This is a genomic window from Pseudomonas syringae group sp. 26L6, from assembly GCF_032587815.1.
Classification (GTDB): domain Bacteria; phylum Pseudomonadota; class Gammaproteobacteria; order Pseudomonadales; family Pseudomonadaceae; genus Aquipseudomonas; species Aquipseudomonas amygdali.
Map to the genome: position 1 here is coordinate 1 of NZ_JAWHPJ010000031.1, position 114002 is coordinate 114002.

General features: G+C 58.6%; 101 protein-coding genes, 1 tRNA gene and 3 pseudogenes (1 of these 105 running past the window's edge). 47 read left to right on the forward strand and 58 right to left on the reverse strand.

The window, feature by feature from the left end; genetic code table 11:
* Window positions 1–253: 253 nt before the first annotated feature.
* From RYA97_RS15725 to def, 5 genes are all read right to left on the reverse strand, one after another.
* Complete coding sequence (locus RYA97_RS15725; protein ID WP_010199574.1) at window positions 254–2617, reverse strand: FdhF/YdeP family oxidoreductase; 2364 nt, start codon at window positions 2615–2617, stop codon at window positions 254–256.
* 154 nt (window positions 2618–2771) lie between these two features.
* Window positions 2772–4145, reverse strand: coding sequence for a Trk system potassium transporter TrkA (gene trkA / locus RYA97_RS15730; protein ID WP_005732751.1), 1374 nt, complete (start codon window positions 4143–4145; stop codon window positions 2772–2774).
* Window positions 4142–5488, reverse strand: coding sequence for a 16S rRNA (cytosine(967)-C(5))-methyltransferase RsmB (rsmB, locus tag RYA97_RS15735; protein WP_117139776.1), 1347 nt, complete (start codon window positions 5486–5488; stop codon window positions 4142–4144). The genes trkA and rsmB overlap by 4 nt, the downstream gene beginning before the upstream one ends.
* Window positions 5485–6429, reverse strand: coding sequence for a methionyl-tRNA formyltransferase (fmt, locus tag RYA97_RS15740; protein ID WP_117139775.1), 945 nt, complete (start codon window positions 6427–6429; stop codon window positions 5485–5487). Before fmt ends, rsmB begins: the two co-directional genes overlap by 4 nt.
* 59 nt (window positions 6430–6488) lie before the next feature.
* A complete protein-coding gene (gene def, locus RYA97_RS15745) occupies window positions 6489–6995 on the reverse strand; it encodes a peptide deformylase (protein ID WP_005732754.1) in 507 nt (168 codons plus the stop codon).
* A 125-nt stretch (window positions 6996–7120) separates the two neighbouring features.
* Here def and RYA97_RS15750 point away from each other — a divergent pair, with 125 nt between their 5' ends.
* The 3 genes from RYA97_RS15750 (at window position 7121) to RYA97_RS15760 (ending at window position 9984) form a co-directional block, all read left to right on the forward strand.
* Window positions 7121–8146 (forward strand): LysM peptidoglycan-binding domain-containing protein, encoded by a 1026-nt coding sequence (locus RYA97_RS15750; protein WP_002551334.1) that lies wholly within the window; start codon window positions 7121–7123, stop codon window positions 8144–8146.
* Between the two features lie 123 nt (window positions 8147–8269).
* Window positions 8270–9388: a DNA-processing protein DprA gene (dprA, locus tag RYA97_RS15755; protein WP_054089085.1), complete on the forward strand. Its 1119-nt coding sequence runs from the start codon at window positions 8270–8272 to the stop codon at window positions 9386–9388.
* A gap of 38 nt (window positions 9389–9426) precedes the next feature.
* Window positions 9427–9984, forward strand: coding sequence for an L-threonylcarbamoyladenylate synthase (locus tag RYA97_RS15760; RefSeq protein ID WP_004662860.1), 558 nt, complete (start codon window positions 9427–9429; stop codon window positions 9982–9984).
* A 7-nt stretch (window positions 9985–9991) separates the two neighbouring features.
* On the opposite strand, the gene RYA97_RS15765 is transcribed toward RYA97_RS15760, so the two are convergent.
* Window positions 9992–10969, reverse strand: coding sequence for an NADPH:quinone reductase (locus RYA97_RS15765; protein WP_117182434.1), 978 nt, complete (start codon window positions 10967–10969; stop codon window positions 9992–9994).
* A gap of 171 nt (window positions 10970–11140) precedes the next feature.
* Here RYA97_RS15765 and hemF point away from each other — a divergent pair, with 171 nt between their 5' ends.
* On the forward strand, window positions 11141–12055 hold the full coding sequence (gene hemF / locus RYA97_RS15770; protein WP_002551339.1) for an oxygen-dependent coproporphyrinogen oxidase: 915 nt from the start codon (window positions 11141–11143) through the stop codon (window positions 12053–12055).
* On the forward strand, window positions 12055–12879 hold the full coding sequence (aroE, locus tag RYA97_RS15775) for a shikimate dehydrogenase (protein WP_117139773.1): 825 nt from the start codon (window positions 12055–12057) through the stop codon (window positions 12877–12879). Before hemF ends, aroE begins: the two co-directional genes overlap by 1 nt.
* Window positions 12880–12975: 96 nt before the next feature.
* On the opposite strand, the gene RYA97_RS15780 is transcribed toward aroE, so the two are convergent.
* From RYA97_RS15780 to betC, 3 genes are all read right to left on the reverse strand, one after another.
* Window positions 12976–14544 carry a SulP family inorganic anion transporter gene (locus tag RYA97_RS15780; RefSeq protein WP_117139772.1) on the reverse strand — a complete coding sequence of 523 codons (1569 nt, stop codon included), beginning with the start codon at window positions 14542–14544 and terminating at the stop codon, window positions 12976–12978.
* A 177-nt stretch (window positions 14545–14721) separates the two neighbouring features.
* On the reverse strand, window positions 14722–15648 hold the full coding sequence (locus RYA97_RS15785; protein WP_005743937.1) for a choline ABC transporter substrate-binding protein: 927 nt from the start codon (window positions 15646–15648) through the stop codon (window positions 14722–14724).
* 37 nt (window positions 15649–15685) lie between these two features.
* Window positions 15686–17191, reverse strand: coding sequence for a choline-sulfatase (gene betC / locus RYA97_RS15790; protein WP_005743935.1), 1506 nt, complete (start codon window positions 17189–17191; stop codon window positions 15686–15688).
* A 114-nt stretch (window positions 17192–17305) separates the two neighbouring features.
* On the opposite strand from betC, the gene RYA97_RS15795 reads away from it, so the two are divergent.
* From RYA97_RS15795 to RYA97_RS15805, 3 genes are all read left to right on the forward strand, one after another.
* Entirely contained in the window at window positions 17306–18256 is a 951-nt protein-coding gene (locus tag RYA97_RS15795) for a choline sulfate utilization transcriptional regulator (protein ID WP_005743934.1), read from the forward strand.
* A 36-nt stretch (window positions 18257–18292) separates the two neighbouring features.
* Window positions 18293–18625 carry a DOPA 4,5-dioxygenase family protein gene (locus RYA97_RS15800; protein ID WP_117139771.1) on the forward strand — a complete coding sequence of 111 codons (333 nt, stop codon included), beginning with the start codon at window positions 18293–18295 and terminating at the stop codon, window positions 18623–18625.
* A gap of 213 nt (window positions 18626–18838) precedes the next feature.
* Window positions 18839–19663 carry an alpha/beta fold hydrolase gene (locus RYA97_RS15805; protein ID WP_117139770.1) on the forward strand — a complete coding sequence of 275 codons (825 nt, stop codon included), beginning with the start codon at window positions 18839–18841 and terminating at the stop codon, window positions 19661–19663.
* Window positions 19664–19847: 184 nt separating this feature from the next.
* Here the strand turns inward: RYA97_RS15805 and RYA97_RS15810 are convergent, their stop codons facing one another.
* The 3 genes from RYA97_RS15810 to trpB form a co-directional block, all read right to left on the reverse strand.
* Window positions 19848–20378, reverse strand: coding sequence for an anti-virulence regulator CigR family protein (locus tag RYA97_RS15810; protein WP_004662871.1), 531 nt, complete (start codon window positions 20376–20378; stop codon window positions 19848–19850).
* Window positions 20379–20503: 125 nt separating this feature from the next.
* Window positions 20504–21316, reverse strand: coding sequence for a tryptophan synthase subunit alpha (gene trpA, locus RYA97_RS15815; protein WP_004660359.1), 813 nt, complete (start codon window positions 21314–21316; stop codon window positions 20504–20506).
* Complete coding sequence (gene trpB, locus RYA97_RS15820) at window positions 21313–22542, reverse strand: tryptophan synthase subunit beta (RefSeq protein ID WP_002551347.1); 1230 nt, start codon at window positions 22540–22542, stop codon at window positions 21313–21315. Before trpB ends, trpA begins: the two co-directional genes overlap by 4 nt.
* A 79-nt stretch (window positions 22543–22621) precedes the next feature.
* Here trpB and RYA97_RS15825 point away from each other — a divergent pair, with 79 nt between their 5' ends.
* Complete coding sequence (locus RYA97_RS15825; RefSeq protein ID WP_117139769.1) at window positions 22622–23578, forward strand: LysR family transcriptional regulator; 957 nt, start codon at window positions 22622–22624, stop codon at window positions 23576–23578.
* On the opposite strand, the gene RYA97_RS15830 is transcribed toward RYA97_RS15825, so the two are convergent.
* On the reverse strand, window positions 23579–23905 hold the full coding sequence (locus RYA97_RS15830; RefSeq protein WP_002551349.1) for a YqjD family protein: 327 nt from the start codon (window positions 23903–23905) through the stop codon (window positions 23579–23581). It lies immediately after the preceding gene.
* 166 nt (window positions 23906–24071) lie between these two features.
* Between RYA97_RS15830 and RYA97_RS15835 the strand changes: the two genes are divergently transcribed.
* On the forward strand, window positions 24072–24287 hold the full coding sequence (locus RYA97_RS15835; protein WP_002551350.1) for a dodecin: 216 nt from the start codon (window positions 24072–24074) through the stop codon (window positions 24285–24287).
* 150 nt (window positions 24288–24437) lie between these two features.
* Complete coding sequence (locus tag RYA97_RS15840; protein WP_002551351.1) at window positions 24438–24662, forward strand: DUF1161 domain-containing protein; 225 nt, start codon at window positions 24438–24440, stop codon at window positions 24660–24662.
* Between the two features lie 139 nt (window positions 24663–24801).
* On the opposite strand, the gene RYA97_RS15845 is transcribed toward RYA97_RS15840, so the two are convergent.
* Window positions 24802–25803: an LLM class flavin-dependent oxidoreductase gene (locus tag RYA97_RS15845; RefSeq protein ID WP_004660365.1), complete on the reverse strand. Its 1002-nt coding sequence runs from the start codon at window positions 25801–25803 to the stop codon at window positions 24802–24804.
* A 212-nt stretch (window positions 25804–26015) separates the two neighbouring features.
* Between RYA97_RS15845 and RYA97_RS15850 the strand changes: the two genes are divergently transcribed.
* Window positions 26016–26447, forward strand: a complete 432-nt coding sequence (locus tag RYA97_RS15850; RefSeq protein ID WP_002551353.1) for an OsmC family protein — start codon at window positions 26016–26018, stop codon at window positions 26445–26447.
* Window positions 26448–26565: 118 nt separating this feature from the next.
* Window positions 26566–26799, forward strand: coding sequence for a DUF1161 domain-containing protein (locus tag RYA97_RS15855; protein ID WP_011167298.1), 234 nt, complete (start codon window positions 26566–26568; stop codon window positions 26797–26799).
* Here RYA97_RS15855 and RYA97_RS15860 read toward each other — a convergent pair whose 3' ends face one another.
* The gene (locus tag RYA97_RS15860; RefSeq protein ID WP_162883005.1) at window positions 26800–27165 is read right to left on the reverse strand and encodes a hypothetical protein; all 366 of its coding nucleotides are present in this window, start codon (window positions 27163–27165) and stop codon (window positions 26800–26802) included.
* Between the two features lie 460 nt (window positions 27166–27625).
* On the opposite strand from RYA97_RS15860, the gene RYA97_RS15865 reads away from it, so the two are divergent.
* Both RYA97_RS15865 and RYA97_RS15870 read left to right on the forward strand, forming a co-directional pair.
* Window positions 27626–29104 carry a hypothetical protein gene (locus tag RYA97_RS15865; RefSeq protein WP_016980485.1) on the forward strand — a complete coding sequence of 493 codons (1479 nt, stop codon included), beginning with the start codon at window positions 27626–27628 and terminating at the stop codon, window positions 29102–29104.
* Between the two features lie 281 nt (window positions 29105–29385).
* Window positions 29386–30441, forward strand: a complete 1056-nt coding sequence (locus RYA97_RS15870) for an aminopeptidase (protein WP_016980486.1) — start codon at window positions 29386–29388, stop codon at window positions 30439–30441.
* Window positions 30442–30581: 140 nt separating this feature from the next.
* On the opposite strand, the gene RYA97_RS15875 is transcribed toward RYA97_RS15870, so the two are convergent.
* Window positions 30582–31127 carry a gamma carbonic anhydrase family protein gene (locus RYA97_RS15875; RefSeq protein ID WP_005743924.1) on the reverse strand — a complete coding sequence of 182 codons (546 nt, stop codon included), beginning with the start codon at window positions 31125–31127 and terminating at the stop codon, window positions 30582–30584.
* 76 nt (window positions 31128–31203) lie between these two features.
* Between RYA97_RS15875 and prlC the strand changes: the two genes are divergently transcribed.
* Both prlC and RYA97_RS15885 read left to right on the forward strand, forming a co-directional pair.
* Window positions 31204–33291 (forward strand): oligopeptidase A, encoded by a 2088-nt coding sequence (prlC, locus tag RYA97_RS15880; protein ID WP_187126165.1) that lies wholly within the window; start codon window positions 31204–31206, stop codon window positions 33289–33291.
* Entirely contained in the window at window positions 33288–33575 is a 288-nt protein-coding gene (locus tag RYA97_RS15885) for a YheV family putative zinc ribbon protein (RefSeq protein WP_005743922.1), read from the forward strand. The genes prlC and RYA97_RS15885 overlap by 4 nt, the downstream gene beginning before the upstream one ends.
* A gap of 78 nt (window positions 33576–33653) precedes the next feature.
* On the opposite strand, the gene RYA97_RS15890 is transcribed toward RYA97_RS15885, so the two are convergent.
* The 6 genes from RYA97_RS15890 to abc-f form a co-directional block, all read right to left on the reverse strand.
* Entirely contained in the window at window positions 33654–33968 is a 315-nt protein-coding gene (locus tag RYA97_RS15890) for a hypothetical protein (RefSeq protein ID WP_005743921.1), read from the reverse strand.
* 95 nt (window positions 33969–34063) lie between these two features.
* Entirely contained in the window at window positions 34064–34294 is a 231-nt protein-coding gene (locus RYA97_RS15895; protein ID WP_005743920.1) for a hypothetical protein, read from the reverse strand.
* A 213-nt stretch (window positions 34295–34507) separates the two neighbouring features.
* Window positions 34508–36406 carry a cytochrome c/FTR1 family iron permease gene (locus RYA97_RS15900; RefSeq protein ID WP_005743919.1) on the reverse strand — a complete coding sequence of 633 codons (1899 nt, stop codon included), beginning with the start codon at window positions 36404–36406 and terminating at the stop codon, window positions 34508–34510.
* A 156-nt stretch (window positions 36407–36562) separates the two neighbouring features.
* On the reverse strand, window positions 36563–37195 hold the full coding sequence (locus RYA97_RS15905; protein WP_003432697.1) for a LysE family transporter: 633 nt from the start codon (window positions 37193–37195) through the stop codon (window positions 36563–36565).
* A gap of 67 nt (window positions 37196–37262) precedes the next feature.
* Entirely contained in the window at window positions 37263–37856 is a 594-nt protein-coding gene (locus RYA97_RS15910; RefSeq protein WP_002551363.1) for a mechanosensitive ion channel family protein, read from the reverse strand.
* 16 nt (window positions 37857–37872) lie between these two features.
* Window positions 37873–39783 (reverse strand): ribosomal protection-like ABC-F family protein, encoded by a 1911-nt coding sequence (abc-f, locus tag RYA97_RS15915; RefSeq protein ID WP_005743916.1) that lies wholly within the window; start codon window positions 39781–39783, stop codon window positions 37873–37875.
* Between the two features lie 46 nt (window positions 39784–39829).
* Between abc-f and RYA97_RS15920 the strand changes: the two genes are divergently transcribed.
* Window positions 39830–40306, forward strand: a complete 477-nt coding sequence (locus tag RYA97_RS15920; RefSeq protein ID WP_117139779.1) for a TIGR02444 family protein — start codon at window positions 39830–39832, stop codon at window positions 40304–40306.
* Here the strand turns inward: RYA97_RS15920 and RYA97_RS15925 are convergent.
* Window positions 40303–41328 carry an AlgP family protein gene (locus tag RYA97_RS15925; protein WP_117139767.1) on the reverse strand — a complete coding sequence of 342 codons (1026 nt, stop codon included), beginning with the start codon at window positions 41326–41328 and terminating at the stop codon, window positions 40303–40305. The two genes, RYA97_RS15920 and RYA97_RS15925, sit on opposite strands and share 4 nt — an antisense overlap.
* Window positions 41329–41544: 216 nt before the next feature.
* Here RYA97_RS15925 and RYA97_RS15930 point away from each other — a divergent pair, with 216 nt between their 5' ends.
* Complete coding sequence (locus RYA97_RS15930; RefSeq protein ID WP_005743913.1) at window positions 41545–42225, forward strand: FKBP-type peptidyl-prolyl cis-trans isomerase; 681 nt, start codon at window positions 41545–41547, stop codon at window positions 42223–42225.
* A gap of 80 nt (window positions 42226–42305) precedes the next feature.
* Here the strand turns inward: RYA97_RS15930 and RYA97_RS15935 are convergent, their stop codons facing one another.
* The 8 genes from RYA97_RS15935 to RYA97_RS15970 form a co-directional block, all read right to left on the reverse strand.
* The gene (locus tag RYA97_RS15935) at window positions 42306–42779 is read right to left on the reverse strand and encodes an Rsd/AlgQ family anti-sigma factor (protein ID WP_002551368.1); all 474 of its coding nucleotides are present in this window, start codon (window positions 42777–42779) and stop codon (window positions 42306–42308) included.
* A gap of 174 nt (window positions 42780–42953) precedes the next feature.
* Complete coding sequence (locus tag RYA97_RS15940; RefSeq protein WP_005732781.1) at window positions 42954–43481, reverse strand: disulfide bond formation protein B; 528 nt, start codon at window positions 43479–43481, stop codon at window positions 42954–42956.
* 216 nt (window positions 43482–43697) lie between these two features.
* On the reverse strand, window positions 43698–44942 hold the full coding sequence (locus RYA97_RS15945) for a heme biosynthesis protein HemY (RefSeq protein ID WP_004667181.1): 1245 nt from the start codon (window positions 44940–44942) through the stop codon (window positions 43698–43700).
* Entirely contained in the window at window positions 44939–46060 is a 1122-nt protein-coding gene (locus tag RYA97_RS15950; RefSeq protein ID WP_004662896.1) for a uroporphyrinogen-III C-methyltransferase, read from the reverse strand. The genes RYA97_RS15945 and RYA97_RS15950 overlap by 4 nt, the downstream gene beginning before the upstream one ends.
* Window positions 46061–46113: 53 nt before the next feature.
* Window positions 46114–46887, reverse strand: coding sequence for a uroporphyrinogen-III synthase (locus RYA97_RS15955; RefSeq protein WP_005781282.1), 774 nt, complete (start codon window positions 46885–46887; stop codon window positions 46114–46116).
* On the reverse strand, window positions 46884–47825 hold the full coding sequence (hemC, locus tag RYA97_RS15960) for a hydroxymethylbilane synthase (RefSeq protein ID WP_005781280.1): 942 nt from the start codon (window positions 47823–47825) through the stop codon (window positions 46884–46886). The genes RYA97_RS15955 and hemC overlap by 4 nt, the downstream gene beginning before the upstream one ends.
* Before the next feature lie 232 nt (window positions 47826–48057).
* A complete protein-coding gene (locus RYA97_RS15965; RefSeq protein ID WP_002551374.1) occupies window positions 48058–48804 on the reverse strand; it encodes a LytR/AlgR family response regulator transcription factor in 747 nt (248 codons plus the stop codon).
* A complete protein-coding gene (locus RYA97_RS15970; RefSeq protein WP_005781278.1) occupies window positions 48801–49883 on the reverse strand; it encodes a sensor histidine kinase in 1083 nt (360 codons plus the stop codon). Before RYA97_RS15970 ends, RYA97_RS15965 begins: the two co-directional genes overlap by 4 nt.
* A 133-nt stretch (window positions 49884–50016) precedes the next feature.
* Here RYA97_RS15970 and argH point away from each other — a divergent pair, with 133 nt between their 5' ends.
* Both argH and RYA97_RS15980 read left to right on the forward strand, forming a co-directional pair.
* Window positions 50017–51411 carry an argininosuccinate lyase gene (gene argH, locus RYA97_RS15975; protein WP_002551376.1) on the forward strand — a complete coding sequence of 465 codons (1395 nt, stop codon included), beginning with the start codon at window positions 50017–50019 and terminating at the stop codon, window positions 51409–51411.
* Between the two features lie 457 nt (window positions 51412–51868).
* The gene (locus RYA97_RS15980) at window positions 51869–53110 is read left to right on the forward strand and encodes a nucleoside recognition domain-containing protein (RefSeq protein ID WP_005743905.1); all 1242 of its coding nucleotides are present in this window, start codon (window positions 51869–51871) and stop codon (window positions 53108–53110) included.
* A gap of 4 nt (window positions 53111–53114) precedes the next feature.
* Here the strand turns inward: RYA97_RS15980 and RYA97_RS15985 are convergent, their stop codons facing one another.
* The 6 genes and pseudogenes from RYA97_RS15985 to RYA97_RS16005 form a co-directional block, all read right to left on the reverse strand.
* On the reverse strand, window positions 53115–54308 hold the full coding sequence (locus RYA97_RS15985) for a DUF5924 family protein (RefSeq protein ID WP_005743904.1): 1194 nt from the start codon (window positions 54306–54308) through the stop codon (window positions 53115–53117).
* A 96-nt stretch (window positions 54309–54404) separates the two neighbouring features.
* Window positions 54405–55781 (reverse strand): M16 family metallopeptidase, encoded by a 1377-nt coding sequence (locus RYA97_RS15990; RefSeq protein ID WP_117139766.1) that lies wholly within the window; start codon window positions 55779–55781, stop codon window positions 54405–54407.
* Window positions 55782–55838: 57 nt separating this feature from the next.
* Window positions 55839–57491, reverse strand: a complete 1653-nt coding sequence (locus RYA97_RS15995) for a Na/Pi cotransporter family protein (protein WP_005732788.1) — start codon at window positions 57489–57491, stop codon at window positions 55839–55841.
* Window positions 57492–58600: 1109 nt separating this feature from the next.
* Window positions 58601–59461: a methyl-accepting chemotaxis protein gene (locus tag RYA97_RS26560; protein WP_371321925.1), complete on the reverse strand. Its 861-nt coding sequence runs from the start codon at window positions 59459–59461 to the stop codon at window positions 58601–58603.
* Window positions 59456–60577: pseudogene (locus tag RYA97_RS26565) on the reverse strand (Cache 3/Cache 2 fusion domain-containing protein); the annotation flags it as partial. The pseudogene RYA97_RS26565 and the gene RYA97_RS26560, both read right to left, overlap by 6 nt.
* A 184-nt stretch (window positions 60578–60761) precedes the next feature.
* Window positions 60762–61682 (reverse strand): LysR substrate-binding domain-containing protein, encoded by a 921-nt coding sequence (locus tag RYA97_RS16005; protein WP_002551384.1) that lies wholly within the window; start codon window positions 61680–61682, stop codon window positions 60762–60764.
* A gap of 155 nt (window positions 61683–61837) precedes the next feature.
* On the opposite strand from RYA97_RS16005, the gene RYA97_RS16010 reads away from it, so the two are divergent.
* Window positions 61838–63217, forward strand: coding sequence for a NorM family multidrug efflux MATE transporter (locus RYA97_RS16010; protein WP_005782439.1), 1380 nt, complete (start codon window positions 61838–61840; stop codon window positions 63215–63217).
* Between the two features lie 12 nt (window positions 63218–63229).
* Here RYA97_RS16010 and RYA97_RS16015 read toward each other — a convergent pair whose 3' ends face one another.
* Window positions 63230–64894 (reverse strand): bifunctional diguanylate cyclase/phosphodiesterase, encoded by a 1665-nt coding sequence (locus RYA97_RS16015; RefSeq protein ID WP_316892673.1) that lies wholly within the window; start codon window positions 64892–64894, stop codon window positions 63230–63232.
* Between the two features lie 205 nt (window positions 64895–65099).
* On the opposite strand from RYA97_RS16015, the gene rep reads away from it, so the two are divergent.
* The gene (gene rep, locus RYA97_RS16020) at window positions 65100–67109 is read left to right on the forward strand and encodes a DNA helicase Rep (protein WP_004660029.1); all 2010 of its coding nucleotides are present in this window, start codon (window positions 65100–65102) and stop codon (window positions 67107–67109) included.
* A gap of 53 nt (window positions 67110–67162) precedes the next feature.
* Window positions 67163–67732: a xanthine phosphoribosyltransferase gene (locus RYA97_RS16025; protein ID WP_002551388.1), complete on the forward strand. Its 570-nt coding sequence runs from the start codon at window positions 67163–67165 to the stop codon at window positions 67730–67732.
* Window positions 67733–68009: 277 nt separating this feature from the next.
* Here RYA97_RS16025 and RYA97_RS16030 read toward each other — a convergent pair whose 3' ends face one another.
* Window positions 68010–69332 (reverse strand): sigma-54 interaction domain-containing protein, encoded by a 1323-nt coding sequence (locus RYA97_RS16030; RefSeq protein ID WP_016982711.1) that lies wholly within the window; start codon window positions 69330–69332, stop codon window positions 68010–68012.
* Between the two features lie 266 nt (window positions 69333–69598).
* On the opposite strand from RYA97_RS16030, the gene RYA97_RS16035 reads away from it, so the two are divergent.
* The 3 genes from RYA97_RS16035 to RYA97_RS16045 are packed head-to-tail and all read left to right on the forward strand — an operon-like array spanning window position 69599 to window position 72569.
* Window positions 69599–70483, forward strand: coding sequence for an MBL fold metallo-hydrolase (locus RYA97_RS16035; RefSeq protein WP_002551390.1), 885 nt, complete (start codon window positions 69599–69601; stop codon window positions 70481–70483).
* Between the two features lie 27 nt (window positions 70484–70510).
* Complete coding sequence (locus RYA97_RS16040) at window positions 70511–71764, forward strand: FAD/NAD(P)-binding oxidoreductase (RefSeq protein WP_117140705.1); 1254 nt, start codon at window positions 70511–70513, stop codon at window positions 71762–71764.
* Entirely contained in the window at window positions 71757–72569 is an 813-nt protein-coding gene (locus tag RYA97_RS16045; protein WP_016982713.1) for a sulfite exporter TauE/SafE family protein, read from the forward strand. Before RYA97_RS16040 ends, RYA97_RS16045 begins: the two co-directional genes overlap by 8 nt.
* A 537-nt stretch (window positions 72570–73106) precedes the next feature.
* On the opposite strand, the gene RYA97_RS16050 is transcribed toward RYA97_RS16045, so the two are convergent.
* The 6 genes from RYA97_RS16050 to dibA form a co-directional block, all read right to left on the reverse strand.
* The gene (locus RYA97_RS16050) at window positions 73107–74087 is read right to left on the reverse strand and encodes a sulfate/molybdate ABC transporter ATP-binding protein (protein WP_002551393.1); all 981 of its coding nucleotides are present in this window, start codon (window positions 74085–74087) and stop codon (window positions 73107–73109) included.
* Between the two features lie 2 nt (window positions 74088–74089).
* Window positions 74090–74962, reverse strand: a complete 873-nt coding sequence (gene cysW, locus RYA97_RS16055; RefSeq protein ID WP_004662918.1) for a sulfate ABC transporter permease subunit CysW — start codon at window positions 74960–74962, stop codon at window positions 74090–74092.
* 13 nt (window positions 74963–74975) lie between these two features.
* Entirely contained in the window at window positions 74976–75797 is an 822-nt protein-coding gene (cysT, locus tag RYA97_RS16060) for a sulfate ABC transporter permease subunit CysT (RefSeq protein WP_002551395.1), read from the reverse strand.
* A gap of 94 nt (window positions 75798–75891) precedes the next feature.
* On the reverse strand, window positions 75892–76902 hold the full coding sequence (locus tag RYA97_RS16065) for a sulfate ABC transporter substrate-binding protein (RefSeq protein WP_002551396.1): 1011 nt from the start codon (window positions 76900–76902) through the stop codon (window positions 75892–75894).
* A 150-nt stretch (window positions 76903–77052) separates the two neighbouring features.
* Complete coding sequence (gene oscA / locus RYA97_RS16070) at window positions 77053–77235, reverse strand: sulfur starvation response protein OscA (protein WP_002551397.1); 183 nt, start codon at window positions 77233–77235, stop codon at window positions 77053–77055.
* A gap of 208 nt (window positions 77236–77443) precedes the next feature.
* The gene (gene dibA / locus RYA97_RS16075) at window positions 77444–79360 is read right to left on the reverse strand and encodes a phosphodiesterase DibA (protein WP_005745796.1); all 1917 of its coding nucleotides are present in this window, start codon (window positions 79358–79360) and stop codon (window positions 77444–77446) included.
* Between the two features lie 155 nt (window positions 79361–79515).
* Between dibA and desA the strand changes: the two genes are divergently transcribed.
* Together desA and RYA97_RS16085 are read left to right on the forward strand one after the other, a co-directional pair.
* Window positions 79516–80700 carry a delta-9 fatty acid desaturase DesA gene (desA, locus tag RYA97_RS16080; RefSeq protein ID WP_004660010.1) on the forward strand — a complete coding sequence of 395 codons (1185 nt, stop codon included), beginning with the start codon at window positions 79516–79518 and terminating at the stop codon, window positions 80698–80700.
* 129 nt (window positions 80701–80829) lie between these two features.
* The gene (locus RYA97_RS16085) at window positions 80830–81828 is read left to right on the forward strand and encodes a GGDEF domain-containing protein (RefSeq protein ID WP_002551400.1); all 999 of its coding nucleotides are present in this window, start codon (window positions 80830–80832) and stop codon (window positions 81826–81828) included.
* Between the two features lie 270 nt (window positions 81829–82098).
* Here RYA97_RS16085 and RYA97_RS16090 read toward each other — a convergent pair whose 3' ends face one another.
* From RYA97_RS16090 to RYA97_RS16110, 5 genes and pseudogenes are all read right to left on the reverse strand, one after another.
* Entirely contained in the window at window positions 82099–83493 is a 1395-nt protein-coding gene (locus RYA97_RS16090; protein ID WP_117140704.1) for a response regulator, read from the reverse strand.
* 156 nt (window positions 83494–83649) lie between these two features.
* Window positions 83650–84930 (reverse strand): 4-aminobutyrate--2-oxoglutarate transaminase, encoded by a 1281-nt coding sequence (gene gabT / locus RYA97_RS16095; RefSeq protein ID WP_005782423.1) that lies wholly within the window; start codon window positions 84928–84930, stop codon window positions 83650–83652.
* A gap of 193 nt (window positions 84931–85123) precedes the next feature.
* Window positions 85124–86566: an NADP-dependent succinate-semialdehyde dehydrogenase gene (gabD, locus tag RYA97_RS16100; RefSeq protein ID WP_010205737.1), complete on the reverse strand. Its 1443-nt coding sequence runs from the start codon at window positions 86564–86566 to the stop codon at window positions 85124–85126.
* 329 nt (window positions 86567–86895) lie between these two features.
* Window positions 86896–86976: pseudogene (locus RYA97_RS26570) on the reverse strand (LysE family translocator); the annotation flags it as partial.
* A gap of 45 nt (window positions 86977–87021) precedes the next feature.
* On the reverse strand, window positions 87022–88290 hold the full coding sequence (locus tag RYA97_RS16110; RefSeq protein WP_162883004.1) for an FAD-dependent monooxygenase: 1269 nt from the start codon (window positions 88288–88290) through the stop codon (window positions 87022–87024).
* Window positions 88291–88446: 156 nt separating this feature from the next.
* On the opposite strand from RYA97_RS16110, the gene RYA97_RS16115 reads away from it, so the two are divergent.
* From RYA97_RS16115 to RYA97_RS16125, 3 genes and pseudogenes are all read left to right on the forward strand, one after another.
* A tRNA-Arg gene (locus RYA97_RS16115) sits at window positions 88447–88523 on the forward strand.
* A gap of 146 nt (window positions 88524–88669) precedes the next feature.
* Window positions 88670–89482, forward strand: a complete 813-nt coding sequence (locus RYA97_RS16120) for a chromosome segregation protein SMC (protein WP_232829607.1) — start codon at window positions 88670–88672, stop codon at window positions 89480–89482.
* Between the two features lie 215 nt (window positions 89483–89697).
* Window positions 89698–90062: pseudogene (locus tag RYA97_RS16125) on the forward strand (histone-like nucleoid-structuring protein, MvaT/MvaU family).
* A gap of 44 nt (window positions 90063–90106) precedes the next feature.
* Here the strand turns inward: RYA97_RS16125 and RYA97_RS16130 are convergent.
* The 4 genes from RYA97_RS16130 to RYA97_RS16145 all read right to left on the reverse strand — a co-directional run bounded on the left by RYA97_RS16130 (window position 90107) and on the right by RYA97_RS16145 (window position 95116).
* Complete coding sequence (locus RYA97_RS16130) at window positions 90107–91579, reverse strand: ATP-binding protein (protein WP_157973413.1); 1473 nt, start codon at window positions 91577–91579, stop codon at window positions 90107–90109.
* A 164-nt stretch (window positions 91580–91743) separates the two neighbouring features.
* Entirely contained in the window at window positions 91744–93510 is a 1767-nt protein-coding gene (locus RYA97_RS16135) for an ATP-binding protein (protein ID WP_016982314.1), read from the reverse strand.
* Window positions 93500–94678 carry a hypothetical protein gene (locus RYA97_RS16140; protein ID WP_044295775.1) on the reverse strand — a complete coding sequence of 393 codons (1179 nt, stop codon included), beginning with the start codon at window positions 94676–94678 and terminating at the stop codon, window positions 93500–93502. The genes RYA97_RS16135 and RYA97_RS16140 overlap by 11 nt, the downstream gene beginning before the upstream one ends.
* A gap of 18 nt (window positions 94679–94696) precedes the next feature.
* Window positions 94697–95116 carry a hypothetical protein gene (locus tag RYA97_RS16145; protein ID WP_016982311.1) on the reverse strand — a complete coding sequence of 140 codons (420 nt, stop codon included), beginning with the start codon at window positions 95114–95116 and terminating at the stop codon, window positions 94697–94699.
* 745 nt (window positions 95117–95861) lie between these two features.
* Between RYA97_RS16145 and RYA97_RS16150 the strand changes: the two genes are divergently transcribed.
* Entirely contained in the window at window positions 95862–96776 is a 915-nt protein-coding gene (locus tag RYA97_RS16150) for a gamma-glutamylcyclotransferase (protein WP_016982309.1), read from the forward strand.
* 230 nt (window positions 96777–97006) lie between these two features.
* Here RYA97_RS16150 and RYA97_RS16155 read toward each other — a convergent pair whose 3' ends face one another.
* On the reverse strand, window positions 97007–97633 hold the full coding sequence (locus tag RYA97_RS16155; protein ID WP_316892678.1) for a TetR/AcrR family transcriptional regulator: 627 nt from the start codon (window positions 97631–97633) through the stop codon (window positions 97007–97009).
* Between the two features lie 113 nt (window positions 97634–97746).
* On the opposite strand from RYA97_RS16155, the gene RYA97_RS16160 reads away from it, so the two are divergent.
* The 8 genes from RYA97_RS16160 to RYA97_RS16195 all read left to right on the forward strand — a co-directional run bounded on the left by RYA97_RS16160 (window position 97747) and on the right by RYA97_RS16195 (window position 105081).
* Window positions 97747–98667, forward strand: a complete 921-nt coding sequence (locus tag RYA97_RS16160) for an NmrA family NAD(P)-binding protein (protein WP_016982305.1) — start codon at window positions 97747–97749, stop codon at window positions 98665–98667.
* Entirely contained in the window at window positions 98664–99818 is a 1155-nt protein-coding gene (locus RYA97_RS16165) for an epoxide hydrolase family protein (protein WP_016982304.1), read from the forward strand. The genes RYA97_RS16160 and RYA97_RS16165 overlap by 4 nt, the downstream gene beginning before the upstream one ends.
* Window positions 99819–100014: 196 nt before the next feature.
* Window positions 100015–100350, forward strand: a complete 336-nt coding sequence (locus RYA97_RS16170) for a hypothetical protein (protein WP_005745763.1) — start codon at window positions 100015–100017, stop codon at window positions 100348–100350.
* 156 nt (window positions 100351–100506) lie between these two features.
* Window positions 100507–101271: a hypothetical protein gene (locus RYA97_RS16175; RefSeq protein ID WP_016982303.1), complete on the forward strand. Its 765-nt coding sequence runs from the start codon at window positions 100507–100509 to the stop codon at window positions 101269–101271.
* A 60-nt stretch (window positions 101272–101331) separates the two neighbouring features.
* Window positions 101332–102102, forward strand: coding sequence for an SDR family NAD(P)-dependent oxidoreductase (locus RYA97_RS16180; protein ID WP_016982302.1), 771 nt, complete (start codon window positions 101332–101334; stop codon window positions 102100–102102).
* Between the two features lie 177 nt (window positions 102103–102279).
* Window positions 102280–103827 carry a M10 family metallopeptidase C-terminal domain-containing protein gene (locus RYA97_RS16185; protein ID WP_016982298.1) on the forward strand — a complete coding sequence of 516 codons (1548 nt, stop codon included), beginning with the start codon at window positions 102280–102282 and terminating at the stop codon, window positions 103825–103827.
* Window positions 103828–104268: 441 nt separating this feature from the next.
* A complete protein-coding gene (locus RYA97_RS16190) occupies window positions 104269–104634 on the forward strand; it encodes a histone-like nucleoid-structuring protein, MvaT/MvaU family (RefSeq protein ID WP_016982294.1) in 366 nt (121 codons plus the stop codon).
* A 147-nt stretch (window positions 104635–104781) separates the two neighbouring features.
* Window positions 104782–105081 (forward strand): hypothetical protein, encoded by a 300-nt coding sequence (locus tag RYA97_RS16195; protein WP_004659550.1) that lies wholly within the window; start codon window positions 104782–104784, stop codon window positions 105079–105081.
* 129 nt (window positions 105082–105210) lie between these two features.
* On the opposite strand, the gene RYA97_RS16200 is transcribed toward RYA97_RS16195, so the two are convergent.
* Entirely contained in the window at window positions 105211–106101 is an 891-nt protein-coding gene (locus tag RYA97_RS16200; protein WP_005782399.1) for a hypothetical protein, read from the reverse strand.
* A 459-nt stretch (window positions 106102–106560) separates the two neighbouring features.
* Here RYA97_RS16200 and RYA97_RS16205 point away from each other — a divergent pair, with 459 nt between their 5' ends.
* The 3 genes from RYA97_RS16205 to RYA97_RS16215 all read left to right on the forward strand — a co-directional run bounded on the left by RYA97_RS16205 (window position 106561) and on the right by RYA97_RS16215 (window position 109090).
* The gene (locus RYA97_RS16205) at window positions 106561–107235 is read left to right on the forward strand and encodes an HAD family hydrolase (protein WP_005745756.1); all 675 of its coding nucleotides are present in this window, start codon (window positions 106561–106563) and stop codon (window positions 107233–107235) included.
* Window positions 107236–107465: 230 nt separating this feature from the next.
* Complete coding sequence (locus RYA97_RS16210; protein ID WP_005745754.1) at window positions 107466–108602, forward strand: XRE family transcriptional regulator; 1137 nt, start codon at window positions 107466–107468, stop codon at window positions 108600–108602.
* A complete protein-coding gene (locus RYA97_RS16215; protein WP_005745753.1) occupies window positions 108602–109090 on the forward strand; it encodes a DUF4411 family protein in 489 nt (162 codons plus the stop codon). The genes RYA97_RS16210 and RYA97_RS16215 overlap by 1 nt, the downstream gene beginning before the upstream one ends.
* On the opposite strand, the gene RYA97_RS16220 is transcribed toward RYA97_RS16215, so the two are convergent.
* Both RYA97_RS16220 and RYA97_RS16225 read right to left on the reverse strand, forming a co-directional pair.
* Window positions 109087–109341 carry a hypothetical protein gene (locus RYA97_RS16220; protein WP_004659555.1) on the reverse strand — a complete coding sequence of 85 codons (255 nt, stop codon included), beginning with the start codon at window positions 109339–109341 and terminating at the stop codon, window positions 109087–109089. The genes RYA97_RS16215 and RYA97_RS16220 overlap by 4 nt on opposite strands.
* Window positions 109342–109424: 83 nt before the next feature.
* Complete coding sequence (locus RYA97_RS16225) at window positions 109425–109895, reverse strand: Lrp/AsnC family transcriptional regulator (protein WP_316892682.1); 471 nt, start codon at window positions 109893–109895, stop codon at window positions 109425–109427.
* Between the two features lie 542 nt (window positions 109896–110437).
* On the opposite strand from RYA97_RS16225, the gene RYA97_RS16230 reads away from it, so the two are divergent.
* The 3 genes from RYA97_RS16230 to RYA97_RS16240 form a co-directional block, all read left to right on the forward strand.
* The gene (locus RYA97_RS16230; RefSeq protein WP_316892684.1) at window positions 110438–111592 is read left to right on the forward strand and encodes a cysteine desulfurase family protein; all 1155 of its coding nucleotides are present in this window, start codon (window positions 110438–110440) and stop codon (window positions 111590–111592) included.
* A 1179-nt stretch (window positions 111593–112771) separates the two neighbouring features.
* Window positions 112772–113593 carry an energy transducer TonB gene (locus tag RYA97_RS16235; RefSeq protein ID WP_410478507.1) on the forward strand — a complete coding sequence of 274 codons (822 nt, stop codon included), beginning with the start codon at window positions 112772–112774 and terminating at the stop codon, window positions 113591–113593.
* 74 nt (window positions 113594–113667) lie between these two features.
* Window positions 113668–114002, forward strand: partial view of a MotA/TolQ/ExbB proton channel family protein gene (locus tag RYA97_RS16240; RefSeq protein WP_003435083.1) — the 5' portion only. Its footprint extends 352 nt past the window's final position; only the first 335 of its 687 coding nucleotides appear in the window; its start codon is at window positions 113668–113670; its stop codon lies off the right edge, out of view.

Consider the following 114002-nt stretch of genomic DNA (forward strand, 5'->3'; position numbering starts at 1 on the left):
TTATCGTTCCGCACGCTCCAGCGTGGGAATGCCGTGCGTGACGCTCCGCGTCACAGATTTGCGCTGCGCCGCGCATTCAAGATCGGACGCAGAGCGTCCAGAACTGCATGCGACGCGGAGCGCCGCACGATAGTCAGGTTATCGTTCCGCACGCTCCAGCGTGGGAATGCCGTGCGTGACGCTCCGCGTCACAGATCTGCGCCGCGCCGCGCATTCAAGATCGGACGCGGAGCGCCGCACGATAGTGTTTCCCTCAACTGGCCGCCGCAATCAACCCGCGCCGTTCCAGCGCCACTTGCGTCCCCTCCGAACTCATCCGCACCAGGTTCACCGGGATGGATTTGGCCGCAGGGGTGTTGCCGTGTTTATCCCGGTTGGCCAGTGGCAGCAGCCCGTTGGTTTCCGGGTAGTAGGCTGCGCAGCAGCCTTGCGGCACGTCGTAGGGGATGACTTTGAAACCCGGTGCACGCCGCGTCGTGGTCGGGTCGAGCGCTGTCTGAAACTCAATGTAGTCCCCGGCCTTCAGCCCCAGGCGTTCGATGTCCTGTGGGTTGAGCATCACCACCATGCGGTCGCCGTAGATATCCCGATAACGGTCATCGTTGGAATACACCGTGGTATTGAACTGGTCATGGCTGCGGATCGTCATCAACTGCAAATGCTCCGCGCCCGGCGGCGTGTCGTCTTCGTCGTAGACGCCTTCAGGAAAGAGAAAGTTGGCCTTGCCCGACTCGGTGTCCCACTTGCGCTCACTGGCGGCATTGGGCAATCGAAAACCTCCGGGTTCTAGGATGCGCTGATTGAAGTCATAAAACTGCTCGGGCAACACTTCTTCGATCTTGTCGCGAATCCTGGCGTAGTCGCCCACATAACTGTCCCAATCCACCTTGGGATTGGGCGCAAGCGTCGCTTTGGCGATACCGGCGATGATGGCGACTTCGGAAATCAGATGCTTCGACGCAGGCTCGAGCATGCCGGTCGAGCCGTGCACCATCGACATCGCGTCCTCCACCGTAATGGTCTGCGCCACGCCGTTCTGCAGGTCGCGTTCCGAACGCGCCACGCATGGCAGCAGAAAGGCCTTCTGACCATGCACCGTCGCGCTGCGGTTGAGTTTGGTGTTGACCAGCACCGTCATTTTCAAACGGCTGACGGTCGGGCAGATCACATCGGTGTCCGGAATGGCGCGGAATAAATTACCGCCCATGGAAATGAGTGCTTCCACCTCGCCACGCAACAGGGCTTCGCAGGTCTGGGCCACGGCATGGCCTTTTTTTCTGGACGCCTCGAAACCGAACACCTTGCTCATGCTGGCCAGAAACGGTTCGCCGGCCTTTTCATAGATGCCCATCGTCCTGTCGCCCTGTACGTTGGAATGCCCCCGCACCGGGCAAGCCCCCGCACCGAGCTTGCCGATGTTGCCGCGCAATAGCAGCAGGTTGATGATCTGCTGCATCGCATCACCGCCACGCTTGTGCTGAGTGATGCCCATCCCCCAGCAGCAGATGACCCCCTTCGAGCGCTTATAAACCGCAGCCACCTCTTCGATGGCCTGGCGCGTCAGGCCCGAATGGCGCTCGATGATGTCCCAGGGCAACTGTCGGCAATAATTGGCGTACTGCTCAAAACCATGGGTGTGTTCTTCAATGAACGCCACATCAAGGACGCGCGGCAGGTTTTCACGCTGCGCCACGTCGTCGGCTTCGATCACGGCCTTGCAAACGCCTTGCAGGGCGATCATGTCGCCGCCGATTCTCACTTGATGGTACTGCGAGCTGATCTCTACGCCATGAAGGCTGAGCATGTCGCGCGGGTCCTGCGGCGCCGCAAAGCGTACCAGCGCCCTTTCCCGCAGCGGGTTGAACGAGATGATACTGGCACCCCGTTTTGCGGCCGCGTGCAGTTCGGACATCATGCGCGGGCTGTTGCTTCCGGGGTTCTGACCAATGATGAAAATCGCGTCGGCGTTCTCGAAATCTTCCAGCGTCGTGGTGCCCTTGCCGACCCCGATCGACTCGGGCAGCGCCGCAGTGGTGGTTTCATGGCACATGTTCGAGCAGTCAGGGAAGTTGGCCATGCCGTACAGCCGACCGAACAGCTGATACAGAAAGGCGGCTTCGTTCGACGTGCGCCCGGAGGTGTACAGCTCCAGCTTCCACGGATCGCTCAGGCCGCGCAGCTCTGCGCCGATCTCGGCGAACGCTTCGTCCCAGGTGACGGGCAGGTATTTGTCTGTGGCGGCGTCGTAGCGCATCGGCTCGGTGATACGGCCTTCTGCTTCCAGCTCGTGATCGCTCCAGGTCGCCAGTTCGCTGACTGTATGCCGGGCGAAGAACTCAGGCGTCACGCGTTTTTTGGTCGATTCCCAAGCCAGTGCCTTGGCACCGTTCTCGCAGTATTCAAACGTGTGCGGTTTTTTTGGGTCCGGCCAGGAGCAGCTGGGGCAATCAAAGCCGCCGGGCTTGTTCATGGACAGCAGCGTGCGGTTGCCCTTGATCAGCACATGCTGGTGCAACAGGTGCTTGTTGACCGCACTGAGCGCAGGCCAGCCACCCGCAGGTGTGCCGTCGGTCTGTGATCCTTGAAGCGGGGCCCGGGAATTTTCCGATTCGGACATGGGGTGCGTTCTCTCTCATAAAGCCCGTGCAGGCATGAAGCTCGTGTGTCTGAGATGCACGGGCTCAGAGAGAATTCGTCCGAGTCGACGAGCGTTGCCGACCAGACAGGTCGGCAAGAGGTTCAGTCAGGGTCACACCCTGTTCAGGAGCGGTTCAGAAAAAGCTCAGGCCGACCTGAAACAGCCGCTCAACCTCGCGGATGCACTTCTTGTCCACAAGGAACATGATCACATGGTCACCGGATTCGATCACGGTGATGTCATGGGCGATGAGCACTTGTTCGTCGCGGATGATCGCACCGATTGCCGTGCCGGTCGGCAGGTTGATGTCCTTGATGGCGCGACCGACCACTTTGCTGGATTTCGGGTCGCCGTGCGCGACGATCTCGATGGCTTCGGCTGCACCGCGCCGTAACGAGTGCACGCTGACGATATCGCCCCGTCGTACATGAGCCAGCAGCGTGCCGATGGTTGCCAGTTGCGGGCTGACCGCCACATCAATCTCGCCGCCCTGGACCAGATCGACGTAGGCGGGGTTGTTGATCAGGGTCATCACCTTGCGTGCGCCCAGCCGTTTGGCCAGCAGCGACGACATGATGTTGGCTTCATCGTCGTTGGTCAGCGCCAGGAACAGGTCGGTATTGTTGATGTTTTCTTCCATAAGCAAATCACGGTCCGATGAGCTGCCCTGTAGCACCACCGTACTGTCCAGATGCTCCGACAGATAGCGGCAGCGCGCCGGGTTCACTTCGATGATCTTTACCTGATAGCGGCTTTCAATGGCTTCAGCCAGACGCTCGCCGATGTTGCCACCGCCTGCGATGACGATGCGCTTGTAGTTCTCGTCCAGACGCCTCAGCTCACCCATCACCGCACGAATATCGGCCTTGGCGGCGATGAAGAACACCTCGTCGTCGGCTTCGATGACCGTATCGCCGTGGGGCAGGATCGCCCGGTCGCGCCGATAGATCGCCGCGATACGGGTGTCGACATTGGGCATGTGCGCACGTAACTGGCGCAGCTGCTGGCCCACCAAGGCACCGCCGTAATAGGCTTTGACCGCGACCAGTTGTGCCTTGCCTTCAGCGAAATCGATGACCTGTAGCGCGCCGGGGTACTCGATCAGGCGCTTGATGTAATTGGTGACCACCTGTTCCGGGCTGATCAACACGTCGACCGGAATCGCGTTTTTATCGAACAGGCCCGCGCGTGTCAGGTACGCCGCTTCGCGGATGCGCGCGATCTTGGTCGGCGTGTGGAACAGCGTGTGGGCCACTTGGCAGGCGATCATATTGGCTTCGTCGCTGCTGGTCACCGCGACCAGCATGTCGGCGTCGTCCGCGCCCGCCTGGCGCAGGACTGCGGGATAGGAGCCCTTGCCCTGCACGGTACGGATGTCCAGGCGGTCGCCCAGATCGCGTAACCGGTCGCCATCGGTGTCGACCACGGTAATGTCGTTGGCTTCGCCCGCCAGATGCTCGGCCAGCGTACCGCCTACCTGACCTGCACCCAGAATGATGATTTTCACCTGCTTACTCCCGCGCCGCCTCGACCTTGATCCGCGATCTTGATCAGTTTGGCGTAGTAGAAACCGTCGTGGCCGCCTTGCTGGGCAAGCAGCTGGCGACCATGGGCTTGCTTGATACCTGCGGGTGGCTGTCCGGCCTGCCCGGCGATATCCAGTTCTCTGGCCCCGGAGGTACGGGCCAGAAACGCCTCGATGACGTCGGTGTTTTCGGTCGGCAGTGTCGAGCAGGTCGCGTACACCAGCATGCCCCCTACTTGCAGCGTAGGCCAAAGCGCGTCGAGCAGTTCGCCCTGCAGGCTAGCGAGCGCGGCGATGTCATCCAGTTGGCGGGTCAGCTTGATGTCCGGGTGGCGACGGATTACACCTGTCGCCGAGCATGGTGCGTCGAGCAGGATGCGCTGGAAAGGCTTACCGTCCCACCACTGCGCCGTTTCGCGGGCGTCGGCAGCGATCAGCTCGGCGTCCAGCCCCAGACGATCAAGGTTTTCACGCACGCGCACCAGGCGCTTGGCTTCGAGGTCCACCGCGACTACGCCGCTCAATTGCGGCTGCACTTCCAGCAAATGGCAGGTCTTGCCACCTGGCGCGCAGCACGCGTCGAGTACGCGTTGCCCGGGTGCGAGCTCCAGCAGGTCGGCGGCCAGTTGCGCGGCTTCGTCCTGAACGCTGATCCAGCCTTCGGTAAAGCCCGGCAGCGAGCGCACGTCGCAGGGCTCTGCAAGTACGATGCCGTCCTGACTGAAGGTGCACGCGCTGGCTTGCAGCCCAGCAGTGTTCAGCAGCTCGAGGTACTGATCGCGGCTGTTATGCCGACGGTTGACCCGCAAAATCATCGGCGGATGCGCATTGTTGGCTGCGCAGATCGCTTCCCATTGCTCCGGCCACGCCGCTTTCAGGGCTTTTTGCAACCAGCGCGGGTGGGCGGTGCGCACCACCGGGTCGTGTTCCAGCTCAATCAACAGCGCTTCGCCATCGCGTTGCGCGTTGCGTAGTACGGCGTTGAGCAAGCCTTTGGCCCACGGTTTTTTCAGCTTGTCAGCGCAGCCAACGGTTTCACCAATGGCCGCATGCGCAGGAATTCGGCTGTAAAACAGCTGGTAAAGACCTACCAGCAGCAACGCCTCGACGTCGGCATCGGCGGCCTTGAAGGGTTTTTGCAACAGTTTGGCCGCCAGTGCCGACAGGCGTGGCTGCCAGCGTGCGGTGCCGAACGCCAGATCCTGAGTCAGGCCGCGATCACGCACCTCGACCTTGTCCAGTTGAGTGGGCAGCGAACTGTTCAGCGATGCCTTGCCGCTGAGCACGGCAGCCAGTGCCTTGGCGGCGGCCAGACGCGGGTTCATTGGCCCAGCACCGTGCCGATGGCGAATTTCTCGCGACGGCTATTGAACAGATCAGCAAAATTCAGCGGCTTGCCGCCCGGCAGTTGCAGACGGGTCAGGCGCAGGGCGTTCTGGCCGCAGGCGACGATCAGGCCGTCCTTGCTGGCGCTGAGTACAGTTCCCGGTACGCCCTGCCCTTCGGCCAGATCGGCAGCCAGCACTTTCAGGGTTTCTTCGTTCAACGTGCTGTGGCAGATCGGCCACGGGTTGAAGGCGCGGATCAGACGTTCCAGCTCATCGGCCGAACGTGTCCAGTCGAGACGCGCCTCATCCTTGTTCAATTTATGAGCGTAATTGGCCAGGCTGTCGTCCTGAACCTCGCCGACCAACGAACCATCCGCCAGCCCTGCAATGGCCTGCAACACCGCTGGTGGGCCGAGTTCGGCAAGACGGTCATGCAGCGTTCCACCGGTGTCCTGTGCGGTGATCGGGGTGACAGCCTTGAGCAGCATCGGCCCGGTGTCCAGACCAGCTTCCATTTGCATCACGGTCACGCCGCTTTCGGCGTCGCCGGCCTGCACCACGCGCTGAATCGGCGCAGCTCCGCGCCAGCGTGGCAGCAGTGAGGCATGGCTGTTGATGCAGCCCAGACGCGGAATATCCAGCACCACTTGCGGCAGGATCAAGCCGTAGGCGACCACCACCATCAAATCAGGCTTGAGCGCGGCCAGTTCGGTCTGCGCGTCAGGGGCGCGTAGCGTGGGCGGCTGCATGACCGGGATGTCATGCTGCAGTGCCAGTTGCTTGACCGGGCTGGGCATCAGCTTTTGTCCACGACCGGCCGGGCGATCAGGCTGGGTGTACACGGCGACGATCTGGTAAGGGCTGTCTAGCAGGGCCTTGAGGTGTTCGGCGGCAAATTCCGGGGTGCCGGCGAAGACGATGCGCAGTGGCTCAGTCATGGGCTTCTCGTTGTAAAAAACAAAAAGGCCTTGTGCAGGCCTTTTGGAGGGACGAAGGATCAAGCGTTCAGCTTGTGCTGTTTCTCGAGTTTTTTCTTGATCCGGTCGCGCTTGAGGTTAGAGAGGTAATCAACGAACAGCTTGCCGTTCAGGTGATCGCACTCATGCTGGATGCAGATGGCGAGCAGGCCTTCGGCAACCAGTTCGTAAGGCTTGCCGTCACGGTCCAGCGCCTTGACGCGGACCTTTTGCGGGCGGTCGACGTTCTCGTAGAAACCGGGTACCGACAGGCAGCCTTCCTGATACTGATCCATTTCATCGGTCAGTTTTTCGATTTCAGGGTTGATGAAGACCATCGGTTCGCTGCGGTCTTCGCTCAGATCCATGACGACCACACGCTTGTGGACATTGACCTGCGTGGCTGCCAGCCCGATGCCGGGCGCTTCGTACATGGTTTCAAACATGTCGTCGACCAACTGGCGAATGCCTTCGTCTACCATCGCCACAGGTTTGGCGATGGTGCGCAGGCGCGAATCGGGAAATTCGAGGATGTTTAGAATGGCCATATACGTAAGAGCTGCACTGTTAAGGTAAAGTCAATGTTGGGTGCCGGGCCCGGGAGTTCAAGGCAGGCAGCCCAGGACAGGACTCTAGGGTTCGCGTGAGGCAACATGATAAAGGGATTCACCGCATGAGGAAATCACTACTCGCCCTGCTGCTGCTGACCGCCAGCGGTCTTGCTCAGGCGCAAGTGCAACTCAGGGAAGGCTATCCGCAGAGCTACACCGTTGTCGCCGGGGACACACTCTGGGACATTTCCGGCAAGTTTTTGCGTGAACCGTGGAAATGGCGCGAGATATGGCGGGCCAATCCGCAAGTCCATGATCCTGACCTGATCTACCCCGGTGACACCCTCGCGCTGACCTGGGTCGATGGTCAGCCGCGCGTGACGCTCAATCGGGGCGAGTCGCGCGGGACCATCAAATTGTCACCGCGTGTGCGCAGTACGCCGATGGTCGAGGCCATTCCGAGCATTCCGCTGGGGGCGATCAACGCATTCCTGATCAGCAATCGCATCGTCGACAATGCCGAGCAGTTCGAAAAGGCCCCCTACATCGTCGCGGGCAATGCCGAGCGCGTGCTCAGCGGTAGCGGTGACCGGGCCTATGCACGGGGCACGCTGGACCCGGCGCACACCGTCTACGGCATTTTCCGACAGGGCAAGACCTACACCGACCCACAGACCAAGGAAGTGCTGGGGATCAACGCGGATGACATCGGCAGCGCTGAAGTGGTTGCCTCCGAGGGCGACGTCTCGACCCTGGTTTTGCAGCGCTCTACGCAGGAAGTGCGCCTGGGCGACCGATTGTTCAGCAGCGAAGAGCGAGCGATCAACTCGACTTTCCTGCCCAGCGCCCCGCAAACGCCGATAGAAGGTTTGATTCTGGATGTGCCACGCGGCGTAACCCAGGTCAGCGTGCTGGATGTGGTCACTCTCAACAAAGGCAAACGTGACGGCCTGGCCGAGGGGAATGTGCTGGCGATCTACAAAACCAGCGAGACAGTGCGCGACCGGATCACCGGTGAACAGGTAAAAATCCCTGACGAACGGTCTGGCCTGCTCATGGTTTTCCGTACGTACGACAAGCTTAGTTACGCCTTGGTCCTGCAAGCCAACCGATCTTTGGCCATCATGGACAAGGTTCGAAATCCTTAAAGGTATGTTTCAGTTCTGCTACGGATTTGTGTGACGAGCCAGACACTTATCAAATTGTTGTCAACAGAGTTATCCACAGGTTTGTGCATCGTCTGAGATGCGCAATGGATCAGGGACGATCTCATGCCACTGTTCGAAAATGCCCTCTCTTCGCCAGCAGAGCTGGAAGCCCGTCTGCGCATGCATCGCTTGCCCGAGATCGGACCGAAACGCTTTTCCAGGCTGATCGAAGCCTTTGGTTCTGCGTCGTCTGCGCTGAGCGCACCGGCCAGTGCGTGGCGTGCGCTGGGTATTCCAGGTGCCTGCGCCGAGGCGCGTCGAGCCCCTTCCGTCAGGGACGGTGCGAGTGCTGCATTGGCCTGGCTGGAGTGTCCGGCCCAGCATTTGCTGATGTGGGACGACCCTTGCTACCCCGCGCTGCTGGCCGAAATCGCCGACCCTCCGCCGCTGATCTTCATTGCCGGCGACCCTTCAATCCTCGAGCGTCCGCAGTTGGGAATGGTCGGCAGTCGTCGCGCTTCCAGACCCGGGCTGGACACTGCCAGAGCTTTTGCGCGCAGCCTGGCGGGTGCCGGTTTTGTGATCACCAGCGGTCTGGCGCGCGGCATTGACGGAGCCGCGCATCAGGGCGCACTGGATGTCGGTGGGCATACAATCGGTGTGCTGGGCACCGGGCTTGAAAAACTTTATCCACAGCAGCATCGTGCGCTTGCAGCGCAGATGGCGGCACAAGGTGGCGCGGTGATTTCCGAGTTCCCGCTGGACGCTGAACCACAGCCCAGCAACTTCCCGCGGCGCAACCGAATCATCAGCGGCCTGTCGCTCGGCGTACTGGTGGTCGAGGCCAGTGTTGCCAGTGGCTCTTTGATTACCGCACGCCTGGCCGCTGAGCAAGGGCGAGAGGTTTATGCGATACCGGGTTCGATTCACCATCCGGGTGCCAAGGGTTGCCACCAGTTGATACGCGATGGCGCAACGCTGGTCGAGACCGTTGAGCACATTCTTGAAGGCTTGCAGCACTGGAAGAGCGTTGCGCCCGCTGCACCGCCCGAGACACCTGCCAAACCGGTGCCTTGCGACCATCCACTTCTGGCGCTGCTGCACGCTGCGCCGCATACCAGCGAGGGGTTATCGGTCTCCAGCGGCTGGCCGTTGCCCAAGGTACTGGCGGGCCTGACCGAGCTGGAACTGGACGGCAGAATAAGCTGTGAAGCGGGACGATGGTTCGCCAGAGCGCCCTGAGGTTAAACTGCCGTCAGGATTTAGCGGAGAGACAAACAATGGTCAGCAGTTGGCGTGTGCAACAAGCCGCTCAGGATATTCGAGCCGGTGCGGTGATTGCTTACCCGACCGAGGCAGTCTGGGGCCTGGGGTGTGATCCATGGGATGAAGAAGCGGTTTATCGTTTGCTGGCGATCAAGTCACGGCCAGTGGAAAAAGGCCTGATCCTGATCGCCGACAACATTCGCCAGTTCGACTTTCTGTTCGAAGACTTCCCCCAATTGTGGCTCGACCGCATGGCCAGCACCTGGCCAGGGCCCAATACCTGGCTGGTGCCGCATCAGAACCTGCTGCCCGAGTGGATTACTGGCATTCATGAAACCGTGGCGCTGCGCGTCACCGACCACCCTACGGTGCGCGAACTGTGCGCGTTGGTCGGCCCGTTGATTTCCACATCGGCCAACCCGGCAGGTCGCCCGGCTGCCCGTTCGCGATTGCGCGTCGAGCAGTACTTCCGGGGTCAGATCGACGGTGTGCTGGGCGGCAGCCTGGGCGGCCGCCGAAACCCCAGCGTGATCCGTGATATCGCGACCGGCCAGGTCATGCGCGCTGGCTGACGCAGGCTCAGGGAATCAGAATGGTCGAGCCAGTGGTGCGCCGAGCGGACAGCTCGGTTTGCGCCTTGGCGGCGTCCTTCAAGGCGTACTGCTGAATGTTGTCGACCTTGAGTTTGCCGCTGGCGAGCATGTCGAACAGCTCGTCAGCCATGGCTTGCAGGTTCTGCGCATTGTTTGCGTAGGTGCCCAGCGTCGGGCGGGTGACATACACCGAGCCCTTTTGCGCCAGAATCCCCAGATTCACACCTGAGACCGGTCCGGACGCATTGCCGAAGCTCACCACCAGCCCACGCGGTGCCACGCTGTCGAGCGAGGTCAGCCAAGTGTCCTGCCCCACGCCGTCGTAGACCACCGGGCACTTCTTGCCGTCGGTGAGCTCCAGCACACGTTTGGCGACGTCTTCGTGGCTATAGTCGATGGTTTCCCAGGCACCCAGCGCGTTGGCGTGAGCGGCCTTCTCCGGTGAGCTGACCGTGCCGATCAGCTTCGCGCCCAATGCCTTGGCCCACTGACAGGCCAACGAGCCAACACCACCCGCCGCCGCATGAAACAGAATGATCTCGCCCGGCTTCACCTGATAGGTCTGGCGCAACAGGTATTGCACGGTCAGGCCCTTGAGCATCAACGCAGCGGCCTGCTCGAAACTGACCGAGTCCGCCAGCTTCACCAGATTCGCCTCAGGCAGCACATGCACCTCGCTGTACGCACCCAGAGGCCCGGTGCCATAGGCGACACGATCACCGACCTTGAAGCGCGTCACCTCATCACCCACCGCCTCGACCACGCCTGCCCCTTCAGCACCAAGCCCGGAAGGCAACTCAGGCGCCGGATACAGCCCGCTACGGTAATAGGTATCAATGAAATTCAGGCCAATGGCCTTGTTGCGCACAACCACCGCCTGCGGCCCTGGAGCCTCCGGCTCGAAATCGATATATTCAAGAACCTCGGGTCCTCCGACAGTGCTGAACTGGATACGCTTTGCCATGTGCTCTCTCCTTGATGGTTAAAACAAGTTCCGAAAGCACCTATCGGACTCCTTCCCCCGGCCTTCGTCAACTGCCAGCCCGCGCTGCCGATGGTATGCTACGCGCCAATTTGCCTGCGCCTCTTTTGCTGCGGGGGCTCAGCCGTTTGACGTCAGCCGTAAGGGATCCTCATGAGTACCCGTACCGAGGCCGTAAAAGCCTACCTGCTCGACCTGCAAGACCGGATCTGCACCGCGCTCGAGCAGGAAGATGGCAACGCACACTTTGTGGAAGATGCCTGGACGCGTCCGGCGGGCGGCGGTGGTCGCACGCGGGTGATCGAGAATGGCGCGGTCATCGAGAAAGGTGGTGTCAACTTTTCCCACGTGTTCGGCAGCAACCTGCCTCCGTCGGCCAGTGCCCACCGGCCTGAGCTGGCCGGGCGTGGTTTCGAGGCGCTGGGCGTGTCGCTGGTGATTCACCCGCACAACCCGCATGTGCCGACGTCCCACGCCAATGTGCGGTTCTTCATTGCCGAGAAAGAAGGCGAGGAGCCGGTCTGGTGGTTTGGTGGCGGTTTCGATTTGACGCCCTACTATGGCGTCGAGGAAGACTGCGTACACTGGCACCGGGTGGCCGAACGCGCCTGTGCGCCCTTCGGCGACGATGTCTACCCGCGCTACAAGGCATGGTGCGACAGTTACTTCCACCTCAAGCATCGTGATGAGCCACGCGGTATCGGTGGTCTGTTTTTCGATGACGTGAACCAATGGGATTTCGATACCAGCTTTGCCTTCATCCGCGCCATCGGTGATGCGTTTATCAATGCCTACCTGCCGATCGTGCGTCGTCGCAAGGCTGCGGCCTATACGGTGCAGCAGCGCGAGTTTCAGGAATTCCGTCGGGGGCGCTACGTCGAGTTCAACCTGGTGTACGACCGCGGCACGCTGTTCGGTCTGCAATCGGGTGGCCGTACCGAATCGATCCTCATGTCGCTGCCGCCGCAAGTGCGCTGGGGTTATGACTGGAAAGCCGCTCCGGGCAGTGAAGAGGCGCGTCTGACCGAATACTTCCTGACTGATCGCGACTGGCTGGCGGACAACTGATGGACCGGTACGTCGTCTTCGGTAACCCCATTGGCCACAGCAAGTCGCCCTTGATTCATCGCCTGTTCGCCGAGCAAACCGGGCAGGCGCTGGATTACCAGACGTCGCTGGCACCTTTGGATGATTTCACCGCATTTGCCCAGGCGTTTTTCCAGACCGGACGTGGTGCCAACGTGACTGTGCCGTTCAAGGAAGAAGCCTATCGCCTCGCTCATAGCCTGACCGAGCGCGGGCAGCGTGCGGGAGCCGTGAACACCTTGAGCAAGCTCGATGACGGTACGCTGCTGGGTGACAACACCGACGGTGCCGGGCTGGTGCGCGACCTGACAATCAATTGCGGGCGCAGCCTGCGTGGTCAGCGCATTCTGTTGCTGGGTGCGGGTGGTGCTGTGCGTGGCGCGCTGGAGCCGTTGCTGGCGGAGCAACCCTCAGTGCTGGTGATTGCCAATCGCACCGTTGAAAAAGCCGAACGACTGGCTCAGGAATTTGCGGATCTTGGCCCTGTGTTTGCCAGCAGCTTCGACTGGCTTGAAGAGCCAGTGGACGTGATCATCAATGCCACCTCTGCCAGCCTGGCTGGAGAGCTGCCGCCGATTTCCCCGAGCCTTATCCAGCCCGATGCGACCTTCTGCTACGACATGATGTACAGCAAAGAGCCCACCGCCTTTTGCCGCTGGGCCACTGAACAGGGTGCAGCACGGTCGGTTGATGGCTTGGGTATGCTGGTGGAGCAGGCGGCAGAAGCTTTCCTGCTATGGCGCGGCGTGCGCCCGGACTCGGCTCCGGTACTGGCCGAGTTGCGCAGGCTGCTGGCGGCTGGTTGACTGAGAGACTATCGTGCCAATGCTCCGCGTTGGCATGCCGTTCTGGACGCTCCGCGTCCTCTTGCAACGCAGAGCGTCGGGACGATGAGTTATGGCTCAATCCTCAAACAGAATCGGGCAGTTCTGCGGCCCTTCCAGCTTGTGCAATTCCTCGATCACTTGGGGTCTGGCATTTCGCATTACCAGCACTCGCCCCTGCTGACCCAAGCGCCTGGCTTCCTGATGAAGCATTTCCACGCCCGAGTAATCGATAAAGTTGATCTGCTGCGCATCGATCACTACACGCAGCCCTTCAGTGCGTTGCAGGCGAGTTTGCAGGTAATGGCTGGCACCGAAGAAGATCGAGCCGCCGACCCGCAGCACATTCTCATCGCCTTCGCGCCATTGCTGCACGCGCGGTTGTGAAGTGCGTTTGAGGTAGAAGAACAGCGAGGCCAGCACACCGGCATAAATCGCGGTTTGCAGCTCCAGCAGCAGGGTGGCCAGACAGGTCAGCGCCATCACGAAAAACTCGGCGCGGCTGACACGGAACAGTGCGCGAATGCCACGACGATCCACCAGGCCCCAGCAGATCAGCAGGATCGAGGCGGCCATGGCCGGGATTGGAATGTGCGAGATCAACGAGGCTCCGGCGACCGCGAACAATGCCACCCATAGCGCCGAAAAAACGCCGGCCAACGGCGAACGCGCACCCGCCTCGTAACTCAGCGCCGCACGGGTGAACGAGCCCGCTGACAGGTAGCCGGAAAACAGCGAGCCGACCATATTCGACAGACCTTGCGCACGGACTTCCTGATTGGCGTTGAGCAGCTGCTGCGAACGTGCCGACAGCGAGCGGGCAATCGACAGGCTGTTGACCAGCCCCAGCATGCCCACCGCCACTGCTGTCGGCATCAGCTTGAGGATCAGCTCAAGGTCCAGCGGTAGCGGGCTGAAAGGCGGTAGATGGCCAACGAAGGCACTGACCACACGGACATGGCCGAACATCGCCGGCCACAGCCACACCAACAGGCTGCTCGATACCAATGCAATCAATAAGGTTGGCCAGCGAGGCACCAGGAGTTTGAGCCCGATGCTCAGCGCCAGGGTCAACAGGCCCAGTGTCAGTGAAGGTAGATCGACCTCTCCAGGATGTTCTAACACGGCGGTCAGGCTTCTAAGGGCGGTGGTCTGACTCGGCAGGTCAATGCCCAGCAGATTGGGCATCTGCCCGAGTGCAATGACTATTGCAGCGCCCAGTGTGAAACCGAGCACCACCGAGTGCGAAACGAAATTCACCAGCGCACCGAAGCGCATCATCCCCAGCAATAGCTGGAATACACCGGCGATGAACGTCAGCAACAGGATCAACATGATGTAGTCCTGACTGGCCGGAACGGCGAGCGGACTGACACTGGCATACAGCACGATGGAAATAGCCGCAGTCGGCCCACAGATGAGGTGCCAGGACGAGCCCCACAGGCAGGCGATCAGAACAGGAACAATCGCGGCGTACAGGCCGTACTCCGGAGGCAGCCCGGCGATCAGTGCGTAAGCGATGGACTGCGGCAGGGCCAGAATGGCACCGCTCAGGCCCACCAGCGCATCATGCCCGACACTGGCGCGGCTCTGCTGCGGCAGCCAGGCCAGAAACGGTAGAATTTTATGGCGATTGAGCCAGCGCATCGGTCCCTCGAGTGAATTGAACGTAGAGGACGCAGAGCGCCCAGAACGGCATACCCACGCGGAGCATGGGGCACGATAGTCGGACACCTATCGTTCCTCACGCGCCAGCGTTGGAATGCCTTGGGTGACGCCCCGCGTCACAGATCTGCGCCACGCCGCGCACTCAAGACCTTACGACTACAATCTGGCCTTCACCGCCGTCAGCCCATCCTTGCCATCAAACGTCTTCACGCCCTCCAGCCACGTGTCCAGCACTGCGGGATTGGCTTTGATCCAGGCCTTTGCCGCTGCGCTATTGCTGACTTTCTTGTTCGCCACTTCAGCCATGATGCTGTTTTCCATGTCCAGGGTGAAGCTCAGATTGGTCAGCAGCTTGCCGACGTTCGGACAGGCTTGCGCATAACCCTTGCGAGTCAGGGTGAAGACCGAGCCGGTATCGCCAAAGTATTTCTCGCCGCCCTTGAGGTAATGCATACCTTTGATCTGCACGTTCATCGGATGCGGGGTCCAGCCGAGGAAGACCACAAACGCTTTCTTCTTCACATTGCGATTGACCTCGGCGAGCATCGCCGTCTCGCTCGACTCGACCAGCTTCCATTTGCCCAGATCGAATTCATTCTTCTTGATGATCTCCTGCAGCGACAGGTTGGCAGGTGCGCCAGCGCCAATGCCGTAGATCTTCTGGTCGAACTTGTCAGCGAATTTATTCAGGTCGGCAAAATCATGCACGCCGGCGTCCCACACATAGTCCGGCACGGCCAGGGTGAACTCGGTGCCTTCAAGGTTCCTGGCCAATTGCGTTACATCGCCGGTCGCCACGAACTTGTCGTAAAAGCCCTGCTGCGCCGGCATCCAGTTACCCAGAAAAACATCCAGCTTGCCGTCTTTCAGGCCGCCATAGGCAATCGGCACGGCCAAGGTGTCGACCTTGGCCTTGTAGCCCAGACCTTCAAGCACCACGCTGGCGATAGCATTGGTGGCCCCGATGTCACTCCAGCCCGGATCGGCCATTTTCACGGTGCTGCAACTTGCGTCCTCTGCCTGCGCCGCAAGGCTGCCGAACGCCATGACCGCGACCGCAACGGCTGTGGATAACTTCTTCATTGATGTACCCCTTTTGATTTTTTTGGTGTGGGCAGGGTCAAGGTTGCGGAAAACGTGCCTTACGCTCCAGATCGTCCAGATCAATATGGTTGCGCATGTACTGCTGACTGGCGTCGACCAGTGGCTGGTGATCCCAACTCTTCAGCTTGCCGGTTGCCAGCGATTTGGCGACGAAGCGCCTTCTGCGCTGGCTGGCGAGCACCTGTTGGTGTATCGCCGGGATATCCCACTTGGCTCGAGCTTCAGCCAGGAAGTCATTGAACAGCTTTTCATGGGCGGGTGACTGGCTCAGATCATTCTGCTCTTTCGGGTCCTTCTTCACATCGAAGAGCAGGCACGGGTCCTGCTCCGAATAGATGAATTTATAAGTGCCGCGACGGATCATCATCAACGGGCTGGTCGTGCCTTCGGCCATGTACTCGCCGAACACCTCATCGTGCCCGCCCTTGCGTTTCAGGTGCGGCATCAGAGAGCGTCCGTCCAGTGGCAACCCTGCGTCCAGTTTGCCGTTGGCCATTTCGACAAAGGTCGGCAGCAAGTCGGCAGTCGACACCGACGCACTGACCCGCCCTGGCTTGAACTGGCCCGGCGAATACACCACCAACGGCACGCGGGCGGCCATTTCGAACCAGTGCATTTTGTACCAGAGGCCCTTCTCGCCCAGCATGTCGCCGTGATCGCCGGAGAACACCACGATGGTGTCTTCCGCCAGCCCGACTTCATCCAGCGTCTGCATCAGCTTGCCGACGTTGAGGTCGATGTAGCTGCACGCGCCAAAGTAGGCGCGGCGCGCATCACGAATCTTGTCGGTCGGCATGGGCTTGTCCCACAGGTCATAGACCTTGAGCAGCCGTTGCGAATGCGGGTCCAGCGCGGCCTGATTGGCGTGCGGCGGCGGCATCGGGATCTCTTCGTCGGCGTACAGGTCCCAGAACGGCTTGGGAATGGTGTACGGATCATGAGGATGAGTCATGGAAACGGTCAGGCAGAAAGGCGCATCACCGTCCTGGCGTACATAGTCGTACAGATACTGCTGGGACTTGAACAGCACTTCTTCATCGAAATCCAGCTGGTTGGTACGAATGCACGGGCCGGCCTGCAACACTGAAGACATGTTGTGATACCAGCTCGGACGCACGTCCGGCTCGTCCCAGTTGACCGACCAGCCATAGTCGGCCGGGTAAATGTCACTGGTCAGACGCTCTTCGTAACCGTGCAGTTGATCCGGCCCACAGAAATGCATCTTGCCTGCCAGAGCGGTCTTGTAGCCCAGCGCACGCAGATAGTGAGCGTAGGTTGGAATATCAGCCGGGAAGTCGGCTGCGTTGTCGTACGCGCCGATCTTGCTTGGCAGCTGACCGCTGACCAGTGTGAAACGCGATGGTGCGCACAGAGGGCTGTTGCAATACGCTGAATCGAACACCACGCCGTCGGCAGCAAGGCGGCTCAGATTCGGCATCTGGATTGGAGACCGGGAGTAAAACGGCAACATTGGCGCGGCCATTTGATCGGCCATGATGAACAGAATATTTTTGCGCTTCATGTAATCGCTGCATCCCATTGTGAAAAGTTATGCGAAAGTGCCGGGTACGAGGATGAAGTCGTCGTGTTTGATGGTAAAGCCCATGCGCAGCAATGCCTAGGATAAGCACCGCTTATGTTTGAAGTTTTTGGCGACATGTCCCTCGACCTGCTGCGTGCCTTTGAAGTCGCGGCTCGCTTGCGCAGCTTCACTGCGGCGGCTATCGAACTGGGCACTACCCAGCCTGCCGTCAGCCAGCAGATCAAGCGCCTTGAAGAACAGCTGGCCACCCGCCTGTTTGACCGGATCTATCGCGGCATCGAGCTTACCGAAGCCGGTGAAATATTGTTCAGCCATGTGCAGGCTGGCCTGCAATCCATCGACAGCGGACTGATAGCGATCACCGAACAGCACCAGCACGAAGTGCTTCAAGTGGCGACCGACTTTGCCTTCGCCGCCTACTGGCTGATGCCGCGTCTGCACCGTTTCCACAAGGTCAACCCGGACGTGGATGTCAGCCTGGTCACCAGCGAGCGTACCCACAGCATGTTACGCGCAGATATCGACGTTGCCGTACTGTTCGGCGACGGGCGCTTCAAGCAAGGCGAAAGCCACTGGCTGTTCAGCGAAGAAGTCTTTCCGGTGTGCAGCCCGCAACTGATCACGGGTCGCCAGACGCCGCTGCCCAACGAGGCACTGCGCGACTTTCCGCTCTTGCACCTGCGCGGCGAAAGCAGCAACAACTGGTTCGACTGGGCGGGCGTATTCCGCGCCCTCGACATTCCCCAGGCCCCTACCCCCGGCCAGCTGCGTTTCGACAACTACACCCTGCTCATCCAGGCTGCGATTGGCGGACAAGGCATCGCCATCGGCTGGAAACACCTGGTCGACGACCTCCTCGACCAAGGCCTGCTCTGCCGCCCCATCGCCGGAGCCGCCATTTCCGGCCAAGGCTATTACGTGGTTTTGCCCCAGCGCAAACGGCGCGTGCAGATCGTCCAGCAGTTCATGGACTGGCTGGCGAGTGAGCAGGCGTTGAGCGGGGTTTCGCTGGCGGGCAGGCCGTTGCCGTCGATTGCGGTGTAAGCAGGCGTTCATTTTTTGGTCAGGAAGGACTCATACATGCAAGACATCCACGGCTACCACGCCCATATCTATTTCAACGCCCAGACCCTGGACCAGGCCCGAGCCCTGTGCGAAGCCGCGACCGAGAAATTTGCGCTGCAGATGGGCCGCGTTCACCAAAAGCTGGTTGGGCCGCATCCGGACTGGAGTTGCCAGTTGGCGTTCGGGCATGAGCAGTTGGCTGACGTCACTTTATGGCTCGCGCTTAATCGCGATGGATTGGTGGTTTTTCTGCATCCGTTGACGGGCGATGAGCTGCGCGACCATACCGACCATGCCATCTGGATGGGCGCGGTTCGGCCTTTGAATCTGGGCGCTCTAAGTGGCTGATAGCCAGCTTCTCGGCCGTTTTCATTCAGCAATTACAAGCGCATTCCTCGTCGAAAAGATCGGTGTAAGATAGCTCCGCTGAAAAATGACCACTCGGTCCGTTGCAGCGCAAATTTCAACAAAATGGTCATGCATACGCGTCAACATCGATAAGCCGCCTTTCACGGGCTGCCTGAAATGAATGCTGAAAGACCAGACAGAGGATCATCAGAAATGCCGGATCTACTCATCGACGGTAAGACCCTTCACTACGCTGACCAAGGCACCGGGCCGGTTGTCTTGCTCGGTCACAGTTACCTTTGGGACAAGGCGATGTGGAGTGCGCAGATCGACACGCTGGCCAGCCGGTATCGGGTGATTGTGCCGGACCTTTGGGGGCATGGAGATTCCAGCGGTTTTCCGGAAGGCACCCGCAATCTCGATGATCTGGCCCGTCATGCGCTGGCGCTGCTGGATCATTTGAATATCGAGCGTTGCAGCATCGTCGGGCTGTCGGTGGGCGGCATGTGGGGTGCGATTACTGCGCTGCTCGCGCCAGAGCGCATTACCGGGCTGGTGCTGATGGACACTTATCTGGGCAAAGAGTCGGAAGCCAAGAAAGCCCACTATTTCTCGTTGCTCGACAAGCTGGAACAGGCCGGTGCCTTTCCTGAGCCGCTGTTGGACATTGTGGTGCCGATCTTCTTCCGGCCTGGCATTGACCCGCAGTCGCCGGTGTATCAGGCGTTCCGCTCCGCATTGGCGGGTATGAATGCAGAGCAGTTGCGCCAGACTGTAGTGCCTCTGGGGCGAATGATCTTTGGTCGCGATGACCGGCTTGGGTTGCTTGAACAACTGAATGCCGACACCACGCTGGTAATGTGTGGGGATGCAGACATCCCGCGCCCGCCTGAAGAAACCCGTGAGATGGCCAGCCTGATTGGCTGCCCTTACGTGCTGGTGCCTGAAGCGGGTCATATTGCCAATCTGGAAAACCCGGATTTTGTGTCAGGGGCGCTGATGACGTTTTTGGCGCGGGCTAATCAGCAGCAGGGTTGAGGCGGGCTGGTTTCTACGCTGGGCCCTCTAGATCGGACGCGGAGCGTCCAGAACGGCATGCGACGCGGAGCGTCGCACGATAGTTGGATGATCGTTCCGCACGCTCCAGCGTGGGAATGCCGTTCGTGACGCTCCGCGTCACAAGTCTGTGTGTCACCGCGTATTCAAGGGCGTCAGCAGACCATCAATTCAACACACCATCCAGAATCGCATACACAATTCCCGAACCCACGGCGATCAGTACGACGTCGGTGCCCAGGCGTCGCCATTCGTAGCCGTCATAATGTGGCAGGTATTGCAGCGAGCGGCTGTCCAGGCGTTTACCGTAACCAGGTGGCAACGGACGGCCCTTGGCGATGTGTACGCCAGGTGGCAGCGGCTGGCCTCGGCCGATGACGTCGCGGTGCTGCTGGAAGGTCTCGCGTACCGGGCCGAAATCCTGCGGTGGGCGGTTGCCGCCACGGTTGTCCTGATGGGCCTGTCTGCCTGGCTGACTGGCCGGGCCTTTATCCGGACCTCGGCCATTGTCATTGCCAGGGCCACGGTCATTGCCACGCTCGTTATGGCCGCCGTTGTTCTGCGGTCCCTGCTGCTGGCCGCCGCGGTTGTCGTCCGGGCCATCACCGCGCTGGTCAGGCGGCGCCGCTTGCAGTAGCGGGCTGGCGCTGATCATCAAGATACCCAGCCCGGTGATAAAACGGTTTGGCAGTTTCATGGTGCTTCCTCAGCTTCACTCAATGCAGCAAAAAGGGGTTCATGACATTGGTCATGAACCCCTTGTGTCGTGCTACATAGAACCGCTGATAGCGCTTTGATTCCTCTGTATCAGAAACTTTACCCTCAGCCGATGCGTGCGTTACGTACACCTTCGGCCAATGCGGCGCACAGAGTCAACACGCCATCGATTGCCTTTTCAGGCGACTCGGCAGTGGCGATCTTATCGACGAACGCCGAGCCCACTACAACGCCGTCTGCCAGACGAGCAATGGCCGCTGCCTGCTCGGGTGTGCGGATACCGAAACCGACGCTGATCGGCAGGCTGGTGTGGCGACGCAGGCGTGCGATGGCTTCAGTAACGTGCTCGGTGGTCGCCGAGCCAGCACCGGTTACACCGGCAACCGACACGTAGTAGACAAACCCGGAGCTGCGCTCCAACACACGCGGCAAGCGCGCATCGTCGGTGGTTGGCGTGGTCAGGCGGATGAAGTCGATACCGGATGCCTGTGCAGGCGTTGCCAGTTCGGCGTCGTGCTCGGGAGGCAGGTCAACGATGATCAGACCGTCGACGCCCGCTTCTTTTGCCTGCGCCACGAAGGCTTCGACGCCAAAGCGGTGGATCGGGTTGTAGTAACCCATCAGCACAATCGGCGTGGTCTGATCGTCGACACGGAATTCGCTGACCATCTGCAGGGTTTTCTGCAGGGTCTGGCCCGCGTCCAGAGCGCGTAGCGTAGCGAGCTGAATCGCCACACCGTCTGCCATCGGATCAGTGAACGGCATGCCCAGCTCGATCACGTCAGCACCCGCAGCAGGCAGGCCCTTCAGGACTTGCAGCGAGGTGTCGTAGCCTGGGTCGCCGGCGGTGATGAAAGTGACCAGCGCCGCACGACCTTCGGTTTTCAGCTGGGCGAAACGTTGTTCGAGACGGCTCATACCAGCTTCTCCTGAGTTTTTTCGGCGGCTGCCATATGGTTCATGACGGTTTGCATGTCTTTGTCACCGCGCCCGGACAGGCACACGACCATCAGGTGGTCGTCGCGCAGGTTGGTTGCCCGCTTCATGGCTTCGGCCAGTGCGTGAGCGGTTTCCAGTGCCGGGATGATGCCTTCGAGCAGGCAGCATTGATGGAAGGCATCCAGCGCTTCGTCATCGGTGATGCTGACGTACTCGACGCGTTTCACTTCGTGCAGGAAGGCGTGCTCCGGGCCGATACCCGGATAGTCCAGGCCAGCAGAGATCGAGTGCGCGTCGGTGATCTGCCCGTCGCCATCCTGGAGCAGGTAGGTACGGTTGCCGTGCAGCACGCCCGGTACGCCGCCATTGAGGCTGGCCGCGTGCTTGTCGGTATCCACGCCGTGACCGCCCGCTTCAACGCCGATGATTTCTACGCTGGCGTCATCGAGGAACGGATGGAACAGGCCCATTGCGTTGGAGCCGCCACCCACGCAGGCGATCAGGCTGTCCGGCAGACGACCTTCCTTCTCCTGCATCTGCTCTTTGGTTTCCTTGCCGATGATGGCCTGGAAATCACGCACCATCGCCGGATACGGATGCGGACCTGCCACAGTGCCGATCAGGTAGAAGGTGTCGTCGACGTTGGTCACCCAGTCACGCAGGGCTTCGTTCATCGCATCTTTCAGGGTGCCGGTGCCGGAAGTGACCGGTACGATTTCAGCGCCCAGCAGCTTCATGCGGAACACGTTGGCCTGCTGACGCTCGATGTCGGTCGCGCCCATGTAGATCACGCAAGGCAAGCCAAAGCGCGCCGCGACGGTAGCGGTAGCAACGCCGTGCATGCCCGCGCCAGTTTCCGCAATCAGGCGTTTTTTGCCCATGCGCTTGGCCAGCAATACCTGGCCGATGCAGTTGTTGATCTTGTGCGCGCCGGTGTGGTTCAGCTCTTCGCGCTTGAAGTAGATCTTCGCGCCGCCACAGAATTCGGTCAGGCGCTCGGCGAAGTACAGCGGGTTTGGACGGCCCACGTAATCGCGCTGGAAGTAGGCCATTTCCTTGGCGAACTCCGGGTCGGCCTTGGCGGCTTCGTACTCGCGGTTGAGGTCTAGCACCAGCGGCATCAGGGTTTCAGCCACGTAGCGGCCGCCGAATGAGCCGAACAGGCCGTTGGCGTCGGGGCCGCTGCGGAAGTTGGTCTGGGTCATGAAGTGCTCCAGTTGCAGTATTGGGCGAATGAATTGAGCCGGATCGGCAATGGGTCCACTTTAACCAGCGCACGGCTGGATGAAAACCGATAAGATCGCTACAACCTGTCAGGAAAACTCACAGATCATGAGCCGCGACCTTCCTCCCCTCAACGCCCTGCGTGCTTTCGAAAGCACTGCCCGACTTGGCAGTGTCAGTCAGGCGGCCGAACAGCTGAACGTGACGCATGGTGCTGTCAGTCGCCAATTAAAAGTGCTTGAAGAACACTTGGGTGTAAGCCTGTTCAGCAAGGACGGACGAGGCTTGAAACTCACAGATGCAGGCATTCGGTTACGCGATGTGAGTGGCGAAGCATTCGATCGATTGCGCGGCGTATGCGTCGAGCTGAGCAAGGGCAGCGCAGACGCGCCATTCGTGTTGGGATGTTCCGGCAGCCTGCTGGCGCGCTGGTTCATACCGCGTTTGAGCCGTCTTAATGCCGAGTTGCCAGACCTGCGCCTGCACCTGTCGGCAGGTGAAGGCGACCTTGATCCGCGCCGGCCCGGCCTGGATGCATTGCTGGTATTCGCCGAGCCGCCGTGGCCTGCAGACATGCAGGTTTTCGAACTGGCGAGCGAACGAATCGGGCCGGTCTTGAGCCCACGCTTCGCGCGATTCGAAAGTCTGCGCGATGCACCCGCCGCAGCACTGCTCAAAGAATCACTGTTGCAAACCACCTCACGTCCGCAAGCCTGGCCAAGCTGGGCGCAGCACAACGGCATCGATCCGCGATCATTACGTTACGGGCAGGGTTTCGAGCATTTGTATTATTTGCTGGAGGCGGCTGTGGCGGGCCTTGGCATTGCGATTGCGCCGGAGCCTTTGGTCATCGATGACCTTAAAGCCGGTCGCCTGGCTGCGCCATGGGGTTTCAGCGAAACCCCGGCGCAGCTGGCGCTTTGGATACCCAGACGTGCGGCCGATGGACGGGCGCGCCAGCTTGCTCAGTGGTTGAAAAATGAGCTGAAGCGGTCTGAGGACCCGATCAGAATCTGATCAGTTACCGCGCTTGAACAGCATGTAGGCAGTGATCAGGCCAATGGCACCTACCGCAACACCAGCGGTGGTCCAAGGGTGCTCCTGAGCATAGTCACGAGTTGCCAGTGCATTTTCGCGGGTTTTCTCTTTAACGTCTTCGTAGACATCGCTGAGCAGGCTGCGCGAATGGCTCAGTGCGCTTTCAGCGTTGGCTTTCAGATTTTTCAGTGTCTTGCGCGACTCGTCGGTAGCGTCGGCTTTCAGGCCCTCGAGGGACTTCAGGAGGCTCTCGATCTCAGCTTCCATACTCTGCAACGAGGCTTTGCGAAGTGACGTAGTAGCCATGGTGTTTCTCCTGCAATGATGAGTGGGCGTGTTGTTTCCGACTCCGGGCTTTTTGGAAAGTGCGATGGGATTTTTGCAAAGCGCTGAACTTTTGCGCGCGTTCTCCTGACAGAAGCAGGGAGCGCGGTCTATATCGCGTCTTTTCCAGACCTTCAGGAGAACTGCCATGACCGATCATCACACGTACAAAAAAGTTGAAATCGTAGGCTCTTCCACTACCACTATCGAAGACGCCATCAACAACGCCCTGGCCGAAGCCAGCAAAAGCCTCGACCTGATGGAATGGTTTGAGGTGACCGAAACCCGCGGCCATATCGAAAACGGCAAAGTCGCGCATTTCCAGGTCACCTTGAAAGTCGGCTTCCGCATTACCAATAGCTGATGCCCTTCTGAACCTTTCGGCTGGCCGATTGCCATAACCTGCGCTACACACACACTGATATCACCACACGGTTGATGTGTGGGCGTGGGGGTTTTCAATGGGCGCCTGTTCCGATGGCGTCTTCATTTGGCCGGACGAGAGGGATTACCCATGAAGAAGTTTTTGTTGGCTGTAGGCTTGCTGAGCATTGCAGGTACTGCCCTCGCGGCAGGCAAGCCATGTGAAGAGTTGAAAAGTGAAATCGACGCCAGACTCCAGGCGAAGGGCGTAACGTCCTACACGCTGGAAGTGGTCGAGAAAGGCAGCGCGTCCGACAAGCAAGTCGTCGGCACCTGCGAAGGCGGCACCAAGGAAGTCGTTTACCAGCGCGGTTGATTGCCAGTCGGGCCTGACTCAGGTCGGTTCGCCCGGCTAATCCCGTTTGCAGGTTTCACGAACAGCATCGCCCCGGACTGTCATCCAGTCCGGGGCGATGCTGTTTTTGAAGCCCGCGTTGTGACCCGAAAGGTTGCTATCAGCCTTGTGCGACCTGCGCCAGAATCTCGTAGGACCGCAGCCTGTCCTCGTGCTCATACATGTCGCACGTGAAGATCAGTTCATCGGCATCGGTCTGTTCAAGCAGCACATCCAGTTTGGCGCGGATCTTGTCCGGGCCGCCAACCATCGCCAGCCCCAGGAAGCTCGCCACCGCTTCACGTTCATGCGGCAGCCACAGGCCGTCCATGGATTCGACCGGTGGGCGCTGCATCAGACTGTGCCCGCGCATCAGCGCGAGGATGCGCTGGTAAACAGATGTCGCGAGGTATTCGGCGTGCTCGTCGGTGTCTGCCGCGGACAGCGGAACGCCGAGCATCACGTAGGGTTTGTCGAGCACGGCCGATGGCTGGAAGTGATTGCGGTACACGCGAATCGCCTCATGCATATAACGCGGCGCAAAATGCGACGCGAAGGCATACGGCAAACCGCGCATGCCTGCCAGTTGAGCACTGAACAGGCTCGAGCCCAGTAGCCAGATCGGCACGTTGGTGTCTGAGCCAGGAACAGCGATCACTTTTTGATCAGGCGTACGCGGCCCCAGATATTCCATCAGCTCGGTGACGTCATCCGGAAAATCTTCGGCGCTGCCGGAGCGTTCGCGGCGCAAGGCGCGAGCGGTCATCTGATCGGAACCCGGCGCGCGACCCAGCCCCAAATCAATCCGACCGGGATACAGGCTGGCCAGCGTGCCGAACTGCTCGGCAACCACCAGTGGTGCATGGTTGGGCAGCATGATCCCGCCAGCCCCGACACGAATGGTCGACGTGCCGCCTGCCAGGTAGGCGAGCAGCACCGAGGTCGCTGAACTGGCGATGCCGTCCATGTTGTGGTGCTCGGCCACCCAGAAGCGGTTGTAACCCAGCTTTTCAACATGCTGGGCAAGGTTGAGCGAGTTGCGCAGGGAATCGGCGGGCCCTTTGTCGTGGCGCACCGGCACCAGATCAAGGGTGGAAATTTTTACATCTGCCAGACGTTTCATAGGTCGGGGTAGCTCCTCGAATTGTGATGGGCTGGCTGCTGGAGCTGCCCATGATGAAACAGCAGTGCGGGCGCAAGTCTGGCTTTTCAATGGCAGGCGGATAAAAACCTACTTAAACGCTTGGTCTTTCCGACGGTTGAACTTTCCAGAGCCGTCTATCCTCAGAACCTTGTAACAGCATTGATCCAAATTCATCTCAAGAAGGAGCCACCATGAGCATCGTCAAGAAAGCATCCGCCCACTGGGAAGGTGATCTGAAAAACGGTATCGGCAGCATTTCCACGGAAACCGGCGTGTTGAAAGAAGCGCCTTACGGCTTCAAGGCTCGTTTTGAAGGCGGTAAAGGCACCAACCCTGAAGAATTGATCGGCGCGGCCCACGCAGGCTGCTTCTCGATGGCATTGTCCATGATTCTGGGCGGTGCAGGCCTGACTGCTGAGAGCATCGACACTCAGGCTGACGTGACGCTTAACCAGATTGAAGGCGGTTTTGAAATCAGCGCTGTGCATTTGACCCTAAAGGCCAAAGTGCCAGGCGCAACGCAGGAGAAGTTCGACGAACTGACCAAGCAAGCCAAAGAAGGCTGCCCGGTTTCCAAGGTGCTGAACGCGAAGATCACCCTGGACGCTACATTGCTGAGCTGATTCACAGCCAGCCTTGCGGGGGCGCCTTGTGCGCTCCTGTATCTGCTGTATAAAGCTGGCTTGCTTCATCGGTCATGCGTTGGTTGACGCATGGTTTGATTTTGATCAGGAGTCGAGCATGAAACGTTTTATTCTGGCAGTAACCTGCACCCTGCTGGCAACCAGCGCCCTGGCGGCGCCGAAATCCTGTGAAGAACTCAAGGATGAAATCGAAGCCAAGATCCAGGCCAACAACGTCACGTCCTACACGCTGGAAATTGTTAGCAACGAAGAGGCTTCCGATCCCAGCATGATCGTCGGCAGCTGCGACAACGGTACGAAAAAAATCATCTACCAGCTCAACGGTCGCTGATCAGATGCAGTGCACCCCACCCTCTTCTTCCTCTTCGGCCACCACCTTGCGCTCTGCATCGTAAAGCCAGGCGTCGACACTGTTCGCCAGTGAGCGTACCTCCAGCACATATCGCTGCCCGGCAGCGAAGTGGTCGTAACGAACACTGACGTAACACGTGATCTCGGTGTACTCGTCGCCGATCATCCCCATGCCGCCCGACCGGTACTCATAGTCATAACGCACCTGTAACTCATGGCTGCCCGGCGTCACCTGAAAATAGCGCCCGTCGTAGGTGTTCTCGCCATCCAGCTTGTCGCCCATGATCAACTGGCCGGTGACGGTGCGCATCTCGACCCACGCCATGTCCGGGCTGACCGCAGGCAAGGGACCTGCACATCCGGAGAGAGCTGTCAGGGCTAATGCGGTTATCGGGGCTGTGATGCGCATTTTGGCGGTTCCGGGATGTGTGAGTTGATTTAAGGCGGCAGGCCTGCCCTGCCATAAGCGTGACAGGCATCTTAAGATACTTCGACTGAAAATCAGCGTTCGCGAGCAAGCTCGCACACAAAGATGGCATTTCAAAGTGCGTGTGAATCAGCTTCATGCGTTGGCACCTTTGCGTCCAGCTATATAAGCCCGCTTGAATAGTCAGTCGCGAATTTTGATTTCTACAGTCAATTGATAGAATAATTTTATTGAGGTCTTATAAAATTTTCTTGATTCCTGGTTGTCGATTGTGCATTTTTATTAAGTGCCTTGTGACCTCAAAGCATGTGTCAAGGAATAGACAGCTTTTGTTGATGGCAGAAACTGTCTCAATCAAAAAACATTAGGGATGTGAAAAATGTGGAGTAAACGGGGTGAAAAAAGCGAGTCGCTAGTTACCAATCTGGCGGGAACTTTGAATGATCAGCCATGGAATGACTATTCTTTCGGCTTGGGAATCAATGCCGAAAGCGGTGCGTTTGCTGTACAAGCAGTTAGCCCCATTACACCAGAACCTGGTAGGGCGAAAAATACCGTTCAGAAGTACGAAGTGATTGCGACCGCTGACGACTATAGCCGACTTTTCAAAGCGGAAGCTCAGGGCGAATACAATGTAGGTGCTGCCAGTGCATCGGCATCCGCGTCATATTTGTCCAATGTCACGTACTCTGAAACCTCGTTGACGATATTGGCTTTCTATGACGTGACGGACGCGGATTATGCCTCGCTGAGTTCAGCGCCAGCCTTCACCCCTCAGGCCAGTGAGTTGGCAAGCTCGAACCCGGCTGGCTTTCGGGGCACGTATGGCGATTACTTCGTTGCCACCGCGAAATTCGGCTCACGCTTCGTGGCTACTTATACGTGCAGCACAACGACGACTACTGAACTGCAGACTTTCAAAGCAGCCGTTGCCGGTAAGAAAGACATATTAAGCGCGTCCGGGGCTGCGGAATTCGAGTCGCTGGCAAGCTCAAGCGATGTCCATGTGAAGGTGGCGGTCACCATGAACGGGACGTCAGGAAAAGCGCCTCCTGTCGGGGCTGACGCTAACAGCATTCCCACTCTATTGACGTGGTTTACAGAAAACCTGCAGCCTGTTCCGCGTCGTGCCAGGCTGATTCATTATTCCCAGATCGATAACCGCATTCCCAATACGTTACCGCTAAACCCCGATAACTTTGCCAAGGTCAAGACCATCGCGTTTCAGTTGCAGGAACTGGAGTCACTCACGTCGGCCATTCCGGGCTATTACTCCACCCAGCCCTACAGCCTCACCCCGCCCGTTCAAGGCATCAATACTGTAGCGGACACGCAGCAATATTTAACGAATCAGTACAGCGCACGTATCGGAACGTTGCTTTATGAGCCTGACGCGGCAAGTCAGTTAAGTCAGCAAGTCTCTGAGCTGACCAGAAGCCTTCAACCTTCGCTCGCGTTGTTCTCTTTCTATCAGAGCCTGACGCTCTCACCGCCGAATGAGTTAGCGAGCGGTGTCTATTCGACGTCGGCCGGGATCAAATCCACCGAACTTACCAATGTTTCAATTCAGGAGGACAGTCAGCATTACAGCGCTGATTGGACAATCGGCCACCAAAGCCACACCTTCTCATTCCCGTTCGACCCGTCTGAAGGGGGGGCTATTATTACCGGCTGGTACATTCAAAACGGCTGGAACAGTGAAACCAACGGCGACTGGAAGTCCAACGGTGCGATGATTGGGAAAACATCAGGGTCCTTCTACGTTGAAAGCAACTATGATCGAGGCTGCAACTGGAGTCTCCACGTTTATTACCTGCCCCGGTCCACATTCCCGTGGCTGGCGAGAACAACGTCCTGATCCGACCATTCACGGATAGCACTCCCCTAACCTGGCAGCCCGGGCGCACTCTCCTGGTGAGCGTGCACCCGGGCTGACGTACTTTCTTCAGGCTTTGCTGTGCCCTCCGGTTCCAGCGTTCGCCGTAAGCGCTTCATAAACCACACGTGCGACGCCCGGCTATCGGCGCAAGGTTCGATTTTGTCGAATCACTTTTTAATCGGCGAATCTCGACAGTTGCACATCTCCCTGCCCGTCCGGCATAACATCATCCTGTCCAAATCACCAAAGCCCTCCCGCTCATGTCCACGCTGACCGCCCCACGCCTTTGTCGCGTCCTTTCACTGATGGCAGTTACGCTGCTCGTCGGCTGCTCCAGCGTTTCCTATTACGGCCAGTTGGCTCAAGGGCAGTGGCAATTGCTGCAGGCTCGCGAACCGGTGGCGAAGATCGTCGCTGACCCGAAGCGGGATGCCGGGTTGCGTGAGCGTCTGGCCCGTTCACAGTTAGCACGGACGTTTGCCAGTGAACATTTGCATCTGCCGGATAACCAGAGCTATCGCCTGTATGCGGATCTGGGACGTCCTTATGTGGTGTGGAATGTGTTCGCGACCGACGAGTTTTCGCTGGAGCCTGTTACGCATTGTTTTCCGATTGCCGGCTGCGTCGCGTATCGCGGTTATTACAGCCCTGGCGGGGCGCGTGGTGAGGCGGCGTTGCAGAGGCAGGCGGGCAAGGATGTGTATTTGAGCGGTGTGGAGGCCTATTCGACACTGGGCTGGTTCAATGACCCGATTCTCAGTTCGATGATGGGCTGGGGAGATGAGCGTTTGGCGACGCTGATTTTTCATGAGTTGGCGCATCAGCGGTTTTATGTGAAAGACGACACCGAGTTCAACGAGTCCTACGCCAGCTTCGTCGAACAGGAAGGTACGCGGCAGTGGCGTGCGGCGCGGGGTTTGCCGCCGGAGAGTGTTTCGCAGTCCGCACGGCGTGACCAGTTTATCCGGTTGGTGCTCGACACTCGGGAGCGGCTCAAGGCGTTGTATCGTCAGCCGTTGTCGGCTGAGGTGATGCGCGCGCGCAAGGCTGAAGAGTTCGAGCGGTTGCGCAGTGACTACCGCAAGTTACGCGATGAACAATGGGCAGGCGACAAGCGTTTTGATGCCTGGATCAACAGCCCGATGAACAACGCCAAGCTGCTGCCATTTGGTCTTTATGATCAGTGGGTGCCAGCGTTTGCAGCGTTGTTCAGGCAGGTGAATGGCGATTGGGTGGCGTTTTTCAATGCCGTGGAAAAGCTGGGAGGGCTGCCGGTCGAGGCGCGCAAGGCGGCGTTGCAGCGGTTGATGCCCTGAGTGCGATTATTGTTACTACGCTGCGCGTGGTAATGCCTTTCTGGACGCTCTGCGTCCGGTCTCGAGTGAGCGGCGCTGTGCAGATTTGTGACGCAGAGCGTCACGGGATGCATTCCTACGCTGGAGCGCAGGAACGATAGTCAGGCCTTATCAAACCCCTCAGCCAGATGCTGATCCTTGAGCTTCACGTAGTTAGTGGCGCTGTACGGAAAAAAGGCGATTTCCTTGTCGGTTAATGCACGTACCTGTTTGACCGGGCGACCAACGTACAGAAAGCCGCTTTCCAGCACTTTGCCCGGTGGCACCAGGCTGCCTGCGCCGATGATGACCTCGTCTTCGACAACCGCGCCGTCCATGATCGTCGTGCCCATGCCGACCAGGATGCGGTTGCCGATTGTGCAGCCATGCAGCATGGCCTTGTGGCCGATGGTCACTTCGTCGCCGATCAGCAGCGGGAAACCGTCCGGGTTGAAGGGGCCTGCGTGGGTGATGTGCAGCACGCTGCCGTCCTGCACACTGGTGCGGGCACCGATGCGGATGCGGTGCATGTCGCCGCGTATCACCGTCAGCGGCCAGACGGAGCTGTCGGCTCCGATTTCAACATCGCCGATAACCACCGCTGAATGGTCGACAAAGGCCCGTTCGGCGAGGGCTGGGGAGTGGTCCTGAAACTTGCGAATGGCCACGATAGGCTCCTTCTTTGGCAGTGATAGGCGTGCAGAGCGGGTTTGGTTGCTGCGGTCGGCGTCGATTGTAATTAAGATGGCTGGGTGTTTCTTCCAGCCAAGGTGCAAAACCGTGAGCGCGAACAACCCTCTTCTGCAATCGTACGACCTGCCACCCTTTTCGGCGATTCGTGCCGAACATGTCAAACCTGCTGTTGAAAAAATCCTGGCGGACAACCGTGCCGCGATTGCCGACATCCTCGCTAAACAGGGGTCGACACCGACCTGGGCCGGGCTGGTCCTGACGATGGACGAATTGAATGACCGCCTGGGCGCTGCCTGGAGCCCGGTCAGCCACCTGAACGCCGTGTGCAACAGCGCTGAGCTGCGCGAAGCGTATGAGTCGTGCCTGCCGGCGTTGAGCGCCTACTCCACCGAGATGGGCCAGAATCGCGCACTGTTTCAGGCCTATGAAGCGCTGGCCAACGGTCCTGAAGCCGCCACCTTCGACGTCGGTCAGAAGACCATTCTGGAGCAATCGCTGCGCGATTTCCGCCTGTCCGGCATCGATCTGCCGCCTGAACAGCAGAAGCGTTACGCTGAAGTGCAGAGCAAACTGTCGGAGCTGGGCAGCCAGTTTTCCAACCAGTTGCTCGATGCCACTCAGGCCTGGACCAAGCTGGTCGCCGATGAGTCCGCCCTCGCCGGCCTGACCGATTCTGCCAAACAGCAGATGGCTGCCGCCGCCAAGGCCAAGGATCTGGAAGGCTACCTGATCACGCTGGAATTTCCGAGCTACTACGCGGTGATGACCTACGCCGAAGACCGCGCACTGCGTGAAGAAGTCTATGCGGCTTACTGCACTCGCGCGTCGGATCAAGGCCCGAATGCGGGCAAGAACGACAATACCCCTGTCATGGAGCAGATCCTCGACCTGCGTCAGGAACTGGCGCAACTGCTTGGCTATGCGAACTTTGCCGAGCTGAGCCTGGCAACCAAGATGGCCGAGTCCAGCGATCAGGTGCTGAGTTTCCTGCGTGACCTGGCCAAGCGCAGCAAGCCGTTCGCGGCCCAGGACCTGGAGCAGCTCAAGGCCTACGCCGCCGAACAGGGTTGCCCGGATCTGCAAAGCTGGGACAGCGGTTTCTACGGCGAGAAGCTGCGCGAACAGCGCTACAGCGTTTCCCAGGAAATCCTGCGTGCCTACTTCCCCATCGATAAAGTGCTCGGCGGTCTGTTCGCTATCGTCCAGCGTCTGTACGGCATCGAGATTGCCGAGCAAAAAGGCTTCGACACCTGGCACCCGGATGTTCGTCTGTTCGAGATCAAGGAAAACGGCCAGCACGTCGGGCGTTTCTTCTTCGACCTGTATGCGCGCGCCAACAAGCGTGGCGGTGCCTGGATGGACGGCGCTCGTGATCGCCGTCGCACGGCTGAAGGTACTCTGCAAAGCCCGGTGGCCAATCTGGTGTGCAACTTCACGCCTGCGGTCGCGGGCAAGCCTGCGCTGCTGACCCACGATGAAGTCACCACGTTGTTCCACGAATTCGGTCATGGCCTGCATCATCTGCTGACCCGCATCGATCATGCCGGCGTATCCGGTATCAACGGCGTGGCCTGGGACGCCGTCGAGTTGCCGAGCCAGTTCATGGAAAACTGGTGCTGGGAGCCCGAAGGCCTGGCGCTGATCTCCGGTCATTACGAAACCGGCGAGCCATTGCCGCAGGACCTGCTGGAGAAAATGCTCGCCGCCAAGAACTTCCAGTCCGGCCTGATGATGGTGCGTCAGCTGGAGTTCTCGCTGTTCGACTTTGAATTGCACGCCACCCACGGCGACGGCCGCAGCGTGCTGGAGGTGTTGGAAGGCATTCGTGACGAGGTTTCGGTGATGCGTCCGCCTGCCTATAACCGTTTCCCAAACAGCTTCGCGCACATCTTCGCAGGCGGTTACGCAGCCGGTTATTACAGCTACAAGTGGGCCGAAGTGCTGTCTGCCGATGCGTTCTCGAAATTCGAGGAAGACGGTGTGCTCAACGCCGAAACCGGTCGCGCCTTCCGCGAAGCCATTCTGGCCCGTGGCGGTTCACAGGCACCGATGGTGCTGTTCGTCGACTTCCGCGGACGCGAGCCGTCGATTGACGCACTCTTGCGTCACAGTGGCTTGAGTGAGGATGCGGCAGCATGACCGATACACCGGTAATCATTACCAAGAAACGCTTCATCGCCGGGGCTGTTTGCCCGGCGTGCAGCGAGCCTGACAAGCTCATGATGTGGAGCGAAAACGACGTGCCGCACCGCGAATGCGTGGGTTGCGGCTACAGCGATACGCTCAACGAACAAGGTATTTCGATACCGAAGGAGCTGGGTACGCGGGTCAACAAGGTGGTGGTCAAACCGGCAGACCCGAAGGTGCAGGGTGTGCAGTTTTTTCCGAATCCGAAGTTGAAGAAGCCGGTGGATTTGGGTTGATTGATCCATCGCTAAAAAGGGGCGTATAAAACGCCCCTTTGCGCAAGATAGAGGCTGAGGGTCTTCGCACGCACGGCTTTACTGGCTGGAAATTTTCAGTTTTACAAATGCGTTGACCAGACCCAGAACAAGTTCATTATCTGCCTGGCCAACACCTGCTACTCCGTCGACATCAGCACCGCTTTTAACGGTGTCGTAGGGCTTGCCTAATTCTGGTGTAGTAGCATAAGCCGTATGGGATAGTTCACCTTTTTGAGTAACTAAAATCTTGAGCCCAGGAAGCGTGTAGTCGGTGCCTACCGACTTATCAAGGTTCCAGAACTCCACCAAAACCTCAGGAACTCCATCACTTTCAAAATCGTCACTAGAAATTCTGATTTCATAATTAGCCATGTTCTCAATCCTCTTTTATTGATTGAGATGCCAGCACTGCGGACCTTTCCGGCACCTGTAAAAATTAAGGTTTTGCGCCAAGCCTAAGCCGGGCCTTACCAATCCGCCAGCTCAGCGACCTTCTTCCTGAACGCCAACGCCAGAACATGGAGCACTTCCTCATCCCTGCCCAGTTGGCCTCCTATTATTTCGTATCGTCCATGAGGATAAAGTTTTATCAGGGCATGTTCTTGAAGTTCATTATCCTCATAAAACTCAATGGCTATTACAGGATGGTTATGTCGCTTGGTATCTTCAGCCCACAACCGAATCTCGTACTTGACCATCACCCACCTCGTTTTCAGGTAAATGCGCCAGTACCCGCTAGCCGAGTTGGCGTTTCGCTACACTAGGCCTGACGAGAAAGTACGTCTACTGGCAGAAGTAACAGGTGGTTGTTTGTACAGGGAGGAACGTATCTAACGGCGGGCGGTAATAATGCTTATTAGTCTATTGCGGACACGCGGCAGGCGCCACGTGTCCGTCCATATATTGAAGTCTCAGCTTTCTGTCTGCAGCCTGCGTTTCTCTGCCAGACGGCTTCTGCCGTACAGCACCGCAATGGCGATCAGGGCAATGGCCTGTGCGCTCAGCGAGTACAGGTCGGCGTGGATACCCAGCCAGTCGAACTCGAAGAACGGCACGGGCCTGGTACCGAATATGCCCGCTTCCTGTAGCGCCTTGACGCCGTGACCGGCAAACACCACTGACAGCGCGCACAGCAGCGCAGCGTTGATACCGAAGAACAGCGACAGCGGCAGCTTCGCCGAACCGCGCAGGATGACCCATGCCAGGCCCACGAGCAGCACCAGCGCCGTGGCACCACCCGCCAGCACGGCATCGTGCCCGGCGGGTCCTGCCTGCAACCACAGGGTTTCATAGAACAGGATGACTTCGAACAGCTCGCGATACACCGAGAAGAACGCCAGCACCGCGAAGCCGAAACGACCACCGCCGCCGACCAGACTGCTTTTGACATAGTCCTGCCATGCGGCGGCATGACGACGGTCGTGCATCCACACACCAAGCCAGAGCACCATTACGCTGGCAAACAGCGCGGTGGCACCTTCCAGCAATTCACGCTGTGCGCCGCTGACGTCGATGACATAGGCCGCCAGTGCCCAGGTACCCAGCCCTGCCAGCAGCGCCAGACCCCAGCCGATGTTGACGCTGCGCACCGCAGACTGCTGGCCGGTATTGCGCAGAAACGCCAGAATCGCCGCCAGCACCAGAATCGCTTCCAGCCCTTCACGCAGCAGAATCAACAAGCCCGAGACGTAGCTCAGCGACAGACTCAGACCATCGCTGCCCAACAGCCCCGCCGATTCCTTGAGCTTGCCTTTGGCCGCTTCCAGCTTTTGGGCAACCTGCGCCAGCGGCAGGCTATCCTGCAAGGACTGTCGGTAAGCCATCAGGCTTTTTTCAGTGTCCTTGCGCACATTGGCGTCTACGTTATCCAGCGAGCTTTCGACCAGTTCGAAACCTTCCAGATACGCCGCGACCGACAAATCATAGGCCTGCTCGCGATCACCGGCCTTGTAGGCAGCCAGGCTTTTGTCCAGCGTTACACTGGTGTAATCCAGCAGTTGCGCCGGGCCGCGCTGCACCTGTGGCGGCTGCGCGCGCTGGACACGAAAGGTTGCGCTGGCATCCGGCCCCTCGGCTGTCTGAACTTCGGCAGGTGTCTGACGAGCCAGGTCGGCGATGTTGAAGGTCTTGGCTGGGTTGGCAACCGGTTGCGCACTGAAGCTGGCGATATAGGTCGCGATGTCCCAGCGCTGGCGGTCGTCCAGCTGGTCGGCAAATGCGGGCATATCGGTACCGGCGATGCCCAGCCCGGTCGCGTTGTAGAGATCATAAAGACTCAGGCGATCCAGCCGTGCCGTGTCACGCAGGTTTGAGGGAGGCGGTTCCAGGCCGATGCCTGCCGGGCCATCACCTGCGCCGCTATCGCCATGACAGACCGAGCAATGTTGAGCGTAAAGGGGCGCACCACGGGCGGGGTCCGGCGTAATGGCCGGGGCCTGGCTGACTTCGTAGGCAAGTGCGAGCTTCGCACTCAACTGCCGCGCCTGACGAGCGACCTGCGCACCGTCCTGTCGACCCGCTACGGCGCTTTTCAGCTGCGTCACGGCCCGTTCCAGGTCAGCACGCTCTGCGCGTTGCGGCAGGGCCACGACGAGGCCTTGCAGCGCGGCCAGGTTGTCGACCTGCTGTTGATACTCGGCGCTATTCACGACCTTGCCGTCCGCCACGGTCGCCGGGTAATCGGCCCCCAGGTAATCCAGCAGATGCAGCGCCTGGGCGGCACCCTCGACCGGGTCGGCCAGCGCAATGCAGCTGCCCAGCGCCAGAAGCGGCAACAGTAACCAGGCAAGAAAACGAGAACGGACGGGCATTGCAGAATCTCGACGGGAATGCGAAGCGTTGCATTGTTAACGCCGCAACGGCACTACTCAATAGTCGAGGTCTATTTTTGTTACAGAATCTTACGTTCGGCCTTCAATCGCCCTGAACAGAACGTATGTCTGTTCAGGGCTCGAGACCGACACGTTTCAGGCCGTACCGCGATGCAACGTCGCGAGGAAACCTGCCGCGCCTACGAACAGGCTGGCGAAGGTGCGGTTCATGCGACGTTGCTGGCGAGGCGTCTTGAGCAGGCGCAGCACCTTGGATGCCAGCCCGGTGTAGCCCGCCATCACGATCAGATCGACCACCACCATGGTCGCTGCGATGATCGCGTACTGGATGAGCAGCGGAGCGGCCGGGTCGATGAACTGTGGCAGGATCGCCAGAATGAAGATCAGTGCCTTGGGGTTGCTGATATTCACCAGAAAGCCGCGAAAGACCAGCGTCATCGGTTTGCCCACCGGGCGCACGGCAGATTCATCGGCCAGGTCGGCTGGCAAAGCGCGCCATTGCTTGATGCCGAGATAGACCAGATACGCGACGCCGAACCACTTGATCAGCGTGAACGCCATATCCGAGGCCGCCAGCACTGCGCCAAGACCTGCCGCGACAATGGCGATCTGTGCCACCAACGCGATCTGCAAGCCCAAGGCATTCCAGTAGCCCCTCCAGAAACCGTATTGCAGGCCGCAGGACATGGAGGCGATAGCGCCTGCGCCAGGGGAAAGGCTGATAATCCAGCAGGCTGCAAAGAAGCCCAGCCACGTTTCAAGCGCCATCACACACCTCAAGCAAAGTCGAATGCCCGATAAATTAGTGGTTAACGCTTTGGAAGGCTAACTATTTTTAATCCTGCTCGTCAGGCTGCTTCGCAACCACCATCTGTGGAAACAGATCACTGCCGCGCCAGCGCCGGACCGACTTCTGGAAAAACTGGCTATTGGGCACCTGAACCAGCGCTCCACCGGCTTCCGGGGTCTCGATCAGGGTGGTGAACATCAGATTGATAGCGACCACGCGACCTTTTACCCCGGGCTTGTCCAGCGTATCGACCAGCTCGACCATGTCACCGATGCGGAACGGGCCGATGGTGAAGATCAAAATGGCGCAGAGCAGGTTCGACAGCACGCTCCACATGGCGAAGAACGCCACCGCCGCGACGGCTACAAAGCCGGACAGTGCCGTCCACAGCACCGTGGCCGAAACTCCGAGGCGGCCGAGGACGAGAACAAACGCGCTGCCCATGATCAACCAGCGCAAGCCGCCACGCACCGGCACCAACAGCTCTGGCGGCAATGGATAGCGCTCGCCCAGACCGGTCAGAAAACCGCCCACGATGCGTTGCAATACGTAACCGGCCAACAGGATCAGCAGAATCTGCGCACCCACCAGCAGCGGTTCAAGCCAGTACGCGGATACCGGCAGGCCCAACATGTCCATCACTTCCCCGCCTCTCTCACGACAATGCTTCCAGCTCGGCCTGCATGGACTCCAGCAGTTCCAGCGCCTGCATCCAGGCGTCTTCCAGCTCGGACTCACGCACTTTCAGCTTGGCCTGCTCGGCCAGCAGGTCGCGCAGTTTGTCCTTGTTGGCCGCCTCGTAGTTGGTGCTGTCCGCCAGCGCTTCCTCGACCTTGGCGAGTTTTTCATTCACCAGCCCAAGGTCACGCTCCAGCTTGTCGGCTTCACGCTTGTGTGGCGCCAGTTGCTGACGCAAGGCCGCTGCCTGCTGACGTTGGGCTTTCTTGTCAGTCTTGTCGGCGTTGACTGGCGTGGTGCTGACCGGCGCGTTGCGCAGGCGGTAATCGGCCAGCCAGCGCGTGTAGTCATCCAGATCGCCGTCGAACTCCTGTACGCGGCCGTCAGCCACCAGCAGGAAGTCATCGGTGGTGCTCTTGAGCAAGTGCCGATCGTGAGACACCACCAGTACCGCGCCACCGAACTCCTGCAAGGCCATGGTCAGCGCCAGACGCATCTCCAGGTCGAGGTGGTTGGTCGGTTCATCGAGCAGCAACAGGTTAGGCTTTTCCCAGGCAATCAGCGCCAGCGCCAGACGCGCTTTCTCGCCACCGGAGAAATTCAGCACGGGCTCATCCAGACGTGCGCCACGGAAATCGAAGCCGCCGAGGAAGTCGCGCAGCGTCTGTTCACGCTCGGTCGGTGCCAGGCGCTGCAAGTGCAGCAACGGGGTCGCCTTGGCGTCCAGTGAGTCAAGCTGATGCTGGGCGAAGTAGCCGACGGTGAGGTTTTCGCCACGCACCAGCCGACCGCTTTGCGGCTCGAGCTCGCCGGCGAGGTTTTTGATCAGCGTCGACTTGCCTGCGCCGTTCGGACCCAGAAGGCCGATGCGTGCACCGGGCGTGAGTTGCAGCTTGACCTTCTCGAGGATGGTCTTGTCGCCGTAACCCAGACGCGCGTCTGACAGATCCAGCAACGGGCTGGAGATCTTGTCGGACTCACGGAAAACGAAGTTGAACGGCGAATCGACGTGCGCGGCGGACAGCTCTTCCATGCGCTCCAGTGCCTTGATCCGGCTCTGGGCCTGACGGGCCTTGGTGGCCTGGGCCTTGAAGCGCGCGATGTATTTTTCCATGTGCGCGCGTTGCGCCTGCTGCTTCTCGTAGGCCTGTTGCTGCTGGGCCAGACGTTCGGCACGAGCGCGCTCGAAAGCGCTGTAGCCGCCACGATAAAGCGTGATCTTGCGTTGCTCGACATGGGCGATGTGATCGACCACAGCGTCCAGAAAATCCCGGTCGTGGGAAATCAGCAGCAAGGTGCCAGGGTAGCTTTTGAGCCAGTCTTCAAGCCAAAGGATGGCGTCCAGGTCCAAGTGGTTGGTCGGTTCGTCGAGCAGCAACAGGTCCGATGGGCACATCAGCGCTTGCGCGAGGTTCAGGCGCATACGCCAGCCGCCGGAGAAACTGCCGACCTGACGTTCCATCTGTTCGTTGGTGAAGCCCAACCCTGCCAGCAGCTTGCGTGCCCGCGCGTCTGCGGTATAACCGTCGGCGCTGTCGAGCTCCGAATGCAGACGCGCCTGAGCAGCGCCGTCCTGCGCGGCTTCCGCCTCGGCCAGCAGACGCTGAACCTCACGCAGGCGCTCGTCGCCGTCGAGTACGTAGTCCACGCCCAGGCGCTCAAGGGTGTCGACCTCCTGACGCATATGCGCGATACGCCAGTCGGCGGGCAGCAGGCAGTCACCGGCATCGGGCGTCAGCTCGCCACGCAGCAAGGCGAACAGGCTGGATTTACCGGCGCCATTGGCACCGATCAGGCCGGCTTTATGGCCGGCGTGCAGGGTCAGCTCGGCGTCTTCTAGCAGACGTTGCGGACCACGCTGTAAGGTAAGGCTTTGAAGTCGAATCATAATGGCGGCGGAGTCTACCAGCTTCGTCCTGAACAGGTGGATCACTATGCCTTCAGCGCTCTGGAGTTTCACCCTCGATTTCTACGCCCGTCCGGGTGTAGAGCAGGCTTGTCTGACGCTGCAAGCCAACGGGGCCAACGTGTGCATGGTGCTTTGCGGGGTCTGGCTCGGCACGCGCGAAGTGGCGTGCAATGCGCAGCGATTAACGCAAATAAGGCAATTGGCGACACCCTGGCACGATGAAGTGGTGCGTCCGCTGCGGGATTTGCGTAACCAATGGCGCAATGCAGCGCTTGAGGACGCGGTGCTGATGACGTTGCGAATGAAGGTCAAGGCGCTGGAGCTGGAGGCCGAACAGAGTCTGATGCTGAAGCTTGAGGCACTGACTAGAGACTGGCCAGCGGGTGAGGCGAGAAATGCAGAGGAATGGCTGATAGAGCTCGCTGACGGAGAGGCAGAAAAAAACCGCGATGCGCTGCAGGTGCTGCGCATCGCGGTTGATCTTGCCGTCGACCAGACTTAGGAAGCGCTGGTTGGCGTTGCGCCGTTGGCAGGTGTTGCCGGTGCAGCAGATGGAGCGGCAGGTGCAGGCGTCGTCGGCTTGGCAGCGGCAGCAGGCGCTGGCGTAGCCGGTTTGGCGGCGGTCGGCTTCGCTGCTGGCTTGGCCGCAGGTTTGGCGACAGGCTTGGCTGCTGCTTTCACAGGTGCCTTGACTGGTGCTTTGGTCGCGGCCTTCGCGGGCGCTTTCACCGGGGCTTTGGCCGCTGGTTTGGCTGCCGGAGTTTTTGCTGCTGCTGGTTTGGCAGCGCTGCTTGCCGTCGTTTTGGCGACAGGTGCTTTGCTTGCAGCTGCTTTGGCAGCCGGCCGGGTGGCGGCAGGTTTGGTTGCAACTGGTTTGGCGGCGGCTGTTTTCGCCGCGGCGGGCTTGGCTGCTGCCGCTGCCCGTGTGGCAGGTTTGGCGGCAGCTTTGACCGGGGCCTTGGTTGCCGCAGGTTTGGCTGCAGGCTTGGCTGCCGACGAAGGTTTGGCTGCAGTTTTGGCGACTGGCTTGGCAGCGGCCGCTTTCACTGCGGTTTTTGCAGGTGCTTTTGCTGTAACGGCAGTCGCTGCTTTGGCGGCGGCTTTAGGGGCAGCAGGCTTGGCATTGCGAGTGGTGAGGATCTTGCCGACCGCCTCTTTCACGCGACCGATACCCTGGGCCAGCTTCAGGCTCTCTTGGGCATCGCGCTTGAGGTGCAGAATGTAGGTGCGGGTTTCGGTCTGGCGATCCTTGAGAGCATCGAGCAACTCTTCCAGCTCGGAAACGGCGTCTTTGGCCTTGGCCTGTGCCTTGGATTTTCCGGCGGTGGCAGCGTCCTGCAGTTTGATGCGGGAGTTGTGCAGTTTTTCCTGCGCCTTGCCGCGTTGTTTCTCAAGCTTGGCGAGCAGTTTCTCGGCATCAGCCAAGGCTTGGGAACAGGCGTCTTCCAGATGTTCAAGCAAGCTGCCCGATAATTGTTGAAGCAAATGCAACGGAGTATTTACTGGCTTCTTTTTGGCCGACATGACTTACCTCCTGGGTGACGAAATTGCGGCTCATACTAGGCTTCTGCGCGCATCGCCGCTAGCGCATCTTGACAGCATCCAGGGGGCGCTGTTGCATACTGCAAAAAATGATTGCCTGACACGATGCACAGGCATTGTGAAATTCACTTGGCAAGACTCGTCACTACACGCGCTGGCGCTGGCATAATCGCTGCCTTCCCAGGCCGGAGAGCATTAATGTCGCGCTACCTGTTAACGTCGTTGTTCCTCTTGCTACCCCTGGCTCAAGCTGCCGAAGCACCACCTGCGGCGGCCGATGATGGTCATGATCTCGCCTACAGCCTGGGTGCAAGCCTGGGTGAACGCTTGCATCAGGAAGTCCCTGACCTTGATCTGAAGGCACTTGTCGACGGTCTGAAACAGGCTTATCAGGGCAAGCCGCTGGCACTCAAGCAGGAGCGTATCGACCAGGTCCTGCGTGAGCATGACGCCGCAATCGCGCAGGCCGAGACCGCAGGCACAGACGCGCCTACCGAAGCAGCCCTCAAGGCAGAGCGCACGTTCATGGACAGCGAGAAGGCCAAGCCGGGTGTGAAGGTATTGGCGGACGGGATTCTCATGACCGAGCTGACACCTGGCACGGGCCCCAAACCTGATGCCAATGGCAGGGTTGAAGTGCGCTATGTGGGTCGTTTGCCGGACGGCACGATCTTCGATCAGAGCAACCAGCCGCAATGGTTCCGGCTCGACAGCGTGATCAGCGGCTGGACCAGCGCATTGCAGACGATGCCGACCGGCGCGAAATGGCGACTGGTGATTCCTTCGGATCAAGCCTACGGCGCTGAGGGTGCTGGCGACCTGATCGATCCGTTCACTCCGCTGGTATTTGAAATCGAGCTGATTGCCGTTTCACAGTAAGCAGATGTAAATCCGGAATCCAGAAACGCGAAAGGGTGCAAAAGCACCCTTGGCGGTTTGTAGACTCTGCACGCGAGCGGTCACACCTGCGCGGCGATCTCTTCCTTGTGGGAGTTGTGCAGCACTTCAATCAGGCAGTCTTCCAGCTCGAAGCGCTCGTGCAGCAGTTGCCCCAGCTGGTTGAATTCCTTGGCCACCACCGTAGCGTCCGAGCAGTCGCCCTTGTCGCAACGATCATTGAACGTCAACGCAAACTTGGTAATGACGTCCAGGCGCGGGTAGATCGTGTCAGCCAGCTCGAGCCCACGCTCGTCGTTGAACGCACGGGCTTCATCACCCAGCTGTTCATAGACCTCAAAGTGGCCGGCCGATACGTAATCGACAAGAACTCCACAGAAGTTCTGCAAGCCTTCACGGTCGGCTGCCAGAGCCTGGGGCGTGTCGCCCAGCGCATCGTAGGCTTCGACCAGTTCGAGGCGGCTTTGAAGCCAGCGATCAATCAGCTTATTGACTCCGCCCCAGCGTTCCTGAGCATTCTGACAACTTTCCAGCATGGTCTTCTCTCTTCCCTTCAGGGGCATGCAGTCCTGGGCCGGTCCTGGCGGTTAGCCTGTACCTGGCCTGATAGATGCGCCAGGACAGCATATTTCCAGTGACGCGTGCGGGCCAGATTATGCCCGCTCGACAAGGCCTTCAAGGTACGCAGGAGATAAAGTTCATACAAGCGTTTAATACCTGGCCCGATCTTTGGTCGCCAGCCAGTGGCTGAATTCGCTGAAAAGAGGATACAGGGGTAACAGCGCAAGGCCGGTAAATGCCAGCAGACTCCACTCCGGCAGGCTTATACCGAACAGGGTCCAGGTGATTTCTGCGCAAAACATTGCATCGCTTCGCAGCCGGTCAATGCACATGTCCAGTGAGAGCAGGCTTAACAGATGCTCCAGTCTGGTAATGAAAGGTATCAATTGATCTGCCGAGGCGGTTTGCAGCCATACCTGAGCGCCTGCCGTAACAAGCCCTGTCAGCGCGATCAGCAGAAAGCCCAGGCTGTAGCGCCGCATGCCTGTCGGGCCGGGAGCGTGGCAGGCAGCGCACAATGCCAACACACCGCAGGCGATGATTGCCGCGCGTTGTATCAGGCAAAGGACGCAAGGGTCGAGGCCGAAGGTTTGCTGCAGATAAAAGGCGGTGCCAATGATTGATGCACAGGCCAGCGATGCCAGGAAAAACAGGAAGCGTGTGCGAGCCAGATACATGGCAAATCCGTAACAAAGGACGAGGCGATTACGGTAGAGGAAAGGGTGCGGCGCATTCAAGGTGGCGGCGTGCGGATACGTCGCTGTTTACCTGGGAAAACAAACACACTACTACGTGGTTCTTTTACACATCGGCGTAGGAAGATTCTCACGCACTATTTTCTGATGGTCTTCGAGACAGCATGGAGAGCCCTCGCACGGGGCTCTCCGGCAGCTTTATGCTTTGGTCAGCACAGGCACAGGGCGCGACAGGAAGCGTTCGTCGAGCAGGCCCAGGCCTTCCTGAAACAGCGTATTGCTGCGATCTGTCTCACCCAGTTGGGCCAGCAGACGAGCCAGCTCTGCGCAGGTCTCGGGATTGCGTTCCAGACGCAGGCTGCTCTCCAGATAATCCCGCGCCTTGCCCCACAATCGGCCTTGCAGGCAGATACGCCCCAGGCTCAGCAACAGGCTTGGATCGGCAGGATGATGCTTGAGCCAGCCTTCTGCCGTTTGCAGTTGCTTCAGCGGATCGCTGCCGCGCACCAGGCCATACAGACGCGCCAGATGGCTGTTGTATTCGCGCTTGAGGGCGCTACGCAGCACCTCTTCAGCCTGAGCTTCGGCGCCCAGACGACGCAATTGATCGGCATACGCCAGCACCAGTTGCGGCTCCTGACGCTGTGCGGAGCCGAGTCCTTGCCAGGCGCTTTCCAGCGAAGGCAACCCGGTGGGTGAGCCTTCGATACCATCGCGGTAGGCCGCCAGGGTCAGGTTCTCGCCCCAGGCGCGGCGCTCCAGCTCGGCAAGCTCCTTGGCTGGCAGGACCTTGTCCTTGCGCAGTTCCGGCATCAGACGGACAACATCGGACCAGTCGCCACGTTGCTGATAGAGCCGTTGCAACTGGCGAAGCACCTGAGGGTTATGTGGATGACGCTCTTTCATTGCCAGCAGCGTGGTGAGCGCACCTTCGGTGTCGCCACGATCCTGTTGCAGTTGAGCGTGATTCAGGGCAATTGCCAGCTCGGCTTGCGGCTGACGCTCCAGCGCACGCTCCAGCAAGGCATCGCAGTCTTCGTAACGCCCCTGCTCATTAGCCGCGCGGGCGGCGCCAATGTAGTAAAGCAATGGATGGGCATCGGCTTCGGCCGCCCGTTGCAGATGACGTTGTGCGCTGGCCCAGCGTCCTTCGGCAAGGTCCATCTGGCCATGCTCGATAGCCAGTTGCACACGGCGACGGCGGTTACGACGCGACCATGGGTTGACCACGCGGCCTGACGTCGTCAGCAGCGTGATGACCAGCCTGAGAAGGGCGATCACCAGCAGAACTGCGACCAGCAATGCCAGCGTTGCCCATAGACTCGATTCATAGCGGAAGTTCTGATAGGCGATCAGCACGTAGCCGGAATGCTCGGCGATGGCGACACCAATCAGCGCCGCAGCGGCGATAGCGATGAATAACAGCACATAAAAGCGCTTCATCGGCTGGTCCCCTGTTGCGCCTCGGCTGGCTGGCCCGCGGCATGACGGCGTTCAAGGTAGGCCTGCACCGAGCTCAGGCTCTGCGCAAGATCAGGGGTCTTGACCGACACAGGCTGATTGGCCAGCGCCTCAAGCCCTTGGGCGAGCACTTTGCTCTGTGGGTCGTCCTGATCGAAGTTGGCCTTCAAAACGCTCTGTGCTTCGGTGATGGCCTTGGTATAGACCTGCGGCTCGCCGTTGAGCGCCGCCCATTGCGCCTGCTCCAGCGCCAGGCTCAGGGCAAGGCGCACTTGGGAAAGGCTCTGGCCTGCCAATACCGGGCGTATATCCTTGTCGGCGTTGAAATCGATACGGAAGTAGTGGGAAATTTCGTCCCACCACTGCGTCCACCGGCTTTGTTCAGTCTTGTCGGCGGTCAGGCCCAGAAGAGACTCGCCCTTGTCTTCGTATTCAGGTGCCAGCTTGTTGAGCTGCTCAGCCTGTTCGCGTAGGGCGGCCAGTTGCAGGAACAGTCCGGTGCGGTCTGGCTGCTCAACGCTGCGCAAGGCGGCAAGGCTCTTGGCCAGTTGCTCGCGGGCGGCAAAGGAGCCGGGATCGTCCTGCTCACGTAGAATTTCGTCGGCACCCTGAACCAGCGCCTGAGCACTGTTGATGTCCTGCAGCGCTGAAAGACGCAGGCTGGCCAGACGCAGCAAATGCTCGGCCTCGGCCAGGCGCCAGTCCTTGCGGCTCGCGCCCAGCACGGTTTCGAGTCGCTGGCTGAGACGCTGCTGATCGCCCTGCAATTGCGCGACCAGCCGTCTGCTGTCTGCCAACTGATCGGCAGGCGGGAATTGCGCAAGGCGTGCGCTCAGCTGCTGATCATTCTGAGCCAGTACCAGCGTCTGCTCGGCGATGTCTTCAACCTGGCCGCGCTGCTGTTGGTGGCCGGCTTGCAGCATGCGCAGTTGCCAGACTCCCCAGCCTGCGACCGCGACACCAGCGATACCGAGCAGCAAGGCCAGGAATACCAAGCCACTGCTGCGGCTGCCGGTGCGCTCGGCACGTACTGGGTCAGGCTTGGGTGCAGGCGTTTTCAACACCGATTCTTCGTCTTTAGGCAAGGCTGTTTCGCTCACGTATCCCATCCTTTGCATTTTGGCGTAATAGCGTAAACGACAAGTGTCGATCATTACGCCTTGACGGCAGGCTGAGGTTGATCCCGCAACGCTGCCAGCAATGCCGTGGCGCTGGCGCCACGACAATCAATAACGGTCCGGGCTCCAGCTGCCTGCGCAATGCTGGCCACCCGGGGGCTTGGTACGAACAGTGGCAAATCGGCCAGGTCTGGCCAAGAATCACCCGCCAGCTGAAGCAAATGTTCAAAACCCTGCCCACTGCTGACCACCAGCCCGTTCAAGCGTTCCACCGCAACACGTTGCGGCAGGGCGTCGGGGGCATGCTGCGGCAGGTAGCGACGATACAACGGCAGGTAGTCAACTCCCACCCCCAACGCGCGCAATTGCTCGGCCAGCAGTTCGCGTCCTTCGTCACCGCGCATGATCAGCACACGGCTTCCCGGTACGGCAATCGCCTGTTTCAAGCGCGGCAGCCCAAGCAAGGCTTCGCTGTCATCGCCCTGCTCCGGCCAGCTCGCGTCGAGCCCGTAATCAAGCAGTATCTGCCCGGTTGCTGAACCCACACTGAACCAGGGTTGCATGGGTGGCTGTGGCCACACTTCGTCGATCAGCTCGATGGCCAGCCGCGCCGCAGGTTTGCTGACCACGATCACTGCACAATAATTGAGCAGCTCGAAAATGATCGAACGCTGTGCAGGCGTCAAGGGCAATGGCTCGGTCTCGAGCAAAGGCAGGCTGCTGCTGAAGATACCGGCCTCGGCCAGCACTTTTGCCAGCGCTGCCGATTCTTCGGCCGGGCGGGTCAGCAACAGGCGCCAGGTACTCATTCGATGTTGGCCTCGCCATACACCGCTTTCAGAATGTCGGCGGCACCCTGCGCCAGCAGTGCTTCGGCCACCTGCACACCCAGCGCCTGGGCGGATGTCTGTGGCGCGCGGGCTTCGGCGTGCAGCAACACACTCCCGGCCGGGTCGCCCACCAGCCCACGCAACCAGACGTCATCGCCCTCCAGCACGGCGTAACAGGCGATAGGCACTTGGCAGCCGCCGTTGAGGTGCTTGTTCAGCGAGCGTTCGGCAATCACGCGCACGGCGGTGTCTTCGTGATGCAGAGGTGCAAGCAAGGCATGAATTTCGGCATCGACGCTGCGGCATTCGATACCCACCGCGCCCTGCCCGCCCGCAGGCAGGCTGTCGTCGACGCTGATTGCCGAGGTGATACGATTTTCAAAGCCCAGGCGGATCAGGCCCGCAGCGGCAAGAATGATGGCGTCGTACTCGCCGGCATCGAGCTTGGCCAGGCGCGTATTGACGTTGCCACGCAGGAAGCGGATCTGCAGATCGGGGCGGCGTGCCAGCAATTGCGCCTGACGGCGCAGGCTGGAGGTGCCGACGATGCTGCCAGCTGGCAGTTCGTCCAGGCTGGCAAAGGTGTTGGACACGAACGCATCGCGTGGGTCTTCGCGCTCGCAGATGCAGAACAGGCCCAAGCCTTGTGGAAAGTCCATCGGCACGTCTTTCATCGAATGCACGGCGATATCGGCGTTGTCTTCCAGAAGCGCTGTTTCCAGCTCCTTGACGAACAAGCCTTTGCCGCCGATTTTCGACAGTGGGGAGTCGAGCAGCTTGTCACCACGACTGACCATGGGCACCAGCGTCACGAGCAGGCCGGGATGAGCCTGTTCGAGACGGGCCTTTACATATTCTGCCTGCCAGAGTGCCAGCGCACTTTTGCGCGTGGCGATGCGGATTTCGCGAGAGGACATTGAACAATCCGTACTGAGTGAATGCGACGGATAATAACAGCTCAATCCCGGTCAGGGCGGCTTCGGCGCTGATTGAAACTTGCGTCAGACACTGAGCCGATCAATCAATCGGCAGTGGCTGAGGGGCGCATTGGAAAGGCTGCGCGTAGGCCAGCCGAAAAGCACATGGAGCCGGAATTCTCTCCCGTTCCATGACTCGGTCTGGGCCCAGAGGCTCCAGAGCGGCGAGGCGCTAGAGCTGCTGCATCATCTTGCGTACACCGGCTACATGGCGGCGACTGACGATCAACGCATCGCCATTAAGCCCTCTGAGAAACAGCTGGAAATGCCCCAGCGGCGTGCGCTGCAACCGTTCTATTCGCTCGCGGGCCACCAGTGCATTGCGGTGAATACGCACGAAACGGTCGCCGAATTCGTCTTCCAGCGCCTTGAGCGGCTCGTCCAGCAGCACTTCGCCACCCTCATGACGCAAGGTCACGTATTTATGATCGGCGATGAAGTAGATCACCTGATCGAGTGGAATCAGTTCGATACCCTTGCGAGTCCGCGCGCTGATATGGCTGCGTGGGCCCGATCCGCTTTCGGCAGCCGGACGGGTCAACGCCGCCAGTTGCACGCGGTTTGGCCGCTCGGCTTTCCTCAATGCTTCGACGAGGTGCTCGGAACGCACAGGCTTGACCAGATAGCCCACTGCACTGACCTGGAAAGCTTCCAGGGCGAATTCATCGTGGGCAGTGCAAAACACCACCGCAGGCGGCGCTTCCCGCTCGCACAGTCGCGCTGCAACCTGCAGGCCATCGAGACCCGGCATGCGGATATCGAGCAGCACCACGTCCGGTTTGTGAGTTTCAATCAGCGCCAAGGCTTCTTCACCATTGGAGGCGCTGGGTTCCAGTACTCGATAACCCTCAATTTCATTGACCATGCGGCTCAATCGCTCGCGGGCCAGGGGTTCGTCATCAACGATCAGGACATTCATATAGCTCTGGCTTCCTGCGTGAGTCTCGCACAAGGATAGCGTAGACAGGTGTAGTGACGACCGTCACGGCGCTCCACGCTCAGACTGGCGTGCGGGCCAAAAAGTGCCGCAATACGTGCGCCTATATTCGTCAGAGCCTGCTGAGTACCGTTGGAAGTCTGCCGATTGGCAACTTCTTCATAGGGATTACTGACGCTCAATATGAACTCTCCCCCTTCATATTTCGCTTCGACCGTTACAACGCCCCCCTCGACTCGCGGAGCAATGCCATAAATCAAAGCGTTTTCAAGTAATGGCTGCAAGGTTAGCTGGGGAATCGGCAAGTCATCGGGAATTGCACTCACCCTCCAGTCCAACTGTAGACGCTCGCCAAGACGATATTGCTCAATCGATAAATATCGTTTTGCCAATGCCAGCTCCTCGCCCCACGTTACCAGGCTGCCGGGCTTGGCCAGACTGGCGCGAAACAGGTCTGAAAGGTCGAGTACCGCCTGCTCTGCCTTGACCGGGTTGCTGGCAACCAGACTGGCAATGCTGTTGAGGGTATTGAACAGAAAGTGCGGACGGATTCGCGCCTGCAGCGATTCGATCCTCGCGCGCAGCTCGCCTTGTTGCTGCTTGCGCCACTGACTCTGCAAATAGAAATAGCGCAGCATCAGTGCGGACATGATCAACGCAATTGTCGAGTAGCGCAGGTAGCGCTCGACCATACCGCCGATTGAAATCCGTCCGGTGAGCTGACAGACATCGGTGACGGCTGTGCACAGCAACGTCAGGCCGACCACCAGCAGGCAACTGAGCATGCCAGCCAGCCCCGGCGTCAGGCGCGCCAGCCAGGGTCGCAAACCACACAGCAGCGCTGCGGACAGCAGCACGATCCATTGCACGAACAGCGACATCAGCGCCAGACGTACCCAGTCGAAGCCGGTACGCATCGGTTCTACCAGCACCAGAACCAGCACCAGCAGCTCCGCCAGAACGACAAGCACCAGCAATGCCTGCGGCAGGCACAGTTCGGGGAGGAAAAAGTCTTTGCCGGGCACAGGCCGGGCTTCGTGTTTCACAGGTTCGATTCGCATGCCTCCAGTCTCTGCCCTGGCCTCGTCAGCGGCAAGCTGTCCGGGGATAAAAATGCATCAACCCTGTTATCATCGCAATCGCCCTTGTGCCAGGTAACGGGCACGCCACTTTCTGTTAGCAACGAGCGAATCCATGAGCACCGACAAGACCAATCAGTCCTGGGGCGGCCGCTTCAGTGAACCCGTCGACGCGTTTGTCGCGCGTTTCACTGCCTCCGTCACCTTCGATCAACGTCTGTATCGCCACGACATCATGGGCTCCATCGCCCACGCCACGATGCTGGCCAAGGTGGGCGTTCTGACCGACGCCGAGCGTGACACCATCGTTGACGGCCTGAACACCATCCAGGCCGAGATCGAGGCCGGCAATTTCGAGTGGCGCGTCGATCTGGAAGACGTGCACATGAACATTGAAGCACGCCTGACCGATCGCATTGGTATCACCGGCAAGAAGCTGCACACCGGTCGCAGCCGCAACGATCAGGTCGCCACCGATATCCGTCTGTGGCTGCGCGACGAAATCGACCTGATCCTCAGCGAAATCACGCGTCTGCAGCAAGGCCTGCTGGGCCAGGCCGAGCGCGAAGCTGAAACCATCATGCCCGGTTTCACCCATTTGCAGACCGCCCAGCCCGTTACATTCGGTCATCATATGCTGGCCTGGTTCGAAATGCTCAGCCGCGACTACGAGCGTCTGGTCGACTGCCGCAAGCGTCTCAACCGCATGCCTCTGGGCAGCGCTGCGCTGGCAGGCACCACTTACCCGATCGACCGCGAACTGACCTGCAAACTGCTGGGCTTCGATGTCGTGGGCGGTAATTCGCTGGACGGCGTATCGGATCGCGACTTCGCCATCGAATTCTGCTCGGCCGCGTCCATCGCGATGATGCACTTGTCGCGCTTCTCCGAAGAGCTGGTGCTCTGGACCAGTGCGCAGTTCCAGTTCATTGATCTGCCGGACCGCTTCTGTACCGGCAGCTCGATCATGCCGCAGAAGAAAAACCCTGATGTGCCTGAACTGGTACGCGGCAAGAGCGGCCGCGTGTTCGGTGCCCTGATGGGCCTGCTGACCCTGATGAAAGGCCAGCCTCTGGCCTACAACAAGGACAATCAGGAAGACAAGGAACCACTGTTCGATGCCGCCGACACCCTGCGTGATTCGCTGCGTGCGTTTGCGGACATGATCCCGGCAATCAAACCCAGGCACGCGATCATGCGTGAAGCCGCGCTGCGCGGGTTCTCGACCGCGACCGATCTGGCCGACTATCTGGTGCGCCGTGGTCTGCCGTTCCGTGACTGCCACGAGATCGTTGGTCATGCCGTGAAATATGGCGTGGAAACCGGCAAGGACCTGGCAGAAATGAGCCTGGAAGAACTGCGTCAGTTCAGTAACCAGATCGAGCAGGACGTGTTTGCCGTGCTGACCCTGGAAGGCTCGGTCAACGCCCGTAACCACATCGGCGGCACCGCACCCGAGCAGGTCCGCGCCGCCGTGGTCCGCGGTCAGGAACTGCTGGCCGGGCGCTGAATACAACCAAGGCATTCCTTTAGCCTGAGGAACGACCATTCAACTATCGTGCGACGCTCCGCGTCGCATGCCGTTCTGGACGCTCTGCGTCCGCTCTTGAGTGTGCGGCGCAGCGCAGATTTGTGACGCAGAGCGTCACCCACGGCATTCCCACGCTGGAGCGTGAGGAACGACCATCCAACTATCGTGCGACGCTCCGCGTCGCATGCCGTTCTGGACGCTCCGCGTCCGCTCTTGAGTGTGCGGCGCAGCGCAGATTTGTGACGCAGAGCGTCACCCGCGGCATTCCCACGCTGGAGCGTGAGGAACGATGACCCCTACTATCGTGCGACGCTCCGCGTCGCATGCCGTTCTGGACGCTCTGCGTCCGCTCTTGATTGCGCCGTACGGCTTCCGCCGATTTCCCTCCAGCGCACCTCGCCGCTATCATCGCCGCATCTTGTGAGGGACTTATCCGATGCTCAATGGCCTGTGGCTTGGTTTTTTTGTCGTGGCGACGATTTCCGCGCTGGTGCAGTGGCTGGTGGGAGGCAACGCCGGCATTTTTGCGGCGATGGTCGAAAGTATCTTCGCGATGGCCAAGCTGTCGGTCGAGGTGATGGTGCTGCTGTTCGGCACACTGACGCTGTGGCTGGGCTTTTTGCGCATCGCCGAAAAGGCGGGCATCGTCGACTGGCTGGCCAAGGTTCTCGGCCCGCTGTTTCTGCGCCTGATGCCGGAAGTGCCGCCCGGCCACCCGGCACTGGGGCTGATTACCCTCAACTTCGCCGCCAACGCGCTGGGTCTCGACAACGCCGCCACGCCGATTGGCCTGAAAGCCATGCGCTCGCTACAGGAACTCAACCCGAGCAAGACCGCCGCCAGTAACGCACAGATCCTGTTTCTGGTGCTCAACGCTTCCTCGCTGACACTGCTGCCGGTAACGATCTTCATGTACCGCGCCCAGCAGGGTGCTCCCGACCCTACCCTGGTATTTCTGCCGATTCTGCTGGCCACCAGCGTCTCGACCATCGTCGGCCTGTTGTCGGTGGCGTTCATGCAGCGCCTGCGGCTTTGGGACCCGGTGGTGCTCGCTTACCTGATCCCCGGCGCCCTGCTGCTGGGTACTTTCATGGCCTTTCTCGGCACACTGTCGGCAGCTGCGCTGGCGGGACTGTCGTCCATTCTGGGTAACCTCACGCTGTTCGGCCTGATCATGATGTTTCTGATCATCGGCACGTTACGCAAGGTGCTGGTCTACGAGGCCTTCGTCGAAGGTGCGAAGGAAGGCTTCGACGTCGCCAAGAGCCTGCTGCCTTATCTGGTCGCCATGCTCTGTGCGGTGGGCGTGCTGCGCGCATCCGGCGCGCTGGACTTCGGCCTGGAAGGCATTCGGCATGTGGTGCAGTGGCTGGGGCTGGATACACGCTTCGTCGATGCGTTGCCGACCGCGATGGTCAAACCCTTCTCCGGTAGCGCCGCCCGTGCCCTGTTGATCGAAACCATGCAGACCCAAGGCGTCGACAGCTTCGCGGCATTGGCCGCCGCAACGATTCAGGGCAGCACCGAAACCACGTTCTACGTGCTTGCTGTGTACTTCGGCGCCGTGGGCATTCAGCGCGCTCGCCACGCAGTGGGTTGCGCACTGCTGGCCGAGTTTGCCGGTGTGGTGGCCGCGATCTTCGTCTGCTACTGGTTCTTCGGCGCGACCGCTTCCTGACAGCTCACTGCGCCGGAGCCTGAGGTGCAGATTCCGCAGGTGCCGACTCGGCAGGCGCTGCCTCCTGCTTTTCCTGCTTCGGCTGATCGGCGGGTGCAGATTCAGGTGTGGCTTCCTCAGCCGAGTCGCCGCCCGGCTTGAGTTTGATTATCCGGCCTGTAGGTCGTTTCACGGCCGGTTGATCGTTGTCGGTGACCACAAAGCGCAGCACGCCGATCATCTGGCCGTCCTCGGTCAGCACCCTCACCTGCCAGCGCCCTGTCACGTCCTCCGGGAAGTTTTGCTTGCGCGTCCAGGCGCGATAGCCTTCCTTGCGTCCGCCGTGAATGTCCAGCGCGATCCGGTCCATCTCTTCGCCTTCATGCCACCACACATGGTAGATACGCTCGTCCAGACCGCGCGGCGCATTGATAGCGGTATACGCATACAGGCCGCCGTTGCGCAGCTGTTTGGCGCTGATCAGCGAAATACTGTCGCCTGGTGTGCGGTTCTTGTTATCGAAGTCCGGGCTGACCGCCACTTCGGTCAACCAGAGCGTCGCAGGCGGCACCCAGGAGCGCAGCAACCAGCCCGCCGCGCCGATGGCCAGGATGATGCTGATCACGGCCAGTGCGCTGCGCCAAGTGTTGAGCGGGAAGTTCGACATCAGGCTGGGTGCCGACAGCACCATCGCCACGCCCAGCGCCAGTTTGTAACTCTCGGCGGTGGTTAGGTGCAGGATGATCGGCAGCGCGGTCAGCAGTGCCGCGAACAGTGTCAGAGTGTGCAACGTCATGAACAGCCAGCGTCTGGGCGCCAGCCACTTGTAGTAGAGAGGGTCGATGATCGAGATAAGCCCGGCGGCGCCAAGCACCGCAGTGAATACCGCCTGACCACTGTTCCAGGTGGTGGTGATGAAAAAGAACGGCAATACGAAAAACAGGCTTTCCTGATGGATCATCTGCGTGCCGTAGCGCAGCAAACCCTGCGGAATCTCGCGGCCCAGCGCCTTGTTGAGCAGCCCGACCATGGTGTTTTCGACCATCAGCCACAGCCAGCTGATCAGCATCACCACGGCGATCCAGGTGGCCAGCCCTGCCTGGCGATCGACCAGGATAAAACTGGCGATACCTGAAACGAAACCAAACGCCGCAATGAGCCCCGGATAGCGCTGCATCAAGTTGAGCACGGGCGTCACATAGCGGTTCACGTCAAACATTCGGGGGTTCACTCGGTTCTGTTCATACAAAAAACCGCGCAGCGTAACAAGCGCGGCGCGCAGCCAACACCACCAATGCAGTTCGGCGTCAGCATTCTATTTATTGCGTACACGCCAGCGCCACACGGCCAACAAGGCTATCAGGCCCAGCACCCCACCAATCAGCCAATACAGGCCGTCATAACTGAACAGAGGCTTTTCAATTCGCATGTAGCCCGGCTGGGCGAGCAGCTGGCGCATGGCCTGACTGGCTGTCTCCAGTTTCACCGCCTTGATGCGTTTGGCCGGGTCCTCAAAGCGCCCGTTTTCGTAATCATTTAGCGCGCTCCAATAATAGTCGGCCAGTGCACTATTGCCCTGTGTGGCCCACGATTGCCGGTCGATGGCGAGCTGTTGCAACCGCGTAAATGTAGCGGGCTGCATACCTTCTTTTTGCAGGCGCTCGACCATATTGCGGATGTCCCGCTCGGCTTCATCGGCATCGTCACGTTCGACATCGGCATTCAGGCTCAAAAACCCGACATCGCCGAACACTTCCCGCTCGGCAGAAGGACCGTACGACAAGCTGTGTTTCAGACGCAGCTCAGTGTAGAGCGTCCAGTCCAGATAGGCTTTGACCAGTTCCCAGGTTTCGTCGTGCTGGTCGTCAAGTTGTGGCTCGGGGTAGATCAGGTGCAGCTCGGCACTCTCGCCCAGCCCGCCGCGCTCAAGCTCGCGTCGCGGCTCGGCTGAACCCGTGCTTTGCGCCAGCGGCGGGTGATCGATGGGGTCGGTGGGTGCCAGTTTGCCGTAAGTGCGCTCCAGATAGGCCGGCAACAGCTTGTCCAGATCGCCAACCACGATCAGCGTCATGTTATTGGGCGCGTACCAGTTGGCGAAGACGTCTTCGATATGGCCCAGCTTGATACCATCCACTTCAGGACGCTCGGCGCATTTGAGGCCCAGCTCCACCGCCAGTTGACTGCTGGCGCTGCGCCCCGAGTCACGCCGGTCAAGCAGGCGCTGCAAGTGTGAAAAGTGTCCGCCGTCTTCTCGTTCTACGACTCGTTTGACGCCGTCCAGTCGTGCCTGGCTGAGCTCGGTTCTGGTCATGATCTCCATCAGCAGGTCGAGCACCTTGCGCTGGTTTCGCGCGGGCGCTTCAATCACGAAGGTGGTATCGGCATTGCTGGTGAATGCGTTCCACTCGCCGCCCAGTGCCTGCATGCGCTCCTCCAGCCCCCCTTCACCGCTGTCATCCACGCCGCTGAACAGCAAGTGTTCCAGCAGATGCGGCAGTTCCTTGTCCTGGCACGGGAAGTCATCGAAGCCGATACCCACCACCAGGCGGATAGCGACGTGACCCTTTTCGGAGCCTGGCTTGAGAAGGACTTGCAAACCATTGGGCAGCAGATAGCCCTCGACCTGAAGGCGGTCAAGGGCAAACGAAGGGAGTGAACCGAGGAGCAGACAAGCGAACAGCAGGCAACGCATAAAACAGCTTTCCTGGCGGGCCGGTATGTTTAACAGACTTCACCTCGGCCCTTACGTTCATAGTGATCGTTCGGGCTCGCTCTCGCTCGACAAGGCCCCGGTGTCGGCCGTTTCCAGTACCACATAAGCGCTGCTGCAAAACAGTGAGTTCAGGCGTTTCATGTCGGCAATCAGTTCCAGGTGCAGCGAACTGGTCTCGATACTCTGCACAACCTTCTGCCGCAGGCGGCTGACGTGAGCATGTGCCAGACGGCGTTCCTGGGCTCGAAAACGGCGTTTTTCACGCAGTAATTGACGCGCGCTTTCCTCGTCACCGCTGAGGAACACCGAGAGCCCCAGACGCAGGTTCGACTGCAACTGGATCTGCAGATCGGCGAGTTCTTCCAGGCCGACTTCCGAGAATGAGCGGCGGTGCGAGGTCTTCTGCTGCTGGATCTTGCGCAACATGCGTTCGATCAGGCCACTGGCCAGTTCCAGATTGATGGTCAGCTCGATGATCTCGGCCCAGCGCCGGTTATCGTGCTCGCCGAGGTCCTCACGCGGCATCTGCGCCAGGTATAGCTTGATCGCGCTGTAGAGCGCTTCCACGTCATCGTTGAGGCGGCGCACTTCCTGAGTGACCGCCGTCTGCGTGCCGCGCAGCACCGCCAGCATCGAGCCCAGCATGCTCTCGATCAAATCGCCCATGCGCAGGGTTTCTCGCACTGCGTTGGCCAGTGCCAGGCTGGGCGTCGACAGTGCGGTCAGGTCCAGATGGCGAGGTTTGGCCAGGCCACCGACCTCGTTCTGCTGCGGCAGCAAGGCCGCGCACAACCGCGCCATCGGGCCAACGGTAGGCAGCATGATCAGGCAGCGCAACGTGTTGTAGATCAGGTGAAAGCCAATCACCAACTCCTGCGGACGAAAGCCCAGCGTGTCGATCCAGGCAACCAGCGGGTCGAGCACCGGAAAGATCAGCAACAGGCCGAACAGCTTATACAACAGACTGCCCAGCGCCACCTGCCGACCGGCGACGTTCTGCATGCTGGTACTGAGAAAGGCCAGCAGGCCGCTGCCGATATTGGCACCGATCACCAGGCCGATCGCCACTGGCAGACCAATGACTTCCGTGCCCGCCAAGGTGGCCGTCAGCAGAACTGCCGCCAGGCTGGAATAGGAGATCAGCGCAAACATGGCGCCCACCAGCGCATCCAGCAGAAGGTCGCCGGTCAACGAGGCAAACAGCACCTTGACCCCGGCCGCCTGGGTGATCGGTGCAGCCGCTGCGACGATCAATTGCAGTGCCAGCACGATCAGGCCCAGGCCGATACCGACCCGCCCCAACTGACCGGCACGGGTCTGCTTGCGCGACAGAAAGAACACCACGCCAAGGAAAATCAGCAACGGCGACAGCCACGACAGATCGAACGTCAGCACGCGGGACATCAATGCCGTGCCGACATCGGCGCCGAGCATGATCACCAGCGCCGGTGTCAGCGTCATCAGCCCCTGGCCGACAAATGAGGTCACCAGCATGGCAGTGGCATTGCTGCTCTGCACCATGGCTGTCACCAGAATGCCGGCGATGAACGCCAGGGGTCGCTTGGACATGTTCTGGCTGAGTAAACGACGAAGTTGTGCACCGTAAACACGAAGGATGCCAGTGCGCACGATATGCGTGCCCCAGATCAGCAGGGCGACGGCAGATAGCAAATCGAGCAGGGTCAGCATGCTGAAAGCCCCCTGAGGTTTGCCCGTTCAGGCGATGAATTGAAAGATGTGCATGTAGCGAGCGGGGAAAGGGTGTAACGCTCTACTAAGCTTTTAGTCGGCTATTAGCCTTGGCGCCAGCATCGCACAGGGTGGGATTCATTGAAATAAAAGTGTCATAAATCCGCACCACAAACGCAAGACCGGACGCGGAGCGTCCAGAACGGCATGCGACGCGGAGCGTCGCACGATGGCTGAAGAGCTTCGGCACGACAGTTGGATTATCGTTCCGCACGCTCCAGCATGGGAATGCCTTGGGTGACGCTCTGCGTCACAAGTCTGCGCCGCACCACAAACGCAAGACCGGACGCGGAGCGTCCAGAACGGCATGCGACGCGGAGCGTCGCACGATGGCTGAAGAGCTTCGGCACGACAGTTGGATTATCGTTCCGCACGCTCCAGCATGGGAATGCCTTGGGTGACGCTCTGCGTCACAAGTCTGCGCCGCACCACAAACGCAAGACCGGACGCGGAGCGTCCAGAACGGCATGCGACGCGGAGCATCGCACGATGGCTGAAGAACTTCGGCACGACAGTTGGGATTATCGTTCCGCACGCTCCAGCGTGGGAATGCCGTTCGTGACGCTCTGCGTCACAAGTCTGCGCCGCACCGCAAACGCAAGACCGGACGCGGAGCGTCCAGAACGGCATGCGACGCGGAGCATCGCACGATGGCTGAAGAACTTCGGCACGACAGTTGGGATTATCGTTCCGCACGCTCCAGCGTGGGAATGCCGTTCGTGACGCTCTGCGTCACAAGTCTGCGCCGCACCGCAAACGCAAGACCGGACGCGGAGCGTCCAGAACGGCATGCGACGCGGAGCATCGCACGATGGCTGAAGAACTTCGGCACGACAGTTGGGATTATCGTTCCGCACGCTCCAGCGTGGGAATGCCGTTCGTGACGCTCTGCGTCACAAGTCTGCGCCGCACCGCAAACGCAAGACCGGACGCGGAGCGTCCAGAACGGCATACCCACGCGGAGCATGGGTACGATGGTGTTCTTGAGAGAACTTATCGCTCTCCGACGCGGAGCATCGGCACGATAGTCGTGAGGCTTCCAGCAGCCATCAACGGAACCGGTCAACCTCGTTACGCAGTTCTGTCGCCAACCCATTCAGCTCCTGAGCGGTGACCGCCAGGTTGGACATCACCTGGCGCTGTTCGCTGTTGGCCATGGCGATGCTTTGCAGGTTGCTGCTGAGCATGGTGGCGGTGCTGCTTTGTTCCTGGGTGGCGGTGGTGATGGCGGCGAACTGGTGACCGGCCGAGCGGCTTTGTTCGTCGATCTGGGCCAGTGCCGAGGCCACTTTGGCGTTAAGCGCCAGGCCTTCCTGCATCAGCGTATTGCCCTGTTGCATGGTGCTGATGGCGTTGCCGGTTTCCTGCTGAATGCTGGCGATCATGCCGGAGATTTCGTCCGTCGCTTCACGGGTACGCGAGGCCAGGCTGCGCACTTCATCAGCCACCACGGCAAAGCCACGGCCTTGTTCACCGGCACGTGCGGCCTCGATGGCGGCGTTGAGCGCCAGCAGGTTGGTCTGGTCGGCAATCGAGGTAATTACCCCGACAATGCTGCCGATTTCCTGCGAGCGCTGGCCCAGTGTGTCGATGACCGTTGCCGTGCTGTTCAGCGAAGTTGCGATCTGTTGCAGCGATGAAGACGCCTCGTCCATCGAGGTACGGCCAATGCGCGTTTGCTGCGCATTTTCCTGTGCCAGACGCTCGGTATTGCTCATGTTGTCAGCGATGTTCATCGACGTGGCGCTGAACTCCTCGACGGCACCGGCCATGCTGGTGATCTCGCCGGATTGCTGCTCCATGCCCTCGAACGCGCCGCCGGACAGGCCGGACAACGCGTGGGCGCGCGTGCTGACTTCCTGCGCCGCGGTGCGGATATGCGACACCATTGATGACAGCGCTTCGCTCATCTTGTTGAAGCTGCCCGACAGTTGCCCGATCTCGTCGTTGCTGGTCACATTGAGGCGTACGCTCAGGTCGCCCGCACCCAATGCATCGGCCTGGCGTACCAGTTCGGACAGTGGACGCAGCTTGCTGCGCAGCAGCCAGATCGCGCTGATCACTGCGATCAGCATGGCCAGCACACTGCCGATGGCCAGCTGGGTGCCGACGTTCCAGGTCACTTCACTGATTTCGTCACGCGGCATGCTGGCGATGACGGTCCAGGGGCCACCGGCAAACGGCTGGCCAACGCTGTAGTAGTCGTCATCACCGTCGTTCCAGAACTGCGCCTTGCCGGGTTTGCTGGCCAGGTCGGCAACGGACTTCGCTGCACCGTCCAGAGATTTGACGCCCGCCGGCGGAACCAGCCAAGTGCCTTTCTCGTCCAGCAGTGCCAGCGAGCCGGTAGAGCCAATGCGAAAGCTCTTGAGGTTATCGAACTGGGTTTTCTGTGCGTCGGTGTAATCGAAGCCCACAAACAGCGCCGCAATGATCTTGCCGCTGCTGTCGCGAACCGGGCTGTACTGAGTCATGTAATAGCGATCAAACAATACCGCTTTGCCCACATAGCTCTGACCGGCGATTAAACGCTCGTAGGCTGCGCCCTTGCGATCCAGCACGGTACCGATGGCGCGCGTGCCATCCTGTTTGCTCAGAGAGGTGCTGATACGGACGAAGTCGTCGCCGCTGCGCACGAAAATCGTCGCCACGCCCGCGGTCATCGAGCGGAATTCATCAACCTCGGCGAAGTCGTTGTTCAGTGCGGTATCACGCATAAACAGGCCTGGCGTGGAGGTGCCCGCTACCGTGACCGGTTTGTCGGGTTGCAGGCTCAGGCCACCGGCAAAGCGCTTTTCGAACAGACCACTGAGGCGCTGAGTGCTATCACGCAGTGTGCTGTGGAACGTGCTCAACTGGTCGGCGAGTAATCTGGCTTCGCTCGACATGTGCTCTTCGCGAATGACCAGGTTGGACGCGTCCAGAGACCTTAACGCGAACAGGGTGCTGCCGCTGATAACCACAGCCAGGATCACGGCCAGAGCAATACCGAGTTGCGAGGCAATTCGGGTACGGGGCTTGGACATAGAGACTCCATGCCGAATGATTGGAGTTGCCTGATCCGTGGCTTACCATTCAGCGAACAAATTAATGAGTGTTTTAAGCTGCCTGAACATGCAGTCGTTAAGCAGTGCTTCGGCCACCAGAGTCGTTACTTGAGTAACGGTCGCGACATTAACCAATGATGGCAGTTCAATACTAAACTAATTTTTAATGCAGTACTTCAACTAACGGCAACTCCATAGCGTTGACTTCCGTCTGCAGAAAATCGCTGAGGCGACGCAAACGCTCTGCGCCGGGCCTTGTGCGCGGCCAGACCAGATAATAATTTTCTCCGCTGAATACCGCGGTGCGCCACGGCAGGCTCAGACGGGCCTGCGCCACGTCCTCGGCGACCATAAGTAAGTCGCCCATCGATACGCCGTAACCGCGTGCCGCTGCAATCATTCCCAGCTCAAGCGTATCGAACACCTGCCCGCCTTTGAGCGACACCTGATCGGCCAGCCCCATGCGGTTCAGCCAGGTGCGCCAGTCACGCCGGTCAGGGGTGGGATGCAGCAACTCGGCCTTGGCCAGCCGCTTCACGTCCCATGGCGGGTCCTTCAACAACGTAGGTGCCCCCACCGGAATCAACAGCTCCGGGAACAGCAAAGTGGCTTCCCAGTCCGAGGGGAAATGCCCGTGACTGAGTAAAATCGCGCAGTCGAAAGGCTCCAGAGTAAAGTCCACGGCATCGATATCCATCCAGGCGCTGGTCAGCTGCACCTCGTTGCCTACTTGCAGATGACGGAAGCGACTGAGCCGCGCCAGCAACCAGCGCATGGTCAGCGTCGATGGCGCTTTCATGCGCAGAATGCCTTCGTCGGTCTGCAAGGTGCTGCAGGCTCGCTCAAGCGCCAGAAACCCATCACGCACGCCGGGCAACAGCGCACGCGCTGATTCAGTCAGTTGCAAGTTGCGCCCGTTGCGCTGAAACAAACGACAGGCAAAGTGCTCTTCCAGCGTGCGGATGTGACGGCTTACTGCACTTTGAGTGATCGAAAGCTCCTCGGCCGCCCGCGTGAACGACGTATGCCGCGCCGCAGCTTCAAATGCCCTTAGTGCATAAAGAGGGGGGAGACTGCGAGGCATATGGCGCTTCCTGCTGGCGATGAGTGGCTACTTTACTGCAAATCGCTTCAGATGAGTTTTACTCATGCAGCGCATCAGGTTTATCGTTTTGTGCTTGCGCGTGCAACCGCCCAGAATAGGCGCTCATCCGAACTCCGCCGTAGAGCACCGCCCACATGCAGCCCGCACTTAAAGAACTCTGGATCATCCTGCGCCTTGCCGGGCCGCTGATTGCATCGCAGATGGCGCACATGCTGATGGTGTTCACCGACACGGTGATGATGGGCAAGATCGGTCCGGAGGCGCTGGCAGGCGGTGGCCTGGGTGCGGCCACGTACAGCTTTGTTTCGTTCTTTTGCGTGGGCGTGATGGCTGCGGTCGGCACGCTGGTCGCGATTCGCCATGGTGCAGGTGATACCGAAGGTGCGACGCGCCTGACCCAGGCCGGTCTGTGGCTGGCGTGGGGCATGGCGCTGGTTGCTGCGCTGCTGCTGTGGAACCTCGAGCCCATCCTGTTGCAGTTCGGCCAGGCCGAAGCCAACGTGCATATGGCTGCCCAGTTTCTGATCACCCTGCCCTTTGCCCTGCCGGGCTTGCTCAGCTTCATGGCACTGCGCGGCTTCACCAGTGCACTCGGGCGTGCGGGGCCGGTGATGACCATCAGTCTGGCCGGTGCGGGCGCAAACTTCGTGCTCAATTACGCGATGATTCATCAATGGCTCGGGCTGCCGAATCTGGGGCTGATGGGCATCGGGCTGGTGACCGCGATCGTGACCAACTGCATGGCCCTGGCGCTGGCACTGCACATCAAGCGCCATCCGGCCTACGCGGCGTACCCGATCAGCAAGGGGCTTTCGAAGTTGTCGCGCAGCCATCTGAAAGAACTCTGGCGTCTCGGCCTGCCGATTGGCGGGACCTATGCGGTGGAAGTCGGCCTGTTTACCTTCGCAGCGTTCTGCATGGGGGCAATGGGCAGTACGCAAATGGCCGCGCACCAGATCGCCCTGCAGACAGTGTCCATGGCGTTCATGGTTCCGGTGGGAATGTCCTATGCGGTAACCATGCGTATCGGCCAGCATTATGGCGCGGGCAACCTGTTGATGGTGCGCATGGCGGGCCGTCTGGGCATCGGTTTTGGCGGCTGCGTGATGCTGATGTTCGGGTTGCTGTTCTGGCTGGCACCTAATGTGGTCATCGGCCTGTTTCTGGATATCAATGACCCGGCCTTTGCCGAGATTGTCGTGCTGGCCGCAAAACTGCTGGCCATTGCGGCCCTGTTCGAGTTCTTCGACGGTACTCAGACGATTGCGATGGGGGCGATTCGCGGGCTCAAGGATGCGCGCACCACGTTCCTGATCGGTCTGGGCTGTTACTGGCTGATTGCCGCGCCTGCCGCCTGGTTGCTCGGCTTTTCTACCGATGCCGGTGCTTCAGGCGTCTGGTGGGGGCTGGCGCTGGGTCTGTTCTGCTCGGCTGTGGCGCTGACCTATGCGTTTGAGTGGAAGACGGCTCGCCTGTTGCGTCGGGAGGCAGCCGGGTTAGCTGTGCCGGCCTGATCCGGCGCGCCGTCATCCGGAGTTTGATGCACCCGTATTGGCGGCTTCCGAGCGCAGGTAAGCCACCAGATCCGCTATAGGCAGCGGCCTGCTGATCAGATAACCCTGCACCTGGTCGCAGCCGAAATCGCGCAGCAACTCCTGTTGCCCGGCGGTTTCGACGCCCTCGGCGACCACTTCCAGGTTCAGGTTGTGGGCCAGCTTGATCATGGCGTTGACCAGCTTGCGGTTCTCTTCGCGTAGCTCCATCTGCCCGACAAAGCCCATGTCGATCTTGAGCAGCGCGATGGGCAGGCTGTTGAGGTGCATAAACGATGAATAGCCCGTACCGAAATCATCCAGCGAGAAGCGCACACCCAGCCGCCGCATTGCGTCCATGGTCTGCAGGACCTGATCGCTGCGGCGCATGACGGCAGTTTCGGTCAGTTCGAACTCCAGCCAGTGCGCGTCGACGCTGAGCTCCTCAATCAGGCGACTCAGTGTCGGCAACAACTGGCTGTCCTGAAATTGCCGGAACGACAGGTTGATCGCCATATGCAACGGCGCAAATCCTTGCTCGCGCAGGGCCTGCATGTCACGCAGGGCACGGAAGATGACCCAGTAGCCGAGCGGCACGATCAGGCCGCTTTGCTCGGCCAATGGCACGAATTCACTGGGCGGCAGCAGCCCGCGCGCCTGGTGGCGCCAGCGTACCAGCGCTTCCAGGCCGACAACGCGCCCGGTCTCCAGGCACAGCCGTGGCTGATAATGCAGCTCCAGTTCATCGCGGCGCAGGGCTCGTCGCAGCTCGCCTTCCAGATCGGCCAGGCTGCGGGCGTTGCGGTTGATGCGCTCGTCGAACAGATGAAAGGTGCAGCCCTGCATGCTCTTGGCCTGGCGCATGGCGATGTGCGCGTGCCACATCAGCGGGTCTGCTTCGGGCCGGGTTTGTGAATGGGCAATGCCCAGGCTGCAACCCAGCAGCAGGCTTTCGCCATCGACCCAGTAGGGTTCGGACAGCACGTCAGTAATTCGCTCGGCCAGTTGCATGGCGCGTGCAGGTGTTGTGCGGGTGTCAATCAACAGGGCGAATTCGTCGCCGCCCAGGCGTGCAAGCTGATCGCCCGCAGCGAGCTGGTTTTTCAGACGTGCCACGACTTGCAGAATCAGTCGGTCACCGGCCTGATGCCCCAGCGAATCGTTGGCGCGGCGGAAGTTGTCCAGGTCCAGATGCCCCAGCGCCAGGCTGCCACCCTCGGCCAGACGCGCCGTCAACAGCGCCTGAAAACCCTGACGATTGGCGATGCCGGTCAATGGGTCCTGACCGACCAGACGCCGCAGGCTGTCTTCCAGGCGACTGCGCTCGTGGACATAACGCAGGCAGCGGCGCAGCGCATCGCCGGTCAATGCATCGCGCACCAGCCAGTCACTGACGCCACTCGGTCCGACCAGCGGTTCCTTTTCGAGCAGCACCACGGTGGGTAGCAGGCAGGTTCCGGTTCTGGGCTGCAGGTCGGGCGTTGTCAGCAGCACGGTGCTGCGCTCGTTAGCGTACCCGGCGCTGAAAGCGTCCCAGTTCTCGCCATGCAGAAGTATTACGTTGCTGCCCGGCGCAGTGAGGCAATCGCGCAGCAGCGCGTACCAGAAAGGCTCGTGCGCCAATAACAGCAATCGCAAGGGTTCGACAGGTGTAGGCAATCTAACTTCCTAAGTGCAAAGGAAAAACCGGTGGCCGCACTCCCGCTGGAGCGTGACAAATACACGTATCGTTGCGTCGCGGCGCAAATGTAACAAAAACAGAAGAATTAGATAGCGATCACTGTCTGGCTACGATGACCGCTGCACAAACCCGTGGGCCTGTTAAAATGCCCGACCTTTTTTACAGACGACTCTTCATACCGCCATGTCCCGACTCAATCCCCGGCAGCAGGAAGCCGTGAACTACGTCGGCGGCCCTCTTTTGGTGCTCGCCGGTGCCGGTTCCGGCAAGACCAGTGTGATCACCCGCAAGATTGCGCACCTGATCCAGAACTGCGGCATCCGCGCCCAGTACATTGTCGCCATGACCTTTACCAACAAGGCCGCGCGCGAGATGAAGGAGCGCGTCGGTACGCTGCTCCGAGGCGGCGAAGGACGAGGCCTGACGGTCTCGACTTTCCACAACCTGGGTCTGAACATCATCCGCAAGGAACACACGCGGCTGGGCTACAAACCGGGCTTCTCGATCTTCGACGAGACCGACGTCAAGGCCCTGATGACCGACATCATGCAGAAAGAGTATTCGGGCGACGACGGTGTCGACGAAATCAAGAACATGATCGGTTCGTGGAAAAACGACCTCATCCTGCCTGCCGACGCGCTGGAAAACGCCCGCAACCCCAAGGAACAGACCGCCGCCATCGTCTACACCCACTACCAGCGCACGCTCAAGGCGTATAACGCGGTGGACTTCGACGACCTCATTCTGCTGCCGGTCAAGCTGTTCCAGGAACACGCCGACATTCTGGAGAAATGGCAGAACAAGGTGCGTTACCTGCTGGTGGACGAATATCAGGACACCAACGCCAGCCAGTACCTGCTGGTTAAACTGCTGATCGGTTCGCGCCATCAGTTCACCGTGGTGGGCGACGACGACCAGTCGATCTACGCCTGGCGCGGTGCGCGACCGGAAAACCTGATGCTGCTCAAGGACGACTACCCGTCGTTGAAAGTGGTCATGCTGGAGCAGAACTACCGTTCCACCAGCCGCATCCTGCGCTGCGCCAACGTGCTGATCTCCAACAACCCGCACGCCTTCGAAAAACAACTGTGGTCCGAGATGGGCCACGGCGACGAAATCCGTGTCATCCGTTGCCGTAACGAAGATGCCGAAGCCGAGCGCGTGGCGATGGAAATCCTCACCCTGCACCTGCGCACCGACCGGCCCTACAGCGACTTCGCCATCCTGTATCGCGGCAACTACCAGGCCAAGCTGATCGAACTCAAATTGCAGCACCACCAGGTGCCGTATCGACTTTCGGGCGGCAACAGCTTCTTCGGTCGCCAGGAAGTGAAAGACCTGATGGCGTATTTCCGTTTGCTGGTGAACCCGGACGACGACAACGCCTTCCTGCGGGTCATCAACGTGCCGCGTCGTGAAATCGGCTCGACCACGCTGGAAAAACTCGGTAATTACGCCACCGAACGCAAGGTGTCGATGTACGCCGCCACCGAAGAAATCGGTCTGGGCGAGCACCTGGACAGCCGTTACACCGACCGTTTGCAGCGCTTCAAGCGCTGGATGGACGGCGTGCGCCAGCAGTGCGCACAGAACGACCCCATCGCCGCACTACGCAGCATGGTCATGGACATCGATTACGAGAACTGGCTGCGGCAGAACAGCTCCAGCGAAAAGGCCGCTGATTACCGGATGAGTAACGTCTGGTTCCTGATCGAGGCGTTGAAAAACACGCTGGAAAAGGACGAAGAAGGCGGTATGACCATTGAGGAAGCCATCGGCAAGCTGGTCCTGCGCGACATGCTTGAACGTCAGCAGGAAGAGGAAGATGGTGCCGAAGGCGTGCAGATGATGACCTTGCACGCCTCCAAGGGGCTGGAGTTTCCTTACGTGTTCATCATGGGCATGGAAGAAGAGATCCTGCCGCACCGCTCCAGCATCGAAGCCGACACCATCGAAGAAGAACGCCGTCTTGCCTATGTCGGCATTACGCGCGCGCGGCAGACTCTGGCCTTCACGTTCGCCGCCAAGCGCAAGCAGTACGGTGAAATCATCGACTGCGCGCCAAGCCGCTTTCTGGATGAGCTGCCCCCGGATGATCTGGCCTGGGAAGGCAATGACGACACTCCGACGGAAGTCAAAGCGGTTCGCGGCAATACCGCGCTTGCCGATATCCGCGCCATGCTGAAACGCTAGTCGATAAACGAAATTGATCATTTATTGCGCAATGGCGCAGTCTAGGAATTGAAGTGGAAGCACTGCACAAGAAGATTCGCGAAGAAGGCATCGTATTGTCCGATCAGGTGCTGAAAGTCGATGCGTTTCTCAATCATCAGATCGATCCGGCCTTGATGAAGGAAATCGGTGACGAATTCGCCCGTCTGTTCGCCGACGCTGGCGTGACCAAAATCGTGACCATCGAAGCTTCCGGCATTGCGCCGGCCGTCATGGCGGGTCTGAACATGGGCGTGCCGGTGATTTTCGCCCGCAAGCACCAGTCCCTGACCCTGACCGAAAACCTGCTGTCGGCGACCGTGTACTCGTTCACCAAACAGGTGGAGAGCACCGTGGCGATCTCGCCGCGTCATCTGAGCAGCGACGATCACGTGCTGATCATCGATGACTTCCTCGCCAACGGCAAAGCCTCGCAGGCGCTGATCTCGATCATCAAGCAGGCCGGTGCGACCGTGGCCGGGCTGGGGATCGTGATCGAGAAGTCCTTCCAGGGCGGCCGTGCCGAACTGGATGCACAGGGCTATAGAGTGGAATCGCTGGCGCGGGTTGAATCCCTGGCCGGTGGGGTTGTGACGTTCAAGTAACGTGTTCAAGGGAGGACGCAGAGCGTCCGGAAAGGCATGCGACGCGGAGCGCCGCACGATAGTTGCGATTATCGTTCCGTACGCTCCAGTGGGGAGCGCCGCACGATAGTTGCGATTATCGTTCCGCACGCTCCAGTGGGGGAGCGCCGTACGATAGTTGCGATGATCGTTCCGCACGCTCCAGTGGGGGAGCGCCGTACGATAGTTACGGTTATCGTTCCGCACGCTCCAGCGTGGGAATGCAGTTCTCGACGCTCTGCGTCGCCGTGTGCGTGCTTCAGCGCGGAATGCCGAGTGCACGCAAACGTCGATACAGGGTGCGTTCGCTCAGCCCCAGCTCTCTGGCCAGCTCACTGCGCGAGCCGTTGAACACTCGCAGTGCATGGGCGAGTTTCTCCAGGCCGTCGTCCTGCTGGCGGTAAGTCACGCCACCCGCTTCTTCGCCCTGCCCGCGCACTTCAGCGGGTAAATCCTGTACGCGAATAACGCCGTCATCGGTAAACAGGCGGGCGCGCTCAAGTATGTTGCGCAGCTCGCGGATGTTGCCGGGGTAGCTGTACAGACTCAGCAGCTTCATGGCCTCGGCGTCGACACGCGGAGCAGCACCTGGCGCGATGCGTTGCAGCAGGCTGTCGATCAGCAGCGGCAAGTCCTCGCTGCGTTCGCGCAGGGCGGGCAGACGGATCGGGAAGGCGCTGATGCGGTAGAACAAATCCTGGCGAAAACTGCCGTTGGTGACCATCTCCTTGAGCGGTTTGTGTGTGGCCACCACCAGCCGAAAATCCGAATGCACCGTTCGCAGGCTGCCCACCGGGCGGAAGCTGCCTGATTCGATCAGCCGCAACAGCTTGACCTGCATGGCCAGCGGCACCTCGCCGATTTCATCAAGGAACAACGTGCCGCCATGAGCGGCTTCGGCCAGACCGGTCTTGCGCTGCAACGCGCCGGTGAACGCGCCCTTTTCATAGCCGAACAGCTCGCTCTCCAGCAGGGTTTCGGTAAGCCCGGTGCAATCGACCACCACCAACGGCCCGGCGGACCTGGCGCTGCTGGCGTGCAGTGCGCAAGCGAACAATTCCTTGCCAGTACCCGACTCGCCCTGCAGCAGCACCGGAATCTGTGCGGGTGCAGCGCGTTGCAAGGCACTCAGGACCTCTTTGAATGCTGCTGAACGACCGACCAGCCCATGCTGCTGCGGCTGAACCGACGCCACGGCCACCGAACTCAGTCGCTCGACGTAGGCGATGACTTCACCCCCGTCATCGAGAATCGGCCGCAGCTCCACATCCACATGCTCAGGGCCGCGAGGTGTGTGGTGAATATGCAGCAAACGCTCCGGAAGCCGCGTTTCGTGGGCCTTGCGCATCGGGCAATGTTCACCAGCCTGATCGCACGGCACCGCGAACTGATGCGACACCCGATAACACTTCTCGCCCACATGTGGCGTGCCTTCAACGCCGAACTGACGCTGATAGGCGGTATTGGCCGCGATGATGTTGTAGTCGGTGTCCAGAACGATGGTCGGTCGCAGGTCATGTTCGAGGTATGACACCAGCGACTGCATGCGACTGCCGGGTAAATCAGTGGCGATGAGGGTCATGCTTGCTCCTGTGGATTGGCCGCAGCTTAACCCATCTCGCTGCCAGCTTATGCCACCGTCTGCCAAGCGACTGCCAGAATGTGGCAGTCAGCGCCTTGGCAACCATCACGCGGGTTTTCCGCAGAATCCCTCAACGCCTTGTATTTACTATGCTCAATGGGTTTTCCGGCCTTTGGCATGGTTATTGAGATGTCATAGCAACGACTGCCAACCGTCCGGCCTGACCAAACGGGCCTCGAGGCGATTTACAGCCATGGGAATTGCACATGATCATCGGTGAAAAACTTTATGTCGAAGCACTCTTCGACAGTCACACCTGGACCATCAGCTACCTGGTGATGGACCTGGACAGCAAGCAGTGCGCGCTGATCGACAGCGTGCTCGATTACGACCCCAAGTCGGGCCGCACCCGGACCGAGTCTGCCGACCGGATGATCGGCCGGGTACAGGCGCTGGGGGCTTCGGTGCAGTGGATTTTCGAAACCCATGTGCACGCGGATCACCTCACGGCTGCGCCGTATCTGAAACAGCAGCTTGGCGGACAAATCGTCATCGGCAGCCATATCACCGCCGTGCAGGAAACCTTTGGCGCGCTATTCAACGCGCCGTCTGACTTTGCCCGCAATGGCAGCCAGTTCGATGTGCTGCTGGAAGATAACGCCTCGTTCGCCCTTGGAACACTTCAGGTCAAGGCCATGCATACGCCCGGGCATACACCGGCGTGCATGAGTTACCTGGTGCAGGTCGACGACAAAACCATCGCGTTTGTGGGCGACACGTTGTTCATGCCCGATTACGGCACCGCGCGTTGCGACTTTCCCGGAGCCGATGCGCGCACGCTGTACCGCTCCATTCACAAACTGCTGGCGTTGCCGCCTGACACCCTGCTGTTCATGTGCCACGACTACCTGCCCAACGGTCGTGAGCTGAAATACATGACCACCGTCGCCGAACAGCGCGCCAGCAACATCCATGTTCATGACGGCGTAGATGAAGATGCGTTCGTCAGCATGCGTGAAGCCCGTGACGTGACGCTGGATATGCCTGTGCTGATGCTGCCTTCGGTGCAGGTCAACATGCGCTGCGGGCACTTTCCCGAGCCGGAAGACAACGGCGTCGTCTACCTGAAGATCCCGCTCAATGCCTTTTGACTGCTGCCCGCCTTGGGAAACCCTGTGATGAATGCTTCGACAACTAGCTGTCAGATCCTGATCGTCGGTGGCGGTGCTGCCGGTATCGCCACTGCTGCAAGCCTGCTCGCCCGTGATGCTGCCCTGCAGATCACCCTGGTCGACCCTGCCGATACCCACTATTACCAGCCGGGCTGGACCATGGTCGGCGCGGGCATTTTCACGCCGCAGTCGACGGCACGCAGCATGGCGTCGCTGATTCCCAAAGGTGTGCAGTGGATCAAGGCTGCGGTGGCGACCTTCGAGCCGCAGCACAATACCCTGACGCTCGCCGACGGGCGCACGCTTGGCTATCAGCAACTGGTGGTCTGCCCCGGCCTGAAGCTGGACTGGGCGGCCATCGACGGGTTGGTCGAGACGCTAGGTGCCAACGGCGTGACCTCCAACTATCGCTATGACCTGGCACCCTATACCTGGAAGCTGGTGCAGGGCTTGAAGCAAGGGCGCGCGCTGTTTACTCAGCCGCCCATGCCGATCAAATGCGCCGGTGCGCCACAGAAGGCCATGTACCTGTCTTGTGACCACTGGCTGAAAACCGGCCGTCTGGCGCAGATCAATACGCAGTTCTTCAACGCCGGTGGCGTGCTGTTTGGTGTGGCGGACTATGTACCGGCGCTGATGAAGTACATCGAGCGCTACGCCATCGACCTCAAGTTCAGTCATCGGCTGGTGGCCGTCGACGGGCCGGGCAAGCGTGCTACGTTTGTTTGCACGCAGGCCGATGGCAGCAGCGAAACCGTCGAGCACAGCTTTGAAATGCTGCACGTGGTGCCACCGCAGATTGCCCCCGGCTTCATTCGCAGCAGCCCGCTGGCCGATGCCGCAGGCTGGGTGGACGTGGACCCTGCCACGCTCCGGCACCGACAGTTCGCCAATGTTCATGCTCTGGGCGATGCCACCAATACCAGCAACGCCAAAACCGCCGCGGCCGCCCGCAAGCAGGCACCGGTGGTGGCCAATAATGTGCTGGTCGCGCTGGGTCGTCTGAGTGAGTCTGCCGTCTATGACGGTTATGGCTCGTGCCCGCTGACCGTCGAGAAAGGCCGGATCGTACTGGCTGAATTCACCTATGGCGGCAAGGTTGCGCCGAGCTTCCCGCGCTGGCTGCTTGATGGCCGTCAACCGACCCGGCTGGCCTGGTGGCTGAAAGAACGCGTGCTGCCCGTACTTTACTGGCATGGCATGCTCAAGGGACGTGAATGGCTGGCCAAACCGGAAAAGGCTGACGCCAGGCATGGATGAGCATCAACTGCTGGGCGTTGGCCTGGGGGCGATCATTGGCGTGGTACTGGCGCTGACAGGCGCGGGCGGCGGCATTCTCGCGGTCCCGCTGCTGGTTTTTGGTCTTGGCCTGTCGATTGTCGAAGCGGCACCTGTCGGCCTGCTGGCCGTCGGGCTGGCGGCGGGAATCGGCGCGGTGCTGGGGCTGCGTCAGGGTATCGTCCGCTATCGCGCTGCCGGGTATATCGCATCCATTGGTGTGCTGATGGCACCTCTTGGCCTGTGGCTCGCCCATCGGCTGCCCAATACACCGCTGGCATTGGTCTTTTCGGTCGTGCTGCTGTACGCCTGCACGCGCATGTTCATCAGGGCCAGCCGCGAATTGCGCCATGGCCAACCGCCGCCGCGCGCAGAAATGCTGCCCTGCGTGCTCAACCCGCTGCAAGGCCGTTTGCGCTGGACCATGCCGTGCCTGCGCGCTTTGACGCTGACGGGCGTGGGTTCAGGGTTATTGTCCGGGCTATTGGGTGTGGGCGGCGGTTTCGTGATCATTCCGGCGCTGACCCGCTACAGCGATCTGGGCATGAAAAGCGTTGTGGCGACGTCACTGGCGGTGATTGCGCTGGTCTCGACGGGCAGCGTCATCACCGCCTCCTTGAGCGGGGTGATGCACTGGACGGTGGGTGCGCCTTTTGCGCTGGGTGCAGTCATCGGCTTGATAGCTGGCAGACAAGTCGCCCGCTACCTCGCCGGCCCGCGCCTGCAACAGCTGTTCGCGCTGTGCGGCATTGTTGCCGCGTTCATGCTCGCGTTGTCAGTGCGCTAACCGCCCGAGGACGCAGAGCGTCCAGAAAGGCATTCCCACGCGGAGCATGGGAACGATGAAAATCTTGAGATCACTATCGTGCCAATGCTCCGCGTCACATGCCCGTGCTGACGCCGCGCACTCAAGATCGGACGCAGAGCGTCCAGGAAGGCATTCCCACGCGGAGCATGGGAACGATGAAAGTCTCGAGATCACTATCGTGCCAATGCTCCGCGTTGGCATGCAGTTCATGACGCTCCGCGTCACATGCCCGTGCTGACGCCGCGCACTCAAGATCGGACGCCGAGCGTCCGGAAAGGCATTCCCACGCGGAGCATGGGAACGATGAAAGTCTGGAGATCACTATCGTGCCAATGCTCCGCGTTGGCATGCAGTTCGTGACGCTCCGCGTCACATGCTCGTGCTGACGCCGCGCACTCAAGATCAGACGCCGAGCGTCCAGAAAGGCATTCCCACGCGGAGCATGGGAACGATGAAAATCCCGAGATCACTATCGTCCCAATGCGGAGCATGGGAACGATAGTCGGGGGGGTGGGCTTAAAGCTTTTGCCAGACCTTCGGTTTGAAGAACAGTGTCTCGCCCTTGGCCAGGCCTACCAGGCTGTCGTGGTCTTTCACCACTTCGGCCTCGATCAGTTCGCTCTGCCCTTCCACTTTCAGCGTGACCCGTGTTGTCGCGCCCAGCGGGCGGATGTCGCGGACTTCAGCTGCGTGGTGGTCTTCGATTTCCTGGCGGGACAGCGACACTTCATGCGGACGGAACAACAGGTGCCCTTCCTCGCCCAGGCTCAGGCGGTTGGAGTCACCTAGGAAGTGGTAGACGAAGTCGTTGGACGGGTTCTCGTAGACCTCGCCCGGCGAGCCGATCTGTTCGATCACGCCCTTGTTCATCACCACGATGCGATCAGCCACTTCCATGGCCTCTTCCTGATCGTGGGTCACGAACACCGAGGTCAGGTTGATGTCTTCGTGCAGGCGCGCCAGCCAGCGACGCAGTTCCTTGCGCACTTTGGCGTCCAGTGCGCCGAATGGCTCGTCCAGCAGCAACACTTTGGGCTCGACCGCCAAGGCTCGGGCCAGGGCGATACGCTGACGCTGACCACCGGACAACTGCTCCGGATAACGATCGGCCAGCCAGTCCAGTTGCACCATGTTCAGCAGTTCGTGGACCTTTTCCGCGATGCGCGTTTCGTTCGGACGCTCACGCTTGGGCTTCATGCGCAGGCCGAACGCGACGTTGTCGAACACCGTCATGTGGCGGAACAGCGCGTAATGCTGGAACACAAAGCCGACGTTGCGATCACGCACGTCATGGCCGGAAACATCTTCGCCATGGAACACGATACTGCCGTCATCCGGGGTTTCCAGGCCGGCAATAATGCGCAACAGGGTGGTCTTGCCGCAGCCTGACGGCCCGAGCAAAGCCACCAGCTCGCCACTCTGGATGTCCAGACTGATGTTGTTCAGGGCCTTGAAGGCGTTGAAATTCTTGCTGACGTTACGGACTTCGATCGACATGATTATTCCTCCGCCGCGTTATGGCGCAGACGGTTAATGCGGGATTCGCTCCACTGCTTGAGCAGCAGGATGAACAGCGCCAGGATCAGCAACAGGCTCGCCACGGCAAAGGCTGCAACGTGGTTGTACTCGTTGTAGAGAATTTCGACGTGCAGCGGCAGGGTGTTGGTGACGCCGCGAATGTGGCCGGAAACCACCGACACCGCGCCAAACTCACCCATTGCCCGCGCAGTACACAGCACCACGCCGTAGATCAGGCCCCATTTGATGTTCGGCACCGTGACGTGCCAGAACATCTGCCAGCCGTTGGCACCCAGCAGCCGCGCCGCCTCTTCTTCCTGAGTACCCTGCTCCTGCATCAGCGGGATTAGTTCGCGCGCAACGAACGGCACAGTGACGAAAATGGTCGCCAGCACGATGCCCGGCAGGGCAAAGACGATCTGGATATCGTGGTCCTGTAACCAGGGACCGAACAGGCCCTGCGCACCGAACATCAGGACGTAGACCAGACCGGCAATGACTGGCGATACCGAGAACGGCAGGTCGATCAGCGTGACCAGAATGCTCTTGCCGCGGAACGAGTATTTACTCACGCACCATGCGGCGCTGACGCCGAATACCAGATTGAGCGGCACCGAGATCAGTACCGCGATGACCGTCAGCTTCAGCGCCGACAGCGCGTCCGGCTCGAGGATCGCGGTAAAGAACGCGCCCAGACCGTTTTTCAGCCCCTGAGACACCACGATGAACAGCGGCAGGCCCAGAAACAGAAAAAACACCAGCCAGCACAGGCCGATCAGAATACGTCGCGACACCGCGCTGCCACGACGGGCGGCGTTGGCAGAGGCGGCGGCTGAAACAGATGAATAAGACATGTTCTGCGCCTCCTCAGGATGGGGTTTCAATGCGCCGCTGCAGCAGGTTGATCAGCAGCAGCAGAATGAAGGAAACCACCAGCATCATCACGCCGATAGCGGTCGCGCCGGTGTAGTCGTACTGGTCGAGCTTGACCATGATCAGCAGCGGCAGGATCTCGGTTTTCATCGGCATGTTGCCGGCAATGAAAATCACCGAACCGTACTCGCCCACGCCTCTGGCAAACGCCAGAGCGAAGCCGGTCAGCCAGGCAGGCAACAAGGCCGGAACGAGGATGTGGCGAAACACCTGCAGCGGACGCGCGCCCAGGCAGGCAGCGGCTTCTTCGACTTCCTTGGGGATGTCGGCCAGCACAGGCTGCACGGTGCGCACCACGAATGGCAGGGTGACGAACGTCAGCGCCAGGGTAATACCCAATGGCGTATAGGCGATCTTGAAGCCCAGGTCGGCGGCGAACTGCCCGACCCAGCCATTGGGCGCGTACAGCGCCGTCAGGGCAATACCGGCCACAGCAGTCGGCAGGGCGAACGGCAGATCGATCATTGCATCGATGATCTTGCGACCGGGGAAGGTGTAACGCACCAGCACCCAGGCCAGCAGCGTGCCGATCACGCCATTGATGAGGGCCGCGTAGAACGCGGTGCCGAAACTCAGCTTGAGTGCCGCGATCACGCGTGGTGCCGTGATGATGGTCCAGAACTGATCCCAGGTCAGCTGCGCGGCATGCACGAACATGGCGGCCAGCGGTATTAGCACAATCAGACTGAGGTACACCAAGGTGTAGCCCAGCGTCAGCCCGAAGCCGGGTATGACGGGGGAGATACGACGCGACATAAAAGTCCCTGGTTTCACTTGCACGAAGCCCGGACGTTAATCCGGGCTGCTTGACCCAACCTGCAATGCCACTCGCGCGGCATCCTGATTCGGCTTATTGCGCCTGATAAATCTGGTCGAAAACGCCGCCGTCATTGAAAAACTTCGGCTGCGCAGTTTTCCAGCCGCCAAAGTCTTTGTCGATAGTCACCAGATCAAGTTTCGGGAATTGCTTCTCGTACTTGGCGGCTACTTCGGCATCACGTGGACGATAGAAGTTTTTCGCAGCAATTTCCTGACCTTCCTTGCTGTACAGGTGCTTGAGGTATTCAGTCGCGATTTCAGTGTTGCCTTTCTTCTCGGCGTTTTTGTCGACTACGGCTACCGGAGGTTCGGCGAGAATCGACAGCGACGGCACGACGATGTCGAACTTGTCTTTGCCACCGTCTTCTTTCAGCGCCAGGAATGCTTCGTTTTCCCACGCCAGCAGCACGTCACCCTGACCGTTGTTGACGAAGGTGATGGTCGAACCACGCGCACCGGTGTCCAGAATCGGCACGTGCTTGAACAGCGTCTGCACATATTCCTTGGCTTTGGCTTCGTCGCCGCCGCCCGCCTTCAGGCCGTAGGCCCAGGCCGCCAGGAAGTTCCAGCGTGCACCACCTGAGGTTTTCGGGTTCGGCGTGATCACCGAGACGTCTTTCTTGATCAGGTCGCCCCAGTCCTTGATGCCTTTGGGGTTGCCCTTGCGCACCAGAAACACGATGGTCGAGGTGTAAGGCGTGCTCGCATCCGGCAGACGGGTCTGCCAGTTTTCGGGCAGGGTCTTGCCCAGCTTGGCGATTTCATCGATGTCACCGGCCAGTGCCAGGGTCACCACGTCTGCACGCAGACCGTCGATCACGCCACGGGCCTGCTTGCCCGAGCCACCGTGAGACTGCTTGATCTCGACCTTGTCGTCCGGATGGGATTTTTTCCAGAAGTTGACGAATTCTGCGTTGTAATCCTGATACAGCTCGCGGGTCGGATCGTAAGACACGTTGAGCAGTTCGTAATCCTTGGCAACAGCCGAACCTGCGAAAACAGCACTGGCGAGAGCGGCCAGAGCAAAACGGCGAATGGACATAGATGAAGCTCCTGGAAATGCGGTGTGTTGGCTTTTTTAATTTCTTCTTGGCGCGTCAGAACGGCATTCGCACGGGCGCGCTGCTTTTTTCAGGGGAGGTATCAGGAGTCAGGATGAAGCCCTCCGGTTGACCAGTCGGGTAATGCCGCTTCAGCTCTGCTTGGCGGCGGGGTTCTGCAAACGAAACTTTTCCTTGCGCTCGATCTGCACCACTTGCGCGTTATGCACAGTGATTTCGACGGCGCCAAAACGCAGGTCACGCAACGCACTCTGAATCTCACGCAGAATTGCTGCTTCGTCCTGACCGTCAACACTACGTAGAGATGCGCTCATTGTCTTATTCCTTGAAAGATGAGAAGCCGGCCGTCGCGACTGGGGGCGATGGCGTATGGCGGTGAGGCAATAATAGTGAGGTGCGGATATTCTTAAAAAGACTATTTAAGAATGCAGATATAACCAAAAGAAATTTAGCGGTTAGAGATTTTGCCAAGATGCGTTGCACACCCTGGCAAGCCTAGCTCTAGCGGCTTCAGCCGGGCTGCTAGAAGACCGGTGCATGCGTCCAGTCGATAGCCTGCGCGACCATTGGCCGGGCAAACCAGTAGCCCTGGCCCAACTGGCAACCGTTGCCCAGCAGGAACGCAGCCTGATTCGCATGCTCGATGCCTTCAGCCAGCACCCGCATGCCCAGGCTGCCCGCCAGCGCGATGACCGCTCTGACAATCGCGATGTCGTCATCGTCGCCCGGCAGTCCGGCCACAAAACCCTGGTCGATCTTCAGCTTCTGAACCGGCATGCGCTTGAGCCGCAGCAGCGAAGAATAACCCGTACCGAAGTCATCGATGGCCAGGCTCAGGCCCAGTTCGCGCAGGCGATGCAATTGTTCGATGGCCTGTTCGGGGTCTTCCATGACCGCGCTTTCAGTCACTTCCAGCTCCAGAAAGGCAGGCTCAAGCCCGGTCTCATGCAGTGCCTGTGCTACCCGACGGTCGAGGTCGCCATGATTGAACAGGCGGCTGGAGACGTTTACCGCGACGAACTCGACCGGCACGCCTTCCGCCAGCCAGGCCTTCATCTGTAGACAGGCGGTTTTCAAGACCCAGGCATCAATATCAGCGATCAGCCCGCTTTGCTCGGCAATCGGAATGAATTCTCCCGGCGAAACCATCCCGCGCTCCGGGTGCTGCCAGCGCACCAGCGCCTCGACACCGCGAATACGGCGGGTGACAAGGTCATGAACCGGCTGATAGAAGACCCGCAGTTGTTCCAGTTCGACGGCCTGACGCAGTTCATAGGCCAGTTGCACGCGCTGTTGGGCGTGGGCGGTCAATTCCTCGGTGTACAACGCATAACACTCACGACCGTCGCCCTTGGCCTTGAACAGCGCCGAGTCTGCATTGCGCAACAGTTGCTCGGCGGTCAGCGCATCGCCGGGGAACAGGCTGATGCCAATGCTGGCAGTGACAAACAGCTGATGCGCGGCAATCGCGAACGGTGCCTTGAGCGCATCGATCACCTGCTGTGCCAGCGCGGCAGCCTGAACCAGCTGCGAGCAATTCTTGATCAACAGGGCGAACTCGTCGCCGCCCGGACGCGCCAGAGTCATTTCATTGCCGGACACGCTTTTGAGCCGCTCGGCGACGGCCCTGAGCACATCGTCGCCCACGTTGTGGCCAAGGCTGTCATTGATGTTCTTGAAGTGGTCCAGGTCGATCAGCAACAGTGCGCAGCCGCGTTTGCTGGCGCGCGCCGAAGTCAGCGCCTGGCTGATGCGATCAGTCAGCAGCAGGCGATTGGGCAAATCGGTCAGCCCATCGAAGTGGATCAACTGGGCCAGCTCCTGCTCGGAGCGTTTGATAGCTGTAATGTCGGAAAACACCGCTACAAAGTGCCTGGGTTGGCCGTCATCGCCCATAACGCTGCGAATGGTCTGCCATTGCGGATAGATCTCGCCGCTTTTACGCCGATTCCAGATCTCGCCGCTCCACTGGCCCTCGCTGATGATCGAGTGATACATCTGTTTGTAGAACTCCGGGCCGTGTCGGCCGGACTTGAACTTGCTGGGGTTGAGGCCCAGTACTTCTTCGGCCTGATAACCAGTGATATCGACGAAAGCGCGGTTGACGTGAACGATGTGGCCCTGCGCATCGCTGACCAGCACCCCTTCGCGAGTGCTGTCGAACACCGCTTCCGCCAGCCGCAGCCGGTCGTAATCGGCTTGCTGGCGCTGAAAAAGCGCATCGCCGCCGATCAGGCTTCTCAATCTGTCACGTGCGATGAAGATCATGACCGCGCTGAGCAACACCCAGCTGTAACCGGCCATCAGTTGCCAGAACGCCAATCGAGCAGGTTCTTTTATGAAAAAGGGCAGCAACAGGTCGCACGTCACAAACCACAAAATGGACAGCAGCCCATACAGGACGGCCGTTCGCAGCGCGCCAAGGGAGTAATCTGACATCGGAAACGAAGAACCTCAGATAAAGCCGGAATTATAAAGCAAGAAACATCCTGCGACTCTTATCTGAAAGGGTGACTGGTTTTCTGTGGGATGTCAGTGATAATGCACGCGTAACTTTTTTCTTCATGAGTATCTTTACGAGGGCCAAACAGCCTATGTGGTACAACGGTTTGCTCGACCTTTCCGTCTGGCAGGTAATAGCAGTCACGCTGGCGATGACCCATGTGACTATTGTCGGCGTCACGGTCTATCTGCACCGCTACTCAGCCCACCGCTCGCTTGAGCTCAATGCGGGGCTGAAACACTTCTTCCGTTTCTGGCTGTGGCTGACCACTGCCCAGAACACCCGCGAGTGGACAGCCATCCACCGCAAACACCACGCAAAATGCGAAACCGTCGACGACCCGCACAGCCCGGTCGTCAAAGGCCTGTCCACCGTGCTGCGCAAAGGCGCCGAGCTGTACCGCGAAGAAGCTCAGAACCAGGACACCCTGCGTATCTACGGCAAGAACTGCCCGGAAGACTGGATCGAGCGCAACCTGTATTCGCGCTACAAGCTGCTGGGTATCGCCCTGATGGCAGTCATCGATGTGGCACTGTTCGGTGCCCTCGGTATCACCGTGTGGGCCGTCCAGATGATGTGGATTCCCTTCTGGGCTGCTGGCGTGGTCAACGGTCTGGGCCATGCCGTCGGCTATCGCAACTTCGAATGCCGTGACGCGGCCACCAATCTGGTGCCGTGGGGCATCGTGATCGGCGGCGAAGAGCTGCACAACAACCACCACACCTATCCCAACTCAGCCAAGCTGTCGGTCAAGCCCTGGGAATTCGACATGGGCTGGGCGTGGATCAAACTGTTCAGTTTCCTGGGGCTGGCCAAGGTCCAGCGGGTCGCGCCCATCGCCCATCGGGTCGAAGGCAAGGGCCACATGGACATGGACACCGCCATGGCGATCCTCAACAACCGTTTCCAGATCATGGCGCAGTATCGCAAGCTGGTAATTGCGCCGCTGGTTGCCCAGGAACTGGCCAAGGCCGACGAATCGGTGCGTCATCAGTTCAGTCGCGCCAAACGGCTGCTGTCACGTGAGACCAGTCTGCTCGATGACAAGCATCATTTGCGCATCCAGACCATGCTGGAACACAGCCATGCGCTGAAAGTGATCTACGAAAAGCGTCTGGCGTTGCAGCAGATCTGGGTCAAGACCAGCAGCAATGGCCATGACATGCTTTCAGCCATCAAAGAGTGGATTCACGAGGCCGAAGCCAGTGGTATTCACTCGCTGCGTGAGTTCGCCGACCAGCTGAAAACCTACTCGCTACGCCCCGCCCACGCCTGATACCGTTGATCGGCGCGCCTCCCGCAGGTGCGCCGGTCCCGGAACTTATCCCCTGCCAATCTATCTCATCAACTTTCCCGCCAAACGGGATAGGGCACGGCACTGGCCGTAACGCTTGAGATGGATCTTATGGAAAAGCAGCCTCCTACCTCCCTACCCGGCACGCCGATCACTGATATGCCCGCAGCCGCAGAAACCCTGTTAGCCCTGATGCACGCCCAGGCAGAAGTTGCCCGCCTGAGCGAGCGCGAACAACTGTTCAGCTCATTGCTGGTGAGTGTGAACGCTGTTCTGTGGGCGTTTGACTGGGAAACCCAGCACATGATTTACGTCAGCCCGGCGTACGAGCGTATCTTCGGCCGCTCGGCGGGCTTGCTGCTGGCCGATTACAGCGAGTGGCGCGACAGTATCTACCCGGATGACCTGAACTACGCCGAGCGCAGCCTCAACGAGGTGATCGAGAAAGGCTCGATCGAGGACCGCGAGTACCGAATCATCCGTGCGGACGGTGAAGTACGCTGGCTCAGCGACAAATGCTTCGTCAGCCATCGCGCCGACGCCAGCCAGCGTCTGATCGTGGTGGGCATCGCCGAAGACATCACCGACAAGAAACACCTCGAGGATGAGCTGCAACGCCTGGCAACCACCGACGTGCTGACCCAGAGCAGCAACCGTCGGCACTTTTTCGAATGCGCCCAGCGCGAGTTCGAACTGGCTCGCCTCAACGGTACGCCGCTGGCCTTTCTGCTGCTGGATATCGATGACTTCAAGCTGGTCAACGACACCTACGGCCATCAGGAAGGCGATACCGTGCTGCAACGCATCGCTGAAAGTGGCCGCTCGGCACTGAGACGTGGTGATTTGTTCGGGCGTATCGGTGGCGAAGAGTTCGCCGCGGTATTCCCAGGCTGCGCGCCGGATATGGCCATGCAGATCGCCGAGCGCCTGCAACGCGAGATCCAGCGCCAGAACTTCCAGTCAGGCGGCACCACCTTCAGCATCACCGCCAGCCAGGGCCTGACTAATCTGGGCCCGGAAGACTCAAGCCTGGAAACCCTCTATGGCCGTGCCGACGCCGCCATGTATCAGGCCAAGCGCCAAGGCAAGAATCAGATCGTGCTGGTCTGACATGCCTTCTCGACTGTAGAAAGTACGACTGGCCCCTTCGCGAGCAAGGCGGATCGCCGCCCGGTCGCTCCCACAAACTCACGGCATCAAGTCCTGTGGGGGTCTGCGGTGCCCTGTAGAAGCGGACTTGTCCGCGAAGAGGGCGGTACAGTCAATGCACTGGCTGCGTTTGGAATATAGCCTTCGCGAGCAAGTGCGCACACGGCATCACTCCCTGTGGGCGCGACCGGGGCGGCGATCCGTCTTGCTCGCGAAGGCCTCAGTCAGGTTCTACTTCTCGAGCGGGCCCTGAATGGCGCTGGCCGGTTCCTCGATTACAGCAGACTCTTCGGCAGGTGGTTCAGGTGTCAGGTCCAGCAAATCAGGCTCTTCCTCCCCCTCAACCGTCTCGGCAGCCACCTCAGGTTCGGTTGGCAAGGGTTTCAACAGGCTAGGGTCAGTCACGCCGGTCAGTTTCTTGCGCAAACGCTGCAAGTCACCGACGCTCAGCTTCAACAGCTTGGCCGACTTGGTCTTGATCAGCGTGTTAACACTCTCTTCCTCGCCCAGACGTGCCATCTGCCCCGCCAGGTTCATTGCCAACACTTCGCGAGTGAAGATGCCGGTGTTGTACTGATACACCGCAGCGATCAGCTCACGCAGTTCCAGCGGCAAACGCCAGCGGGTGCGCAGAGCAGAGCCGAAAGCAGCCGAATATTGCTCCAGCGATTGCTTGATCACGTCTTCATTCAGCTCGCCACCGGCCAGCAGCCACTCCTGCAAACAACCCAGCACAGCAAGATCGCCCAGCGACTGCAGCAGACCAGCACAGAAGCAACGCTCTACATCCAGCTCCAGCATGCCGCCCAGAATGCGCGCGTAATCAGCCGTGCGCTGCGACATGGTCCAAAGCTCACTGGCCTGGGCCAGCAACGCGTCGCTGGTCAGCACGGCCATACGTTTCTTGGCCAGGCCTGATGCGATATTTGCGCCCTGCACCGGGCCGAGAATGGCCAGCGCCCCGCCCATGGTCTGCACTGGCTTGCCCAAATGTTGCGCGGCACTGTTGGCGGCCGCGATCAACACGGCAGTGATGTGCGGATCGTTGCGCAGTTCTTGCTCCAGCAAGGCAGCGTCGATGCCACTGGCGGTCTGGCTGAGTTTTATCGCCGTCGCTACATCAACGAACAGCGGCGCGCCGTCAGCCACGTCACGGCGCTTGTCGAGAAACTTGGTCAGCGTCAAACCCGGCGTCAGCGCGGGCACTGCGCCCGCAACCGGGGCCTGACGTTCCAGCAGCAGGCTTTCCAGGCGCTGGCGCAGCCCTTCGGTATTCAGGGGTTTGGTCAGATAGGCAGTCGGTGCCAGTGGCAAGACCTCACGCACGCTGGCGCTGTCGTTGCGATTGCTGATCAGAATGAAAGGGATGGCGGGCTGACGACGCAGGTTGCGTACGCCACGCAACAGGCTCAACCCGTCGATCCCCGGTAGCTCGCGTGCGGCGATGATCAGGTCAGGCAGTTGTTTCTTCATCCACTCGACGGCCTGCTTGCCATCGGTACACATTTCCAGGTCGACGTCCGCTCGCACACCCAGTACCAGATCGCTGAGTGTTTCGCGAACCCACGGATCAGACTCAGCAATCAATACGCGAGGTACCGCGGGCAAATCTACAGCAGTCATCATGACTCTCCGACATCGATGCGTTCACCTTAGCCAAAGCCTTCGTCCGGATATAGCAAAAAGAGCGAAATACCCTGCTCCAGACCAAAAAAAACCCGTCGAAACGGGCTTTTTTTGTCTGTTTGGTCATAAATTAATCAATTTACGACTTCACACTTTTTACGCGATTTCAGCGAAGCATTCTTCCAGAATGGCCAGCCCACGTGTCAGCAATTCGTCTTCGGCAGTCAACGGCACCAGCACGCGCAACACGTTGCCGTAAGTACCGCACGACAGCAGGATCAGACCCTTGTCACGCGCCTTGGCAACCACCTGCGCCACTGCTGCGGCGTTAGGCTTGTGCGAATCGCCGTCTTCGAACAGTTCGACGGCGATCATCGCGCCCAGCGCACGCACTTCGCCAATGACCGGGTACTTGGCCTGAATGCCCTTGAGCGCAGTCACCAGACGCTCGCCGACTGCCTTGCAACGGTCCAGCAGGTGCTCTTCTTCGAAGATATCCAGCACCGCCAGCGCCGCAGCGCAAGCAACCGGGCTACCAGCATAAGTGCCGCCCAGACCGCCCGGTGCGATGGCATCCATGTATTCAGCCTTGCCGCACACGCCCGCCAGCGGGAAGCCACCGGCGATGGACTTGGCGAAGGTGGTCAGGTCGGCCGCAACGCCCATCTGTTCCATCGCGAAGAACGTGCCGGTACGGCCAGCGCCGGTCTGTACTTCGTCAGCGATCAGCAGAATGCCGTGCTTGTCGCACAGCTCGCGCAGACGCAGCATGAACGCCTTCGGTGCCACGTAGAAACCACCTTCGCCCTGAACGGGTTCGATGATGATTGCAGCGATGTCCTTGGGTTCGGCGTCGTTCTTGAAGATGCGCTCGATGCTGGCGATGGAGTCGTCAACGCTCACACCATGCAGCTCGCAAGGGTACAACGCGCGGAAGATACCGCCCGGCATCAGGCCCATGCCCGCCGAGTAAGGTACAACCTTGCCGGTCAGGCCCAGGGTCATCATGGTGCGACCGTGGTAAGCGCCGGTGAAGGCGATCACGCCCGCACGCCCGGTCGCAGCACGCGCGATCTTCACGGCGTTTTCAACCGCTTCGGAACCGGTGGTGACCAGCAGGGTTTTCTTCTCGAAATCACCCGGCACTTTGGCGTTGATTTTCTCGCACAGCTCGACGTAAGGCTCGTAGGCCAGCACCTGGAAGCAGGTATGGCTCAGCTTGGTCAGCTGCTCTTGCACCGCAGCGATAATCTTCGGGTGCAGGTGACCGGTATTCAGAACGGCAATGCCGCCCGCGAAGTCGATGAATTCACGACCTTCCACGTCGGTAACGGTCGCGTTCTTCGCCGAAGCTGCGAAGATCGGGTGGATCTGACCAACGCCACGCGGGACGGCAGCATGGCGGCGTTGCATCAGGGATTCGTTAGTCTTGCTCATGTATTCCTCATTCGCCGCTCATCGGTCGGCGTGGGTCAAGGATCAAGCGGACCGGATCAACTGCGGCAGCATACGATGATCGACTGCTGCAGCCTTCAGGCCACCAGGAAACTACGGTGCAACAAAAGCCGATGACACGTCGCTCTCGCGCGCCATCGGCTGCAATACCTCAACGTCAGTCAGACCGGGTCAGTCAGACCGACAGGCAGAGGTATTTGATTTCCAGATAATCTTCGATGCCGTACTTGGAGCCTTCACGGCCCAGGCCGGACGACTTGATACCACCAAACGGTGCCAATTCGTTGGAGATCAGGCCGGTGTTGATACCCACCATGCCATATTCCAGCGCTTCGGCAACACGGAACACACGGCTCATGTTCTGAGCATAGAAGTACGATGCCAGACCGAACTCGGTGTCGTTGGCCATCGCGATCACTTCGGCCTCGTCCTTGAAGCGGAACAGCGGGGCCAGCGGACCAAAGGTTTCTTCCCTGGCCACGGCGGCATCTTTCGACACGTTGACCAGAATAGTCGGCTCGAAGAACGAGCCTTCCAGGCTGTTGCCGCCAGTCAGCACGGTTGCGCCTTTGCTGACCGCGTCAGCGATGTGTTCCTTGACCTTGGCCACGGCCTTGTCGTCGATCAACGGGCCGGTGGTGACGCCGTCTTCCAGACCGTTACCGATCTTCAACTTGCCGACCGCCACCTTGAGCTTCTCGGCGAACGCGTCATACACCGCGTCTTGCACATAGATACGGTTGGCGCACACGCAGGTCTGACCATTGTTGCGGTACTTGGAAATCATCGCGCCTTCGACCGCCTTGTCGAGGTCGGCATCGTCGAACACGATGAAAGGCGCGTTACCGCCCAGCTCCAGGGAAACCTTCTTGATGTCCTTGGCGCACTCGGCCATCAGCTGGCGACCAATGTCGGTCGAGCCGGTGAAGGACAGTTTGCGCACAATCGGGTTACCGGTCAGCTCGGCACCGATATCGCCTGCGCTGCCGGTCACCACGCTGAACACACCAGCCGGGATACCCGCACGCTCGGCCAGTTCAGCCAGGGCCAGTGCCGAGAACGGCGTTTGCGACGCAGGCTTGAGCACCATGGTGCAGCCCGCCGCCAGTGCCGGACCGGCCTTACGGGTGATCATTGCTGCCGGGAAGTTCCACGGGGTGATCGCCGCCGTCACACCAATCGGTTGCTTGAGCACGATCAGGCGCTTGTCCGGCTGGTGACCAGGGATCACATCGCCATAGACGCGCTTGGCTTCTTCGGCGAACCACTCGATGAACGACGCGGCGTAGGTGATCTCGCCCTTGGCTTCGGCCAGCGGCTTGCCCTGCTCCAGGGTCATCAACAGGCCCAGGTCGTCCTGGTTCTCGATCATCAGCTCGAACCAGCGGCGCAGCTTGTTGCCACGCTCCTTGGCAGTCAGCGCACGCCAGGCCGGCAGCGCCTTGTCAGCCGCCTCAATCGCCCGACGCGTCTCGGCTGCGCCCATTTTTGGCACAGTGCCGAGGATCTCGTTGTTGGCAGGGTTGTTGACCTTGATCGACTGACCACCGTCCGCATCCAGCCACTGGCCGTTGATGTAGGCTTGTTGGCGGAACAGTGTGGAATCTTTGAGCTGCATGTCGGCCTCCTAAACAGCATCGCCCGAGAGGCGACGCGAACAATTGAATATCGATGCACCCCATTTGGAAGCCATCGTCAGGAAAACATTCCATCGGGTTCCAGCGCTGCGCAACGCATGAAGGCAGGAAGACCGAACAAGAGCGTTTGAAATCTCAAACGAATCCTAGGCATTGCGGGGGGAAAGGACAATAGCCCGTTCGAAAAAAAGAACGGGCGTAGGGAGGTGTGTAGTTTTCTGATCAGCGACGAACCTGAACGCAAGGCAGCCGCAGTGTGATCATGCGGCGCATAAAAGCCGTGAGCGACCATGGAGCAACCGGCGAAGGTCACGATCAACCTCAAGGCATTGCCTAACGACCCGATCATCGTCCTGGCCGGGCCTTGGCTGATCGAGTTCGACAGCGCCATGACCACCGCAGGGCCCGGCGCAGCTTTTAACGCACGCCTGTAGCGCTATCGATAATCCGGAAGCGTGAAGGACTGAATCGCCGGGGTCAGCGCCTTGGCAGCACGCTTGCTGATGAAGGGTGTTGCCACCAAGCGCTGCACGGCGCGAAGGATCTTCACCCCCGTGCGACTGCGAGGATGAACCAGACGCGGCACCAGCTTCGGCACATTCTGCGACTTTTTCACCACAGGGCGCAGCACATATTCGTACGCAGCAAGGGCCCCTGCAATGGTGTCGGTTCTGGTGAGTTCGCCCGCCAGCACATACGCACCAATCAGCGCCAGCGAAGCACCGACCCCGCCCAGCGGCGTGACACACCAGGCCGCATCGCCCAGCAACACCACAGGGCCATTCGACCAGCGATCCATCTTCACCTGGCGCAGATCATCAAACCAGAAGTCCTCCGCCGCCTCCATCCCCTCCAGCAGACGAGGCACCTCCCATCCCGCGCCTGCAAACGACGCCCGGAGAAACGCCTTCTGCTCGGCAATGCTGTTGCCAACCGTCAGGTGGCTACGGCCGTGCACATTAAAGAACGCACGCGTCGTACCGCGATTGTCCGGACGAACACCCGCACTGCGCCCGCCCACCGCGTTATACCAACGCGCCGTCTGGCTATCGGTCGGCGCGCGGGGCACAGTAAAGAACGCGCTGGCCAAGTCCATCCTGCGCGGCTGATTCTCGCCGGGGAACACCAGCTCACGCGTACGCGAGCCGACACCTTCGGCAATGATCAGCAGATCAAAACGCTCCTCGCCACCGCTCTCGAACGTGACAGATACGCCCTCATCATCATGCTCGACCGACACAATACGATCACCAAAGCGATAGAACGCATCAGCAGACGACGCCTCATAAAGCAGGCGCGCAAGATCCCCGCGCAACACCTCAAGCTCAGCCGTCGGACCATCGACCTCCAGACCGGACAGATCAATTTGCGCCGCCGTGCGGTTGTCCTCATCGACCCACGCAAGCCCGGTCTCGCCGGTATTGAGCTCCTTTACCGCCTGCTCAAGCCCCATCAAACGCAGAACCTGCCGGGCCGCGCCCCGCACATCCACATTCTGCCCTCCATCGCGAAAGGCAGACGCCTGCTCGACAACCGTGACATCACAGTCACGCTGCGCCAGCCACCAGGCCGTGGCACACCCCGCGATACTGGCCCCGGTAATAAGAACGCGGCACGGGCTGCGCTCGATGCTTTTGAACTGATTGATAAGATGCCCTCGGTGAGAACGATCTGGCTGAGTGGTATGGGGAGCATCATGCACCACCACAGAGCCGTGCCGGAAGCGCAGGTCTCTTCCTTTGGGGGCGGTAATGGGTGTGGGCTGATGAAAGGTTGTCGCGTGGCGCGCTGGGTGATTTGTATCGCACACCGCCCGCAACTGGACGCCCCGTACCCATGTGAGTATCATGGCGCCCGCGTCGCACCAGTAGCTCAGCTGGATAGAGTACTGCCCTCCGAAGGCAGGGGTCGTGGGTTCGAATCCCGCCTGGTGCGCCATATTTTGCAGTCTGGATCTGTCTTGAGTTGTGGACAGTCCAGGAAATGCCCGAATCCCGCCTTGTGCGGGTTTTTTTGTTTTTGGGTTTAGCAATTCTCAAGATATGTCGGCATCCACCATCAGTGAGCATTCCGACAGCCTCCTAATGGTTGGTGAGATCAGCATGTGCGATCCGCGCATCGTCGACTCGCGCAGGCACAATGCGGACCTGTTGGATCAGAAGATCAATCGCCGCGAGCCCCTCATCAACAGCCATTCACTGATGGCGGGATACATCGAGGCCATGAACACCTGGAAAGCCGATGAGCAGGAGCTGAATGAAAAACGTCAGACCCTCAGCACCCGTCTGGAACAGATCAAACAACGAGCGGTAGAGGACATGGCCAAAGCCCGGCAGGCCGAAACGGACGCTGCGACTGCGTATGCACAGGCCGTCGCATGGGGCGACACCGAAGGCGAAAAGACCGCCAACGCCGATGCGCAAAAAGCCGCAAAAAACCTGGCAACCGCTGCCGAACATGATCGTCGACAAGGCCTGATCATATCTGCGCTGGAGCAAGAGTTGCTCACCGTAGATCGATACATCGCCGAAGCGCAGGAAAAGCACAAGGGCATAGAACGCGGCGCCCTGTGGCTCTCCCAGACGGTGCTGGAAGAGAAATGGAACGAGGCCGCTAAGACACTCTTCGATGTGGGCGGAAGGCTCTGGGCGAATTACAACCTGCTCGGCATTGATCAAGTGAGCCTGTTGAAACTGGCGGTTCCGCAGGAAGGCGAAACCGTGGTGAATTGGACGTGGCATCAGCTATCGGAGCGGTCTCGCAACTACAGCGCACAGAACCTGCTTCAGCTCAACGATATTTCGACACCTCAACAGGCTGCACTCGTGAGCCAACTGGAGCAACGAAAGGATGAAAGCAGTGAACAAGCCACTACAAAACAGCACGAGCTGGGCTGATACGCTCAAGGCCCGGAAAGCTCATCTGGCTGCACTGTTGAAAACCATCAACGCGACCTCAGCCAAAGTCAGTCAGATACAAATGCTGACGATCAAGGCATTCAAAGCGGAAATGGCGCACATTGAAAGCCAACTGATACGCCGGAAATAGTGCGAAACATGTCATCAGCGCTATATATCCTAATACCGAATACAGTCATAAATAAGGAAACACAATGTCCAAACTCGCAGAATACCGCCAGCTCGAAAAACACCTTGCCGAGCGACTCCAGGCACTGGAAAAATGAAGAGTGATGATGGGCTGAAGAAAGAGATCGAGTTCGAGACGAAGCTCCGTGGGCTTCTAGATCAGTACGGCTTTAGCTTGAAACACATCATCAATTTGCTGGACCCACAGAGCACCAAGCGTAGCCAAGCGCCAACCCCGACGCCCGGTACGCGTAAGCCTCGAGAGCTGAAGACATACAAACACCCTCACACTGGTGAAGTCGTAGAGACCAAAGGCGGTAATCACAAGACGCTAAAAGAGTGGAAAATGAAGCACAGCTCTAACGAGGTGGAAAGCTGGCTTAAAATGTAAAAACGATTCATCAGAAAGGGCCCGAACGGGCCATTTTTATTGGGTCATCGTAAGACAGATATACACCTGCTTAATACCTCTTCATTGCCTATAATCACAACGTTCAACCTTTTCCTTGCGCGGGTAATGTTCTGAAATAGCATTTTAGTCATATTATAATACGCCGCCCCCTTATAATATAATTCGCCAGCTGCGTTATAAGAAAAATACTGATCAATCGGTATTGCAACACCGTCAAACTCTTGACCAATAACCCGATGCGATGTCTTTTTGGCAATTGCACAATATTTTTCATGATGTTCATTTCCGTATTGCGACGGAGTAAATCGCAGCACTTCCCACCCGGACTCATCTAACGAATCAAGATAGCATTTTGCATCCTCTAAGCTATTAAAATAACTAAGCTTAATGTTGTTCGTATTTGACAAGGGTAGATTTCTTTTACTATTAAAAAGAACCCTTATAAAGTTTGCAATTTCTTTGTTTGTACGGATTTTTTCGGACAACTTGTGAAGGACCAAGTTTTTTATGCCATTTATGGAAGCATCAATATCGCTTGTTTCTTCCCAGTTAGCTAACGTCTGAAGCTTGTCGTAGGAGAAAATGCAACTCCCGCTCGACGCCTCAACCTTAGCAATAATATCCTTCAACTGATGAGGGCGAACACGCTGCGACTCATCAACAACAACCAAATCATATCTCGCCAAATCATAGGATAAGTAGTTTTTTATAGGAATAATATCCCAACCACACCTTATTAGCTCAAGCTGCCCCTCATTCAACTGCCCACAGTGGATAATAAGATTATTTTTCTTCATTTGTGTCAATTGTTTCGAAATATCATATACAAGCAGAGTCTTGCCTGTACCCGCACTGCCTATTACCGAAATAAATCTCACCATTTTCGGCCCAGCTAAATACTGCAAAACTCGATTTCTAATTTCTTCCTGCTGATGAGTTAGAAAATATTCGTCACGCAAAAATTTCTGAGTAGAGTTGAAGGGTGAAACCAAATAATCAGAGGGATTAAAAAGATCATCAACAACTTCTTCGTGATTTATTTCCTGGGAAGCAAGCAGGTCTCTCAAAGAACTAAGATCGACCTTTACTAGGCAGTTGTCATCTTTTAAATAATACAGCGTCGCCACATCCGACACATAGGTAAAGCAATATACATATCTACCAACACAAGACAGATAATACCTATTTCTTACTAGCTGATCTTTTATTTTTTCTTCTGAACATGTTTTCTTAAGCTCAATATTGATAACATTGTTTTTCCCAAACCTTAACAAGTCAAACTCTTTACCTATTTGGGGGATTTGATAGCCAACGTAAAACGCAGAAAAGGCATTAGCATTATCTGATAAATCATACAACCCGCCCACCAGCCCCTTCAGATCTTCTATTTCTGCTGGTTTTATTTTTATATTATGGTGCGTTAAATACTCGTTAAACATAGGAGGCGTTAACGAGGTGTTTGCTTGTACCAAAGACAGGATGTTTATGTAGTTCACGCTATACCCCGGCAAAGTCCCATTAAAAATTTAACTCCCTTTTCTTAATCCAGCGACCTTGGCCATCCGAGGTCAGGGTCGGGATTCGATTGAACGGCAATAGCTGATACCGACCTAATGTAGCCCTTTCAATGAGACAATGAAATTAAGAGCAATTCCACTTCTTACTTTCTCCAACGCTCAATGACCTGAGCGAAGACAACATCGCGCCATGGAGTTTTCCACTCACTATGAACCTTGACGCTTTGGGAATGTGGTTCTGGAACCGGTAGCGGCATCTTGATCACAGCTGGCAGCAACACGGCGTCACCGACCACAACGCACTCGCCGGGAGCCAGGTTGGGGAGAATCTCTGTGATCGCATTGGCGTTGTCGGGAAATAGCCGTCGCACATAGTTCTGATCTGCGTCGTTCGTCAGGCGCAAGGAAATGAAATTGTTGCACTGGGCGAATATTGTTTCCGATACTTCCGAGGGTCGTTGGCTCACAACCATCAGGCTCAAGCCGTATTTCCGTCCTTCCTTTGCGATGCGTTCTATAGATTTTCGGGATGCGCGATAGGCTGCGTGACTGTCCCGCGGTACATAGTTGTGCGCCTCTTCGCACACGAGCATAACAGGGATGTCATTGAGCTTGCCTTCGGCATGCTGCAGTTTGGAATAATGAAAGCAAAAGTCAAAGATGAGGCGAGAGATCAGGCTTACCGTGACGCTAAGAACTTCAAACGGAACTCCGCTCAAGTCCACAATGGTAACGTTCGCCTTGTGGACGTAGCCGATGAATTGCTTCATCAACGCCTCAAAGTCATCAGTAACATGCGCCTGCCCATCAGCTTTCTTTGAGTTCAAAAGAAACCTGAGGCGCTTATCAGCCAATTTCGCCTCCAACCGCGAAACGAACCTATTGAACTCTCCATTGAATGGCCCATTGGTCGCCTTGGTCGCTGCCGCAGTCGAGTTGGCTGCAAAATCGTGGATTTTTTCGAAATAAATTTTCCGGTCAGACACTAAATCACCATTGGCTAGCTTAGGCTTGTCTTCTCCAGGCAACCGACCAATGACCTCTCGATTCAGGTTTTCGATGAAATTGTAAACCTCCTTAATTGCGAAATAAACAGGAGTGTCGTAAGTCACTTCCGGAACATTTGGATTATGCATCTCTTTATTCAAAACAACAGCATACTTGAACTGACTAACTTGGTTGTGAGAGTTAGATTCGTTACTCTCGATAAACATGCTTTCGAGCTCCTCCGAATTCATCAACCAGTAGGGGAGTTGGAGGGAATCTATATCTAGGCGACTCAGAGTGAAAGACTCTGCCGCGTGCAAAGTAAACGCAGCGGTATATTCATCATGGATATCAAATATAACAACATGTGAGTTATTTTGCATGTCCTTGTTACTGTTTTTACGTTGAGATATCCCAACGATACCCTGTAGCACACTCGCAACAGTGCATGATTTACCAGAGCCGGTGGAGCCCACAACGGCAATATGCTTACTGAAGAATCTATTGCCGTTGATCATAAGATCAATGGCTTTATTCATTGAAAGTTTGCCAAGAGGGAAATCGTGATCACCATCCGCCGAGAATATCTTGTCTAAGGTATCGTTTTCCGCAATGAATGCATGTTCCGTTGGTACCGGCAAGAGGAGACTACTACGGTCAAACGTTTTGTCATCTACCAGGGTTCCTATCGCCTGGCACTCAATCTGGAAGTTCCAGGTCGGCTTTCCGTCTGGAGTGGTCGTGTTTGTGCCTTTGATGTTTCGGATGGTGGCAATCGTAAAATCATGGTTGCCTTGTGCAATCTTCAGAAACCGGCCAACCTGCAGTCCTTCCTTATTTTTCTCGAACGCGTCAAGACTATCCACCGCAACTATGACGGCTTCTGGCGCACACGAAAGCACAGCTCCAATCTTAATAGGCATTGCTCATCCCCATCATATATCTGATTTCATCAAATTTTTCGGCACCTAGGGCTTCAAGATTCACATCCTGAAGGTCTAGACTTGTAATATCTCCATCTCCAATTACAAAAAAATCATCCGCCTTAATTTTAAGCTTAAGATTTTTGTAATCCTCCCAACGAACAAACCGCAAAACAAACTCTTTTTTATCCTTTAGAACCATTGGCTCACGGAAAAAACTGATCTCGGAAAACGCCTTCACTGGTCGCCCGAGGTTTGGCACCACATCCTTCCCGATTAATCGTTCCGCAATTTCATCAAATAAATCTTGAGGAACATCCAGCGCAAAGAGGGGGGTGTGCGTATGTGCCTGCTTAAAATGGTACTTATCAATAAATGACTTGATAAATAGGACAATTTGTTCATCGAACTGCTCTAGGAATGCAGGAAATACAACCAAGAAGCGCAGGCGAACGTTTGCACTAAAATTTTCTTTTAGCTGTTTACGTCGCGTCTCCAAAACCTTCTGTCGCGTCTTTAACGCAAGTGTCCATTGAGAAACCGCAGTAGATCTAATCCGGCGCAATGCTTCCAAAAAATCCCTCTTAGTGATTTTTCTAAGCTTTTCCTGATGCTTGATACTTAGATCAGCTATGATTTGAATGGCATTTGGATAAAACAGTGTTACCACTTCACCCTTATTGAAGCCAAGAGCCTCAAGCAGATTTGAGTTTTCCTCCACCAAATCGTCGTACTTTGGCGTTACCGTAATTGCAAATACTTTCAGGAATTCATCAACATTAACACCAGCAACCTCTGCAACCAACGTTTTTAAGTCTTTGTTTTTCGAGCTGAGCGCACTCTTCAACTCGACAGCGGAGATGACGATTTCTGGATTATTTGGAAAGTGTGCAAACAGATGATATTTTATTTTCGCGACTGGATTGGACTTAAAGTGCTTCATCATCTGAAGCAAAGGATCATACAGAATACTTGGAGTATATTTATCTTGGGTCTCGTGATATTTACACTGAATTGCCTTGATACCCGAAAATGTTGCTACTTCAATATCTTCGACAATACCTTCGATAGTAATTTCCGCCTCATCCGCCGCTTTCAGAAGTTCAGCGAGCGTCTGATTAAACTGGTACAGGAAACCCTGGATTGTGTAGTCGGCCGAACGTCCCATCTTGACCTCTGCATTTTTCTATTCCGTTAAATTCGGGAGGCCGGCCTCGCTGAGCACTGCTCGAAGGATGTTGCGCTCCTCGCTGTAGGTCCAGGCACTTGGATGATGAATTGCAATGTGCCGCGCTGCCTCCTCCCAAGACGCATACCAATCATCTTTTACAGCGATGAATATAGGGGGGCGGCCATCGAACTGGTCGCTGGTAATGTCAATAACTACACCGTCGTGCTCAAGCCACGCATGGGAGCCGCCGCCACGTTCGCCACACACGTATTCAACCCGCAAACCTAGCTGAGTGTTGAGATAGTACCCGAGCAGCTCCGAAACGACACCACAACAGCCCCGTGGGAACGCCTGCAGGTGCGTCGGGAGCTGGCCTCGTAATTTTTGTGCATCAAGCCCTTTACGAAAAGAATGAGTGACGACAGTAAAATCCAATATTTTCCTCCTCGCATTTCTGATGCGACCTACGTTCTGTATCGACCCCAGCTTAGTAGACGCTTTGAATGTCTGCTTTTTTTTGGCTGATAGCTACTTGGCACAAAAGGGAGCTGCTGGGCTGCTGGGCAGATAATGATCCGAAGGGCATACATCAAAGCGCTCATTCATTCTTCTAAAGCGTTACACCAGTTAGCCTAGTAACACTGACACTACTGATGCGCAACGACAGTGTTACTCAATAAATATTCAATAAATACAGTTAGTTAGATAACACCGTTACCCCCGTAACATGGGTAACACAGCTTTAAGAGGAAACGTAGCCCCACTCCCCGGAAGCATCATTCCCTCCAGCGATTGCCACGTGCATGGTCCAAAGCACGCCGGGGTCTTTGAGGCGTTCATTAAGACACGGGGCAGGGAACCCGCGCGTCTTGAGTAGCGGACGTTTTCACAGCTTAGTGAACTGGTGAACCCGGTGAACTTACCCAATCGGGTGGTGAACACAGACGTTCATTCGTCCAGCTACTGATCTGCTACTGTCAACCCGTCAACTGTCAACCAACGTCAACCGATCAGCAGCTACCAAACTCACGCGGGTTTCATGCCCCGTATGGTCAGTAAATCTCCAGGGTCCCAGCAGGTTTTGAACTCAGCCTACCACCTCACGGATTTCTGCTAGCGCTCGCGCGATAGCGGTGCTATTGAGGTTGAAAGAACGGGGCGACCTGCAAGGAAAGCAATAGTGCGTGACGAACGAGATTTACCTGTTGAAGGGGATTGCACCATCCCATCCCATCCCGTACCGGCTGACGAGCTTTCGCGTTATAGCGTTGAGAGTGACCTTCATGCTGAGCGAGATATCGCTAATTATGTCGAGGGGCAAGCTCCGGATGAGATCGTTCAGCACGTAGAGCGAATCAAAAAAGAAATCGTGCTGGGGGGGATTTATGAAATCTGGGACGTGACGACCGACAAGGATCGTTGGTGGGTCATCACAAACCTCACGAATCTTTATTCCCAGAAGCACTTCCCTACACTCGACTACACCATCTCCTTTCATATTGGGCTGATGATGAGATTGAGGAGCCGGCCTGATCGAATTGATAGTTCAGATCCAACACCGTTTGACGAAGTGTTTAGACGCATGGACCAGGCCGATGCTCGCCACGATGCTGCCGTCGAAGCAGAAGATTTCCAGGCTGTAGGCATGCTGTTGCGTGAGGCTCTGATCTCATTGATAGGTGCCATAAGGCGGTTGAGCGAAATCCCCCAAGAAGTAGATCGCCCACAAGATGCCAATTTCATCGCATGGATTGACCTGCTGATGAATCACCTGTGTGGGGGCGGAAGCAACAAGGAATTGCGTCAACATTTGAAGAACCTCTCCAAGGAGGCTTGGCAACTATCTAACTGGTTGACCCATACGAAGAGCGCGAGCAGAACGGCCTCGTCGATAGCTATCCACACTTGTCAAACTGTCGTAGGTCATATGATGCAGGTACTTAAGCGGGAGCAGCAGGATCAAACGGACCTGTGCCCGATCTGTAAGTCACGTGACGTCCGCAAGCACTTCGATATCGATATCCCGCCTGAAGGCGATTCCTATCTCAGCTGTGGCGTCTGTGATTGGCACGATCATCCAGGAGCGAATCCTTAAAAATTATTCTCGGGATCTTTTAGCCTCAAGCAGCCGTGGCCCTGTATGCCCACGTGTATGCCTAACTGAGAGGCTGTCAGCAGAGCCCTTATAAACCGGGCCTCTGACAGCCCAGTTCAAACGACGCCTGGCTATTAGTAATGGCCAGTGGCAGGCCTCCTGAGTCAAAGCCCCCACGAGGGCTTCACAGCCTAGGCCCATTGCCTCAAAAGCAGTTAAAACCCAACCCCTCACCCCAACAACCCAGCAGCCCCAACCATCTTCACCCCCCACTCCACCCGCTCCGGAATACCCTGAATCAACACCCCCCGATCCTCCCCCAACAGCGCTCTAAGCTGATGGGGAGCGAACACCAGATCGATGAATTGACGGGCCAGTGCATCAGGGGCCGTGGGCTGGTCCGGGCCTGCCAAAATCGCCGAACGTACTCTGATAAAACCGCCTTCCCACCCGATTCGATTCACTTCAGCCGCCAGCAGCGGGGTGCGGTTAGAAGTGGTGATCACCAGGCGCATCATGGCCAGGGTATCGGCTTGAAGCGCGTGTTCGAGGATGCCGTGGCCCACGTGCCGCAGGCGGCCTTCGAGTGGGAGCGCGGGAGTTGTTTCGGCGGGCACCAGCAAGGTGGCTACGTGGCGTCGCACCACGGCTTCGAACAGCGCTTCCTTGTTGGCGTAACGGGCATAGAGGGTGGCTTTGCTGGCACCTGCGGCGCGGGCGATGTCTTCGCATGAGGTGCCTTCGAAACCGCAGGCCAGAAAGCGTTGCAGGGCGGCATCCAGCAATCGACGCTCGGCCTCGCCCGCCTGGTCTTGCCTGGGCCTGCCGCCTTTGGATTTGGTCTTGATCGCTGTCATGGCCGGCAACTTACAGCCCGCTTGTTTGTTCGTCAACTAAACGGTAACGTTCAGTTAAATGGAAGCAGGTGAACGCCGTTTCTACCTATTCATAACGACCAAGGAAGCGCTTTGTGAATCACGCGACTGCTTTACCCATTGTGGTTGCTGGCGCTACGGGAGATCTGGGCCACCGCGTCGTGCGGGCCTTGGCAGAGCGCGGTGCCCATGTCATAGCGCTGGTTCGGCCGGGCACTGAACCAGCCCGGCTGAATGGCCTGCGCAACAGCACCACGACGATCACGCCTGTTTCACTGGATGACGCCCAGGGCCTGCGCCGCGCCGTTGCGGGTTCGGGTTGTGTGGTGTCTACGCTCAACGGCCTGGAAGAGGTGATCATCGAGCAGCAGGGCAGGCTGTTGGAGGCTGCGGTGGCGGCTGGCGTGCCCAGGTTCATTCCCTCGGATTATTCGCTCGACTACACCCGTACCCGGCCTGGTGATAACCGCAACCTGGACCTTCGCCGGCGCTTCGTCACTCAGCTTGATGCGGACGACATCAGCGTGACCTCGATCCTCAACGGTGGCTTTCTAGAACTGCTCGAAGGCGACGCACCTATCGTGCTGCCCGGACGGCGGGTGCTGCATTTCGGTGATGCACAACAGTCGCTGGATTTCACGGCCAAGGACGACGTAGCCGCCTTCACCGCCGATGCTGCGCTGGATTCTCACACGCCGCGCTTTCTGCGCATCGCCGGTAACAGTCTGTCGCCTGCGCAGATCGCCAGCCTCCTCACCGAGCTGACCGGGCAGCGTTACCGCACCCTGCGCCCCGGCAATATCGGCACGCTGTCCACCCTTATCGGCGTGGTGCGTGCGCTCACGCCGGCCAGTGACAAGCCGTTCCCGGCTTGGCAGGGCATGCAATACCTGCGCGACATGATGAGCGGGCGCGGCAAGCTGCTCAATCTGGATAACGACCGCTATGGCCAACGTGAATGGGCATCCGTGCGTGACACGCTGGCCCGTACCCATGTGCAAGGGAGCAACCAATGACCCACCTTATCGAGCCTTTTCCTCTTCAAGTCCCCCAGGCGCAACTCGACGATCTGGCTCAGCGCTTGGCGCAAACCCGCTGGCCTGACCCCGAAACCGTGTCCGACAACAGTCAGGGACCACGGCTCGAGCGTCTGCGTGCGTTGGTCGAGCGCTGGCGTAATGGCTATGACTGGCGGGCCACCGAAGCCCAACTCAATCAGTGGAACAGCAGCCGAGTCGAGATCGACGGCCTTGGTATTCACTTTCTGCACATCCGCTCGCCTCATCCTGACGCCTTGCCCTTGCTGATGACCCACGGTTGGCCGGGCTCGATTCTTGAGTTCAGGAAGATGATCGGGCCACTCACCGACCCTGTTGCACACGGTGGGCAGGCCAGCGATGCGTTCCATTTGGTGATCCCGGCGCTACCGGGCTTCGGTTTCAGTGATAAGCCGCGTTCTACAGGCTGGGGCGTGGGCAAAACGGCGGCGGCCTGGGCGCAGTTGATGGACCGTTTGGGCTATGGCCAGCGCTGGGCCGCTCAGGGTGGGGATTGGGGCGCGGCCGTGACCACCGCCCTTGGGCACATGCGCCCGCCTGGCCTGATCGGCATTCACCTGAACATGGTCATGTACCAACCCACCGAGGCGGAAATCGCCCAGGCCACGCCTGAAGAACAGCGCATGTTGGCCGACGCGCAGCGCTACGACCGAGAGCTTTCCGGTTACATGAAAGTGCACAGCACCCGGCCGCAGTCAGTAGGCTTCGCCCTGGCGGATTCGCCCGTTGGCCTGGCGGCGTGGGTGTATGCACTGTTTCAGGATGCCTCCGACAGTGGCGGCGAGCCTGAGCGGGTAATCGAGCTCGATGCGCTGATCGACGACATCATGCTGTACTGGTTGCCGAATTCCGGTCCCAGCTCGGTGCGTTTCTATTGGGAAGGTATGCGCGAAATGCAACAGCAAGGCCCTGCCCCCGCGATGCCGATCCCTGCCGGCGTAAGCATGTTCCCGGGCGAGCTGCTGCGCCTGTCACGGCGCTGGGCGCAGGCGCGTTTTGACGACCTGCGGTTCTTCGCGGAAGCCGAGCACGGCGGCCACTTCGCGGCCATGGAAAACCCGAAAACGCTCACCGAGCATGTGCGTGAGACCTTCCGCCTGCTGCGTTAATACTTTTGCAGGCGTGCTGAATATCTTGGAGGTGGAGCGCCCCGCTACAACCGGAAACAGCCACTCTCGGAGTTGGCGGATGCTCGGTCGTGGGCGCGCTGTGAGGCAATTTCAAAAAATTACCTCAAGCATGAACCCAACGAGTAAAGTACCGCCGCCCGAGACGGGGATCCGGGTTTTCCCATGGAGTTTCACCTTGAAGTCATTTAGCAAAGTCGTAGCCGCAGCAGTATGTGGTCTGGTTCTGGCGGGTTGCACCGGCACCCCTATGAAAACCCCGCAATACGACAGCAGCCAATACACCGTCGTAGGTCACAGTGAAGCAAGCGCCACCGGCCTGATGCTGTTCGGTCTGATCCCGATTCGTCAGAACGACCGTTTTGTTCGTGCGCAGAACAGCGCCATCCAGGCCAAGGGTGGCGATGCGCTGATCAATACCCAAGTGCAGGAGAAGTGGTTCTGGGCCTGGGTCCTGAACGGCTATACCACCACCGTTTCTGGTGACGTGATCAAGCTGAAAACGGCTAAATAAGCGCCGCTCGGTTTCAGAAAGCCCGGTTCGCCGGGCTTTTCTGTTTCTGGCTGTTGGCGGATGCGCTGTTGAGCGAGGAGTAAGAGCAGACACGCATCGTTGCCAACCGCCAAAAGGTTTAGCATTCAGCCCTCCTTCGGATGTGAAGTTTTCTGCATGACGGCCTTCTACCTCAAGTTACTCATTACCCCCGCGCTCATGCTGGCCATTTCGTTGGCGGCCAGGCGCTGGGGCACTGGTGTGGCGGGGCTTCTTTCCGGTCTGCCGATGACCTCGGCGCTGGTCATGCTGTTTCTCAGTCTTGAGCAAGGCACTGCATTCGCCTCGATGGCGGTGCCCGGCGCATTGGCCGGGCTGGCGGCGATTCAGGCGACTTATCTGTTTTATTTCCTGGTCACTCGACGCGTTTCAGCGTTGGCGGGATGCATCCTGGCGCTCGCGGTGTATGGCGCGACGGCCTTTGTGGTGAACCTGTCGGGCTCACTGGCGCTGTCGATCATCTTCACGCTGCTGATGGTTGCGTTGATCGTCGTTGCCACCTCGAAACAGGCTCCGCCGGACGTAGCGTCATACGTTGCAATGCCGCGCTGGGTCATTCCGATGCGAATGCTGACCGCCACCCTTCTGCTGCTGGCGGTTACCGCAAGTGCCACCTGGCTCGGGCCGGTGGTCAGTGGGCTGCTGGCGCCGATCCCGGTGATCGCCTGGCCGCTTGCCGTGTTCGTCCACGTTCAGGGCGGGCGTTATGAACTGGCGGCAATAGTCCGGGGCAATGCCATTGGCGCTGTCGGGGTGGTGAGTTTTTACCTGACCCTCAGATATTCCATACTGCAATGGGGCGTGCTTGTGTCCATCGCGGCTGCCGTTTTACTGGCTGTCGTGGTGACGGCTGTGTTGGCGCGGTTGTTGGCGAGGCGGTAGTGCCTATAGTTGTTTCACAGACGTTAAAAAACACTTCAGCCATGCTCCTCAAGGTGCCTTATGAATTTGATACCTGAACTGAACAGCGAGGCCAACGTGCTGATATGCGGAGCCAGCCGAGGTATCGGCCTGGCACTGTGCGCGGCGTTGCTTGCTCGCGATGATGTGGCTCAGGTATGGGCGGTCGCGCGAAAAGCCAGCACTTCCACAGAGCTTGCAACGCTTGCAGAGCAATATGGCCAACGCATCAAACGCGTCGACTGCGACGCGCGTGATGAGCAATCCCTTGGAGCACTCGTGAGCGAGACGCTTGATGGATGTGAGCATCTGCACCTCGTCATCAGTACGCTAGGCATTCTTCATCAGGACGGCGCAAAAGCAGAAAAGGGCCTGGCACAACTGACACTTGCGAGCCTGCAAGCGAGTTTCGCGACCAACACCTTTGCACCGATCCTGCTGCTCAAACACCTGCTCCCGTTATTGCGCAAACAACCTTCAACCTTCGTGGCGCTCTCTGCGAGGGTTGGCTCTATTGGCGATAACCGATTGGGTGGCTGGTACAGCTACAGAGCCAGCAAAGCAGCGCTGAACCAGTTGCTGCACACGGCCAGTATCGAGTTGAAACGTCTTAACCCGGCCTCTACTGTCCTGGCAATACACCCAGGCACGACTGACACGGAACTGTCTCAACCATTCCAGGCGAACGTGCCCGAAGGCCAACTGTTCGAACCGGCTTTCTCGGCGGATCGCATCATAGAGGTGGTAGGCGCACATGGACCGGCCGACAGCGGGACCTTCTGGGCCTGGGACGATAAGCCGATTGTCTGGTGACTTGTTTCACTTGTGAGAATGAGATCGCTGTCCGTCCTCACTAGCGGGCTGTTTTGGTCGGAAAGCCCCCGCCGCTTATAACCCCTTCGTCGGATAAGGCCCACTGCTATCAACGAGACGGCATTACTGGCGTCATACCCCACTCCCAGTGGACCAACTGCAAGTAAGGAGCACGGCATGACCCAGGTATTCAACATCAAGGACGCCACCAACCCTACGGCGCTTGGGAATTTGCAGGTCAAAAGCGCCATTAGCCAAGCCAGCAATAACCCGGTCGAACTCATCGTGCAGGGTACTCCTGGCAACGACTACATACGTGGTGGGCTGGCCAATGAACTGCTGATGGGTGGTGGCGGCAACGACCAGCTAGTCAGCGGGGGTGGCAACGATGTGATGGTCTCCAGTGCCGGATACGACGGTATGGACGGCGGCGCCGGTAATGATGTATTCCGCTTCGACCGCATCGGCGACAGCTATATCAATGGCGGAGGCGAGCACACCGATTCCATCAGCCATTTTGACCCCGCCCACGATACCCTCGACGTGTCGGCCCTGGGCTATAGCCATTTAGGCGATGGCTATGGCGATACCTTGCACATCCGTAGCGAGCCTCTGCGCGGCATTTACTTTTTGGAAAGCTACGAGCGAGACGGTAATGGTAAACATTTTGCCGTGCAGTTCCTGGCCAATAGCGGCCTTATTACCGATGCCAACTTCCAGCCGCTGATCAACGGCACTTCGCACAACGATCTGCTCGAAGGCACAGACGCCAGCGAATCCCTGAAAGCCGGCGCTGGCCGCGACAACGTCGAAGCGGGTGCGGGCAATGATCGGCTGTTCGGCGGCACCGGCGGCGACACTCTGAGCGGCGGCGCGGGTGCCGACAGCTTCGTGTATACCCGGCTCAGCGACAGCTACCGCAACGATGCCAGTGGCAGCTACAGCAGCCGCGACCTGATCACCGACTTCAGTGGCAACGGCCATGACATGATCGACGTGTCCGCCTTGGGCTTCACCGGGCTGGGTAACGGCTACAACGGTACGCTGAAGGTGGTCCTCAACCTGGCCGGCGATGCCACCGCGCTTAAATCATTAGAGGCCGATGCCAACGGTAACCGCTTTGAAATTCTGCTCAGTGGCAACCACGTCAATGAGCTCAACGCCAGCACTGTGCTGTTCGCCCCGCCCAGTGATGCGACGGTTGTGACCACTCCGCAGCCGATCACCTCGGTGAGTCTGGTAGGCGGTGACAAGTCCGACACCCTTTATGGTTACTGGGGCAACGATACCCTCGTCGGCGGTGCCGGAAACGACACCCTCGAGGGTAACGCCGGTGACGATGTGCTGACCGGTGGGGTGGGCGCGGACAAGCTCACCGGCGGCACAGGCAACGACCGTTTCGTGTTCACTAGCAGCGCCGACAGCCATGCGGGCAGCAGCGACCTGATCACTGATTTCATCTGGGGCCAGGACAAGCTCGACGTCGCTGCGCTGGGCGTGACCGGTTTTGGCAACGGCCGCGACGGCACCTTGAGCATGACCTACGATGAAAACACCGACCGTACCTACCTGCGCAGTAGCGAGCCAGGCGCCGATGGGCATGCGTTCCAGGTCACGCTAGCAGGGTTCGACTACACGCGAGAGCTCACCAACGCCGACCTGGTGGTTGCCGATACGGCAGACGTGGCGCTCGTGGGTCAAACCGCCGTCGACCTCGCGAGCTGATATCACCTGAACGCTAGCGTGTGGGCTCCCCTTCCCACCTTTAGTTGTCTGGACGCCTACAAGGCAGGAACAGTGAGCGGTATTGATGCTCACTGCTCCTGCATTTTCAACGCGACCAGGCCTGGTTCGCTGTCAAAGCGCTCGCCTTCCGCGCTTGCTTTTCGCTGGCGCGCAGTCAATAGATGGAGTCGCCGTTTTATTGCGTCAGGAAATAGACCAAGCAAAACTGTCCACTGGCTTGCAGAACAGATGGGCAAAAACCGCTGTTAATTCTGTGCGCGAAAAACCGCATTTTTGAAAATAACCGGAAGTCCGGGCAATCCGGCTCATGGCGTTACTCCGACGTATTTAAATCCAGCCGACCTGCGGAAAATAGGCTGAACTTGTAACGGGCGCTATCTCTCTCAATAACTACGCACACCTGTTTATAAGGAAAATACCATGTCCAAACTCGCAGAATACCGTCAGCTGGAAAAACACCTCGCCGAGCAACTTCAGGCGCTGGAGACCATGAAAGGCAACGATGGCCTGAAGAAGGAGATCGAGTTCGAAACCAAGCTGCGCAAGCTGCTTGAGCACTATGGCTTCAGCCTCAAGCATATTGTCAATCTGCTGGACCCACAGAACTCGTCGCGTCGCGAGGTCGCGGATAAACCTGCGGGCACGCGCAAGCCGCGTGAACTCAAGGTGTACAAGAATCCGAAGACCGGTGAAGTGATCGAAACCAAAGGTGGGAATCACAGAGCCTTGAAGGAGTGGAAAGCAGAACACGGTGCTGATGTCGTCGAGAGTTGGCTGAAGAAATAAGCCTTGCGCCATGCAACGGTTGATTGACCGGGGTTGATCTGGAGCATCGGCTAATCACCGTTCGCGCGGTCGAACTGACGATGTCGGGAACGACCCGCTGCGCCAGTACGTCAGACCTCTATCGACTCACTGAAAAGGTACAGCGCAATGGAAAAGACAATCACCGTGGACCAACTGGCTAAAACTGACCTCAGATCAGTTAAAGAGATATGGCTTGGTGATACCCATACTCAGCTATGTCTGTGGCGTGGCGAACAAGTCGTCACACACGACATGCTCAGCGAGGGTACCCACGATCAGAACAATAGTCGCCTGCACTTGCAACTGGTCAACCCTGACGACCGGGCTGCAGTGGCCAGCGTCGAGGTGCTCGTTCGTGAGCGGCTGGAAAGGATGGGAAGCAAGGGTGAGTTTTATCCAGCTGAGAATGCGGACACTCACCAGTAATCACGCTGATTACACGCGATTCTGTAGGGTCATTGGGCTGCGTTGCCAGACTGTAGATGTGTGACGCAGAGCGTCACGAACGGCATGCCAACGCGGAGCATTGGCACGATAGTCAGCTCAACGTCTCATTCAGGCCCCGGCTGCCGAGCCGGCCATAAAGCGAGCCCGCACCTTCGCCAATATCTCGCCAACCGGCATAAAAAACACCGAAATCAGCTTCAGCACTCCAGGCACATCTCTGCGAATGGTCGTAACAGGCTCACTCGCATCATGGACGGCAAGCAAATACCGATACACCCGACGGCTACTCATCGGCAGCAGCCCGATCTGCTCAAGTATCGAAGGGCCCACCTCGCGGACCATGCTGGTGACCATGATCCAGAGCAATATGATTTCGCCACACAGGAAGGTGACAATCACAACAGTGGCACCTATCGTTCGCCAGTCTTGCAAGGCTTCGAAGATAGCGTCGATGCTGCTGCCCAAGGTCACCATCGTCGTAAATATCGCGGCGATAGTGAAGAGTGCTGCAATGAATCTGCCAGGGTCAGGTAGCCGGAAGAACGCAGCAATACGTGGCCCCATTGTGTCGTGACTGGCCAGTTGCTTGAGCTCCTGACGCTCCTCCCACAGATGTCTAAGCGCCCTCGCTTTATCGACAAGCTCGCCGGGTCCGCAGTTATAGCGTGTGCATAGCCAGTCCTGTTTCAGCTTTAACCTTTCGGAGGGCGTAGTAATTGAAGCGGCGCCCATCCGCTCTGCTCTGATCCGCGCGTACACCTCTCCCAGATGTACTGTGCATATCAGGGAAGTCAGCAGGACTGGCAGCAACGCGGGAACGTAGTCAGTCAGGGTAGGCGCAGGTAAAAATATCAGCGCCCCTGAAAATGCCAATATCAACGCAGCCATCCAGATCAGACAGATACGGGCATCACGCCGACGCCAAGCCTCTTTGAACGGTGCCCGCTCAAATCGCTGAAAGTGTTCTTCTACATCTTTACGCAGCTGGTTGATGCTCATCGTTTGCTTCCCTTGCATGGCAAACGCACGAGTTTAAGCCGCCTGTTGGGTAACGTAATTAAACGAATTGTAAAAAGCAGCGTGCCTGCGGGCGTTCTGTCGATGATTGTTTATAACCCGGTTATCCATGATGAGACGGCGCGGATAGGCGCTGGTGAACGGTTACTTAAAGCGTTAACGCGGCTGGAGAGTCTTCAACGCGGCTGAAAAGCCATCAGGATTTTCTGCTACCAAGCTGCCCCCCGCGCGAAAGATCGAACCGCCACTCCCACGCACACTCGAAAGTGTGTGACCTCAAAAACCAGCCCTTTCCCTCCATCTGGCAATTCCGTGTTCGAAGCCCCGGTACAGCCCTCGCTTCATTGATGAACGCCACATTCCGATACCGCCGATCAGGTGTCGACCACAGCGCTCCGGACCTCGCCAGATGGTCAACCCGAATTCAAAAAGAGTAACCCTATGAGACCGCAAACCTCCTTCATCTTTGACCTGGACGGCACGTTGACTGACAGCGTTTATCAAAACGTTGCTGCCTGGAAAGAAGCGCTGGATGCAGAAAATATCCCGCTTGCGATGTGGCGTATTCATCGCAAGATCGGCATGAGCGGCGGGCTGATGTTGAAGTCGTTGTCGCGTGAAACCGGCTTGGATATCAGTGAAGAACAAGCCGAACGACTCAGCGAAAAACACGCTCAGGCGTATGAGCGGCTACAGGGGCAGATCATTGCGCTGCCAGGTGCTGTCGAGCTGCTTGAGACGCTCAATAAGGAAAACCTCAAGTGGTGCATCGCCACGAGCGGCGGGATTGATACGGCGACGATCAATCTCAAGGCTCTGAAACTGGACATCAATGAGATCAACATCGTTACGCGCGATGACGTGAGCTACGGCAAGCCAGACCCGGATCTGTTCCTGGCGGCAGCGAAGAAGATAGGCGCACCGATTGAAGAGTGTCTGGTGATCGGCGATGCGATCTGGGACATGCTGGCGGCACGCCGCTGCAAGGCAACTGGCGTGGGCCTGCTTTCGGGTGGTTATGACATCGGCGAACTTGAGCGCGCGGGTGCCTTGAGGGTGTATGAGGACCCGCTGGATCTGCTGAATCATCTGGACGAGATTGCTTCTCGCCCTTGAATGATCAGCTGGCGTGGTAATGAGGTAATTATTTACCTACATGCCCGCGAAAATCGGGTTCATCATTCCCATATCACTCGCTGCCGTCATTGACCGTAGCGTTGCGAGCCCATAGTGTACGTGCACGCGCTGTATTCTGCGGTGCTCGCCATAGCCAAGGAAAAGGCAATGCACAGTAGCCCGCGCTTGCACTGGCCCGACACACTCCTCTCTGATATTCCAAATTTGCCATGAGCCAAGCCGCGTTCGTTAACCCAAGCATCCTCACGTGGTCCCGCGAGCGGGCAGGCCTGTCTGCCGCCCAGGTCGCCAGAAAGCTGCCTGTGAAACCTGAGCGTATCAAGGAGTGGGAAGCAGGAAAGGCGAGACCAACCTTTTTGCAAGCCCAGAAGTGGGCGAGCGTTGCGCATGTTCCCTTTGGGTTTTTGTTCTTGCCTCAGCCTCCTGTCGAACAGCTGCCGCTACCAGACCTGCGCACAGTCGGTAACTCGGCACCCTTGCGGCCAAGTCTGGAGCTTTTGGACACAGTAAAAGACGCAATTCGCAAACAGGACTGGTATCTGGAATACCTTCACGCACAAGAGCACCAGCCTCTTCCGTTTGTCGGTCGCTTCGACAGCCGGACGCCTGTGAAGACGGTTGTGAGCGATATTCGGCAAACTCTCGGTGTCGATCCGGAAAAGTCCCGCCTTGATTACGATAAATACAGCCGCGTGCTGATTGATGCTGCCGAAGTGGCTGGTGTGCTTGTCATGCGCAGTGGCATCGCGCTGGGCAATACCCATCGCAAACTGGAGGTCAGTGAGTTTCGAGGCTTCGCCATCAGTAATTCGCTGGCTCCAGTGGTGTTTATCAACAGTTCGGATGCTCCGACAGCTCGCTTATTTACGTTAATGCACGAACTCGCTCATCTCTGGATTGGCAGCAGCGGCGTTTCTGACGCGGGTACTGCGAATGGTCGAGAGGAAGAGCGATTCTGCAACGCCGTGGCGGGTGAGTTTCTTGTACCCGAAGAGCTTTTTCGAGCTGTATGGAACGCTGGTATTGAATGGGAAAGTAATCTGGCCCCTCTCGCTACGAGGTTTCATGTCAGCAAGCTTGTTATTGGCCGACGTGCGATGGACCTGGGCTACGTTACGCAAGAGCAGTACGGCCTCTATTACCAGAAGGTCCTAAAGGCATTCCGGGAAGAGAAAGGCGGTGCCGGGGATTACTACCGCAATGCAACGGCCAAAAACAGTACGCGGCTGAGTAAGGCTGTACTGACCGAAACCCTGAGTGGGCGGATGCTGTTGCGTGAGGCAGGTAGTCTTCTCGGTGTACAGCCAGCCAAGTTAAGAACGCTGGCGGAGACACTGGCCCGGTGATGTTTCTGATGGACTCCAACACCCTGATTGAAGCCAAGAATCGCTATTACGGCATGACGATTTGTCCGGCTTATTGGCAATGGTTGCTGCTTCAAAACCAGACATTTTTCTTGGCCAGTATCGGTCCTGTTAAAGACGAACTTACCAAAGGCCATGATGAGCTGGCTGACTGGGCAAAAAATAATTCGACTTTTTTCCAAAGCATTTCGGATGAAAAGACTCAGGCCGAATTCGTGAAAGTCGCTACGTTGGTAGCACAAGCGCAAGGCATGAAGACTGGAGCAATGGAGGAGTTTCTTAAGGGGGCCGATCCATGGCTGATCGCCAAGGCCCTGACATCCGGAGCAACCGTAGTTACGCATGAGGTGCGTAATCTGGACGCAAAGCGAAAGTTCATCATCCCCAACCTGTGTGAGCAGCTCAACGTCCCTTACATGAACACGTTTGAGCTGTTACACCACCTCAACGCCAGATTTGTACTTCCTTAACCCGGCGAAACACCACCACCCTCATCTGCCACGATATCCGGGTCATCCGAATAGACTTCCGGCTCATCGTCTTCGTAGGCCTCGTCATTTTCCGTACGCTTCTTCACTTCATCGCCTTTGGCAGAACCGACGCCGGGCTTGTTTGAGTTCATGGCGAGTACCGGGTCGGCTTCGCGGTCGTATTGGCCGAGTTCCGGGCTGGCGGGGTCTTCTTTGGGCACGCTGTTTGTGAGTATGTGATCGGTTGTCATGTCAGCCACCTTTTTCGTTTGCCAAAGAAAGTGGACGTGGCATTGGGCTGAGGGTTCGATTCAATCGATGAGCGTGGCTACGCTCAGCCGCCAAACGATGCGTATTGCAATGGCAGGCCGGTGGTGAACTTGATCTGTTCCATGGCGAAGCTGGAGCTTACGTCGCTGATCCCGGGGATGCTGATCAGTTGTTTGTACACCGCGTCGTACCCTGCGATGTCAGCCACGACGATGCGCAGCATGTAGTCGGTGTCGCCTGCCATGCGGTAGCACTCGACCACTTCAGGCAGTTCGCCGACGGCAGCGTGGAACTGTTCGAGCCAGGTGGCGTTGTGCTGGTTGGTGCGGATGGCTGCAAAGACGCTGACCGACACGTTCAGACGTTGCGGATTGAGCAGGGCAACCCGGCGGTCGATGATGCCGGCCTCTTCTAGCTTCTGGATGCGTCGCCAGCACGCGGTGCTGCCCAGGCCGATGCGCTCGGCGATGTCCGCCACCGAGCGAGTGCAGTCGGTTTGCAGGATGTCGAGAATTGCCCGGTCGAATTTGTCCATTAGCGGTTTCCTGCGTTAGTCGCTCTACACTGATCGTTCCTCACGCTCCGCGTGGGAATGCCTGTCGTGACGCTCTGCGTCACCCAACGGTGCAGCCCCTTGCATCCTCGGAGTGGACGCGGAGCGTCCAGAACTGCATTCCCACGCGGAGCGTGAGGAACGATGGTGTCTGGCTGCGATTCTGCGCCTGAAGCAGCATGACTATCGTGCCAATGCTCCGCGTTGGCATGCATTTCGTGACGCTCTGCGTCACCCAACGGTGCAGCCCCTTGCATCCTCGGATTGGACGCGGAGCGTCCAGAACTGCATTCCCACGTGGAGCGTGAGGAACGATGGGTGTCTGGCTGCGATTCTGCGCCTGAAGCAGCATCCTAGAATTTTTAATCTTAAAAATCCAAGCGTAAGCGAATATTTTTTCGCTTTGGCTGCTCGTATCCGTGTAAATATCAAAAAATTTTCGCGTGCGCATCAGTAATCTTTCAAGCAATCGGCCTTGTACCGCCAGCCCTTGATTCTGACTCGATTACAAAAGTGAATTGCCCATGACCACCTCTGCGCTCTACCTGGATTACGCCGCTACCACGCCTGTCGATGAACAGGTGATTGAAGCCATGGTTGCCTGTATGGGCCGCGAAGGTCATTTTGGTAACCCGGCATCCAGCGGGCACGGTTACGGGCAGGTTGCGCGGCAGGCTGTAGAGCAGGCACGGTGTCAGGTGGCCGATGCGGTGGGTGCGTCTGCCGACACCATCGTCTGGACCTCAGGTGCCACGGAGTCCAACAACCTGGCGATCAAGGGCATCGCTCACGACAGCAGCGCGCAGCGTCGGCACATCATTACCAGTGTTCTGGAGCACAAAGCAGTGCTCGATACCGTCAGCACGCTGGAGCGTCAGGGCTTTCCCGTCACTTGGCTGAAACCGGACGCCCAGGGCCTGATCCAGCCGCAGGCGGTTCAGGCTGCCCTGCGCGAAGACACGCTGCTGGTATCACTGATGCTGGTGAACAACGAGCTGGGCACGCTGACCGATATCGCCTGCATTGGCGCCTTGGTGCGCGAGCACGGCGCGCTGTTTCATGTGGACGCTGCGCAGGGAGTCGGCAAGGTGAAGGTCGATCTGGCGAGTCTGGCCGTCGACCTTATGTCGTTCTCGGCGCACAAGGCCTACGGCCCCAAGGGCATTGGCGCGCTGTACGTGGGCCCACGCGCGCATTCGTTGCTGAAAGCGCAGATCCACGGCGGCGGACATGAAGGCGGCTTTCGTTCGGGCACCTTGGCCACCCATCAGATCGTCGGCATGGGTACAGCCTTTGCGTTGGCGATCAGCCAGGCCGAAACTGAAAACCGCCGTATCGAAGAGCTGAGTCGCCACCTGCGCGAAGGCCTGCTGAGCCTGCCGGATGTGCAGCTCAACGGCTGTCCGCAACAACGTATCCCGCACACCCTGAACCTGTGCATCACCCGCAGTGGCTTCACCAGCTCGCAGCTATCCCACAGCCTGGCATTGTCTTCTACATCCGCATGCAACTCGGCCAGCAATGCACCCTCGCATGTGCTGCTCGCTCTGGGGATGGATTCAGCCAAGGCTCTGGCCAGCGTGCGTGTCAGCCTTGGCCGCTACACCACGCAGGCAGACGTCGAGCGTGCCATTGAGGTATTCAGCAAGGCGCTCAGCGCACCTGCTGCGTTCTGGTAATTTGCAACGCCTCTCAAGCCGCCCTTTCAGCGGGCGGCTTGCTGCCATTTCTTCCCTTCCCGCCAAAGCTGCTGCCTTGTAGCTCGCCATTTGCAGCGTGCCGCTAAATAAAATGTACCCCTCCAGATACAAAAAGACACAAATTGGCACAGTTCTTTCAAGTGGAACGGTCGTGCCATAAACCATTGGTGCACGCTGCATTCAAGGGGTGCCTACACGCACCAAAGTGCAGTTAACGGACGCCAGAGCGTCCACAAACAGTGCAGGAGGGCAGACCACAAGTCTTTCTCCTCACTAGGAAAGGAATCTAGCCGTGCTCTATCAGTCTTGTGTCAGACCACCGTTACGCTGGCTGCTTACCCCTGAGGCATTGCCTGCCTTGAACGGTGCCTGCCCGGTCGCCTTCGCGTTATCCAGATCTGCATGTTGTTTTTCGACGGCTCTGCACGTCTGGACGTAAGTCATTTTGCGTGTGCCCTTGAATGTTCTGACGATTAATCAGGGCCTTGCAGAACTGTGCGCGCAATAAGGATAACCCCCCCTGTTTTTTAATTAACGGGCGACCCACATATAAAGATTGTCCGACACTTTATTTGAGGTGGTTTCATTTGGCCATCATTCGTGCGATGGCTTTTTTCCCTTTAACGGTTACTGATCATATAAACACGGACCCACATGGAGCAGTCCTTTATGAAGTCTTGAGTAACTAGCGCACCAACTTGATCCTCGTTACACAGTATTGGTGCATTCAGGAAAGTGACTAGCAGGTCACGAGTTTCGAACGCGTCTGGCACAGCAGAGGGTACGAATTTGTCTGCTGTTTTGTTTAAGGAGTCCTTCATTTGAATACCTTCGAAGTCCATGAAATCGGGATTCGATAAATAGTTACATGAATGCGACACCCGCTCTGAATCAACGGTCCCTGCGTGGGCTTTCTGGCACAGCGGTTGCAATGTAAGCATTCAGGAACATCGCTGTACGTCCCCGTACATGACGATAAGAAGCAAGGATCAGCAATGCCAGCGCCCTGATGTACACCGCTTTTCCCTGTTTAAGCCTGCCGCGCGCAGGCACCGCGGTGCGCTGCATATAAACAGTGTGCAGGCCGCCCTCAGTCGAATATTCACAAAAATATTCGAACGGATTTTTATTGCCCTTTAACTACCCGAGGGAGCGTTAATGAATGATGCGGTAATAATGAAAGCGGTTCCCTCTCCCTCGCCCGATGACACTTCGACGGCGTGGCAGGGCATTCCTTTCAGCGCCAATACGTCACGACCGGGTGGCCTTAACAAGCCACAAGTAATGGTGTTGATTGCTGCGTCAGTACTTATCCATGGCGTGATCTGGTGGTACATGCAAACTGCCCAGCCAGACCTGCCGGAAGTTGCACCACAAGTTCCGGAAATGACTATTGAGCTGACCAGCCCGACACCTCCCGCCCCGGAACCGCCGCCGCCCGAGCCGCCACCTCCGCCACCTCCGCCGCCACCACCCGAGCCGGAACAACCGGTCGAGGACCCGGACGCGGTAGAGCCGCCGCCAAAACCGGTGGAGAAGCCAAAGGTCGAGAAGCCCAAGCCGGTCAAGAAAGTCGAGCCGGTGAAAAAGCCGACGCCACCTGCGCCAACGCCTGCTGCCGCGCCCAGCCCGCCTGCGCCGCCCGCACCTGCGCCCGCACCTCCGGCACCTGCTGCGCCACCTGCGCCAGCCAAGGAAAGCGCTGCCGTATCCGGGCTCGCCAGCCTGGGCAACCCGCCGCCGGAATACCCGGGGCTGGCCTTGCGCCGCAGTTGGGAAGGTCGCGTGATTCTGCGCATCAAGGTGCTGCCAAACGGCCGCGCTGGCGCTGTCGAGGTGACCAAATCCAGCGGCAAACCGGTATTGGACGAAGCCGCCGTTGAGGCCGTGCGCAACTGGAAGTTCATTCCGGCCAAACGCGGTGACACGCCGATAGAAGGCTTCGCGACGCAGACCATCGACTTCAAGTTGCCGGAATGATCCGGCACCTGACAACCGACACTTCAATTATTAAAGCTGGTGAGGTTTAAACCATGAACGCATCGCTCTCTTCCATGATTGTCCCGGCCGTGCTCTGGGCATTGATTCTGTTTTCCGTATTGAGTTGGGCACTGTTGCTGATCAAGTCGGCGCAGTACGTGCGTCAGAAATCGCAGAACAAACAGTTCACCAAGGCGTTCTGGAGCGCGCCGGACCTGCTGACCGCCGCCGAGCACTCTGCACAATATCCTGGAGCGCTGGCGCGTATCGCCAACAGCGGCTTCGAAGCCATGGCGGTCGATGAGTCGCCGCGCACTACGCAACAACTGGCGCACACCATCAACCGCTCGGACCGCCTGGAGCGCAACCTGCGCCAGCAGATACAAAAAGAGCGCCGCGCACTGGAAAG

Excerpts from the sequence above, each read along its gene's own strand:
- RYA97_RS15725 (WP_010199574.1), bottom strand. The coding sequence starts at position 2,617 with ATGTCCGAATCGGAAAATTCCCGGGCCCCGCTTCAAGGATCACAGACC.
- rsmB (WP_117139776.1), bottom strand. The coding sequence starts at position 5,488 with ATGAACCCGCGTCTGGCCGCCGCCAAGGCACTGGCTGCCGTGCTCAGC.
- fmt (WP_117139775.1), bottom strand. The coding sequence starts at position 6,429 with ATGACTGAGCCACTGCGCATCGTCTTCGCCGGCACCCCGGAATTTGCC.
- def (WP_005732754.1), bottom strand. The coding sequence starts at position 6,995 with ATGGCCATTCTAAACATCCTCGAATTTCCCGATTCGCGCCTGCGCACC.
- RYA97_RS15750 (WP_002551334.1), top strand. The coding sequence starts at position 7,121 with ATGAGGAAATCACTACTCGCCCTGCTGCTGCTGACCGCCAGCGGTCTT.
- dprA (WP_054089085.1), top strand. The coding sequence starts at position 8,270 with ATGCCACTGTTCGAAAATGCCCTCTCTTCGCCAGCAGAGCTGGAAGCC.
- RYA97_RS15760 (WP_004662860.1), top strand. The coding sequence starts at position 9,427 with ATGGTCAGCAGTTGGCGTGTGCAACAAGCCGCTCAGGATATTCGAGCC.
- RYA97_RS15765 (WP_117182434.1), bottom strand. The coding sequence starts at position 10,969 with ATGGCAAAGCGTATCCAGTTCAGCACTGTCGGAGGACCCGAGGTTCTT.
- hemF (WP_002551339.1), top strand. The coding sequence starts at position 11,141 with ATGAGTACCCGTACCGAGGCCGTAAAAGCCTACCTGCTCGACCTGCAA.
- aroE (WP_117139773.1), top strand. The coding sequence starts at position 12,055 with ATGGACCGGTACGTCGTCTTCGGTAACCCCATTGGCCACAGCAAGTCG.
- RYA97_RS15780 (WP_117139772.1), bottom strand. The coding sequence starts at position 14,544 with ATGCGCTGGCTCAATCGCCATAAAATTCTACCGTTTCTGGCCTGGCTG.
- RYA97_RS15785 (WP_005743937.1), bottom strand. The coding sequence starts at position 15,648 with ATGAAGAAGTTATCCACAGCCGTTGCGGTCGCGGTCATGGCGTTCGGC.
- betC (WP_005743935.1), bottom strand. The coding sequence starts at position 17,191 with ATGAAGCGCAAAAATATTCTGTTCATCATGGCCGATCAAATGGCCGCG.
- RYA97_RS15795 (WP_005743934.1), top strand. The coding sequence starts at position 17,306 with ATGTTTGAAGTTTTTGGCGACATGTCCCTCGACCTGCTGCGTGCCTTT.
- RYA97_RS15800 (WP_117139771.1), top strand. The coding sequence starts at position 18,293 with ATGCAAGACATCCACGGCTACCACGCCCATATCTATTTCAACGCCCAG.
- RYA97_RS15805 (WP_117139770.1), top strand. The coding sequence starts at position 18,839 with ATGCCGGATCTACTCATCGACGGTAAGACCCTTCACTACGCTGACCAA.
- RYA97_RS15810 (WP_004662871.1), bottom strand. The coding sequence starts at position 20,378 with ATGAAACTGCCAAACCGTTTTATCACCGGGCTGGGTATCTTGATGATC.
- trpA (WP_004660359.1), bottom strand. The coding sequence starts at position 21,316 with ATGAGCCGTCTCGAACAACGTTTCGCCCAGCTGAAAACCGAAGGTCGT.
- trpB (WP_002551347.1), bottom strand. The coding sequence starts at position 22,542 with ATGACCCAGACCAACTTCCGCAGCGGCCCCGACGCCAACGGCCTGTTC.
- RYA97_RS15825 (WP_117139769.1), top strand. The coding sequence starts at position 22,622 with ATGAAAACCGATAAGATCGCTACAACCTGTCAGGAAAACTCACAGATC.
- RYA97_RS15830 (WP_002551349.1), bottom strand. The coding sequence starts at position 23,905 with ATGGCTACTACGTCACTTCGCAAAGCCTCGTTGCAGAGTATGGAAGCT.
- RYA97_RS15835 (WP_002551350.1), top strand. The coding sequence starts at position 24,072 with ATGACCGATCATCACACGTACAAAAAAGTTGAAATCGTAGGCTCTTCC.
- RYA97_RS15840 (WP_002551351.1), top strand. The coding sequence starts at position 24,438 with ATGAAGAAGTTTTTGTTGGCTGTAGGCTTGCTGAGCATTGCAGGTACT.
- RYA97_RS15845 (WP_004660365.1), bottom strand. The coding sequence starts at position 25,803 with ATGAAACGTCTGGCAGATGTAAAAATTTCCACCCTTGATCTGGTGCCG.
- RYA97_RS15850 (WP_002551353.1), top strand. The coding sequence starts at position 26,016 with ATGAGCATCGTCAAGAAAGCATCCGCCCACTGGGAAGGTGATCTGAAA.
- RYA97_RS15855 (WP_011167298.1), top strand. The coding sequence starts at position 26,566 with ATGAAACGTTTTATTCTGGCAGTAACCTGCACCCTGCTGGCAACCAGC.
- RYA97_RS15865 (WP_016980485.1), top strand. The coding sequence starts at position 27,626 with ATGTGGAGTAAACGGGGTGAAAAAAGCGAGTCGCTAGTTACCAATCTG.
- RYA97_RS15870 (WP_016980486.1), top strand. The coding sequence starts at position 29,386 with ATGTCCACGCTGACCGCCCCACGCCTTTGTCGCGTCCTTTCACTGATG.
- prlC (WP_187126165.1), top strand. The coding sequence starts at position 31,204 with ATGGCTGGGTGTTTCTTCCAGCCAAGGTGCAAAACCGTGAGCGCGAAC.
- RYA97_RS15885 (WP_005743922.1), top strand. The coding sequence starts at position 33,288 with ATGACCGATACACCGGTAATCATTACCAAGAAACGCTTCATCGCCGGG.
- RYA97_RS15890 (WP_005743921.1), bottom strand. The coding sequence starts at position 33,968 with ATGGCTAATTATGAAATCAGAATTTCTAGTGACGATTTTGAAAGTGAT.
- RYA97_RS15895 (WP_005743920.1), bottom strand. The coding sequence starts at position 34,294 with ATGGTCAAGTACGAGATTCGGTTGTGGGCTGAAGATACCAAGCGACAT.
- RYA97_RS15900 (WP_005743919.1), bottom strand. The coding sequence starts at position 36,406 with ATGCCCGTCCGTTCTCGTTTTCTTGCCTGGTTACTGTTGCCGCTTCTG.
- RYA97_RS15905 (WP_003432697.1), bottom strand. The coding sequence starts at position 37,195 with ATGGCGCTTGAAACGTGGCTGGGCTTCTTTGCAGCCTGCTGGATTATC.
- RYA97_RS15910 (WP_002551363.1), bottom strand. The coding sequence starts at position 37,856 with ATGGACATGTTGGGCCTGCCGGTATCCGCGTACTGGCTTGAACCGCTG.
- abc-f (WP_005743916.1), bottom strand. The coding sequence starts at position 39,783 with ATGATTCGACTTCAAAGCCTTACCTTACAGCGTGGTCCGCAACGTCTG.
- RYA97_RS15920 (WP_117139779.1), top strand. The coding sequence starts at position 39,830 with ATGCCTTCAGCGCTCTGGAGTTTCACCCTCGATTTCTACGCCCGTCCG.
- RYA97_RS15925 (WP_117139767.1), bottom strand. The coding sequence starts at position 41,328 with ATGTCGGCCAAAAAGAAGCCAGTAAATACTCCGTTGCATTTGCTTCAA.
- RYA97_RS15930 (WP_005743913.1), top strand. The coding sequence starts at position 41,545 with ATGTCGCGCTACCTGTTAACGTCGTTGTTCCTCTTGCTACCCCTGGCT.
- RYA97_RS15935 (WP_002551368.1), bottom strand. The coding sequence starts at position 42,779 with ATGCTGGAAAGTTGTCAGAATGCTCAGGAACGCTGGGGCGGAGTCAAT.
- RYA97_RS15940 (WP_005732781.1), bottom strand. The coding sequence starts at position 43,481 with ATGTATCTGGCTCGCACACGCTTCCTGTTTTTCCTGGCATCGCTGGCC.
- RYA97_RS15945 (WP_004667181.1), bottom strand. The coding sequence starts at position 44,942 with ATGAAGCGCTTTTATGTGCTGTTATTCATCGCTATCGCCGCTGCGGCG.
- RYA97_RS15955 (WP_005781282.1), bottom strand. The coding sequence starts at position 46,887 with ATGAGTACCTGGCGCCTGTTGCTGACCCGCCCGGCCGAAGAATCGGCA.
- hemC (WP_005781280.1), bottom strand. The coding sequence starts at position 47,825 with ATGTCCTCTCGCGAAATCCGCATCGCCACGCGCAAAAGTGCGCTGGCA.
- RYA97_RS15965 (WP_002551374.1), bottom strand. The coding sequence starts at position 48,804 with ATGAATGTCCTGATCGTTGATGACGAACCCCTGGCCCGCGAGCGATTG.
- RYA97_RS15970 (WP_005781278.1), bottom strand. The coding sequence starts at position 49,883 with ATGCGAATCGAACCTGTGAAACACGAAGCCCGGCCTGTGCCCGGCAAA.
- argH (WP_002551376.1), top strand. The coding sequence starts at position 50,017 with ATGAGCACCGACAAGACCAATCAGTCCTGGGGCGGCCGCTTCAGTGAA.
- RYA97_RS15980 (WP_005743905.1), top strand. The coding sequence starts at position 51,869 with ATGCTCAATGGCCTGTGGCTTGGTTTTTTTGTCGTGGCGACGATTTCC.
- RYA97_RS15985 (WP_005743904.1), bottom strand. The coding sequence starts at position 54,308 with ATGTTTGACGTGAACCGCTATGTGACGCCCGTGCTCAACTTGATGCAG.
- RYA97_RS15990 (WP_117139766.1), bottom strand. The coding sequence starts at position 55,781 with ATGCGTTGCCTGCTGTTCGCTTGTCTGCTCCTCGGTTCACTCCCTTCG.
- RYA97_RS15995 (WP_005732788.1), bottom strand. The coding sequence starts at position 57,491 with ATGCTGACCCTGCTCGATTTGCTATCTGCCGTCGCCCTGCTGATCTGG.
- RYA97_RS26560 (WP_371321925.1), bottom strand. The coding sequence starts at position 59,461 with ATGAGCGAAGCGCTGTCATCAATGGTGTCGCATATCCGCACCGCGGCG.
- RYA97_RS16005 (WP_002551384.1), bottom strand. The coding sequence starts at position 61,682 with ATGCCTCGCAGTCTCCCCCCTCTTTATGCACTAAGGGCATTTGAAGCT.
- RYA97_RS16010 (WP_005782439.1), top strand. The coding sequence starts at position 61,838 with ATGCAGCCCGCACTTAAAGAACTCTGGATCATCCTGCGCCTTGCCGGG.
- rep (WP_004660029.1), top strand. The coding sequence starts at position 65,100 with ATGTCCCGACTCAATCCCCGGCAGCAGGAAGCCGTGAACTACGTCGGC.
- RYA97_RS16030 (WP_016982711.1), bottom strand. The coding sequence starts at position 69,332 with ATGACCCTCATCGCCACTGATTTACCCGGCAGTCGCATGCAGTCGCTG.
- RYA97_RS16035 (WP_002551390.1), top strand. The coding sequence starts at position 69,599 with ATGATCATCGGTGAAAAACTTTATGTCGAAGCACTCTTCGACAGTCAC.
- RYA97_RS16040 (WP_117140705.1), top strand. The coding sequence starts at position 70,511 with ATGAATGCTTCGACAACTAGCTGTCAGATCCTGATCGTCGGTGGCGGT.
- RYA97_RS16045 (WP_016982713.1), top strand. The coding sequence starts at position 71,757 with ATGGATGAGCATCAACTGCTGGGCGTTGGCCTGGGGGCGATCATTGGC.
- RYA97_RS16050 (WP_002551393.1), bottom strand. The coding sequence starts at position 74,087 with ATGTCGATCGAAGTCCGTAACGTCAGCAAGAATTTCAACGCCTTCAAG.
- cysW (WP_004662918.1), bottom strand. The coding sequence starts at position 74,962 with ATGTCTTATTCATCTGTTTCAGCCGCCGCCTCTGCCAACGCCGCCCGT.
- cysT (WP_002551395.1), bottom strand. The coding sequence starts at position 75,797 with ATGTCGCGTCGTATCTCCCCCGTCATACCCGGCTTCGGGCTGACGCTG.
- RYA97_RS16065 (WP_002551396.1), bottom strand. The coding sequence starts at position 76,902 with ATGTCCATTCGCCGTTTTGCTCTGGCCGCTCTCGCCAGTGCTGTTTTC.
- oscA (WP_002551397.1), bottom strand. The coding sequence starts at position 77,235 with ATGAGCGCATCTCTACGTAGTGTTGACGGTCAGGACGAAGCAGCAATT.
- dibA (WP_005745796.1), bottom strand. The coding sequence starts at position 79,360 with ATGTCAGATTACTCCCTTGGCGCGCTGCGAACGGCCGTCCTGTATGGG.
- desA (WP_004660010.1), top strand. The coding sequence starts at position 79,516 with ATGTGGTACAACGGTTTGCTCGACCTTTCCGTCTGGCAGGTAATAGCA.
- RYA97_RS16085 (WP_002551400.1), top strand. The coding sequence starts at position 80,830 with ATGGAAAAGCAGCCTCCTACCTCCCTACCCGGCACGCCGATCACTGAT.
- RYA97_RS16090 (WP_117140704.1), bottom strand. The coding sequence starts at position 83,493 with ATGATGACTGCTGTAGATTTGCCCGCGGTACCTCGCGTATTGATTGCT.
- gabT (WP_005782423.1), bottom strand. The coding sequence starts at position 84,930 with ATGAGCAAGACTAACGAATCCCTGATGCAACGCCGCCATGCTGCCGTC.
- gabD (WP_010205737.1), bottom strand. The coding sequence starts at position 86,566 with ATGCAGCTCAAAGATTCCACACTGTTCCGCCAACAAGCCTACATCAAC.
- RYA97_RS16120 (WP_232829607.1), top strand. The coding sequence starts at position 88,670 with ATGGTTGGTGAGATCAGCATGTGCGATCCGCGCATCGTCGACTCGCGC.
- RYA97_RS16135 (WP_016982314.1), bottom strand. The coding sequence starts at position 93,510 with ATGCCTATTAAGATTGGAGCTGTGCTTTCGTGTGCGCCAGAAGCCGTC.
- RYA97_RS16140 (WP_044295775.1), bottom strand. The coding sequence starts at position 94,678 with ATGGGACGTTCGGCCGACTACACAATCCAGGGTTTCCTGTACCAGTTT.
- RYA97_RS16155 (WP_316892678.1), bottom strand. The coding sequence starts at position 97,633 with ATGACAGCGATCAAGACCAAATCCAAAGGCGGCAGGCCCAGGCAAGAC.
- RYA97_RS16165 (WP_016982304.1), top strand. The coding sequence starts at position 98,664 with ATGACCCACCTTATCGAGCCTTTTCCTCTTCAAGTCCCCCAGGCGCAA.
- RYA97_RS16175 (WP_016982303.1), top strand. The coding sequence starts at position 100,507 with ATGACGGCCTTCTACCTCAAGTTACTCATTACCCCCGCGCTCATGCTG.
- RYA97_RS16180 (WP_016982302.1), top strand. The coding sequence starts at position 101,332 with ATGAATTTGATACCTGAACTGAACAGCGAGGCCAACGTGCTGATATGC.
- RYA97_RS16185 (WP_016982298.1), top strand. The coding sequence starts at position 102,280 with ATGACCCAGGTATTCAACATCAAGGACGCCACCAACCCTACGGCGCTT.
- RYA97_RS16190 (WP_016982294.1), top strand. The coding sequence starts at position 104,269 with ATGTCCAAACTCGCAGAATACCGTCAGCTGGAAAAACACCTCGCCGAG.
- RYA97_RS16195 (WP_004659550.1), top strand. The coding sequence starts at position 104,782 with ATGGAAAAGACAATCACCGTGGACCAACTGGCTAAAACTGACCTCAGA.
- RYA97_RS16200 (WP_005782399.1), bottom strand. The coding sequence starts at position 106,101 with ATGAGCATCAACCAGCTGCGTAAAGATGTAGAAGAACACTTTCAGCGA.
- RYA97_RS16205 (WP_005745756.1), top strand. The coding sequence starts at position 106,561 with ATGAGACCGCAAACCTCCTTCATCTTTGACCTGGACGGCACGTTGACT.
- RYA97_RS16210 (WP_005745754.1), top strand. The coding sequence starts at position 107,466 with ATGAGCCAAGCCGCGTTCGTTAACCCAAGCATCCTCACGTGGTCCCGC.
- RYA97_RS16215 (WP_005745753.1), top strand. The coding sequence starts at position 108,602 with ATGTTTCTGATGGACTCCAACACCCTGATTGAAGCCAAGAATCGCTAT.
- RYA97_RS16220 (WP_004659555.1), bottom strand. The coding sequence starts at position 109,341 with ATGACAACCGATCACATACTCACAAACAGCGTGCCCAAAGAAGACCCC.
- RYA97_RS16225 (WP_316892682.1), bottom strand. The coding sequence starts at position 109,895 with ATGGACAAATTCGACCGGGCAATTCTCGACATCCTGCAAACCGACTGC.
- RYA97_RS16230 (WP_316892684.1), top strand. The coding sequence starts at position 110,438 with ATGACCACCTCTGCGCTCTACCTGGATTACGCCGCTACCACGCCTGTC.
- RYA97_RS16235 (WP_410478507.1), top strand. The coding sequence starts at position 112,772 with ATGAATGATGCGGTAATAATGAAAGCGGTTCCCTCTCCCTCGCCCGAT.